106 protein-coding genes and 5 pseudogenes (1 of these 111 running past the window's edge) are annotated in these 111125 nt (G+C 71.6%); 56 read left to right on the top strand and 55 right to left on the bottom strand.

Translation table 11 applies throughout. The annotated features are described in order from the left end of the window. Window positions 1-293 carry the 5' portion of an nSTAND1 domain-containing NTPase gene (locus tag ACZ3TI_RS31245; RefSeq protein WP_465732120.1) on the bottom strand. The gene continues 1570 nt to the left of window position 1, outside the view, so only the first 293 of its 1863 coding nucleotides appear in the window; its start codon is at window positions 291-293; its stop codon lies beyond the left edge, outside the window. Between the two features lie 252 nt (window positions 294-545). Here ACZ3TI_RS31245 and ACZ3TI_RS31240 point away from each other — a divergent pair, with 252 nt between their 5' ends. From ACZ3TI_RS31240 to ACZ3TI_RS31230, 3 genes are read left to right on the top strand one after another with little or no spacing between them, the layout of a single operon-like run. Beyond that, on the top strand, window positions 546-1460 hold the full coding sequence (locus ACZ3TI_RS31240) for an HpcH/HpaI aldolase/citrate lyase family protein (RefSeq protein ID WP_465732118.1): 915 nt from the start codon (window positions 546-548) through the stop codon (window positions 1458-1460). Window positions 1461-1462: 2 nt separating this feature from the next. Then, complete coding sequence (locus ACZ3TI_RS31235) at window positions 1463-2695, top strand: aminotransferase class I/II-fold pyridoxal phosphate-dependent enzyme (protein ID WP_465732116.1); 1233 nt, start codon at window positions 1463-1465, stop codon at window positions 2693-2695. Between the two features lie 35 nt (window positions 2696-2730). Further along, entirely contained in the window at window positions 2731-3261 is a 531-nt protein-coding gene (locus tag ACZ3TI_RS31230; protein ID WP_465732114.1) for a MaoC family dehydratase, read from the top strand. A 60-nt stretch (window positions 3262-3321) separates the two neighbouring features. Here ACZ3TI_RS31230 and ACZ3TI_RS31225 read toward each other — a convergent pair whose 3' ends face one another. Both ACZ3TI_RS31225 and ACZ3TI_RS31220 read right to left on the bottom strand, forming a co-directional pair. After that, window positions 3322-4296 (bottom strand): quinone oxidoreductase family protein, encoded by a 975-nt coding sequence (locus ACZ3TI_RS31225; protein WP_465732112.1) that lies wholly within the window; start codon window positions 4294-4296, stop codon window positions 3322-3324. Next, on the bottom strand, window positions 4293-5618 hold the full coding sequence (locus ACZ3TI_RS31220) for a preATP grasp domain-containing protein (RefSeq protein WP_465732110.1): 1326 nt from the start codon (window positions 5616-5618) through the stop codon (window positions 4293-4295). Before ACZ3TI_RS31220 ends, ACZ3TI_RS31225 begins: the two co-directional genes overlap by 4 nt. Before the next feature lie 605 nt (window positions 5619-6223). On the opposite strand from ACZ3TI_RS31220, the gene ACZ3TI_RS31215 reads away from it, so the two are divergent. Next, on the top strand, window positions 6224-8623 hold the full coding sequence (locus ACZ3TI_RS31215) for a lamin tail domain-containing protein (RefSeq protein WP_465732108.1): 2400 nt from the start codon (window positions 6224-6226) through the stop codon (window positions 8621-8623). Between the two features lie 306 nt (window positions 8624-8929). Here the strand turns inward: ACZ3TI_RS31215 and ACZ3TI_RS31210 are convergent, their stop codons facing one another. Further along, window positions 8930-9697, bottom strand: a complete 768-nt coding sequence (locus ACZ3TI_RS31210) for a hypothetical protein (RefSeq protein WP_465732106.1) — start codon at window positions 9695-9697, stop codon at window positions 8930-8932. 476 nt (window positions 9698-10173) lie between these two features. On the opposite strand from ACZ3TI_RS31210, the gene ACZ3TI_RS31205 reads away from it, so the two are divergent. Continuing rightward, window positions 10174-10470 (top strand): antibiotic biosynthesis monooxygenase family protein, encoded by a 297-nt coding sequence (locus ACZ3TI_RS31205; RefSeq protein WP_465732104.1) that lies wholly within the window; start codon window positions 10174-10176, stop codon window positions 10468-10470. A gap of 67 nt (window positions 10471-10537) precedes the next feature. Here the strand turns inward: ACZ3TI_RS31205 and ACZ3TI_RS31200 are convergent, their stop codons facing one another. The 3 genes from ACZ3TI_RS31200 to ACZ3TI_RS31190 form a co-directional block, all read right to left on the bottom strand. Then, complete coding sequence (locus ACZ3TI_RS31200; RefSeq protein ID WP_465732102.1) at window positions 10538-11905, bottom strand: hypothetical protein; 1368 nt, start codon at window positions 11903-11905, stop codon at window positions 10538-10540. Between the two features lie 88 nt (window positions 11906-11993). Further along, window positions 11994-13667 (bottom strand): S8 family serine peptidase, encoded by a 1674-nt coding sequence (locus ACZ3TI_RS31195; RefSeq protein ID WP_465732100.1) that lies wholly within the window; start codon window positions 13665-13667, stop codon window positions 11994-11996. Between the two features lie 51 nt (window positions 13668-13718). Continuing rightward, window positions 13719-14444 (bottom strand): hypothetical protein, encoded by a 726-nt coding sequence (locus ACZ3TI_RS31190; protein WP_465732098.1) that lies wholly within the window; start codon window positions 14442-14444, stop codon window positions 13719-13721. A 386-nt stretch (window positions 14445-14830) separates the two neighbouring features. Here ACZ3TI_RS31190 and ACZ3TI_RS31185 point away from each other — a divergent pair, with 386 nt between their 5' ends. The 5 genes from ACZ3TI_RS31185 (at window position 14831) to ACZ3TI_RS31165 (ending at window position 21109) form a co-directional block, all read left to right on the top strand. Continuing rightward, window positions 14831-16825 (top strand): galactose-binding domain-containing protein, encoded by a 1995-nt coding sequence (locus tag ACZ3TI_RS31185; protein ID WP_465732164.1) that lies wholly within the window; start codon window positions 14831-14833, stop codon window positions 16823-16825. 467 nt (window positions 16826-17292) lie between these two features. After that, complete coding sequence (locus tag ACZ3TI_RS31180) at window positions 17293-18195, top strand: ABC transporter substrate-binding protein (RefSeq protein WP_465732096.1); 903 nt, start codon at window positions 17293-17295, stop codon at window positions 18193-18195. 40 nt (window positions 18196-18235) lie between these two features. Then, window positions 18236-19036 (top strand): amino acid ABC transporter permease, encoded by an 801-nt coding sequence (locus ACZ3TI_RS31175; RefSeq protein WP_465732094.1) that lies wholly within the window; start codon window positions 18236-18238, stop codon window positions 19034-19036. Then, window positions 19029-19817: an amino acid ABC transporter ATP-binding protein gene (locus ACZ3TI_RS31170; RefSeq protein WP_465732092.1), complete on the top strand. Its 789-nt coding sequence runs from the start codon at window positions 19029-19031 to the stop codon at window positions 19815-19817. Before ACZ3TI_RS31175 ends, ACZ3TI_RS31170 begins: the two co-directional genes overlap by 8 nt. A 71-nt stretch (window positions 19818-19888) precedes the next feature. After that, the gene (locus tag ACZ3TI_RS31165; protein ID WP_465732090.1) at window positions 19889-21109 is read left to right on the top strand and encodes a saccharopine dehydrogenase family protein; all 1221 of its coding nucleotides are present in this window, start codon (window positions 19889-19891) and stop codon (window positions 21107-21109) included. 67 nt (window positions 21110-21176) lie between these two features. Here ACZ3TI_RS31165 and ACZ3TI_RS31160 read toward each other — a convergent pair whose 3' ends face one another. Both ACZ3TI_RS31160 and ACZ3TI_RS31155 read right to left on the bottom strand, forming a co-directional pair. Then, a complete protein-coding gene (locus ACZ3TI_RS31160) occupies window positions 21177-22262 on the bottom strand; it encodes an NAD(P)/FAD-dependent oxidoreductase (RefSeq protein WP_465732088.1) in 1086 nt (361 codons plus the stop codon). Further along, the gene (locus tag ACZ3TI_RS31155) at window positions 22259-23227 is read right to left on the bottom strand and encodes a cucumopine synthase-related protein (RefSeq protein ID WP_465732086.1); all 969 of its coding nucleotides are present in this window, start codon (window positions 23225-23227) and stop codon (window positions 22259-22261) included. The genes ACZ3TI_RS31160 and ACZ3TI_RS31155 overlap by 4 nt, the downstream gene beginning before the upstream one ends. Before the next feature lie 379 nt (window positions 23228-23606). On the opposite strand from ACZ3TI_RS31155, the gene ACZ3TI_RS31150 reads away from it, so the two are divergent. The 6 genes from ACZ3TI_RS31150 (at window position 23607) to ACZ3TI_RS31125 (ending at window position 30889) form a co-directional block, all read left to right on the top strand. Further along, window positions 23607-25505, top strand: coding sequence for a S9 family peptidase (locus tag ACZ3TI_RS31150; protein ID WP_465732084.1), 1899 nt, complete (start codon window positions 23607-23609; stop codon window positions 25503-25505). Then, a complete protein-coding gene (locus tag ACZ3TI_RS31145; protein WP_376137929.1) occupies window positions 25502-25660 on the top strand; it encodes a hypothetical protein in 159 nt (52 codons plus the stop codon). The genes ACZ3TI_RS31150 and ACZ3TI_RS31145 overlap by 4 nt, the downstream gene beginning before the upstream one ends. 80 nt (window positions 25661-25740) lie before the next feature. Further along, window positions 25741-27660 carry a RiPP maturation radical SAM C-methyltransferase gene (locus ACZ3TI_RS31140; protein WP_465732082.1) on the top strand — a complete coding sequence of 640 codons (1920 nt, stop codon included), beginning with the start codon at window positions 25741-25743 and terminating at the stop codon, window positions 27658-27660. After that, on the top strand, window positions 27641-28315 hold the full coding sequence (locus ACZ3TI_RS31135; RefSeq protein WP_465732080.1) for a DUF5825 family protein: 675 nt from the start codon (window positions 27641-27643) through the stop codon (window positions 28313-28315). The genes ACZ3TI_RS31140 and ACZ3TI_RS31135 overlap by 20 nt, the downstream gene beginning before the upstream one ends. Before the next feature lie 65 nt (window positions 28316-28380). After that, entirely contained in the window at window positions 28381-29580 is a 1200-nt protein-coding gene (locus ACZ3TI_RS31130) for a cytochrome P450 family protein (RefSeq protein WP_465732078.1), read from the top strand. Beyond that, a complete protein-coding gene (locus tag ACZ3TI_RS31125) occupies window positions 29573-30889 on the top strand; it encodes an MFS transporter (protein ID WP_465732076.1) in 1317 nt (438 codons plus the stop codon). The genes ACZ3TI_RS31130 and ACZ3TI_RS31125 overlap by 8 nt, the downstream gene beginning before the upstream one ends. 20 nt (window positions 30890-30909) lie before the next feature. Here ACZ3TI_RS31125 and ACZ3TI_RS31120 read toward each other — a convergent pair whose 3' ends face one another. Further along, window positions 30910-31494 carry a histidine phosphatase family protein gene (locus tag ACZ3TI_RS31120; RefSeq protein ID WP_465732074.1) on the bottom strand — a complete coding sequence of 195 codons (585 nt, stop codon included), beginning with the start codon at window positions 31492-31494 and terminating at the stop codon, window positions 30910-30912. A 326-nt stretch (window positions 31495-31820) separates the two neighbouring features. Here ACZ3TI_RS31120 and ACZ3TI_RS31115 point away from each other — a divergent pair, with 326 nt between their 5' ends. Together ACZ3TI_RS31115 and ACZ3TI_RS31110 are read left to right on the top strand one after the other, a co-directional pair. Then, a complete protein-coding gene (locus ACZ3TI_RS31115; RefSeq protein ID WP_355255000.1) occupies window positions 31821-32045 on the top strand; it encodes a CbtB domain-containing protein in 225 nt (74 codons plus the stop codon). Between the two features lie 50 nt (window positions 32046-32095). Next, entirely contained in the window at window positions 32096-32926 is an 831-nt protein-coding gene (locus ACZ3TI_RS31110; protein WP_465732162.1) for a CbtA family protein, read from the top strand. A 134-nt stretch (window positions 32927-33060) separates the two neighbouring features. On the opposite strand, the gene ACZ3TI_RS31105 is transcribed toward ACZ3TI_RS31110, so the two are convergent. Then, complete coding sequence (locus tag ACZ3TI_RS31105; RefSeq protein WP_465732071.1) at window positions 33061-34026, bottom strand: cation diffusion facilitator family transporter; 966 nt, start codon at window positions 34024-34026, stop codon at window positions 33061-33063. 111 nt (window positions 34027-34137) lie between these two features. Here ACZ3TI_RS31105 and ACZ3TI_RS31100 point away from each other — a divergent pair, with 111 nt between their 5' ends. From ACZ3TI_RS31100 to ACZ3TI_RS31085, 4 genes are all read left to right on the top strand, one after another. Next, window positions 34138-34497: an ArsR/SmtB family transcription factor gene (locus ACZ3TI_RS31100; protein WP_465732069.1), complete on the top strand. Its 360-nt coding sequence runs from the start codon at window positions 34138-34140 to the stop codon at window positions 34495-34497. A gap of 142 nt (window positions 34498-34639) precedes the next feature. After that, on the top strand, window positions 34640-35995 hold the full coding sequence (locus tag ACZ3TI_RS31095; RefSeq protein ID WP_465732067.1) for an MFS transporter: 1356 nt from the start codon (window positions 34640-34642) through the stop codon (window positions 35993-35995). Between the two features lie 102 nt (window positions 35996-36097). Next, window positions 36098-36619 carry a nucleoside-triphosphatase gene (locus ACZ3TI_RS31090; RefSeq protein ID WP_465732065.1) on the top strand — a complete coding sequence of 174 codons (522 nt, stop codon included), beginning with the start codon at window positions 36098-36100 and terminating at the stop codon, window positions 36617-36619. A gap of 23 nt (window positions 36620-36642) precedes the next feature. After that, window positions 36643-36954, top strand: coding sequence for a hypothetical protein (locus tag ACZ3TI_RS31085; protein ID WP_465732063.1), 312 nt, complete (start codon window positions 36643-36645; stop codon window positions 36952-36954). A 188-nt stretch (window positions 36955-37142) separates the two neighbouring features. Here ACZ3TI_RS31085 and ACZ3TI_RS31080 read toward each other — a convergent pair whose 3' ends face one another. Then, complete coding sequence (locus ACZ3TI_RS31080) at window positions 37143-38075, bottom strand: DUF4328 domain-containing protein (protein WP_465732061.1); 933 nt, start codon at window positions 38073-38075, stop codon at window positions 37143-37145. Window positions 38076-38527: 452 nt separating this feature from the next. Between ACZ3TI_RS31080 and ACZ3TI_RS31075 the strand changes: the two genes are divergently transcribed. The 4 genes from ACZ3TI_RS31075 to ACZ3TI_RS31060 all read left to right on the top strand — a co-directional run bounded on the left by ACZ3TI_RS31075 (window position 38528) and on the right by ACZ3TI_RS31060 (window position 42168). Next, window positions 38528-38878 carry a hypothetical protein gene (locus ACZ3TI_RS31075; protein WP_465732059.1) on the top strand — a complete coding sequence of 117 codons (351 nt, stop codon included), beginning with the start codon at window positions 38528-38530 and terminating at the stop codon, window positions 38876-38878. A 195-nt stretch (window positions 38879-39073) separates the two neighbouring features. After that, window positions 39074-39664 carry a carbonic anhydrase gene (locus ACZ3TI_RS31070; RefSeq protein ID WP_465732057.1) on the top strand — a complete coding sequence of 197 codons (591 nt, stop codon included), beginning with the start codon at window positions 39074-39076 and terminating at the stop codon, window positions 39662-39664. 80 nt (window positions 39665-39744) lie between these two features. Continuing rightward, window positions 39745-41208, top strand: a complete 1464-nt coding sequence (locus ACZ3TI_RS31065) for a SulP family inorganic anion transporter (protein WP_465732055.1) — start codon at window positions 39745-39747, stop codon at window positions 41206-41208. 402 nt (window positions 41209-41610) lie between these two features. Next, window positions 41611-42168, top strand: coding sequence for a DUF3291 domain-containing protein (locus tag ACZ3TI_RS31060; protein WP_465732053.1), 558 nt, complete (start codon window positions 41611-41613; stop codon window positions 42166-42168). 28 nt (window positions 42169-42196) lie between these two features. Here ACZ3TI_RS31060 and ACZ3TI_RS31055 read toward each other — a convergent pair whose 3' ends face one another. From ACZ3TI_RS31055 to ACZ3TI_RS31040, 4 genes are all read right to left on the bottom strand, one after another. Continuing rightward, window positions 42197-42643, bottom strand: coding sequence for a nitroreductase family deazaflavin-dependent oxidoreductase (locus ACZ3TI_RS31055; RefSeq protein ID WP_465732160.1), 447 nt, complete (start codon window positions 42641-42643; stop codon window positions 42197-42199). Between the two features lie 74 nt (window positions 42644-42717). Then, a complete protein-coding gene (locus ACZ3TI_RS31050) occupies window positions 42718-43515 on the bottom strand; it encodes a hypothetical protein (RefSeq protein WP_465732051.1) in 798 nt (265 codons plus the stop codon). After that, entirely contained in the window at window positions 43499-44728 is a 1230-nt protein-coding gene (locus ACZ3TI_RS31045) for a hypothetical protein (RefSeq protein WP_465732049.1), read from the bottom strand. The genes ACZ3TI_RS31050 and ACZ3TI_RS31045 overlap by 17 nt, the downstream gene beginning before the upstream one ends. A gap of 250 nt (window positions 44729-44978) precedes the next feature. Continuing rightward, window positions 44979-46475 carry a purine-cytosine permease family protein gene (locus ACZ3TI_RS31040; protein ID WP_465732047.1) on the bottom strand — a complete coding sequence of 499 codons (1497 nt, stop codon included), beginning with the start codon at window positions 46473-46475 and terminating at the stop codon, window positions 44979-44981. Window positions 46476-46881: 406 nt separating this feature from the next. On the opposite strand from ACZ3TI_RS31040, the gene ACZ3TI_RS31035 reads away from it, so the two are divergent. Next, a complete protein-coding gene (locus tag ACZ3TI_RS31035; protein WP_465732045.1) occupies window positions 46882-49587 on the top strand; it encodes a glycosyl hydrolase in 2706 nt (901 codons plus the stop codon). 314 nt (window positions 49588-49901) lie between these two features. Here the strand turns inward: ACZ3TI_RS31035 and ACZ3TI_RS31030 are convergent, their stop codons facing one another. Together ACZ3TI_RS31030 and ACZ3TI_RS31025 are read right to left on the bottom strand one after the other, a co-directional pair. Next, window positions 49902-50648, bottom strand: coding sequence for an MBL fold metallo-hydrolase (locus ACZ3TI_RS31030; RefSeq protein ID WP_465732043.1), 747 nt, complete (start codon window positions 50646-50648; stop codon window positions 49902-49904). A 100-nt stretch (window positions 50649-50748) separates the two neighbouring features. Continuing rightward, window positions 50749-51723, bottom strand: coding sequence for a GlxA family transcriptional regulator (locus ACZ3TI_RS31025; RefSeq protein ID WP_465732041.1), 975 nt, complete (start codon window positions 51721-51723; stop codon window positions 50749-50751). Between the two features lie 395 nt (window positions 51724-52118). Between ACZ3TI_RS31025 and ACZ3TI_RS31020 the strand changes: the two genes are divergently transcribed. Next, window positions 52119-52601 (top strand): hypothetical protein, encoded by a 483-nt coding sequence (locus ACZ3TI_RS31020; RefSeq protein ID WP_465732039.1) that lies wholly within the window; start codon window positions 52119-52121, stop codon window positions 52599-52601. Window positions 52602-52833: 232 nt separating this feature from the next. Here the strand turns inward: ACZ3TI_RS31020 and ACZ3TI_RS31015 are convergent, their stop codons facing one another. The 4 genes from ACZ3TI_RS31015 to ACZ3TI_RS31000 are packed head-to-tail and all read right to left on the bottom strand — an operon-like array spanning window position 52834 to window position 55626. After that, entirely contained in the window at window positions 52834-53334 is a 501-nt protein-coding gene (locus tag ACZ3TI_RS31015; RefSeq protein ID WP_465732037.1) for a hypothetical protein, read from the bottom strand. Continuing rightward, a complete protein-coding gene (locus ACZ3TI_RS31010) occupies window positions 53334-53723 on the bottom strand; it encodes a hypothetical protein (protein ID WP_465732035.1) in 390 nt (129 codons plus the stop codon). Before ACZ3TI_RS31010 ends, ACZ3TI_RS31015 begins: the two co-directional genes overlap by 1 nt. Continuing rightward, complete coding sequence (locus ACZ3TI_RS31005; protein ID WP_465732033.1) at window positions 53720-55315, bottom strand: hypothetical protein; 1596 nt, start codon at window positions 55313-55315, stop codon at window positions 53720-53722. Before ACZ3TI_RS31005 ends, ACZ3TI_RS31010 begins: the two co-directional genes overlap by 4 nt. Beyond that, complete coding sequence (locus tag ACZ3TI_RS31000) at window positions 55312-55626, bottom strand: hypothetical protein (protein WP_465732031.1); 315 nt, start codon at window positions 55624-55626, stop codon at window positions 55312-55314. Before ACZ3TI_RS31000 ends, ACZ3TI_RS31005 begins: the two co-directional genes overlap by 4 nt. A gap of 330 nt (window positions 55627-55956) precedes the next feature. Between ACZ3TI_RS31000 and ACZ3TI_RS30995 the strand changes: the two genes are divergently transcribed. After that, entirely contained in the window at window positions 55957-56946 is a 990-nt protein-coding gene (locus ACZ3TI_RS30995) for an aldo/keto reductase (protein ID WP_465732029.1), read from the top strand. Window positions 56947-57126: 180 nt separating this feature from the next. Beyond that, window positions 57127-57393, top strand: a complete 267-nt coding sequence (locus tag ACZ3TI_RS30990; protein ID WP_465732027.1) for a hypothetical protein — start codon at window positions 57127-57129, stop codon at window positions 57391-57393. Here ACZ3TI_RS30990 and melC2 read toward each other — a convergent pair. The 3 genes and pseudogenes from melC2 to ACZ3TI_RS30975 form a co-directional block, all read right to left on the bottom strand. After that, complete coding sequence (gene melC2 / locus ACZ3TI_RS30985; protein WP_465732025.1) at window positions 57369-58196, bottom strand: tyrosinase MelC2; 828 nt, start codon at window positions 58194-58196, stop codon at window positions 57369-57371. The genes ACZ3TI_RS30990 and melC2 overlap by 25 nt on opposite strands. Before the next feature lie 50 nt (window positions 58197-58246). Then, window positions 58247-58639 (bottom strand): apotyrosinase chaperone MelC1, encoded by a 393-nt coding sequence (gene melC1 / locus ACZ3TI_RS30980; RefSeq protein WP_465732023.1) that lies wholly within the window; start codon window positions 58637-58639, stop codon window positions 58247-58249. 527 nt (window positions 58640-59166) lie between these two features. Continuing rightward, window positions 59167-59454 (bottom strand): annotated as a pseudogene (locus ACZ3TI_RS30975) (cytochrome P450); the annotation flags it as partial. An 18-nt stretch (window positions 59455-59472) separates the two neighbouring features. Here ACZ3TI_RS30975 and ACZ3TI_RS30970 point away from each other — a divergent pair. Further along, complete coding sequence (locus tag ACZ3TI_RS30970) at window positions 59473-60009, top strand: hypothetical protein (protein WP_465732021.1); 537 nt, start codon at window positions 59473-59475, stop codon at window positions 60007-60009. 93 nt (window positions 60010-60102) lie between these two features. Here the strand turns inward: ACZ3TI_RS30970 and ACZ3TI_RS30965 are convergent, their stop codons facing one another. Continuing rightward, the gene (locus ACZ3TI_RS30965; protein ID WP_030918248.1) at window positions 60103-60306 is read right to left on the bottom strand and encodes a cold-shock protein; all 204 of its coding nucleotides are present in this window, start codon (window positions 60304-60306) and stop codon (window positions 60103-60105) included. Between the two features lie 436 nt (window positions 60307-60742). Here ACZ3TI_RS30965 and ACZ3TI_RS30960 point away from each other — a divergent pair, with 436 nt between their 5' ends. The 3 genes from ACZ3TI_RS30960 (at window position 60743) to ACZ3TI_RS30950 (ending at window position 62791) form a co-directional block, all read left to right on the top strand. After that, the gene (locus ACZ3TI_RS30960; RefSeq protein WP_465732019.1) at window positions 60743-60976 is read left to right on the top strand and encodes a hypothetical protein; all 234 of its coding nucleotides are present in this window, start codon (window positions 60743-60745) and stop codon (window positions 60974-60976) included. Window positions 60977-61041: 65 nt separating this feature from the next. Continuing rightward, complete coding sequence (locus ACZ3TI_RS30955; protein ID WP_465732017.1) at window positions 61042-61434, top strand: hypothetical protein; 393 nt, start codon at window positions 61042-61044, stop codon at window positions 61432-61434. Between the two features lie 292 nt (window positions 61435-61726). Then, the gene (locus ACZ3TI_RS30950) at window positions 61727-62791 is read left to right on the top strand and encodes a PP2C family protein-serine/threonine phosphatase (RefSeq protein ID WP_465732015.1); all 1065 of its coding nucleotides are present in this window, start codon (window positions 61727-61729) and stop codon (window positions 62789-62791) included. A 66-nt stretch (window positions 62792-62857) separates the two neighbouring features. Here the strand turns inward: ACZ3TI_RS30950 and ACZ3TI_RS30945 are convergent, their stop codons facing one another. From ACZ3TI_RS30945 to ACZ3TI_RS30930, 4 genes are all read right to left on the bottom strand, one after another. Next, window positions 62858-64021 (bottom strand): oxygenase MpaB family protein, encoded by a 1164-nt coding sequence (locus ACZ3TI_RS30945; RefSeq protein WP_465732013.1) that lies wholly within the window; start codon window positions 64019-64021, stop codon window positions 62858-62860. Between the two features lie 97 nt (window positions 64022-64118). After that, on the bottom strand, window positions 64119-65171 hold the full coding sequence (locus tag ACZ3TI_RS30940) for a polyprenyl synthetase family protein (RefSeq protein WP_465732011.1): 1053 nt from the start codon (window positions 65169-65171) through the stop codon (window positions 64119-64121). Continuing rightward, window positions 65164-65445, bottom strand: coding sequence for a polyprenyl synthetase (locus ACZ3TI_RS30935; protein ID WP_465732009.1), 282 nt, complete (start codon window positions 65443-65445; stop codon window positions 65164-65166). Before ACZ3TI_RS30935 ends, ACZ3TI_RS30940 begins: the two co-directional genes overlap by 8 nt. Window positions 65446-65676: 231 nt before the next feature. After that, window positions 65677-66168 carry an ArsI/CadI family heavy metal resistance metalloenzyme gene (locus ACZ3TI_RS30930; protein WP_465732007.1) on the bottom strand — a complete coding sequence of 164 codons (492 nt, stop codon included), beginning with the start codon at window positions 66166-66168 and terminating at the stop codon, window positions 65677-65679. 88 nt (window positions 66169-66256) lie between these two features. Between ACZ3TI_RS30930 and ACZ3TI_RS30925 the strand changes: the two genes are divergently transcribed. From ACZ3TI_RS30925 to ACZ3TI_RS30910, 4 genes are read left to right on the top strand one after another with little or no spacing between them, the layout of a single operon-like run. Beyond that, window positions 66257-66643, top strand: a complete 387-nt coding sequence (locus tag ACZ3TI_RS30925) for an ArsR/SmtB family transcription factor (protein WP_465732005.1) — start codon at window positions 66257-66259, stop codon at window positions 66641-66643. Further along, on the top strand, window positions 66640-67389 hold the full coding sequence (locus tag ACZ3TI_RS30920; RefSeq protein ID WP_465732003.1) for an aquaporin: 750 nt from the start codon (window positions 66640-66642) through the stop codon (window positions 67387-67389). Before ACZ3TI_RS30925 ends, ACZ3TI_RS30920 begins: the two co-directional genes overlap by 4 nt. Window positions 67390-67429: 40 nt before the next feature. Further along, on the top strand, window positions 67430-67852 hold the full coding sequence (locus ACZ3TI_RS30915) for an arsenate reductase ArsC (protein WP_465732001.1): 423 nt from the start codon (window positions 67430-67432) through the stop codon (window positions 67850-67852). Then, the gene (locus ACZ3TI_RS30910) at window positions 67849-67974 is read left to right on the top strand and encodes a hypothetical protein (protein ID WP_465731999.1); all 126 of its coding nucleotides are present in this window, start codon (window positions 67849-67851) and stop codon (window positions 67972-67974) included. The genes ACZ3TI_RS30915 and ACZ3TI_RS30910 overlap by 4 nt, the downstream gene beginning before the upstream one ends. Before the next feature lie 64 nt (window positions 67975-68038). Here ACZ3TI_RS30910 and ACZ3TI_RS30905 read toward each other — a convergent pair. Beyond that, window positions 68039-68200: pseudogene (locus ACZ3TI_RS30905) on the bottom strand (zinc-binding dehydrogenase); the annotation flags it as partial. Between the two features lie 68 nt (window positions 68201-68268). Between ACZ3TI_RS30905 and ACZ3TI_RS30900 the strand changes: the two are divergent. Next, complete coding sequence (locus ACZ3TI_RS30900; protein ID WP_465731997.1) at window positions 68269-69999, top strand: sensor histidine kinase; 1731 nt, start codon at window positions 68269-68271, stop codon at window positions 69997-69999. Between the two features lie 3 nt (window positions 70000-70002). Here ACZ3TI_RS30900 and ACZ3TI_RS30895 read toward each other — a convergent pair whose 3' ends face one another. From ACZ3TI_RS30895 to ACZ3TI_RS30885, 3 genes are all read right to left on the bottom strand, one after another. Beyond that, window positions 70003-70983 (bottom strand): Acg family FMN-binding oxidoreductase, encoded by a 981-nt coding sequence (locus ACZ3TI_RS30895; RefSeq protein WP_465731995.1) that lies wholly within the window; start codon window positions 70981-70983, stop codon window positions 70003-70005. Window positions 70984-71014: 31 nt separating this feature from the next. Continuing rightward, window positions 71015-71311, bottom strand: a complete 297-nt coding sequence (locus ACZ3TI_RS30890; RefSeq protein WP_465731993.1) for an SHOCT domain-containing protein — start codon at window positions 71309-71311, stop codon at window positions 71015-71017. A 118-nt stretch (window positions 71312-71429) separates the two neighbouring features. Further along, entirely contained in the window at window positions 71430-72107 is a 678-nt protein-coding gene (locus tag ACZ3TI_RS30885) for a response regulator (RefSeq protein WP_465731991.1), read from the bottom strand. A gap of 281 nt (window positions 72108-72388) precedes the next feature. On the opposite strand from ACZ3TI_RS30885, the gene ACZ3TI_RS30880 reads away from it, so the two are divergent. Continuing rightward, on the top strand, window positions 72389-72511 hold the full coding sequence (locus tag ACZ3TI_RS30880; RefSeq protein WP_465731989.1) for a hypothetical protein: 123 nt from the start codon (window positions 72389-72391) through the stop codon (window positions 72509-72511). A gap of 108 nt (window positions 72512-72619) precedes the next feature. After that, on the top strand, window positions 72620-73153 hold the full coding sequence (locus tag ACZ3TI_RS30875) for a flavodoxin family protein (protein WP_465731987.1): 534 nt from the start codon (window positions 72620-72622) through the stop codon (window positions 73151-73153). Between the two features lie 62 nt (window positions 73154-73215). Here ACZ3TI_RS30875 and ACZ3TI_RS30870 read toward each other — a convergent pair. The 4 genes and pseudogenes from ACZ3TI_RS30870 to ACZ3TI_RS30855 all read right to left on the bottom strand — a co-directional run. Then, window positions 73216-73398, bottom strand: a pseudogene (locus ACZ3TI_RS30870) (uS14 family ribosomal protein); the annotation flags it as partial. A gap of 168 nt (window positions 73399-73566) precedes the next feature. Beyond that, window positions 73567-74907 (bottom strand): NADH-quinone oxidoreductase subunit D, encoded by a 1341-nt coding sequence (locus tag ACZ3TI_RS30865; RefSeq protein WP_465731985.1) that lies wholly within the window; start codon window positions 74905-74907, stop codon window positions 73567-73569. A gap of 361 nt (window positions 74908-75268) precedes the next feature. Further along, window positions 75269-75541 carry a hypothetical protein gene (locus tag ACZ3TI_RS30860; RefSeq protein WP_465731983.1) on the bottom strand — a complete coding sequence of 91 codons (273 nt, stop codon included), beginning with the start codon at window positions 75539-75541 and terminating at the stop codon, window positions 75269-75271. 383 nt (window positions 75542-75924) lie between these two features. Next, the gene (locus tag ACZ3TI_RS30855; RefSeq protein WP_465731981.1) at window positions 75925-78648 is read right to left on the bottom strand and encodes a beta-L-arabinofuranosidase domain-containing protein; all 2724 of its coding nucleotides are present in this window, start codon (window positions 78646-78648) and stop codon (window positions 75925-75927) included. Window positions 78649-79552: 904 nt separating this feature from the next. On the opposite strand from ACZ3TI_RS30855, the gene ACZ3TI_RS30850 reads away from it, so the two are divergent. The 7 genes from ACZ3TI_RS30850 (at window position 79553) to ACZ3TI_RS30820 (ending at window position 87416) form a co-directional block, all read left to right on the top strand. After that, complete coding sequence (locus ACZ3TI_RS30850; RefSeq protein ID WP_465731979.1) at window positions 79553-80317, top strand: glycoside hydrolase family 12 protein; 765 nt, start codon at window positions 79553-79555, stop codon at window positions 80315-80317. A gap of 500 nt (window positions 80318-80817) precedes the next feature. Further along, window positions 80818-81852, top strand: a complete 1035-nt coding sequence (locus ACZ3TI_RS30845) for a LacI family DNA-binding transcriptional regulator (RefSeq protein ID WP_465731977.1) — start codon at window positions 80818-80820, stop codon at window positions 81850-81852. After that, window positions 81849-83369 carry a sugar ABC transporter ATP-binding protein gene (locus tag ACZ3TI_RS30840; protein ID WP_465731975.1) on the top strand — a complete coding sequence of 507 codons (1521 nt, stop codon included), beginning with the start codon at window positions 81849-81851 and terminating at the stop codon, window positions 83367-83369. Before ACZ3TI_RS30845 ends, ACZ3TI_RS30840 begins: the two co-directional genes overlap by 4 nt. Continuing rightward, the gene (locus ACZ3TI_RS30835) at window positions 83359-85305 is read left to right on the top strand and encodes an ABC transporter permease/substrate-binding protein (RefSeq protein ID WP_465731973.1); all 1947 of its coding nucleotides are present in this window, start codon (window positions 83359-83361) and stop codon (window positions 85303-85305) included. The genes ACZ3TI_RS30840 and ACZ3TI_RS30835 overlap by 11 nt, the downstream gene beginning before the upstream one ends. A gap of 80 nt (window positions 85306-85385) precedes the next feature. Further along, window positions 85386-86291, top strand: a complete 906-nt coding sequence (locus ACZ3TI_RS30830; RefSeq protein ID WP_465731971.1) for a ribokinase — start codon at window positions 85386-85388, stop codon at window positions 86289-86291. Further along, window positions 86288-86677 (top strand): D-ribose pyranase, encoded by a 390-nt coding sequence (gene rbsD / locus ACZ3TI_RS30825; protein ID WP_465731969.1) that lies wholly within the window; start codon window positions 86288-86290, stop codon window positions 86675-86677. Before ACZ3TI_RS30830 ends, rbsD begins: the two co-directional genes overlap by 4 nt. 517 nt (window positions 86678-87194) lie before the next feature. Then, window positions 87195-87416: a hypothetical protein gene (locus ACZ3TI_RS30820; protein ID WP_366168671.1), complete on the top strand. Its 222-nt coding sequence runs from the start codon at window positions 87195-87197 to the stop codon at window positions 87414-87416. 1011 nt (window positions 87417-88427) lie between these two features. Here ACZ3TI_RS30820 and ACZ3TI_RS30815 read toward each other — a convergent pair. From ACZ3TI_RS30815 to ACZ3TI_RS30800, 4 genes are all read right to left on the bottom strand, one after another. Beyond that, window positions 88428-89072 carry a hypothetical protein gene (locus ACZ3TI_RS30815; RefSeq protein ID WP_465731967.1) on the bottom strand — a complete coding sequence of 215 codons (645 nt, stop codon included), beginning with the start codon at window positions 89070-89072 and terminating at the stop codon, window positions 88428-88430. Further along, on the bottom strand, window positions 89050-89634 hold the full coding sequence (locus tag ACZ3TI_RS30810; protein ID WP_465731965.1) for a hypothetical protein: 585 nt from the start codon (window positions 89632-89634) through the stop codon (window positions 89050-89052). The genes ACZ3TI_RS30815 and ACZ3TI_RS30810 overlap by 23 nt, the downstream gene beginning before the upstream one ends. Window positions 89635-90619: 985 nt before the next feature. Continuing rightward, window positions 90620-91648 (bottom strand): alpha/beta fold hydrolase, encoded by a 1029-nt coding sequence (locus tag ACZ3TI_RS30805; RefSeq protein WP_465731963.1) that lies wholly within the window; start codon window positions 91646-91648, stop codon window positions 90620-90622. Between the two features lie 10 nt (window positions 91649-91658). After that, on the bottom strand, window positions 91659-92906 hold the full coding sequence (locus ACZ3TI_RS30800) for an esterase/lipase family protein (RefSeq protein WP_465731961.1): 1248 nt from the start codon (window positions 92904-92906) through the stop codon (window positions 91659-91661). A 402-nt stretch (window positions 92907-93308) separates the two neighbouring features. On the opposite strand from ACZ3TI_RS30800, the pseudogene ACZ3TI_RS30795 reads away from it, so the two are divergent. Beyond that, a pseudogene (locus tag ACZ3TI_RS30795) lies at window positions 93309-93553 on the top strand (phosphoketolase family protein); the annotation flags it as partial. A 276-nt stretch (window positions 93554-93829) separates the two neighbouring features. On the opposite strand, the gene ACZ3TI_RS30790 reads toward ACZ3TI_RS30795, so the two are convergent. Continuing rightward, entirely contained in the window at window positions 93830-94582 is a 753-nt protein-coding gene (locus ACZ3TI_RS30790; protein ID WP_465731959.1) for a DUF72 domain-containing protein, read from the bottom strand. A gap of 496 nt (window positions 94583-95078) precedes the next feature. On the opposite strand from ACZ3TI_RS30790, the gene ACZ3TI_RS30785 reads away from it, so the two are divergent. Next, window positions 95079-95948, top strand: coding sequence for an SDR family oxidoreductase (locus ACZ3TI_RS30785; protein ID WP_465731957.1), 870 nt, complete (start codon window positions 95079-95081; stop codon window positions 95946-95948). A 434-nt stretch (window positions 95949-96382) separates the two neighbouring features. Then, window positions 96383-97147, top strand: a complete 765-nt coding sequence (locus ACZ3TI_RS30780; RefSeq protein WP_465731955.1) for a sporulation protein — start codon at window positions 96383-96385, stop codon at window positions 97145-97147. 54 nt (window positions 97148-97201) lie between these two features. Here ACZ3TI_RS30780 and ACZ3TI_RS30775 read toward each other — a convergent pair whose 3' ends face one another. After that, window positions 97202-98221, bottom strand: a complete 1020-nt coding sequence (locus tag ACZ3TI_RS30775; RefSeq protein ID WP_465731953.1) for an RICIN domain-containing protein — start codon at window positions 98219-98221, stop codon at window positions 97202-97204. 324 nt (window positions 98222-98545) lie between these two features. On the opposite strand from ACZ3TI_RS30775, the gene ACZ3TI_RS30770 reads away from it, so the two are divergent. Next, the gene (locus ACZ3TI_RS30770) at window positions 98546-98911 is read left to right on the top strand and encodes a hypothetical protein (RefSeq protein WP_465731951.1); all 366 of its coding nucleotides are present in this window, start codon (window positions 98546-98548) and stop codon (window positions 98909-98911) included. A gap of 349 nt (window positions 98912-99260) precedes the next feature. Here the strand turns inward: ACZ3TI_RS30770 and ACZ3TI_RS30765 are convergent, their stop codons facing one another. From ACZ3TI_RS30765 to rpmB, 9 genes and pseudogenes are all read right to left on the bottom strand, one after another. Then, window positions 99261-99866 carry a 2'-5' RNA ligase family protein gene (locus ACZ3TI_RS30765; RefSeq protein WP_465731949.1) on the bottom strand — a complete coding sequence of 202 codons (606 nt, stop codon included), beginning with the start codon at window positions 99864-99866 and terminating at the stop codon, window positions 99261-99263. A gap of 223 nt (window positions 99867-100089) precedes the next feature. Continuing rightward, window positions 100090-100299, bottom strand: a complete 210-nt coding sequence (locus ACZ3TI_RS30760) for a hypothetical protein (protein WP_465731947.1) — start codon at window positions 100297-100299, stop codon at window positions 100090-100092. After that, window positions 100299-100697 (bottom strand): carboxymuconolactone decarboxylase family protein, encoded by a 399-nt coding sequence (locus ACZ3TI_RS30755; RefSeq protein WP_179852994.1) that lies wholly within the window; start codon window positions 100695-100697, stop codon window positions 100299-100301. Before ACZ3TI_RS30755 ends, ACZ3TI_RS30760 begins: the two co-directional genes overlap by 1 nt. 470 nt (window positions 100698-101167) lie before the next feature. Next, window positions 101168-101965, bottom strand: a pseudogene (gene istA / locus ACZ3TI_RS30750) (IS21 family transposase); the annotation flags it as partial. A 378-nt stretch (window positions 101966-102343) separates the two neighbouring features. Continuing rightward, on the bottom strand, window positions 102344-102508 hold the full coding sequence (gene rpmF / locus ACZ3TI_RS30745; protein WP_465731945.1) for a 50S ribosomal protein L32: 165 nt from the start codon (window positions 102506-102508) through the stop codon (window positions 102344-102346). 9 nt (window positions 102509-102517) lie between these two features. After that, window positions 102518-102787: a 30S ribosomal protein S18 gene (rpsR, locus tag ACZ3TI_RS30740; RefSeq protein ID WP_465731943.1), complete on the bottom strand. Its 270-nt coding sequence runs from the start codon at window positions 102785-102787 to the stop codon at window positions 102518-102520. Window positions 102788-102803: 16 nt separating this feature from the next. Further along, on the bottom strand, window positions 102804-103976 hold the full coding sequence (locus ACZ3TI_RS30735; protein ID WP_465731941.1) for a CobW family GTP-binding protein: 1173 nt from the start codon (window positions 103974-103976) through the stop codon (window positions 102804-102806). After that, on the bottom strand, window positions 103973-104278 hold the full coding sequence (rpsN, locus tag ACZ3TI_RS30730; RefSeq protein WP_465731939.1) for a 30S ribosomal protein S14: 306 nt from the start codon (window positions 104276-104278) through the stop codon (window positions 103973-103975). The genes ACZ3TI_RS30735 and rpsN overlap by 4 nt, the downstream gene beginning before the upstream one ends. Then, the gene (rpmB, locus tag ACZ3TI_RS30725; RefSeq protein WP_465731937.1) at window positions 104278-104514 is read right to left on the bottom strand and encodes a 50S ribosomal protein L28; all 237 of its coding nucleotides are present in this window, start codon (window positions 104512-104514) and stop codon (window positions 104278-104280) included. The genes rpsN and rpmB overlap by 1 nt, the downstream gene beginning before the upstream one ends. A gap of 657 nt (window positions 104515-105171) precedes the next feature. Here rpmB and ACZ3TI_RS30720 point away from each other — a divergent pair. Further along, on the top strand, window positions 105172-105564 hold the full coding sequence (locus tag ACZ3TI_RS30720; RefSeq protein ID WP_465732158.1) for an aldo/keto reductase: 393 nt from the start codon (window positions 105172-105174) through the stop codon (window positions 105562-105564). Window positions 105565-105627: 63 nt separating this feature from the next. Next, window positions 105628-107463 carry a glycoside hydrolase family 15 protein gene (locus tag ACZ3TI_RS30715; RefSeq protein ID WP_465731935.1) on the top strand — a complete coding sequence of 612 codons (1836 nt, stop codon included), beginning with the start codon at window positions 105628-105630 and terminating at the stop codon, window positions 107461-107463. Between the two features lie 18 nt (window positions 107464-107481). On the opposite strand, the gene ACZ3TI_RS30710 is transcribed toward ACZ3TI_RS30715, so the two are convergent. Continuing rightward, entirely contained in the window at window positions 107482-107796 is a 315-nt protein-coding gene (locus ACZ3TI_RS30710) for a nuclear transport factor 2 family protein (protein ID WP_465731933.1), read from the bottom strand. Here ACZ3TI_RS30710 and ACZ3TI_RS30705 point away from each other — a divergent pair. Then, complete coding sequence (locus ACZ3TI_RS30705) at window positions 107693-108334, top strand: alpha/beta hydrolase (protein WP_465731931.1); 642 nt, start codon at window positions 107693-107695, stop codon at window positions 108332-108334. The two genes, ACZ3TI_RS30710 and ACZ3TI_RS30705, sit on opposite strands and share 104 nt — an antisense overlap. 425 nt (window positions 108335-108759) lie before the next feature. Here the strand turns inward: ACZ3TI_RS30705 and ACZ3TI_RS30700 are convergent, their stop codons facing one another. After that, window positions 108760-109335, bottom strand: a complete 576-nt coding sequence (locus tag ACZ3TI_RS30700) for an NADPH-dependent FMN reductase (protein ID WP_465731929.1) — start codon at window positions 109333-109335, stop codon at window positions 108760-108762. Between the two features lie 117 nt (window positions 109336-109452). On the opposite strand from ACZ3TI_RS30700, the gene ACZ3TI_RS30695 reads away from it, so the two are divergent. Further along, window positions 109453-110007 carry a MarR family winged helix-turn-helix transcriptional regulator gene (locus tag ACZ3TI_RS30695; RefSeq protein ID WP_465731927.1) on the top strand — a complete coding sequence of 185 codons (555 nt, stop codon included), beginning with the start codon at window positions 109453-109455 and terminating at the stop codon, window positions 110005-110007. Window positions 110008-111125 lie beyond the last annotated feature (1118 nt).

The following is a 111125-nucleotide window of genomic DNA, read 5'->3' as shown; positions in this document are numbered from 1 at the left end:
GCGCGCCGCCGGGCGGTGGTGTCCGCGGCGAGTTCGGCGGCCAGCAGCTGCCAGCGGTGCCGCCACTCCCGTACGTCCCCGCCGCAGGCCTGGACGTAGGCGAGGGTGACGGCGAGGCTGGGCAGTCGGCGCCCGCCCGCGGCCACCGACAGGCTGGCCGCCGAGCAGTGCGCCCGGAGGGCGAGTTGGCGGTACGGCGGGCTTCCGGCGCGCTCCCGCAGGGCCCGTAGATCGCCCGCGAACCGGACCAGCGGCCCGTCCCCGGGGTCCAGAGGACTTTCCCGACGCGGCACGACATCCCCCTTCTTCGTTGAAGTGGTGTCCCGACACCCTTGAGTGCCTACGAGCCACACGCGGCGCACGTGGCTCGCGTGGCGTGTGTCCATCCCCCGGTGATTCATCATGCACAGCACAGTTGGCGTCAAACAATGGTGCGTACGGGTCGGTTGTTCCGAGTTGATGTTCAATGTCCAGCCGTGCGGCGCCGAACAAAGCCGGTGGGATAGAACCGGGACCCGCAGCCCTCGCTGACTTCGGAGACATCCATGAAGTTCACGCGGTACTGCCGTTCCCTCCTGTCCACACCCGCGATGGCGGTGGAGCGGTACACCAAGAGCCACCAGTCCGGGGCCGACATCGCCATGGTCGATCTGGAGGATTCGGTCCCACCCGCCCGGAAGGAGGAGGCCCGCCGGCTCGCCGAGGAGTTCTTCGCGCTGCCGTCCACCAAGCTGGCGCGCAGCGCGGTGCGCATCAACACCCTGTCCGGACCGGACGGTCTGCGCGACCTGATCGCCGTCACCCGGTACCGCGTCAAGCCGGACCTGGTGCTGATCCCGATGGTGGAGTCCCCCCGGGACATCGAGATCGCCGCCGGTGCGCTCGGCGCGGACTGCCCGCAGACGGAGTTCCTGGCCGTCGTGGAGACACCACTGGGCATCGATCACGCGCCCGCCATCGCGGCCGCCGGGCACCGGCTGCGCGGGCTGGTCTTCGGCTCGGCCGACTACGCCTTCGCGGTCGGCGCCCGGCTCTGCTGGGAGGCGCTGGCGCACGCCCGCGCCCGGGTGGTCAACAGCGCCCGCGGCGCGGGGGTGGAGGCGATGGACGCCCCGTTCTTCGAGGTCGCCGACCTCGCCGGGCTGCGCCGGGAGGCCGGGCTCGCGCGGGACTTCGGGTTCAGTGGCAAGATCGCCGTTCATCCGCGCCAACTCCCACTGATCAACGAGGCGTTCAGCCCGGACGAGGAGCTGCTGGCACGCGCCCGCCGGGTGGTCGCGGCAGGTCGGGAGAACGGCCGCTCGGTCACCGTGGTGGACGGGGTGATGGTCGGCATGCCGTTCTTCGAGGCCTCGCAGCGCCTGATCGAGCAGTTCGACCCGCCCCGGCCCGAGGAACCGCACGATCCACCGGGCCACGCGCCCACCGACACCGCCCCGAACCACGCGACGGAGGAGTGACCATGACCGAAGAATCCATCCTCGGCCCGCGCCGGTACCGCAACGCCGAGGCCATGCTGGCCACCGCCGACCCGGTCTGGCAGGCGGCCGCCGCCAACGGTCTGATCGGCATCACGGTGGACTCGGAGTCCAACAACCGGCTGATCGTCCGCGAGACCGGCCACGAGTTCGCCAACATGGTCTCCTGCGCGTACCTGGGCCTGAACAACCACCCCTCGGTCGCCGCTGCCGCAGTGGACGCGCTGACCGAGTCCCGCAGCACCTGGCTGGTCACCTCCACCACCCGGATCCGGCACAACCTGCTGGTGCGCCTGGAGGAGGAGCTCGGCGAGCAGTTCGGCGCCCACATCCTGCCTGGAGCGTCCTGCACCTCGCTCACCGCCGGCATCCTGCCGCTGATCGCTTCCGGGCACCTGGACGGCACCTGTCAGGGCGGCGGGCCCCGGGTGATGGTCTTCGACCGCTTCTGCCACTTCTGCATGGCGTACGTGAAGCCGATCTGCGCGGACGAGTCGCTGGTGCTGACCTGCCCGCACAACGACCTGAACTACCTCGAGGACATCTGCCGCACGTACCCGCGGGTCGCCTACGTGGCCGACGGCGCGTACTCGATGGGTGGCGCGGCGGCCCTCGACGGGCTGCTCGAACTCCAGGACCGCTACGGGCTGTTCCTCTACATCGACGACTCCCACTCGCTGTCCATCATGGGCGAGCGCGGCGAGGGCTTCGTCCGCTCCCGGCTGGAGATGAACCCGCTGACGGTCATCGTCGCGAGCCTCGGCAAGGGCTTCGGCACCGGCGGCGGCATCGCGATGCTGGGCAACCGCGAGCAGTTCGAGTTCCTGCACCGGCACGCCGGACCGGTCGGCTGGTCGCAGAACGTCGCGCTGCCGCTGGTCGGCGCCTCGCTGGGCAGCGCCGCCATCCACCGCTCCCCCGAACTCGCCGACCTGCAGGCCAGGTTGAACCGCAACATCGACCTCTTCGACGAGCTGCTGCCGACCACCTTCGCGGGCAACGGCCTGCCGGTGCGCCGGGTCGACGTCGGAGACGCCGAGCAAGCGGTCAAGCTGTCCGCCCAGCTCTTCGAGCGCGGCTTCTACAGCTCGGCGGTGTTCTTCCCGATCGTGCCCAAGGGTGAGGCCGGGCTCCGGCTGATGATGCGCGCCGACATGGACGAGCGGCTCATCCGCGAGTTCGCCGGCCACGTCAGGGAACTCACCGCGGAACTCTAGGACCCGCGGAACTCTAGGACTTGGGGGAATCCCGCATGCACGGAACCGAACCCGCCGGCTACCGGCGGATCGGCGAGCGCCGCTACCGCGAGGTGATCGGGCGCTACTACGAGGAGTTCGAGGTCGGCGAGGTGGTCGAGCACCGCCCCGGGCGAACCGTCACCGAGCTCGACAACGTGCTGATGAGCATGCTGAGCATGAACGACGCCCCGCTGCACATCGACGCCGCCTACAGCGCGCACACCCCCTGGGGGCGGCCGATCGTCTCCAGCCTGGTGACGCTCAGCATCGTCGGCGGGATGACCGCCCGCTCCACCAGTGGGCGCACCATCGCCAACCTGGGCTGGGAGAACATCCGGATGACCCACCCGGTGTTCACCGGCGACACCCTCTACGCGGAAACCGAGACCCTCGCCAAGCGGCTGTCCAAGAGCCGCGCCGGGCAGGGCATCGTGAGCTGCCGCACCACCGGGACGAAGTCCACCGGCGAGGTCGTGGTGGTGTTCGAACGCAGCTTCCTCGTCCCGCTGCGCGGCCACGGCCTGGACGAGGTCGCCGGGTACTGACCGGCTACCGGCCGCACCGGGCCCGGCGGTTCGCCGTCGGGCCCGGTGCGCACACCGCCGCTACTCGCGGCGGACGTCCACCAGTACCTTGCCCATGGTCTCCCGCGCGGCCAGCGCGCGGTGCGCCCCGGCCACCCCGGTCAACGGCACGGTCCGGTCGATCCGCGCCACCAGCCGCCGCCCGGCGGAGAGTTCGAACAGGCGCTCGGCGATGCCGGCGAACAGCAGCCGGTCCGCCAGGACGTGCTGCAGCCAGAAGCCCAGCAGCCCCGCCGAGCGGTCGGCCAGCTCGTCCACCGAGAAGCTCTCCTCCGCTCCGCCCCGAGCCCCGACCGACAACAGCCGCCCGAACGGCGCCAGTGCGGCCAGCCCGGCGCGCAGCACCCGACCGCCGACCAGGTCCACGAACAGGTCCACCCCGCCCGACTCCGCGAGCCGCTCGGCCAGGTCGGGATCCTCCGGGTCGAGGGCCCGGTCGGCACCCAGCGAGCACGCGTACTCCCGCTTCGCCGGGGTGGAGGCCAGGGCGAGCACCCGGCCCGCGCCCAACTCCCGTGCCAGCTGCACCGCCAGGTGTCCGACCCCGCCGGCGGCGGAGGTCACCACGACGCTCTCGCCCGGCCGCAGCCGCCCCGCCAGGGTGAGCGCACCGTAGGCCGTCGCGCCCTGCTCCAGCAGCGCGAGCGCCTGCTCGTCGTCCACGGCGTCGGGTACCTCCACCGTGTGCGCCGCCTCGGCGCACGCCACCCGGGCGTACCCGCCGCCGGCCCGCAGCAGCGCGGCGAGCCTCCGGCCGTCCCCGCGCCGGCGCCCGACCACGTCGGCGCCGAGCACCGCGGGCAGCGGGTAGCGCGCGTACGCGCCGGTGCGGCAGTGCAGGTCCGCGTAGTTGAGCCCGGCGAGGGTGACGTCGATCAGCACCTGCCCGGGGCCCGCCACCGGTTCCGGCACCGTCTCGGTGCGGAACTCCTCCGGCCCGCCGTAGCGATGGATCACCGCCGCGCGCATCCCGCTCACCGCCGCGGCCGGTCTCATCCGGCGAAGAGCGCGAGCAGCCGGGCCTCCAGGGCGCGGGCGTCCTCCGGGCTCTCCGCGATCACGCAGTACATCACCGAGCCGTCGGCGGGCGCGAAGTCGCAGCTGTACACCGCGCCGGTGCCGGTCTCCGGGTCGAAGGCGAGCCCGGCCGCTTCGATCGCCGCCACGGCCTGCGCGAAGGACGGCACCTTGAGCCCGGCGAGCTCCAGGAGGTGGCGCGAGCCGCGGTGCTCCTCGCGCAGCAGGCGCCCGAAGTACGCGTCGTGCAGGTGGCTGGAGCCGGTGAGCCGACCGTTGGTCTCGTGGAACCGGATCTCGCCCTTGGGGGTCAGCACGGCGTCCGCGCTGACCGTGCCGCGGTAGCCGATCGCCCGCAGCGACTCGCACAACCGGGCGCCGTGGGCGACGAGTTCGGCCAGGACCTCGGCGTCCGGGGTGACCGGCGGGGTGATCTCCCCGATCACCACCGGCCGCATGACCATCTCGCCGCAGCCGGCGAGCACCACCGCCGCGTCGTCGATGACGAACTGCGCGTACAGCGGCGCGGAGTCGGCGAAGTACAGCTCCACCACCACCCGTTGGCCGCGCCCGCCGGTCAGCCAGTCCCAGCGCCCGGCCACGTACGCGGCCACCGCCGCCCGGTCCGGCAGGGGTACGACCTGCTCGGCGCCGGCCGCCTCCACCCGCTCGTCCCGGGCGAGGATCTCGTTGCCGAAGCCGCCCGCCTGGTACTCGACCTTCACCATCACGCTGTGCCCCTGCGCCAGCAGGTGCTCGACGGCGGCCTCGACTTCGGCCGGCGAGCCGGCCACCCGCCCCGGCGGGATCGGCACCCCGGCGCCCGCGGCCAGCGCCCGGAACCCCGCCTTGCTGTTGACCAGGGCGTTGCCGCCCTGCGCGGCGAAGGCGTGCCCGGGCATGGCGTGCGCGAGGCCGAGCGCGTCCGCCAGCTCGGCCACCGCGCCGTTCGGCGAGATGGCCAGCACCTCCTCGACGGTGCGCCCGTCCAGGGTCCGGCGCAGCTCCGCGCGGAAGCCCGGGTCGACCAGCCGGTCGGTGGTGAGCACCTGGTCGCCCAGGGCGCCCGGCGGCGGGATGACGAAGGTCAGGCTTTCGGCCCGTACGCCGGTCAACCCGGTGACGTACGCCAGGTACTCCGGGTCGGGGCCCCAGGGCAGCACCAGGACGTCGCCGTCCTCGGCCCACCAGAGCATCCGCTGCGCCCCGCACCCGGCGAACCGCTCCTCCAGCGGCGTCATCCCGGTGAGGTCCCCGACCATCTCCTCGGTGCGGTTGTTCGCGATGCAGAGCGTCGTCATCTGGTGGACTCTCCCGGTGCTCGGCGCTGTTGCGGCTCTGGTCCCACGCACGGCACGGGTGTGGCGTGCGCTACCGGTCTAGCGCACCCGGGTTGTTCTGGTTCGGCACTCCGTCATTGAACAAAACGCCGAACAACCCGGAGGCAGGAGCCCCGACAGGGGCGGCACCGAACCGTCCTGATGCGTCGCCAGGTCTCGGTCGAGCTTGCGCAGGAAGTCGAGCTGTACGCGTGGGGGCGCGACGCCCGGCTCTGGGTGAGGTGGGGGGACATGCGGGGCTGTGCCGGTCCCGGATCGTAGGAGGGGTGGCACAGCGCGTCAATAGGTCTGGACCAATTTCGGCGACCGCCCGCCCGGCCGGAAGGAACGGCCGCCCCCGTCCATGACACCGAACGCCCGCCCCACCCCTTGACGGTGCGTCGGAAATCCGGAGAGCAGTCTCCTACTTGTCGCGCGTAGAAACGTTCTTCAGCCGTACGTCTGGCCGTTGCCCAGCCCGAACGGTAGGGATCTGGTGGTGCTGCTACAACCGCAGCGCCCGACCTTTCCCATCCGCGGTCACACCGCCGGGTCATGAGCCCGGACGGTGGTCAGGAGTAAGCCTCATGCGGAGCACCCCGAACACCCGGATCACCCCGAGAACGCCGCGAGTCCGGCGCCGGACCCTGGCGGCGGCCTCCGCCACCGCCGTGGTGGCGGCGCTGGTGGCGCTGCCCGCCGGCGTGGCGCAGGCGGTGTCGCCCGACATCGTGATCAGCCAGGTGTACGGCGGCGGCGGCAACTCCGGTGCCCCGTACACCAACGACTTCGTCGAGCTGTACAACCGGGGCACCGCACCGGTGTCCGTCACCGGCTGGACGGTGCAGTACGCCTCGGCCGGCGGCTCGAGCTGGTCGCGCACCACCCTCTCCGGGACGATCGCGCCCGGCCACTACTACCTCGTCCAGGAGGCCGCCGGCTCCGGTGCGGACGCCGCACTGCCGACGCCGGACGCCACCGGCACGCTCGCCCTGTCCGCGACCTCCGGCAAAGTCGCCCTCGTCACCAACGGCACCGCGCTGACCTGCAGTTCGGGCTGTGCGACCCAGCCCGGGGTGAAGGACTTCGTCGGCTACGGCAGCAGCGCGAGCTCCGCCGAGGGATCGCCGACCGGCAACCTGTCGAACACCGCCGCCGCCCTGCGAGCCGGCGGCGGCGCCACCGACACCGACAACAACGCCGCGGACTTCGCGGTCGCCGCGCCCACGCCGCGCAACTCCTCCTCCACGGGCGGGGGCGGCAACACCGGCGGCACCCGCATCCACGACGTCCAGGGCGCCGCCCGCACCTCCCCGCTGGCCGGCAGCGCGGTCAGCGCCGTGCCCGGCGTGGTCACGGCCGTCGGCCCCAGCGGCTTCTGGTACCAGGACCCGCAGCCCGACAACGACCCCGGCACCAGCGAGGGCGTCTACGTCTACACCGCCGGCGCGCCCTCGGTCGCGGTCGGCGACTCGGTCACGGTGAGCGCCACCGTCAGCCAGTTCCGCCCGGGCGGCACCGGCGGTACCACCAACCTGTCGATCACCGAACTGACCGCGCCCACCGTCACGGTGGTCGCCCACAACGCGCCGCTACCCCCCGCCACCCTGGTCGGCCCGGGCGGGCGGATACCCCCGTCCGCGGTCGTCTCCAGCGTCACCTCCGGCGACGTCGAGACCGTCGGGAACTTCCAACCCGCCACCGACGGCCTGGACTTCTGGGAGTCCCTGGAGGGAATGCGGGTCGAGATCGACAACGCCGCGGTGGTCGGACCGACCAACAAGTACGGCGAGGTCCCCGTCGTCCCGCAGGGCAGCACCACCCGCACCAACCGCGGCGGCATCCTGCTGCAGGCGAACGACGGCAACCCGGAGCGGGTCGTCCTCGGCAAGGCGCTCGCGCCCACCCCGACCGCCAACGTCGGCGACACCCTGACCGGCGCGACCGTCGGCGTACTCGACTACGCCTTCGGCAACTTCACCCTCCAGGTCACGGCGACCCCGGCGGTCACCTCCGGCGGCACCGCCCCCGAGGTCACCACCGCGCCGACGGCGGGCCAGCTCGCCGCGGCCACCTTCAACGTGGAGAACCTCGCCCCGTCCGACCCGCAGAGCAAGTTCGACGGCCTCGCCGCCGGCATCGTCACCAACCTGCGCGCGCCCGACCTGGTCGCCCTGGAGGAGATCCAGGACAACAGCGGCGCCACCGACGACGGCACGGTGAGCGCCACCCAGACCCTGGCCAAGCTCACCGCGGCCATCACCGCGGCCGGCGGCCCCTCCTACTCCTACCGCGAGATCGACCCGGTGGACGGCCAGGACGGCGGGCAGCCCGGCGGCAACATCCGCCAGGTGTTCCTGTTCCGCACCGACCGCGGCCTCTCCTTCACCGACCGCCCCGGCGCCGGATCCACCACCGCCGACTCCGTGGTGAACGCGGGCGGCACGCCCCAACTCGCCTACTCCCCCGGGCGGATCGACCCGACCAACACGGCGTTCGCCTCCAGCCGCAAGCCGCTCGCCGGTGAGTTCCGCTGGAACGGCAAGCCGGTCTTCGTGATCGCCAACCACTTCAACTCCAAGGGCGGCGACCAGCCCCTCTTCGGCCGCTACCAGCCGCCGGCCCACCCCTCGGAGAGCCAGCGCCACAACCAGGCGGCCGTGGTGAAGGACTTCACCGACCGGATCCTGGCCGTGAACCCGAACGCCTCGGTCATCGTCCTCGGCGACCTCAACGACTTCGAGTTCTCCCAGACCGCCGACATCCTCACCGCCGGCGGCTCGCTCACCGACCTGCCGCGCACCCTGCCGCTGCCCGAGCGCTACACCTACGTCTACGAGGGCAACTCGCAGGTGCTGGACCACATCCTGATCTCCGGCTCGCTGGCGGCCACGTCGTACAGCTACGACATCGTGCACATCAACAGCGAGTTCAGCACGCAACTCAGCGACCACGACCCGCAGGTGGTGCGCATCCCGCTGCCGTAGGCCACGAGACAACGACCGGGGGACCGACGGGTTGTCATGACTGAAACACCGTCCGACGGGGCATACCATCCATAGCCCACCGACGGGCCCGGCTGAAGCTCCCCCACGAGCGCAACCGGGCCCTTGGCCGGCGACCGGGCCTGGGCGTGACTCCCCCCACGGAGTGGCGTCCAGGCCCGCCTGTTGTTTCACCAGCGACACGCAGCGTACATGTCATATCCACGTATCGCTACCGCGCGGCACCGGATACTCCACACCCGGCACCGGGCCGCCGCGACGAGGCACGGGCCCCGGGGTGGTCCCGCGTCAGGCGACGTTCAGGGTGAGCTCCGCGGTGTGCAGCCGGCCGGCCGTCTGGAACTGCAGGAACACCCGCCAGTTCCCGGGCTCGGCGAGCAGGGCGTAGAACGTCAGCGTCGGTCCGCCGTGGTCCCCGGCCGCCGTGGCTGCCGTGGCCGCCGCGTCCATCGGGTGGAGGTGGGCCAGCGCCTGGTCGCCCTCGTGGAAGGCGGTGAGGTGGGCGTAGCTGTCCAGGTAGGGCTGAAGGTCGGTGACCGGTTGGCCGTCCTTGCTGATGGTGGCGGTGAGTTGGTGGGCACCGGCCTTGGGCTCGCTGCGGAGGGCGACGGTGTAGCCGTCGACGGTGGTGCTGCCGACCGGGGCGGGCAGCGGCTGCGCGGCGGCGTCCCCGGGCACCGTCACGGTGCGGCTGAGGACGAGCTCCGTGGACCGGTGGGGGCTGGAGTTCGGCAGGAACGAGGCGTACAGCCGCCAGTTGCCCGGGGCGAGGGCTGACAGGTCGGCGGTCCAGGTGCCGTCCTCGGCCATCGCCGGGTGGAGGTGCTGGAAGCCCGTGAGGTCGGCGCGGATCGCGTAGAAGTGCAGCTTCTTGGTCTGGTGGACGGCGAAGTCGGTCACTCTCCTGCCGTCCGGACCGGTGACGGCGAACGAGTAGCCGACCGCCTGCCCGGACGGCAGTTCCGCCGCCGCGGCCTCCAGGCGGTAGCCGTCCTTCTCGGCGTCGAGGCCCCGGGCCACCGCGGGCAGGTCCGCCGTCCCCGGCATCCCTGGCATCCCTGGCATTCCCTGCATGCTTTGCGCGCCCGGCGGCGCGGCACCGGGCGTCGTCGTCGCCATCGCGCCGTGGCCCGCCCCCGGGGTTCGCGAGCCGCACGAGACGAGCCCGAGCAGCAGCAGGACTGGCACGCAGGACGCCAGCACCCAGCCACGGGAGAGGGAACGAGGGGAAGCGGACACCGGCGGGGGCCTTTCCGTACGAGCGCGCCGGGACGGGCGCGCGCAGAGCGGGACACGGTGGCCGGGCCCGGTCACAGCCGACGCGGGATCACCGCCGACGGCCGGAACCCCGCAAGGCATCCGAACCCCGCCGTACAGGAGACCGCCGACCGTCGCCGCGATAACCGAAAAGTCGGGTCCGGCCTCCCCGCACCCGACGGCACCCCGTATGGCCGCGCTCCTCGTGCCCGCGGTGGGCCGGGCTGGTCAGCTGGGAAGCGACCAACGTCGGTCCATCGGAAGCGAGGTCCAGCATGGCCATCATCGTGGTGTTCGACATCCCGGGCGGTACCCAGGCCCAGTACGAGGCGGTCACCGACAGGATGACCGGGGGGCGCGGCGGCGTGAAGTCGCCCGCGGACTGGCCGGTCCCCGGCCTGATCTCCCACTGCGCCGGCCCCACCCCGGGCGGCTGGCACGTGACGGACGTCTGGGAGTCCGAGGACGCGTTCCGCCGGTTCGTGGAGAAGCTCGCGCCGCTGATGCGGGAGGCCGGGATGCCCGAGAGCGAGCCCAGGATCTACGAGGCGTTCAACGTCGTGACCTCCTGAGCTCCGCACGCCGACCGCGCGATCACCCCCTGTCGGCCGACGGTCGGTCGAGCCGCCGCCGCCCCGGCTACGCGTGTGCCGCGGCGGCGGCTGCCGCGAGCGCGGCGACCTGGGGCTTGCGGATGTCGGAGTGCGCGCCCGAGAACGGCTCGCCGTCCACGTGGTTGATGACGGCGGCGGCGTTGACCCGGTAGAAGGTGCCGGGTGCGAAGGCGTAGTCGGTGCCGCCGTCGGCCGGCATCACCCGGTCCTCGGCCGGTGCCACGGCCTGGTACCCGTCCGCGCCCATGCCGTCCCAGCGTCCGGCGGCGTCAGCCTCGGAGTCCTGGCGGGCGAGGAACGAGGCCTTCGGGTACCACACGCCGACCGCCCAGTCGTGGACACTGTGGGTGGAGACGAGCGGGCCGCGCACCCGGTCCACGAAGGTGTTCAGCGCACCCGCGCTGCCGAAGGGGTTGTCCTGGGCGTGGGCGAAGGACCAGTGCGAGAACGCCCCCTGGATCAGCAGCAGCGAGGTGACCGGGCTGTCGGCGGGCGTGCCGACGCCGGCCAGGGCGAAGGAGACCAGCCGGGCACCGAAGCTGTGGCCGAGCAGGTGCACCCGCAGACCGGGCGCGCGGCCGTGCAGGGTGGCGAGCAGCGGCCCCAGGCCGTCCCGGCCGATGTCGCCGGCCCGAGCCTTCATGATCGAGAAGGAGAGCACCCGCAACGCGTCCTTCGCTCCGTTCACGGCGTTCCGGAACCAGTCGCCGATGCCCTGTGCGGAGGAGCCGGGCGGCACGCTGCCGAAGGCCTCGGCGGCGGCCTGGTACGCCGTCCTGGGATCGGCGGCCAGCAGCAGCGCGGTCTCGCCCGAGTCCTCGAACTCGCCGCCGGGCGCGGGCGGCGGCACCAGGGACTGCATCAACTCGTGGATCCGCAGCAGGCGTTGCTCCTTGTCCGGATCGGTCTCGCCCGCGCCGACCGCCGCCTCCCCCTCGTCGATGAGCCGACCGAGCTCCGCCACCGTCCGCTGCTGCGCCGGGTCGGCGAAGCCCTTGCCGAGCGACGCGGCGATGTCCGCCCCGGAGACGGCCGCCGTTCCGGCGCTGAGGTCCACCACCGCACCATCCCCCGCCTGCGGCGCGGCTGCCGCCGGCGGCGGGGTCGCCGGGGTGGGCGGGAACCAGAGCGAGGGCCAGTAGACCCCGGCGAACCCCACCGTGCCGAGGTTCGCCGCCGCGCTCCCGGCCTCCCGGATCAGCGGGAACATCGTGTCGTAGAGCTCGCGGGCGGCCTGGTCGGCCGTGCCCCAGCCGTGGCTGAACACGAACAGGTCCTGCACCCCCTCGGCCGTCACCTCGTCGAGGAAGTCGTTCGCCGCCGGTGCGGTCAGCACCCCCTTCTCGTCGAAGGTGAGGTCCCACACGGGCTCGTTGGTCGGCAGTCGCCTCATCGCACTTGACCTTTCGGGTGGCCGTCCGTTCGTCGGTTCGTCGGTCCGCCAATCGGGTCGTCCGGCAGTCCGGCAGTCCGGCAGCCCCTCAGACGTTCGCCAGCATCCGCATCAGGTCCACCAGGCCCGCCCCCTGCGCGTACCGCTCCCGGCCGAGGTCGGTGGCAGAGGCGGTCAGCAGGGTCTTGACCTGCCGGGGTCGGCCGATGAACTCCGGGCGGGCGGAGAGGAAGGCGGCGATCACGCCGGAGACGTGCGGCGCCGCCATCGAGGTGCCGGACTGCTCGGCGTACGTCAGCAGGCTCTCCGGCAGCGGGTCCCCCGGGGCCGGAGTCAGCCCGGCGGTGGCCCGGACGTTGCCGCTGGCCGCCGAGGCGATCCACTCGCCGGGCGCCACGACGTCGGGTTTCATCCGCCCGTCGAGCGTCGGGCCCTTTCCCGAGGTCCAGGTGACGCCGAACGCGTGCGGCGCGTCCCGGTGGGTGGAGCCGACCGCGATGCAGTCCTCGCTGTGTGCCGGTTCGGTGATCGAGCCCATGATGGCGGAGGTGCTGGCGGTGTCCCGGGGCGCGCTGCGGGCACCGAAGTTGCCGGCGGAGACCACCACGACCACGCCGGAGGCGACCACTTGGCCCACGGCCTGGCAGAGCGGCGACTGGCCCGCGGCGTACTGGTCGGGCCTCCACTCGCAGCCGAGGCTCATGTTGACGCCGTGCACGCGCAGCACCGCCGGATCCACGTTGACCTCGGTCCGCAGATAGGTCAGCGCGCGGATGACCGCGCTGGAGGAGGTCACGTAGGTGCCCTGGCGGCTGAGCCGCATGACCTTGATGCTCACCAGCTCGCAGGCGGGCGCCATCCCGGACAGCCGGTCCGCGCCCGCCCTGGCGACGAATCCGCCGTCCCCGGGCTCGTCCGGCGTCGCCACCCGCGGCGTCATACCGTCCGGGGTGCAACCCGCGATGATGCCGGCGACGTGCGTGCCGTGCCCGCTGTCGTCGACGAGCGGCGACGCCGGGTTCCGGTCCGCCGCCCCGGCGGGCGGCTGCGCCGCGGGGTCGTCCGGGTTCACCAGGAAGCTGAAGTCGCGGTGCAGCCGGCTGGTCCGCCCCTGCGGCAGCTCCTCGCCCCGGCCCTCGGCGGCGAGCTCCAGCCCGGAGAAGTGCGGGTGGGTCGCGTCGATGCCGCTGTCGATGACCGCCCACACGATCCCGCTGCCGCGCGCGTCGTAGGCGCGCCAGGCGGCGTTGGCCTTCACGGTGGGTGCCGAGCGGTCGATCTGCGGGTGCAGCGGGTAGTCCGGCCACACCCGGAAGACGGTCGGCGGCCGCCCGCTCCGGGCGGCGGACCGGCGGTCGTCCTCCACCAGCTCGCGGAGGTCCTCGCGGGAGAGGACGGTCTGGTACAGCTTCGGTGCGACCAGTGCGAGCCCCTGCGGCACCTCGGGCTGCACGTGGCTCCCCGAGGTGACCTCCTCCGGCCACCACCCGCCGGACCGTCCCGCGTAGCGCCCCCACAGCGCGTAGAACTCGTCGCGGACCACCTCCAGCCCGCCGGGGTAGCGCAGGTTCAGCTCGATCAGCATCGGCACCTGCCGGTCCGCGTCGGCCGTCTCGGCCGCCCGGAGCGCGATCCCGGGCCGGGACGGGCCGGACGGGGGCTGGTCGGACGGGGGCTGGTCGGACGGGGGCTGGTCGGACGGGGGCATGTTGAGGTCGCCCACGATGGGCGACCGGAAGGGGCTCTCGGGCTCGTACGCCATGACCGTTCCCGTCTCCTCGGCGACTTCGCGGCGGGTGCGCGCCGGACCGCGCTACAGTCCGCTCGGCCAGGTGTAGCTGCTCGGCACCGAAACGGCGGCGTTCTCGGCGGCGGTCCCGTAGACCAGGGCGATCTCGTCGTGGTCGTGCAGCAGGATCGCGGCCGGGTCGCCGTCGACCTGCTTGCCGTTGAGGTACGTCTTCAGCGTGTGGGTGTCGTCGGTCTTCAGGCCGCCGAGGTGGTCGGCGGAGGCGGAGACCTGCCATTCGGTGAGGAACTGCCCGAGGCTGAAGTCGGCGTGCACCGGCGACTCGACGTGGATGATGCCGCTGGTGTCGTGGCTGTGCAGCGGGCTGATCTTCTGCGCGCTCTCGTCCACGCCGATCAGCGCGGGCACCACGACGGGCTTGCCGTCCGCCAGGACGTCCAGGTGGGTGTGGATGTGCAGCGCCGTGCCCTCCGTGCCGAGCATCGGCAGCCCGGCCGCCGCCACGGCGGCCGCGACGTCGCTCGGCGCGTCCCACGGCGGCGGGGTGGTGCGGCCCTCGGCCGTGGTCCGTGGCATCGCCGGGATGCCGTGGGAGGAACCGGGCGAGCCCTGGTTCGTCGCGATCACGGTGGCGATCCCCCCGACCACCGCCAGCGCGACCAGGCCGATCGCGCCGCGCACCAGCAGCCGCCGGCGCCGCTCCCGGCGGGCCGCCTCCGCCCGCATCGCCGCGGTGTGGGCCCGACGCTCGTCCGGGCCCGGCTTCCGCCCCGGGTTCCGCTCAGACATCCGTACGGACCTCCTCGCGCGCGGCGGTGCCGCTCGGCACCGCCCCATCAGCCTGCCAGAGGCGGCCGACATCGGCGCGTCGAGCAGCCCGGCCGGCACGCGCGGAGGCCGGGCACCGCGGGATCCGACCCGTCCGGAACGGACCGTCGGCGCCCGAGTCCGCGCACAGCTATTGACTCCCAGTCCAACAGTGGCGATTCTCGTCACACCGAGTGCGCGGTGCATGACAGCCGGCCCGGACGGGTCGGTCCGCGCGCCCCGGACGGTGCCCGCTGCCCGGCCGCGCCACCCCCTCACCTCGGACACGGGTGGTGACCATGCACCGACTCCCCCACCGCAGACGCGGATTCGTCACGCTCCTGGCCGCGCTCCTCACCCTGGCCGCCATGCTGTTCGCCGCTGCGGCGCCCGCGGCGCCGGGCGAGCCGGGCTGGTGGAATCCGACCGCCCGGCCGGCGCCCGACTCGCAGATCGGCGTCACGGGTGAGCCGTTCCGCGGGACCGACGCCCAGGGGAAGGTCCGGGGCTTCGTCGACGCGCACGACCACATCATGGCCAACGAGGCGTTCGGCGGACGGCTCATCTGCGGCAAGGCCTTCTCCGAAGCCGGGGTCGCGGACGCGCTGAAGGACTGCCCCGAGCACTACCCCGACGGCTCGCTCGCCATCTTCGACTTCATCACCAAGGGCGGCGACGGCAAGCACGACCCGGTCGGCTGGCCGACCTTCAAGGACTGGCCGGCCCACGACTCGCTCACCCACCAGCAGAACTACTACGCCTGGATCGAACGGGCCTGGCGCGGCGGCCAGCGGGTCCTGGTCAACGACCTGGTCACCAACGGGGTGATCTGCTCGGTCTACTTCTTCAAGGACCGCAGCTGCGACGAGATGACCTCCATCCGCCTCCAGGCGCAGAAGACCTACGAGCTGCAGGCCTACGTCGACACGATGTACGGCGGGCCGGGCAAGGGCTGGTTCCGGATCGTCACCGACAGCGCCCAGGCCCGCCAGGTGGTCGAGCAGGGCAAGCTGGCCGTCGTCCTCGGCGTGGAGACCTCCGAGCCGTTCGGCTGCAAGCAGATCCTCGACGTCCCCCAGTGCGGCAAGGCCGACATCGACCGCGGCCTGGACGAGCTGTACGGGCTGGGCGTGCGCAGCATGTTCCTCTGCCACAAGTTCGACAACGCGCTCTGCGGGGTGCGCTTCGACGAGGGCGCGCTCGGCACGGCGATCAACGTCGGCCAGTTCCTCTCGACCGGCACCTTCTGGAAGACCGAGAAGTGCGCCGGGCCGCAGCACGACAACCCGATCGGGCTCGCCCCGGCGCCCGCCGCGCAGCAGCAGCTCCCGGCGGGAGTGGCGGTGCCGGCCTACGCCGGCGACGCGCAGTGCAACAGCCGCGGGCTGACCGACCTCGGCGAGTACGCGGTGCGCGGGCTGATGAAGCGCAAGATGATGCTCGAGGTCGACCACATGAGCGTCAAAGCGGCCGGGCGCTCCTTCGACATCCTGGAGTCCGAGTCCTATCCGGGCGTGCTGTCCTCGCACAGCTGGATGGACCTCGACTGGATCGAGCGGGTCTACAAGCTCGGCGGTTTCGTCGCCCAGTACATGAACGGCGCCGAGGGGTTCAGCGCGGAGGCCAAGCGCACCGACGCGCTGCGCGACAAGTACCACGTGGGATACGGCTACGGCACCGACATGAACGGCGTCGGCGGATGGCCCGGACCGCGCGGGGCGAACACCCCCAACCCGGTGCGCTACCCGTTCCGCAGCCAGGACGGCGGCTCCCTCGTCGACCGCCAGACCACCGGCTCGCGCACCTGGGACATCAACACGGACGGCGCCGCGCACTACGGCCTGGTACCGGACTGGATCGAGGACATCCGGCAGGTCGGCGGCCAGGGCGTGGTGGACGACCTCTTCCGCGGCGCCGAGTCCTACCTCACCACCTGGGGGGCCTCGGAGCAGCACCGGTCCACGGTCGACCTGGCCGCGGGCCGCCCGGCCACGGCCAGCACCACCGAGTGGTGGAACCCGTTCGTCAGCTACGCCCCCGGCCGGGCGGTCGACGGCGACCCGTCGACCCGCTGGGCCAGCGAGTGGAGCGACGACCAGTGGCTCCAGGTCGACCTCGGCTCCACCGCCCTGGTCGGGCGCGTCACCCTGGACTGGGAACGCGCCTACGGACGGGCGTACCGGATCGAGGTCTCCACCGACGGGAGCAGCTGGCGGTCGGTGTGGTCCACCACCACCGGGGACGGCGGCCTCGACACCGCACGCTTTCCCGGCGTCCCGGCCCGCTACCTCCGCGTCCACGGCACCCAGCGCGGCACCCAGTGGGGCTACTCGCTGCACGAGGTCGGCGTCTACAGCGCCTGACTCGACGGCTGAACGGGGGCGGGGGATCCACACGGTTCCCCCGCCCCGTCCGGCTGTCAGAACGGCTTGGTGGGCAGGTACTTGCCGTCCAGGGTGATGACGGCGGGGACGGAGCCGCGCAGCGGGACGGCGGCTTCCGTCGGCCGTGGATCCGCTCCGTCCGGTGGACGATTTGACTCCGCCGACGATCACCACGCATAGTGCCCGCATGGCTGGTTACCTCGTTTCGCGCAGGCATGTCGACCTGCGCCGTGTGACGGCGATGAGCTGTCGCCCCAGCTGCTGACGCGCGCCCTTCTTCGGCTCTGACGCCGGGCGTTTGCCTCCTTCCGTTTTCTGGCTGTTCCGCCTTCCCCCCTTGCGTTGCCGCACCGATCCGTGCGGCTGTGCGCTGCCGTCCGCCGTGCCCCGGTACCCGGTCCCCGTGTGTCCTGGGCGGGTCGGCCGCGCGCTCCCTCACCGTCACCATGTCTGGAGCCTCCATGGGCCCGCGCCGGGTTCTCCTCACCGCACTCGCTGCCGTCGTCTCCCTCGCCTCGCTCACCGCCTGCGGCGGCGGCTCCTCGGCGGCCAAGTCCGCGGACGATCCGTACGGGCTGTCCGTTCCGGGGACGATACGCGTCGGCACCCTCTCGGACGCGCCGCCGAACGTGTACCTCAAGGACGGCAAGTTCACCGGCTTCGACAACGACCTGTTCGCCGCCGTCGCCGCCAAGACCGGGCTCAAGGTGGAGTTCGCCGCTACGGACTTCTCGTCCCTGCTGTCGCAGGTCGCCAACCACAAGTTCGACGTGGGGAGTTCGTCCATCACCGTCACCGAAGCCCGGAAGAAGACGGTGGCCTTCACCGACGGCTACGACTTCGGCTACTTCGGGCTGGACGTCCCCGCCGGTTCGCCGATCAGCGGCTTCGACCAGCTCACCGGCAAGCGCGTCGTGGTCGTCCAGGGGACCGTCCAGGACGACTACGCCACCAAGAACGGCCTCAACCCGGTGCGCGTACCCGACTACAACGGCGCGTTGAACCAGCTCAAGGCCGGGACCGCGGAGGCCTGGATCTCGCCTGCGGAGATCGGCGAGAAGAGCGCCCAGGACAGCGGCGGCAAGGTGGTCCTCGTCCAGAAGCAGCTCAGCCCCGCACCGACCGCCTTCGCCGTCGCCCAGGACCATCCGCAGCTGCTCGCCGCGCTGAACAAGGCCCTTGACGAAGTGATCGCGGACGGCACGTGGACCCGCCTCCAGGAGCAGTACTACCCGGGCCGACCGGTGCCGGACGGCTTCAAGCCCGGCAGCGGCTCGGCCGGTTACCCGCCCGTGAAGGCAGCTGCCCCGACCACGGGTACGCCGACCGCCGCGCCCGCGACGCCCTGACCCACGACCCGCCACCGGAACGGACGACAAGGAGGCCGACGTGGACCAGCTGGGCACGCTGGCGGAAACGTTCTTCGACTGGGGATCGATGCGCTCCGCGATCTCCGACCTGTTCACCACCGGCGTGCCCAACACGCTGATCCTCGCGACGACTTCGGCGGTCATCGGCACGGTCCTGGGCCTGCTCCTGGCCGTGGCCGGCATCGCCCGGACGCGCTGGCTGCGCTGGCCGGCCCGGGTCTACACCGACGTGTTCCGCGGCCTCCCGGCCGCGGTCACCATCCTGCTGATCGGTGTCGGGCTGGCGCCACAGGGGATGCAGATCTGGGGCCCCGACCCCTACCCGCTGGGGATCCTCGCGCTCTCCCTGATCGCCGCCGCCTACTTCGGCGAGATCTTCCGCGCCGGGATCCAGAGCGTGGAGGCGGGCCAGCTCGAGGCGGCGCGCGCGCTCGGCTTCTCGTACGCCGCAGCGATGCGGCTGGTCATCCTTCCGCTCGGCGTCCGGCGGGTCCTCCCTGCGTGGGTGAACCAACTCATCGCACTGATCAAGGACTCCAGCCTGATCTACTTCCTCGGGCTGACCGCCGATCAGCGCGACCTGTTCCGGATCGGACAGGACTCCGCCGCCACCACCGGCAACGAGTCCGCGCTGGTGCTCGCCGGCCTGTTCTACCTCCTGCTCACCGTGCCGCTGACGCACCTGGTCAACGTGATCGACCGGCGGCTGCGCCACGGGCGCCGGAGCGCCGGCAGGGACGGAGACGGCGACCGGACCACCACGACCTCGCTGCCCGCGCCCGGATCCGCCCCCGCAACCGAAGGAGCGGCGCGTGTCTGACCACCGCCCCACCGACGCCGCCCCGGCGACCGGCCTGCGCACCGGCGCACCCTTCGCCCCGGTCAGCCTGGCGACCCGTGACCTCCACCTGTCCCTGGGCGGCACCCCGATCCTGCGCGGGGTGGACCTCGACGTGCCCGAGGGACACACGCTCTCCGTGATCGGTCCATCCGGGTCCGGCAAGTCCACGCTGCTGCGCACGATCAACCGGCTGCTGGAGCCCGATCGCGGCGACATCCTGCTGGACGGGGAGAGCGTCCTGCGACGCGATCCAGACCAGCTGCGCCGACAGGTCGGCATGGTGTTCCAGCAGTTCAACCTCTTCCCGCACATGAGCGTCCTGCGCAACCTCACGCTTCCGCTCCGCAAGCTCCGGGGCCTCTCCCGCGAGGAGGCGACCGAGACCGCCCTCCACCGGCTCGACCTCGTCGGGCTGCGGCACAAGGCCGACGTACGCCCCGCACTGCTGTCCGGCGGACAGCAGCAGCGCGTGGCGATCGCCCGTGCCCTGGTCATGGCGCCCCGGGTGATGCTCTTCGACGAGGCGACGTCCGCGCTGGACCCGGAACTCGTCAAGGGCGTGCTGTCGCTGATGGCCGACCTCGGCCGCGACGGCATGACCATGGTGGTCGTCACGCACGAGATGGGCTTCGCCCGCTCGGTGTCCGACACCGTGGCCTTCATGGACGGCGGAGTGGTGGTCGAGTCCGGCTCGCCCGGGGCGGTCTTCGACGCACCGCGGAGCCCACGGCTGCGGCAGTTCCTGGCGGACGTGCTCTGAGCCCGGGAGAGCCGTTGACAGTGCCACGGCGGGCTCCTAGCGTGGCGCAGTCGATTACCCGCGAGTAGGGAATGTTGATGGCCGAGCCCCGCCCATACGACCTCGTCCTGTTCGGTGCCACCGGGTTCACCGGCGGGCTCACCGCCGAGTACCTGGCCCGGGCCGCGCCGGAGGGCTGCCGCTGGGCACTTGCCGGGCGGGACGAACGCAGGCTCGCCGCCGTCCGGACGCGGCTGGCGCGGATCGACCCGCGCTGCGCCGAGCTCCCGCTGCTGGTCGCGGACGCCGCGGACGGCGAGGCGCTGCGCGCCGTGGCCGGCTCGGCCAGGGTGGTGATCTCCACCGTCGGGCCGTACCTGCGGCACGGCGAGCCGCTGGTCGCGGCCTGCGCGGACAGCGGCACCGACTACGTGGACCTCACCGGCGAGCCGGAGTTCGTCGACCGGATGTACCTGCGGCACCACGAGCGGGCGGTGGCCACCGGCGCTCGGCTGGTGCACGCCTGCGGCTTCGACTCGGTGCCGCACGACCTCGGCGTGCTGTTCACCGTCGAGGAGCTGGTGCGCCGCGGCGGACCGGCCGGGCGCGTCTCGGTCCAGGGCTTCGTCCGCGCCGGCGGCACCGTCTCCGGCGGCACCTTCGCCTCGGCGATGACGGCCTTCTCCCGACCGCGGGCGATGGCTCGGGCCGCCCGGGCCCGCCGCGCGGTGGAGCCCCGGCCGAAGGGACGGCTGGTCCGCACCCCGGTCGGCCGACCGCACCGATCGCGGGCGGCCAGGGCCTGGGCGGTGCCGATGCCCTCGATCGACCCTCAGGTGGTCTCCCGCTCGGCCGCCGCCCTGGACGAGTACGGCCCGGACTTCGGCTACGCGCACTACGCGGCGGTGCGGCGGCTGCCGATCGCCGTCGGCGGTGTCGCCGCCGTGGCGGCGCTCGCCCTCGCCGCCCAACTGCCGCTGCTGCGCCGGGCCCTGGGGCGGCTGCGCAAGCCCGGCGACGGGCCGAGCGCGGAGCAGCGGGCGCGGTCCTGGTTCGCCGTCCGCTTCGTGGCGCGGGCGCAGGGCGGGCGGACGGTCCTCACCGAGGTGTCCGGCGGCGATCCCGGCTACCAGGAGACCGCGAAGATGCTGGCCGAGTCGGCGCTCTGCCTGGCGTACGACGACCTGCCGCCCGTGTCGGGCCAGCTGACCACGGCGGTGGCGATGGGCCGACCGCTGATCGACCGGCTGGTCGCGGCGGGCATCGCCTTCCGGGTGCTGGACACTCCCCCGACGACCGCCCCCGGCCGGTAGCGGCCGGCAGCGGCCGGCAGCGGCGGCATCCCGCCCGACGTGGACCGTGTGGTTCGGTTCCGGACCCTCATGCCCGCCTTCGACGAGCGGAACCGCCCTGCCGCGCCCGGCCGTCGACGAGCAGGTCGCGGACGGTCTCACCGACCGCGGGGGCCTGGCACAGGCCCTGCCCGGAGAACCCGGCCGCCCACAGGAACGGGCGGTCGGGGTGGGCGCCGATGAGGGCGGTGTTGCCGGGGGTGGCGTCGAAGGCTCCGCTCCAGCCCCGGTGCAGGCCGATGCCGTCCAGCGCGGGGTAGAGGGTGCCGAGCTGCCGGGCGACGCGGGCGAGCCACCCGGTCCGGCCTTCGCCGCGCTTGGGGCCTCCCATGCCGACGAGCACACGGTCCTGCCAGGTCCGGATCCGCAGGCCCGTGGTGGCGTGGAGGGTCATCGGGAGGGTGCCGAGCTGCGTGGCGGGCACACCGGTGAGCAGGAGTTCCACCGGATAGGTGCTGACCGGCAGGTCGACGTCGGCCATGGCGGCCACCTCACGCGACCACGGCCCCGCGGCGCACACGACGGTGTCGGCCAGGACGTCGCCCGCGGGCGTGCTGACCCGCCCGGCGGTGCCGATGGCGGTGACGGGGGTGTGGGTGGCCAGGTGCGCTCCCGCGGCCCGGGCTGCCGCGGCGTAGCCGCGTACGACCGCGGCCGGGTCGCAGTCGTAGGCTTCCGGCGACCATGCGGCGGCCACGACGGACCGCTGGTCGATCAGCGGACTGAGCGCCCGGGCTTCGGCCGGGGTGAGCAGGGAGACGTCCACCCCGGCCGCCCGCTGTGCGGCGTGGTCGTCCCTGAACTCCTGCACCTGCTCGGCCGCGTCGAACAGCACCAGGAACCCGACGCGGCGCAGTCCGAGGTCGGTCGCAGTACGGGCGGTGAAGTCCTGGTAGGCGCGCACGCTGCGCACGGCCAGGGAGCCGGTGCGGGGATCGCCGGGGAAGTAGGTGCGGGCGACGTGCGCGGTGGACGCGGAGGAGCCGGATCCGAGGGCGGACCGTTCGAGGAGCACGGTGCTCTCGCCGGTCTCGGCGAGGTGGCAGGCGATCGAGGTCCCGATCAGTCCTCCGCCGATGACGACCGTGCCGGCGCGCGCGGGCAGTGTGCTCATGCCTGTTCTCCCCTCGGACCGGTCGGCTGTCGGCGCAGGTGGTCGCCGGTCGCCCACGGGTACAGGTGGAGGTTCCAGCCGCCGAGGCCGTTGATGTAGAGGGCCAGCTGGCTGGTGACGGCCAGGAAGTCCGCGCGGTCCAGTGCGTCGAGCTGGGCCAGGAAGCTGCGGGTGAAGTGCCAGAGCTTCTCCAGGCCGCAGTAGCCCAGGAATTCCGCGGGGGCGCTGACGAGCAGGCGCGCCATGTGCCGCAGGGCTCCGATCGGCATGCCTTCGGCCGCCGCGCGCACGAGGCCGCCGTAGGAGGCGTAGCCGAGGGGGCGGAGCTCGCCGTTGACGAACAGCAGCGTGGGCAGGACGGTCTCGAAGGTGCCGGCTCCGGAGGGGATGGATCCGCGGTGGATCCCGCCGAGTTCGGCCGGTTCCGTCAGCCAGGTCCTCTCGGTCTCGGCGTGGATGTCGGCGATCAGGGCGTCAGCGTCCCGGTCGGAGGCGCGCAGGCGCGGGATGCGGTGGCCGCCCGGCTCGCCCTTCCTCCGGACCTCGGCCGTGATCGGCTTCTTCGTCGTGTAGACCGCGTCCCAGATCGCGCTGCCGACCTCCGCCAGGGCGGGCATGTCCTGCTCGAGGATCCGACCGACCGGAGAGGCCGCCATCGGTTCGGTGAGCGTGCCGTACTTGATGCCCAGGTGCTGGAGCGCGGAACAGAACACCGTCCCGTCCGGCGCTTCGCGCCGGTCGGCGATCCGGTGGTCGGCGGGCAGGTGGAGCAGCGAGGGAATCGGCGCCACGTGGTAGAGGTGCGCTCCGGCGACCAGGGCGTGTCCTTGCAGGCTGCGGTAGGGCAGCGCCTCCCACAGCGCATCGGCCAGAGCCGGGTTGCGGGCGTCGAGTTCCGCGGTCACGGTCATGCCGATGTCGGGCCAGGCGATCTCGATTCGGCGGCCGGAAGACGTCGCTGCCAAGGAGTTCTCCTTCGTTCGGCGAGATCTCATGAAGATCAGGAGGAGTGTTCGGCTGATGATCGCACAAGGTGCACACGGCCACTTTCCGCAGGATCCCGCACACCCGCGGACGGTCCGGTTCGGTGAGGAATCGCCGGAATCGCCGGAAGTCGGCGGCCGCCTGACGGTGTGACAGGAACTGTTCCGCTTCACCCCAGCCGCCTTTCGGCCAACCGTGCGAAACATCTGTTCGCCGTCAACAGCACCCCCCTAGAGTGGCCGCAGCCCTCCACAAGTGACCTTTTCTTCACGCCGGTTCACTGGACCTTCACACCGGTCCGGTGGTCGGCGGACGTTCAGCGCAGCCCGTTCCCACCATCGAGCCGGAAGGGCAGGACCCGTGACGCAGGCGTTCCAGTCCCCCGGCTTCGCCGCGCTGGCGGGCGACCGCGCGGTCGAGACCCGGCTCGTCGACGAGCGCTGGCAGGCCGTGGCCTGGGATCTGCGGACGGGCCGGCGCCGGGTGGTCACCGACCGGTCGGGGGGCGTCCACCTGAGCGAGATCGAGCCGGACGGCGAGGCCATCTGGTGGTTCGACGCCGACGGTGCCGGCGAAGGGCGGTGGCAGCGCGAGCCGTTCACCGGCGGGACGGCCTCCGCGGCGCTGCACGGCGTGCCGCCCGGGCGGGCGTACGGCGTCGCCTTCGACCGGACGGGAGCGCTCGCGGCGGTGGCGGTCGGCGTCGAGGGCGCCTCGCACTGCTACGTCGGACCGCCCGCGGGCGAGGCCCGGCTGATCGGCTCGGCGCCGGGGTACCTGAGCCTGGCCGACCTGTCGCCGGACGGGCGGCTGCTCGCCCTCGGCGGGCAGCCCGACGGGGACGACGCCGTGGTCCTGTGGCCGACGGACCCTCAGGCAGACACCCGGGCGGATGCTCGGACGGACGGACCACTGCGGCTCGCCGGGGGCCGCCGACTGCGGCTCTGGCCGATCGAGTTCAACCCGCTCGCGCCGCTCGAGCCGGAACTGCTGCTGGTGGTCGAGGAGGACGAGCGGTACACCCTCGCCACCTGGCGGGCGAGCGCGGGGCTGCGCAGGCACCCGAGCCCGTCCTTCGACTCGCAGATATCGGCGGGCTGGTACCAGGGACCGCGCGGGGTGCTCATCCAGCACGAGCGGGCCGGGCAGAGCCGGCTGCTCCTCGCCGACCTCGACCCGCCGACCGAACACGAGCCGGCAGCCCCGGGACGCGCCGAACACGAGCTGCCCGCCCGCGAGATCAGCACACCCGGCGGCACCATCCACGACCTGTCCTGCGCCCCGGACGGCACCCTGCACTGCGTCTGGAGCCGGGAGTCGACACCGCCCCGCCCGCTGGTCCTGCGCCCCGGCGCGGAGGCGGCGGACCACCCCGGCCCGGACCACCCCCAGCCGGACCCCCTCCAGCCGGACCGCGGCGACACCTCCCGCAGCCAACGCCGGACGCCCCGGCCGTACGGGCGGATCCACAGCTTCGTCAGCACCCCGGCGGGGCAGGGCCCGTGGCCGACCCTCTTCCTGGTGCACGGCGGCCCCGCCACCCACGACCGGGACTCCTACGACCCCCGGGTGAACGTCCTGGTGGACCACGGCTACGCGGTGGTGCGCACCAACTACCGCGGCTCCACCGGCTACGGCGCCCGCTGGCAGCACGAGTACGGCCACCGGGTCGGGCTGGCGCAGATCGAGGACCTCGCCGCCGTCCGCGCGGAGCTGGTCGCCGACGGTACGGCGCTCGCGGAGCGCACCGGCCTGTGCGGATTCTCCTGGGGCGGCTACCTGACCCTGCTGGCCATCGGCGCGCAGCCGGAGTTGTGGTCACTCGGCATGGCGGCTCAGCCGATCGCCGACTACCCCGACGCCTACCGCACCACCACCCCCGCACTGCGCGAGCTCGACCGGCAGCTCTTCGGCGGGACCCCGGACGAGGTGCCCGAGCGCTACCGTGCGGCCGACCCGCGGTCGTACGTGCACCAGGTCCGCTCGCCCGTCCTGCTCGTCGCCTCGCGGACCGACGAACGGTGCCCGCCCGGCCAGGTGGCCCGGTACGCCGCGGACCTGCGCCGGCTGTCGGTGCCGCACGAGCTGCTCTGGGTGGACGGCGGCCACTACAGCCGCCGGACCGCCGACCACCGGTCGGTGCTGGCCGCGATGGTCCGGTTCGCCGGGCACGCCTGGCCGGCACCGCTCCCCCGACCACCTCGGGGCGATCGCCCCGGGGTACCCGCCGAGTTGGTGGAAGGAGGTGAACAGCCATGAAGCGACGCAGCATTCAGAACGACCCGATCAGCACCCCGGAGCGTGACCGGGGCGCCGTCGTGGTCCAGAACTTCGCGCTCGACATCACCAAGGCCGCGCCGGTCGCGCCTGCCCTCAAGGGGCAGCCGAAGCCGAAGCCGGAGTCCAAGAAGTGATCCTCCGCCGCTCCGGGGCACCCTGCGGTGCCCCGGAGCGGTACTCGCCGACCCGCCTGCGAACGACAGAAACGGCCACCATGCGTATCGTCCTGCTGCACATGCCCTGGGGCGCGATCGACGTGCCGTCGCTGGCGCTCGGGATCCTGCACACCGCCGCCGCCCGCGCCGGCCATCAGGTCGAGGTGCGGTACGCCAACCTGGACTTCGTGGACTGGGCGGCCGAGACCGCCGGCTTCGGTGCGGACGACTACCAGTACTTCTCCGAGAAGTCCTACTTCCAGGGCGCGGGTGACTGGGCCTTCGCCGGTGCGCTGTACGGCGACGACGGCCCCAGCGACGACAGCGACAGCGACAGCAGCGAGACCGGTTTCGCGAGCTACTTCGAGTACCTCGCCGCCAACGGCGCGAGCGAACAGGAGATCGCACTCACCCGGGCCGCCCGCGCGATCGCCCCCGCCTTCATCGCCCGACTGGTCGAGGAACTCGCCGCCGACCCACCGGACCTGGTCGGCTTCACCACCACCTTCCAGCAGAACACCGCGAGCCTCGCCGCCGCGCGGCTGCTCAAGGAGCGGTGCCCGCAGGTGCGCACCGTGTTCGGCGGCGCGAACTGCGACGGTCCGCAGGGCGCCGCGCTGCACCGCAACTTCCCCTTCCTGGACTACGTGGTGCGCGGCGAGGGCGAGGCCGCCTTCCCGGCACTCCTGGCAGGCGGCGACCTCTCCGCCGTCCCCGGGCTGTGCTGGCGCGACGACTCCGGGACGTCGACGGCGAACGAGATGACGCGGCGTCCGCTGCCGCCCTCGGCGATCCTGACGCCCCGCTACGACCGCTTCTACGAGCGGCTCGACGCCTCCGTCGCGTCCGGCTGGGTCGATCCCAAGCTGGTCCTCGAAGGCTCCCGGGGCTGCTGGTGGGGCGAGAAGCACCACTGCACCTTCTGCGGGCTCAACGGCTCCTCGATGGAGTTCCGCTCCAAGCCGCCGGCGGACTTCCTCGCCGAGGTGCTCACGCTCGCCGAGCGCCACCAGCTGCTGGACGTCTACGTGGTCGACAACATCCTGGACATGGGCTACTTCGACACCGTCCTGAAGTCGCTCGCCGAACTCCCGGTCGATCTGCGGCTGCACTTCGAGATCAAGGCCAACCTGCGCCGCCACCAGTTCCAGCTCCTCGGCGACTCCGGCGCGGCGCAGGTGCAGCCCGGCATCGAGAACCTGAGCACCCGGGTCCTGCGGATCATGGACAAGGGGGTGACGGGCTGCCAGAACGTCCGCGCGCTGCGGGACGCGCAGAGCGCCGGGGTCTCGGTGACCTGGAACTACCTCTACGGCTTCCCCGGCGAGCAGCCGGACGACTACGAGTCGGTGATCCGCCAACTGCCCGTACTGCACCACCTGGACCCGCCGACCGGAGCGGGGCGGATCGCGATCGAGCGGTTCAGCCCGTACTTCGACCGCCCCGAGCTGGGCTTCGCGATCACCCGCCCGGCCTTCCAGTACCGTGCGACCTACCGCCTGCCGGAAAGCGAACTCAACGAGCTGGCCTACGTGTTCACCGCGCCCCCGCGCGGGATCGGCGGTGCCCTCGCGGAGCGGCTGAGCGCGGCGGTGGACACCTGGCTCGCGCGGTTCCCCGACAGCCGGCTCAGCTACCGGGACGCGGACGGGCGGATCGTGCTCGTCAACACCCGCCCCGGGTACGACTGGCGGGTGGTCGAGCTGACCGGTCCGGTGGAGCTCGCCGTCTTCCGGCTGCTGGCCCAGCCCCGCTCGGCCGCCGTACTGGCCGCCAAGGTCCCCGGCGGCGCGGCGGTGGTCGAGCCGGTGCTGGAGCGTTTCACCGCGCTGGGCCTGCTGTTCCACGACGGGGACAGCTACCTGCAGGTCGCTGTCGAGTCCGACAACCAGGTGCTGATGCGGATGCAGCACCGGCACGGCCCCGCCGCCGTCCGCCCCCGCACCGAGGAGGTGCTCGATGCCGTCACGACCGGCTGAACGGACCGATGCCGCCGCCTGGCGCGCGGCCGGCCCGGAGGTCGAGCTCTGGCTCGACTACGACCCCGCCGTACGGGAGTTGCCCGGCTTCGCGCTCGGTCGCCGCACCCTGCCCGGCCCGGCGCAGGCCGAGGTGACCGAGCTGCACCGCGCCGGGGTCCGCTGCCTGCGGCTGACCGAGCCGGTGCGGCTCTGCGCGGACGCGCCGGCCGCCTCCGCGCGGGCGCTGATGCTGCTGCGCGAGGCGACCGGACAGGGGCTGGCCGTGCTCTGGGAGGCGGACTGCACGGACGGCTGCGCGGCGCAGCGGTGGTTCCACCACCTCTACCCGCCCGAGCGGTTGACCGGCACCCCGCAGGACGTCCTCGCCGACTGGCGCGCCACGTACTTCCCGAGCAAGTGCGTCCTGCGGCGCGGCCCCGGCTTCGTCGAGGTGCGCGACCGCCGGTTCGGGATGCTGGAGCTGATCACCATCGACGAGCCGGACCACCTGGCCCAGCTGGACGCGCTGGCCGAGGGCGTCGAGCTCGGCCTGCTGCCGGACGCCGTCCACCGGGACTTCGCCGCGGCCGGTCTGATCGCCGAACAGGCCGGCCGTGCGTGGTTCCTGCCGATGCGGGTACGCCGCTGGCCCTTCCCGTCGCTGACCGTGTAGCTGCCGGCTGTGCCCAGCCGCGCAGTCACGCAGTCACGAGAGTTTTCGAGCCCGAGGAGAGATCCATGACCACCGCGGTCGACGACGCCGCCGCGCGGATGTCCGCCTTCATCCGCGACCCCTACCCCACGCTCGCCCGGATCCGCGAGGCCGGCGCGGTCTCCGTGGTGGAGTTCGGCGAGGGTCTGCCGGTCTACCTGGTGACGCGCTACCAGGACGTCCGGGCGGCGCTGATGGACCCGCGGTTCGGGCAGGACGTCCGCCGCAGCCAGGCCATCGCGAGCGGGCGGGGTGCCGGTCTGACGCTCGGCTCGGAGGTCGTCCACATGCTCAACAGCGACCCACCGGACCACACCCGATTGCGCCGGCTGATCCAGGGCGTCTTCACCCGCCGGCGGGTCGATCTGATGCGCCCGCTGGTCGAGCGCATCGCCGACGGTCTGCTGGACGGGCTGCGCGGGCGGGAGACCGCCGACCTGGTGACGGACTTCGCCTTCCCGCTGCCGATCATGATCATCTGCGAGCTGCTGGGCTTCCCCCCGGAGGACATGCGGGCCTTCCGCACCTGGTCGACGGCGATCCTCACCCAGGGCGGGGAGATGACCTTCGACCAGGCCACCACCGAACTGAACGACTACCTGCGGGAGTTGATGAAGGCCCGGCGGGCGTCGCCGCGCGCGGACATCCTGACCGACCTGGTGCAGGCCCGGGACGCCGGCGAGCTCACCGAGCAGGAGGTGTTCTCGATGGTCTTCCTGCTGCTCATCGGCGGTCACGAGACCACCGTCAACCTGCTCGGCACCGCCACCCTGGCGCTGCTCCACCACCCCGACCAGCTCGCCTGGCTGCGCGCCAACCCGGCGGCGATGCCGGTCGCGATCGACGAGTTCCTGCGCTACGAGTCCCCGGTGAGCATGGCCACGCTGCGGTTCACCAACGCCGATGTGATGGTCGACGACGTGGAGATCCCGGCCGACGAGCTGGTGCTGCTCTCGCTCGGCGCGGCCAACCGGGACCCGGCCCGCTTCACCGATCCCGATCGGCTGATCCTCGAGCGGAACGATCCGGGCCACCTGGCCTTCGGGCAGGGCCTGCACCGCTGCCTCGGCTCCTTCCTCGGCAAGCTGGAGAGCGAGGTGGCACTGACCGGCCTGCTGGAGCGCTTCACGCGGATCGAGCTGGCCGCCGCGGAGGAGACCCTGCCCTGGCGCAACACGATCATGCTGCGCGGCCTGGAGTCGCTGCCGGTCTCGCTCGATGGCTAGCAGCACGGGAACGGGCGGCGCGGGAGCTGGCGGCGCGAAGGCAGGCGACGCGGGAACGGGCGGCGCGACGGCGGGCGGCGCGGCGGGGCTGCTGCGGTTCCGCCCCCGGATCGGCGTCGCGCCGCTGCGCTCGCGCGGCTACCGGCTGCTGGTGATCGGGCAGGCCACCTCGGAGTTCGGCAACGCGTTCCAGGTGGTCGCGCTGCCCCTGCTGGTCTACTCCCTCGCCGGCGGCGCCCGCCAGTTGAGCCTGGTGGTCGCCGCCTACGGCGCGGGACGGCTGGCCGCCACCCCGCTCGGCGGGATGCTCGCCGACCGGTTCGGCGCCTGGCGGGTGATGCTGGCCGCCGACCTCGGCCGGCTGCTCGCCACCGCCGGGCTGTGCGCGGTCGCCGCCGGCGGGGCGGCGGCGTTCTGGCTGATCGGCGGGCTCGCCCTGCTGGTCGGCCTCGGCGCGGGGGTGTTCCTGCCCGCCGCCTGGGCGATCACCCCGACCCTGCTGCCCGCCGAGGAGCTGCACGCGGGCAACGCGCTGAACAGTACGGTCACCTTCGGTGCCGGTCTGGTCGGTCCGGCGGTGGCCGGTCCGCTGGTCGCCTGGCTGGATCCGGCCGCCGCACTGGGCCTGGACGCGGCGACCTTCGCCGTGTCGGCGGCGACGCTGCTGCTGATCGGTCGCGGCAGCGCCATCACACCGCCCCGCCCGATCTCCGAACGCGCCGCCGTGCCACGGAACTTCCGCGCCCTGCTGCGGGAGTCGCCGCTGCTGCGCGCGGTGCTGACGGTGACGGTGATCGCGAACCTGACGGTGGGCGGCGCCACCCGGGTCGCCCTGCCGACCCTGGCCACCGACGGCTTCGCCGCCGGTGCCGTCGGGCTCGGCCTGCTGCTGGCCGCGTTCACCGGCGGTGCGCTGGTCGGCGGCCTGTTCTCGGCCGGCCTCACCGAGGTGCGCGCGCGGGGCCGCACGGCGATGCTCTCCGGACTGGTGATGGGTGCGGCGATCGGCCTGGTGCCGTTCACCGGCCTGGTCGGCGCCGTGCTGCTGCTCGCCCTGGCCGGCGGCGCCAGCACGGTGACCAACGTCCTGGTCGTCACCGGCGTGCAGAAGAACACCCCGCCCGCACTGCTGGCCCGGGTCATGGCGGCCATCACCTTCTGCGGTCTGGGGGTCTTCCCGATCTCGGTCGTCGCGGCCGGCGCGGCGGTGGACGCGTTCGGGAGCCGGGGGGTGTTCGCGACCACCGGGCTCTGCCTGATCGCCGCGTTCGGGTACGCGCTGACCAGGCGCGAGATCCGCGAACTCTGAGGCCACCAGCCGCAGTTGGATCAGTCGTCGGCCCGCCGGGCCAGGGGGGACGCCAGGCGGACGTTCCACCGGGCGGCGCGGCCGGTCAGCTCGACGGTGGAGAGGGGCGGTACGTCCAGGCGCCAGAAGGCCTGTTCGGGGGCGCCGAGGGCGTGGAGGGCGGCGGCGCGGATCACATCCGGCTCGGCGACGGCGATCAGACGCCCCGTCGACTCGCTGGTGTCGTCCAGCCACCGCGCCACCCGGGCGCACAACTGCCGTACGGATTCGCCGTCGTGCGGGGCGGCGGCCGGGTCGGTGAGCCAGGCCAGCACCGCCTCGGGCTCCTCGGCGGACAGCTCGTCGAGGAGCCGGCCGCGCCAGCGGCCCATCGCGCAGCCGCGCAGGGCCGCGGTGTCCTCGGCAGCGGCGAGCCCGAGGGCGGCGGCGCTCTGGCGGCAGCGGGTGGACGGCGAGACCAGGAGACGGTCCGCGGCGGGCACCGCGGGTGCGGCCGCGCGGGCGGACCGCAGGCCGCTCTCGTCCAGCGGGCCGTCGTCGTCGAACCGGGCCTGCCGCAGGGCGGCTCCGATCGCCGGAGAGATGAAGATCACCCGAACCGTCACACGCGTTCCCTTCGTACACCTGTCATCCCCGTGCCCGCGCGGACCTGCGCGCCCGAAGCCACCGGAGGGCGCATCCGCTCCACCGCGCGCCGAGCCGATGCGCCGGTGTGAGCCCTTGGCTGGATCCGCCGACGGCGCTACGGTCTCCCCGACCAAATGAAGACGACGGCGAGACGGAAGTCCGGTGGGAATCCGGCACGGTCGCGCCACTGTATGCCGACGGTCGGCCGCCTCACGCAGCGGCGGGTACGTCGGCAAGTCAGACCCGATGGCCGTCGTCAGAGCTCCACCGTACGGGACGCGTGTTTCCCCCAGGAGGTTCCACCATGGCCCAGTCCGTCGTCTCCCCCAGCCTGCCCGCCACCGGGTCCGCTCCGGCCTCGCTGCCGCTGCGCGCGATCCTGCCGTGGGCGGCCTTCATCGGCACGCTGATGCTGGTCCTGCTCTACTTCGTCGGCGCCGAGCAGGGCGCCACCTCGGTCTTCTCCGGCGCGGCCGTGCACGAGTGGGTGCACGACGGCCGGCACCTGCTCGGCTTCCCCTGCCACTGAACGGGGCCGACGCACCCATGAACGACTCCACCACCACCCCCGCAGCCGCCATGCCGGCCGCGACCGTCAGAAGACTGCTGGCCCGCGGCATGGTCGCGGGCCTGATCGCCGGTCTGCTGGCCTTCGCCGTGGCCTACCTCGTCGGCGAGGGCCCGGTCTCGGACAGCATCGCGCTGGAGCACTCCGCTTCGGCCCCCGCCGCCCACCATGACCACGACCACGGCACCGCGGAGGCAGCCTCCCCCGACCAGAACGGCGGTGAGGAGGAGGAACTGGTCAGCCGGACCCTCCAGTCCACCGCGGGCCTGGCCACCGGCGTCCTGGTGTACGGCGTGGCGCTCGGCGGCATCGGCTCGCTGGCGTTCTGCTTCGCCCTCGGGCGGGTCGGCCGGCTCAGCCCCCGGGCCACCGCCGCGCTGGTCGCGGCGGGCGCCTTCACCACCGTCTACCTCGTGCCGTTCCTCAAGTACCCGGCCACCCCGCCGGCGGTCGGCAACCCGGACACCATCGGACAGCGCACCACGCTGTTCTTCCTCATGATCGCGCTCAGCGTGCTGCTGGGCGTCGCCGCCGTGATCGTCGGCCGGCGCCTCGCTCCGCGCCTGGGCACCTGGAACGCCACCGTCGCGGCGGGCGCGGGCTACGTCGCGGTGATGGCCGTGCTGTTCGCCGTCCTGCCCGACAACGGCGACGCGGTGAAGGAGTCCTTCCCCGCGGCTCTGCTGTGGGACTTCCGACTCGCCTCGATCGGGATCCAGGCCGCGCTCTGGACGGCCTTCGGGCTGCTCTTCGGCGCGCTGGCCCAGCGGCTCCTGGTACCGGCCCCCGTCACGGCCGCGGCCGTGACGACCAAGGAGCCGACCGCCGCCACCGCGGCCTGACCACCGCTCAGTACCGACCCTCGACCCCGCCGGAGGCGCGCCGGCGGGGTCGACCGCTGTCCGGGACCGGGACGGGGCCGGTCCGGGACCGGCGGCGCCGCGGCGGACGGCGCTCAGGGCAGGGGGCGGGCGCGTCAGGCCGTGTCGCCCATGTGCCCGGTGCGGGCCACGTGGTGAGACCGGCCGGAGCGGGCGGCGGGATCGGTGTGGACGGTGGCCGCGGTGAGCCGCGGGACGGCGTGGACGAGGGCGTGTTCGGCATCGACGGCGACGGCGTGGGCCTGGCCGACGGTGAGGAGGTCGTCCACGACCACGTCCGCCTCGGCCCGCAGCCGGTGGCCGATCCAGCGCATGCGGACCTGGCCGACGTCCAGGACGCCGTCGACGCCGCGCAGTCCGGCTTCGGCGGCGTCGAGGAGAGCGGGGTCGACGGCGTCCATGAGGCGCCCGTAGACCTCACGGGCGGCGTCGCGCAGCACCAGCAGGATCGCGGCCGTGACGAGGAGGCCGACGATCGGGTCGGCCAGTCGCCAGCCGAGGGCAGCCCCGCCGGCGCCGAGCAGGACGGCGAGTGAGGTGAAGCCGTCGGTACGGGCGTGCAGGCCGTCGGCGACCAGGGCGGCGGAACCGATCCGGCGGCCGGTGGAGACGCGGTACCGGGCGACCCACTCGTTACCGAGGAAGCCGACCACGGCTGCCCCGGCGACCGCCCACAGGTGGGTGATCTCGCGCGGGCCGACCAGCCGTTGGACGGCTTCGTAGCCGGCCAGGGCCGAGGAGGCCGCGATGGTGAGCACGATCGCGATGCCGGCCAGGTCCTCCGCGCGGCCATAGCCGTACGTGTAGCGGCGGGAGGCGGGACGGCGACCGAGGACGAAGGCGACGCCCAGCGGGACGGCGGTCAGGGCGTCGGCGAAGTTGTGGATGCTGTCCCCGAGCAGGGCGATCGAGCCGGAGAGGGCCACGACCAGCAGCTGGACCAGGGCGGTCCCGCCGAGGACCGCCAGCGACACCCACACGGTGCGGATGCCCTCCGCGGCGGTCTCCATGGCCGGGTCGATCGCGTGGCCGTGGCCGTGGCCGTGTCCGTGTCCGCCCATGGCTGCCTCCCGGTGGATCGGGACGTCCCGGGGCGCACCATCAAACCTAGCGTCGCGTACGTATGTGCGCACGCGCCGAGAACTGCCACCCACCGGGCCTAGGATGGCGTCATGGCAGAACGCGCAGAGGTTCTAGTTGCAAGTGGCGGGCATCAGCTTGCCCCCAGCGAGAGCCGGCTCGCCGTAGCCACCACGGTCTTCGCCCTGCTGGCCGACCCCACGCGGCTGCACCTGCTGTGGCTGCTCGCCCAGGGCGAGGCCGACGTGACGGCGCTGACGGCCGCGTGCGGCGCGGCCCGCCCCGCCGTCAGCCAGCACCTGGCGAAGCTGCGGCTGGCCGGACTGGTGGACACCCGGCGGGAGGGGCGGCACGCGGTGTACGCCCTGCGGGACGGCCACCTGCGCCGCCTGGTCACCGAGGCGCTCAACCACGCCGACCACCTCGTCACCGGCGAGCCCTGGCACGCCTGACCCCCCTCGACGCCGGCGGTCCGACCCCGGCCGATGGCCCACCGCACCAGGATCCGGCCACGATCCAGCGAACGTGTGCGCATATGCGCACACGTCGCTAGTCTGAGCATGCTCACGCCGCCGGATGCAAGGACGCGCCCGCATGCTCGCCGTACTGCGCAACCGCACCTACCGCCGCCTGTTCACCGCGCAGGTCGTCGCCCTGCTCGGCACCGGCCTGGCGACCGTGGCGCTCAGTCTGCTCGCGTACCGGATCGCCGGGGACGACGCCTCCGCCGTCCTCGGCACCGCGCTGGCGATCAAGATGGTCGCCTATGTCGGCATCGCCCCCGTGCTCGGCGCGTTCGCCGACCGGATACCCCGGCGGGCGGTCATGGTGGCGATGGACCTCACCCGGGCCGGGGTCGCGCTCACCCTGCCGTTCGTCACCCAGGTGTGGCAGATATACGTCCTGATCCTCCTGCTGCAGTCCGCCTCGGCGGCGTTCACCCCGACCTTCACCGCGACCATCCCCGAGGTGCTGCCCGAGGAGCGCGACTACACCCAGGCGCTGTCGCTGACCCGCATCGCCTACGACCTGGAGAGCCTGTTCAGCCCGGCACTCGCCGCTCTGCTGCTGACCGTGGTCAGCTACCACTGGCTCTTCACCGGCACCGCGATCGGCTTCCTCGCCTCCGCCGCGCTCGTCGTCTCCACCGTCCTGCCCAAGGCCAAACCGGTCGAGCGCACCGGCGGTGTCTACCGCAAGGCCGCCTTCGGCACCCGCCTCTACTGGGCCACCCCGCGCCTGCGCGCCCTGCTCGCCCTCGACCTCGCGGTGGCCGCCGCCGGGGCCATCGTCTTCGTCAACACGGTCGTCGTCGTCCAGGGCCACTTCCACAAGGCCGCCGGGTTCGTCTCCCTCGCCCTCGGCGCGTACGGCGTCGGCTCCATCCTCGCCGCCCTCGCCCTGCCCCGGCTGCTGCGAAGGATCGGCGACCGCGCCGTCATGCTCCCCACCGCCTACGCACTGCCACTGATCCTCGCCGCCGTCGCGGCCGTCACCGCCGCCTCGGCCGGCACCTGGACCTGGGTCGCGCTCCTGGCGGCCTGGGCGGCGATCGGCGCAGCGTGCTCCGCCGTCCTCACCCCCGGCGGCCGGGTCATCCGCCGCTCCGCCGCCGACGCCGACCTGCCCGCCGCCTTCGCCGCCCAGTTCTCCCTCTCCCACAGCTGCTGGCTGCTCACCTACCCCCTCGCCGGCTGGCTCGCCGCCGGCGCCGGACTGCCGGTCACCGCCGTCGTCCTCGGCGCCATCGCGCTCGCCGCGACCCTCGCCGCCACCGCGATCTGGCCCCGCCGCGACCCCGCCCGCCTCGGCCACGTCCACCACGACCTGCCCGAGGACCACCCGCACCTCGCCGACGCCCAGCCGACCTCGGACGGCTGGCGCCACGGGCACGACTTCGTCATAGACCACCTGCACAACCGCTGGCCCCGGCAGCCCGCCGGCGTGTGAGCCGTCCGTGGGGTGCCGGCGTTGCGGCACGCGCTCGCGGGGGCACAGGCTGGTGGCAGGACCACCCACCCACCGGCCGACCGTCCGACTGCGGAGCCTGCGATGCCGACCAGGATCCTGCTGGAGGGGCGTCCCGGCAGCGGGAAGACCACCGCGATCCGACGGCTCGCGGCCCTCGTGCCCGCCCGGGAGACCACCGGCTTCACCACGGAGGAGATCCGGCTGGACGGCGCCCGGATCGGGTTCGCCCTGGAGACGCTCGCGGGCGAGCGTGCCGTGCTCGCCCGTGTCGACCTCCCTGGGCCGCCACGGGTCGGACGCTACGGCGTCGACCTGGAGGTGATGGCACGCCTGGCGTTGCCGTCCCTGGTGTGGTCGGCGGGAACGCTGGTCCTGGTCGACGAGCTCGGGCGGATGGAGCTGGCGTACCGCCCGTTCGAGGACGCCGTCCGGGAGCTGTTCGCCGCCGATGCCGATGTCGTGGCCACCGTGCAGGCGCAGCACGCCCCGTTCACCGACGCCCTCAAGCGCCGCGCCGACGTCGAGCTCCTCCGGCTGACCCCGGCCAACCGGGATGCCCTCCCGGAGCGGCTCGCGGCACGCCTGGCGCCGGCGCGACGCTGACCCGGTACGAAAGGACCCGTCCGATGGCCCGCCACGGCCGAACCGCCACCGCGATCGTCCGACGCCGCGACGAGTGGCACGCCGGGCTGCTGCGCGCCTCGACCCGCTGGTCCGAACGCGCCGACCGCTGCGCCGGCTGGACCCGCCGGGGTGTCGAACGGTGCCGCCGCTGGGCGCGCGAGGGCGCCCGCCGGCCCGGCGAGCTGGCGCCGCCGTCCTGGTTCGCCATCGCCCTCCCGTTCGGCATCGGGTGGTACCGGGCCCTCGGCGGGACCGCCCGGCTGTGGTGCCGCGTTGCCCGCCGGTCCTGCCGGGCCCTCGCCCGCGTCCTGTGAGCCGCCCCCGCCGACGACGCCGAGGAACCGGGCCCCGGGCGCGGGCGCCGTGCCGGATGTCTCCGAGCACGCCCTGCCCCGCAGCGACCACCGCGCCGTGGTGGCCGAACTCGCCGTCCGGCGCTGAGCGCGGCCCGGCCGGCGCGCCCGGCCGAGGACTCGCTCCTCGGCCGGGCCGTACGCCCGCGTCAGGCGGAAGGCCGGGCCTCCGGCGCGGCGTCATGCGGCGCGTCGGTGGACGCGGACGCGGATGCCGACGCCGACGCCGACGCAGTGGTAGCCGTAGCCGTGGCGGCGGGTGCTGCCGCCGATGCAGGAGACGACACCACCGCCCGGACCCGGGCTTCCTGAGCGGCCCTCGCCGCGAGCAGGTTGATGTCGGCCCGGCGCTCCTGCTGCATGGCGGTCAGCCTGTTGACCACCATGATCGCTGCCACCGCCGCCACCAGGCGCAGCGCCGATCCGGCGGCCTCGATCCGGATGGGGTTGCGCAGGCTCTCCACGCTGTCGAGGTCCGTCAGGTCGACGTACTTCATCATGGTGGCCGCGATCCGGCCGACGACGATCGAGCCGATCCAGGTGGACCACCACAGGGTGAGCACCTTCTCCGACGGCATGCTTCGCCGTCCCTCGGCGTCCAGCGGCGCGCTCGCCCGCCAGCAGTCCACCATCAGCTGCCAGGGGAACCAGAGCAGGACGACGGGGGTGAACCAGGCCCCGATGGTCCAGCCGCGTCCGTAGCGGTGCCCGCTCGGCAGCAGCAGGTCGGCGTTCTCACGGATCCGGTAGAACCAGACGATGAACACCACAGCCGTGGCCAGCACCACCAGGGGGAACACCTCGTTCAACGGGTTCGCCACGGAGACCACCGCGTCGAAGTCGTCGAGTCCGACGTCGCCCGACCCGTCCGCCAGGCTGCCCAGGAGCAGGTCGGACCGGACGTCGACCGCGACCACCACCGCCGCCAGGACGGCGTTCAACCCCAGCAGGACGTAGACCGCCGCGGCAAGGCCGTTCGCCGGGCGCAGTGCCGCCGCCCATCCGGGAGCCGCCTCCGCGCAGCCGAAGCAGCGCCCGCTGTCCGTCCCCCTGGGGCGTGCCCCGCACGCCACACACACCATCAGCTCGTCAACTCCCGGAATCTCGCCGCGGACACGACCGCGCGCACTGGTACGCCCCCCACCCCGACCGGGACGGGCGCGCCGACTCTAGGGGATCCGTGACGTCGGCTGCCAGCGGGGATTCCCAGCTCAGGGGCGGTATCACCAGATAGCCGACAGATCGCTCCGGCCGCGCCCTCCCCCGAGGGCCGGCGCGCGTCGGCACGTCCGACTCCCCGCCGTCGAATCGCCCGTTCGTCCGCCCGTCACCGTCGACCCCTTCCCACGGAAAGGTCGCATCGCAAACAATTCACCATTCACCCACATTCGGAGTTGCCTCCAGCAGACCGCCAATCAATCCGCCGAAATGCTTTACGCCTTGTTAACAGAATGCCGGAACTTCCCGCCACGGCAGGTCGTCAGGGTTCATGAGACTCCCAAGAAGTCTCCAAAGCGGGGGAAAGGAACAGGCAATGCCATTCGCCACGAGGGTTTTCGGCGCCGTCGCCGTGGCCCTCGTCGCCATGGTGAGCCTGCTGGTGCTGTCCCAGCCCGCGTCCGCGTTCACCCGGGAGAACGGCTCCCCGCGGGTGGTCGCGGAGGCGAAGCTCGTCGAGGACGCAACACTCCCCACATGCGCACCCGGGCTGTGGTCGACCCGGATCCGGTCGGTCGAAGTCCCCCAACGGCGCCCGGAGTTGCTCCCGTCCCTGCTCGACGACGCTCCGACCGTCAGCCCCGCGCCGCCGGCCGATGCCCCCGAGGCGCCGCACGGGGCGCTCAGACAATGCAGAACGACGGCCCTCCAGGTGTTCCGCTGCTGATCGGCGCCGACCGTGCCCGCACGCTCGTCGACGGCAGCGACACCCGGGCGGTGACGCCCACGCCCAATGATTCACGATGGCTCACGGCAGTGATCCTCCTGCCACCGCCGTCGCGCTCCGCGCTGCCTTCCTCCGTATCGAGCACGGTTCCGAAGACCTTTCAGAGACGACTCCCGAAGGGCCCCAGGCACCGACATGCAAGCATTCATCGACCACGCCCGCACCTTCCGCCGCCGTGCCGCGCAGGACTCCGACGCCTTCGGGCGACTGGCTGCCGGTCAGAACCCGCAAGCGTTGTTCATCACCTGCTCGGACTCCCGCGTCATCCCCTCCGTTGTCACCGGCGCCCGGCCCGGGGACCTCTTCGAGATGCGGACCGCCGGCAACATCGTCCCGCCGTACCGGCCGGACGTTCCGTCAGCCGAAGCGGCGACCATCGAATACGCCGTCGAGGTCCTGAAGATCGCCGACATCGTGGTGTGCGGCCACTCGCACTGCGGCGCCGTGGGCGCCGTCGTACGGGGCGACGACCTCACCGGCGTGCCGGCGGTGCGCGACTGGCTCGCCGACGGCACCGCACTGACACCGGGCGGGGAACCGAGCCACGACCTGGCCGGCCCGGTCCAACGCCACGTCCTGGACCAGCTGCAGAAGCTGCGCACCCACCCGAGCGTCGCGCGCCGGGTCGACGCGGGCCTGCTCGGCCTGCACGGCTGGTTCTACGAAGTGCACACCGGCGCGGTCCTCACCCACCGCCCCGGCACCGACGCCTTCCTGCCGCTGTGACGTCACTGCCCGCGGTGAACCCGCGGCCCGCCGTGAATCCGCGGCCCGCCACCCCCGAACCTCCCCGGATGAGGGCTCCCATGCGCTTTCCCGCACTCAAGTACGACCTGACCGCCTCGCTCGTCGTCTTCCTCGTCGCACTCCCCCTGTGCGTCGGCGTCGCCGTCGCCTCGGGCGTCCCTGCCGAACTCGGCCTGATCACCGGCATCGTCGGCGGCCTGGTGACCGGTGCGCTTCCCGGCAGCAGCCTCCAAGTCAGCGGTCCGGCAGCCGGGTTGACCGTCCTGGTCGCCGAGACGGTGCAGCGGTTCGGGCTGCCGGCACTCGGCGTCGTGGTCGCCGCCACCGGCCTGCTCCAGCTGCTGCTGGGCGCACTGCGCTGGGGCCGGTGGTTCCGCGCGATCTCCGTCGCCGTGGTCGAGGGCATGCTGGCCGGGATCGGTCTGGTCATCATCGCCGGCCAGCTCTACGCGATGGCCGACCGGCCGGCGCCCGCGAGCGGAATCGACAAGCTCCTCGGCCTACCCGCACTCGCCGGCCGGCTCCTCTCCTCGCCGGCCGCCGGCTACTCCTTCGCGATCGGCGCCGGAACCATCGCCGTGATCGTGCTGTGGCAACGGCTCCCGGCCAGGGCGAGGGTCGTTCCGGGCGCGCTGGTGGCCGTCGTCCTGGCCACCGCCGCAGCCTGGCTGCTCCACCAGCCGGTGAAGAAGGTGGAGGTCAAGGGCCTGCTGGACGCCATCCAGCCACCGGGCAGCGGCGTGCTCGACCAGTTCACCCCCGCCCTGCTCGTCACGATCGTGGCCTTCACCCTCGTCGCCTCGGCCGAGAGCCTCTTCAGCGCGGCCGCCGTCGACCGGCTCCACGACGGGCCGCGCACCGACTACGACAGGGAGCTCATGGCCCAGGGGGCGGGCAACGCCCTCTGCGGCGCCCTCGGCGCCCTGCCGATGACCGCGGTCATCGTCCGCAGCGCCGCCAACGTCCAGGCCGGCGCCAGGACCAAGGCGTCCCGTGTGCTGCACGGCGCGTGGCTGCTGATCTTCGCCGCCCTGCTCCCGGCCGCCCTCGGCGTCATCCCCATCGCGGCGCTCGCCGGCGTGCTCGTGCATGCCGGGTTCAAGCTCCTGCCGTTCAAGCAGCTCGGACCACTGTGGCGCGAGCACCGCTCCGAAGCCCTCGTCCTCGCGGCCACCGCCGTGGCCATCGTCACGGTCAACATGTTCGAGGGCGTGCTGATCGGCCTGGGCCTGTCGATCGTCAAGACCGCCTGGGAGACGTCCCGGCTGCACGTGGACACGGAGGAACTCCCGACCGGCGCCGTCCAGGTCCGGCTGACGGGCAACGCCACCTTCCTCCGGCTGCCCAAGCTGCTGGACGCCCTTGAGGCCCTGCCGACCGACCGCGTCGTGGAACTGGACCTCACCGGTCTCCGACACCTCGACCACGCCTGCCAGACCGCGCTGACCACATGGGTCGAGCGTCACAACGCCAACGCGCCCGAGGCCGTGCGACTGATACCCGCGCTGGCCGGCCGCAGCTGATCCTGCCGGGCGGACACGACCGGGGCGCCCGCTCGAACGAGCGGGCGCCCCGGTCCGGTTCGGGCTCCGGCCCGGTTCGGGCTCCGGCCCGCGGATCGGCTCCGGCGGCATGGGCACCGTCTACCTGGCTTCGCTCCCGGGCTGCGGCGAGTGCCGGCTCCCCGGCATGTGACGGCCACTGCGCAAGAGGCCATGTAGGCAGGGAAATTGCAACTTCGACATGGCTCGCAGAGGCGGCTACCTTGATCTCGTCTTCGGTGATCGCCACGGTCGCACAGGGGTTCCTTCAGGCTGGACCACCCGCGACGGGATGAGTCGGGTCACGCTCCACGAACCCCTCGCTCCCCATGTGTGGCCACCGGACCGGGTCCACGCCAGACAACCCCAACCACGGAGAGACGCATGCCCCATCTTGCTCTGTACACGTTCGGCGTCCTGAAGTCACCTCTCGCCGATCCCGCACCTCTCACGCGAGAGCTCTACGACATCGGTGAGACCGTCTACCGGACGATCAGTCAGAGCCCCGGATACCTCGGGCATGCCGAAGCGGCAGACGGTGAGCGGGGCGTGCTCTTCGAGGCGGACTGGGGTGCATGGGGAGAGTTCACCGTCCCGACGTGGTACGGCAAGGGCCGCACGCCGGAAACCACCGCCCTGGCCACGACCCTCTCACTCTGGACCGGCCTGCGCCCCGCCCTCGATGCCGTCTACACCGGTCTGCACCGTGAGGCGCTGAACAGGCGTTACGACTGGTTCGAGAGGGCGGGGCACCCGAACTACGTGTTCTGGTGGGTCGCCGACGGCGAGATACCCACCTGGCAGGACGGGGTTTCCAGGCTGGAGCACCTCCACGACCACGGCTCCGCGCCGCACGCCTTCACCTCCCGCGACCCGTTCGGCCCGGACGGGTCGCCGACCAGGACCAAAGGCATCGGGCCGAAGCGCGACCGGGTTCGCTGACAAGGAAGCCTGAGAAGCACCAGGTCTCCTACCCGCGCGCGGGCTCCAGCACGAAGACGGGGATCACCCGGTCGGTCTTCTCCTGGTATTCGGCGTACGGCGGATACGCGGCGACCGCGCGCTCCCACCATTCGGCCTTCTCGTCGCCGGTGACCTCACGTGCCGTCATGTCCCGCCGTTCGGGCCCGTCCTGGAGCTCGACGTGCGGGTCGGCCTTGACGTTGAAGTACCAGACCGGGTGACGCGGGAAGCCGCCCTTCGAGGCCACGGCCGCGTAGCGCCCCTCGTGCTCCACGCGCATCAAGGGGACCTTGCGGATCCTGCCGCTCTTCGCGCCGCGCATCGTGACGATGACGACGGGCAGGCCCGTGTCCCAGAGTATCGTTCCCCGCGTGCCGCCCGAACTCTCGTACAGCTCGACCTGATCGCGAATCCACTGTGCCGGACTCGGCTCGTACTCACCCTCAAGAGGCATCGCATGCACCCCATCGTCACGTCATGAAGTGTGGTGGTGTCCGACAGGGTACGTGATCGCGGAATCCCTCGAGGTCAGACAGGCGGCATCAGATCGCTCTCGCTGATGGTGTACGCAAGCGGGGGGTAGACGAAGTCCGTCTCCTGGTTCTCACGGCGCCGCAGTCGGTAGAACTCGCGCCGCTGCTCCTCGCCGGCCGGCACGAGGCGGGCGCCCTGCGGGAGGTGTGCGTGCCCGTCGTGAAACCGGACGAGGGTCTTCGACGTTCGGAACGTCACACCCAACCATTCGTTGTCAGCCGCCCGCCCGGGCGCGTCCAATACGATCTTGTGCTTGAGTCGCCGATTCGATTCGACGGAGAACGCGACAACACTGTTGTGAGCGAGGGGAATCTCGAACCTCTCGCCATCGGAGCCACCGGAGTCACCCGTCCCCCCGGACCCCTTCGATTCGAAGATCAGCTTCCTCGGCGGGCCCGCCTCGGGACGTTGGTAGCAGGAGAAGACGGCGATGAACGACGCGTCGGCCAGGTCGAGGGCCTGGTCGGAATGGCTGCCCATGGTGGTGTAAGCGTTCGTGTAGCTCTCGATGAGGGCGTTGTTGAAGCCGACCGGAAGCCCCGCACGTTCTTGGATCTGCAGCGCCAACCGTTCGTGCACCGCGCGGAAACGCTGCGCCGGACTGCCGTATCGCGTGGTGGTGCGTACGAGAGGCACACCACCCGCCTCGTCGACCTTGGTGAGCACGGCCCCTCGCCGGCCCTTTCCCACGTCTTCCAGACGAGCCGACGCGGACAGCTCCGCAAAGATGCTCTCCTCGACCGGCAAGGCGTACGAGAGGACCTCGTCCGGGATCCTAGACCCGAGGGGCATCGTAGTCTCCCGTGTTCATGCTGAAGAGGAACTCGTCGCCGTAGTCGATGAAGGACGAGGTCCTGTTCTCCTCGGCGTACAGCCTGCGCAGCTCGTCCATGCCGGCCGCCGTGGGTGGTTCCAGCTTCACCAGATCTCCGGCCACTTTGAGGAAGGTGCTGCCGTTCTTGTGAACGGCTTCGGCGTTCGAACAGCGCACCACGTATCCCAGGCGGGTCGGGAGCAGCTCGGCGCCCAACGCCGAGGGCCGGATCTCATGCGCATACAGGCGGTTGGTGGACAGCGGCATGAAGAACACCGAGCCGGGATGGAGAGTCAGGGTGAACTGAGGTGGGAGCGCGGCCCGGTCGGTTTCCTCGGTCCGCTCCTTGAGGCGGAAGTGGAGTTTGGTCAGCCCGCTGACACCCTTCACGCCGTAGTCGAAGGCGTCTTCTGCCAGGGGCTGCAGCTTCTCGATCCCGTCGTAGAAGGTGCAGAAGGCCATGATGCCGTTGACGGGCATGTCCTTGGTCTTGTCGGCATGGGCCGAGATCCTGGCCTTGGACTGCTTGCGCTCGGCCGTGGCGAGGGTGTTGTGGTAGATCTGGGCGAGGACGTGATTCAGCGGTGCCTGGTCCCGGAAGACGGCGGCGGCCTCGCGGTTCAAGGCCTCGACAATGCCCGTGTCGGTCGGGCGAAAGCTCTCGGTCGGCCCCGAGAGGTTCGTGGAGCACCGGAGCAGGCGGAAATGCAGTTCGTCACCGTCGCGCGTGACGGGCGTCAGATAGATTCCCGTGCGGTGGGCCGATCCAGGCTTGGTGGACTCCGTCAGGGACTGGAACGCGTGCTCCGCGCGGATCCGTCCGAAGTGATCGGCGCCGAGTCCGAAGAAGCGGCGGTAGTACACGCCGACGCCGTGTACCCGGAGGGGAACCCGGCCGAGGTCGACGACGGTCCAGGGCTGGTCGGCGTCGTCGTCGTAACCGTGCGACAGCTCCCGGATGACGAGTACCCGGGCAGCCGCGCGCAGTTGGCGGCCACTGATCTCGGACACGTCGCCGCACAGGTAGACGGTCTTCTGCGCCAGGTCGGGCGAACCGGCGGCAAGGTCCTCCGGCGTGATCGTGGACCCGAAGAAGTCCCTGACCAAGTCGTCACCGTGCAGCATCGAGGGCGCCACCAGGATGTTGCCCGAGTCGTCGATGCAGGCTTCTGTCGGCCCTGTCGTGTACATCAAGCGGCACCTGCCGTTCGCAGATCCTGGTGGATTTGCTCAACCCCCGTGGACATGGCAATGGCCCGCACTCTTTCATTCGCGTCGGGAAGCACGCAAATGAAAAATGACGGACCGTTGAACCCTGATGCTCTCCCGATCGCCCTGACCACGGGCGCCGACACCGGACCGCCCGGTCGCCGGCTCAGCTGAGCCGGCGACCGGGCGGTCCGGTGTGCGTCCCGGGGCGTTCGGGATTCGCGTCAGGCGGTCAGACGCCGACCCGTTCGGTCCGCTCCGCCTTGGGGCCGGCGGGCTGCTCGGCCGTGGCGGAGGCGCCGGAGGTGGCGGAGGCACTCTCCCGGGGCTCGGGGAGCACGGCCATGATCACGCCGGAGATCACGATGGTCGCCGCCCAGGCGAGCCCGTACCGGCCGACGGGGGTGTCGGAGAGCGGGCCGGCGAACCAGTCGCACTTGGTGAAGGCGAGCCCGAACAGCAGCGCGAGCACCCAGGACACCATCGCCTGCCAGCAGAAGCCGCCCACGTACCAGTACCGGCTGCCCTTGCCGGTGTCCATCAGCGCCTCGGCGTCGTAGCGCACCGCACGCCTCCGGCGCCGGAACATGTCCACCGCGTAGACGCCGATCCAGGCCGAGAAGGAGACCGCGAGCAGGACCAGGAAGGTGATGAAGGAGCCCAGGAAGCTCTTGGCGACCAGCATCAGCAGCAGGCCGCCGACCAGCGAGATCACGGCGTTGATGCTGACGGCCATGGCGCGCGGCAGCTTGACGCCCATCGTCTGGGCGGTGAAGCCGGCCGAGTACATGGAGAGGCTGTTGATCAGCAGCATGCCCACGATCGCGGTCAGCAGGTAGGGCACGGCGAGCCAGGTCGGCAGCAGGTCGCCGAGGAAGGAGACCGGGTCCGCGGCCTCGGCCAGGCCGGGCGAGGCCACCGCCATCACGGCGCCCATCAGCACCATCGGCACCATGACCAGGCCGGCACCGGAGACCGTCACGCCGACGATCTTCTTCCCGGAGGCGGCGTGCGGCAGGTAGCGCGCGAAGTCCGGGCCGGTGGGGACCCAGCTGATACCACCGGCAGCGATGGTCCCGATGCCGGCGACCATCATCGCGGTGGTGCCCGCGGGCTTGGCGAAGACCTCGCTCCAGTGCATGGTCGCGATCAGGTAGCCCAGCACCAGGACGCTGAAGACGCCGAAGAGGTACGTCGACCAGGTGTTGCAGGCGTTCAGGGCCTTCCGCCCCATGCCGGAGACCAGGAAGGTGCAGGCGACGAAGGCGAAGAGCGTGATGACGATCAGCGCGGTGTTGCTCTTGACGCCGAACATCAGGTCGAGCACGGTCAGCACGGCGTAGGCGCCGGTGACAGCGTTGATCGTCTCCCAGCCGAACCGGGCGATCCAGAGGATCGCCCCGGGGAAGAGGTTGCCGCGCACGCCGAAGGTGGCCCGGGACAGCGTGGCACCCGGGGCTCCGCCCCACTTCCCGGAGACCGACAGCACGCCGACCATGCCGAAGGAGACCAGCGCGGCGCACGCGGCGACGATCAGGACCTGCCAGAAGTTCAACTGGTTGAACACCACCAGGGCCGCCCCCATGGTGAGGAGCAGCACGCTGATGTTCGCCGCGACCCAGGTCGGGAAGAGCTCGCGGACTCTGCCCCGGCGCTCGTGGTCCGGGACGGGTTCGATACCGCGGGTCTCTATCGCACCGTCGGCATTGGCGGTGGACGGGTTGTCCATGTGGGTGGCTCCGTGCGTGTCAGGCGGGAGATAAATCGGGCAAATGGAACATTTATGGAACTCCACGCGCGTAGCGCGGTAGTTGAGTCATCCTACTTTGTCCGCTTCACCTCTAGATCCACCCCGACCCCGCCCCCGGCACCGCAGCGCCGGATGTGGTGCCGGTCACCCCGGGGCGAACCACGCCCCAGGGGGCGCCCGTACCACGGCGACGCCCACGCCCGGGGGAATCCGGCTCGTCGACAGGACGGGCTTTCAGTTCTCTTCAACTGTCTTAACTGACTTGGTTTTAGACATTCGTTATGCCTGAGCCCTTCACTCCGCCCAGCCGAACCGCAAGGCTTCCGTCTGTTTCCGCCGGGGCCGCGCGACCGCGCACCCCGCCGCATGGGGAGGACTCACCATCGTGCCCACCAGGCAACACCGACGGCTCCTGCTGCCCGCCGTCACCCTGACCGCGCTCGGACTGACCACCACCCAGGCCCTCGCCGCGCCGTCCGAGGCTCCCGCACCGCGCCCGCACCAGGCGCAGCACCAGGCCGAGATCGGCAAGAAGCACGCCAAGAAGGTCCAGGGCACCGGCGCCACCGCCGGTCCGGCCTTCACCGCCAAGGCGGACGCCCCCGGCGAGGACGAGGGCGACGAGGTGGAGAACTCCGCCGAGGGCACCGCCCAGTACACCGAGGCCCGCACCGCCCCCGGCGTGGTCGCCCCCGGCGCGTACGGCGCGGCCTGGGCCCAGCTGCAGTCGATGCCCCGCACGGGCGCGTCCTGGGACCACGTCACCGACAAGCCGTACAACTCGGACGACCAGCGCTACCGCGACGTCAACTCCAACTCCAGCGGTGGTTCCGGCTACGTGACCGGCCGGATCACCGGCATCGCCGCCGACACCGACGGCTACGTCTACGCCGGCGGCGCCAACGGCGGCGTGTTCCGCTCCGGCACCGGTGGTGGCCAGTGGCAGTCCATCTCGGACAAGCTGCCGTCCCTCTCGACGGGCACCCTGAACCTGGACGGCTCCGGCCGGCTCTGGTACGCCACGGGCGAGTCCAACACCGGTGCCACCTCCTACGTCGGCACCGGCGTGTACGTGCTCGCCGACCCGAAGCACGGTGAGTTCCAGCCCGGCATGCGGGTGGGCGGCGCCGAGCTGGAGTCGACCATCATCCACGCGCTGCGCTTCGGCGGCGGCAAGGTGTGGGCGGCCACCAGCCGGGGCGTGTGGAGCCACTCGGCGACGGAGCTCTCCGGCCCGTGGACGCTGGAGTTCGCGCCCAACCCGGAGTACCTGCCGGGGGGTTCGAAGGCCGGGGACCCGGCCGCGCCGTACAAGAACATCGCCAACGACATCGCGATCGACCCCAAGGACCCGACCAAGGTGATCCTGGCCGTCGGCTGGCGCGGCGGCGACACCTACAACGGCTTCTACAGCAAGGCCGCGGACGGCACCTGGCAGCGCGTCGCCGCCCTCGGCGACCTGCCGACCGACGCCGCGAACGTCGGCAACGTGACCTTCGCCGCCTCCGCGGACGGCTCGCGCTACTACGCCATCGACCAGTCCCCCTCGATCATGGCCACCGACCCGGACACCGGTCTCAAGGGCATCTACGTCTCCAAGTCCGGCTCCCCCTTCGGCCCGTGGACCCAGATCGCGGACAAGGACAAGCTGAAGGACTCCGGCTCAGCGCTCCAGGACGAGGGCTACCAGCCCGGCATCCAGGCCTGGTACAACCAGTCCCTCCAGGTCGACCCGGCCGACCCCGACCACGTCTACGCGGGCCTCGAAGAGGTCCTGGAGACGAAGAACGGCGGCTCCACCTGGACCGTCCCGGGCCCGTACTGGAACTTCGGTTTCCCCTGCTGGAGCATCGACCCGGCCAAGCAGACCGGTGACTGCTCGCAGACCACCCACTCCGACCAGCACGCCGTCGCCTTCGGCACGTACAAGGGCAGGACCAGCGTGTACGTCGGCAACGACGGCGGCATCTACAGCCGCCCGGTCAACGGCTCGGCCGACGCCTCCGGCCACGCCACGGACTGGAAGTCCCTGGCCGACGGCACCATCGACACCCTGCAGTACTACTCCGTCGGCATCGGCAAGGACCCGGCGGACCGCTCCGGCAAGGGCGTCATCGTCACCGGCGGTCTGCAGGACAACGGCCAGTCCATCCTGCGCGCCCACGACAAGGTGATGGGCTCCAACTTCGGCGGCGACGGCGCCGACACCCTCGTCGACCCGAACAACGGCTGCAACACGGCCGAGGAGTACGTCTACCTCGACATGTGGGTCACCCAGAACTGCGCCGTCAACAACGGCATCTGGAAGACCGACCCGACGAAGGCCACCTCCTACGAGGTCGCCCCGCCCGACAAGGACACCAGCTCCGCGCGCTTCATCGCGCCGATCACCAGCGACCCCAAGGACGTCAACACCTGGATCGCCGGCGGCCGGCACGTCTGGGTCCAGCACAAGGGCTACGCGATCCGCAGCGGCAGCGAGTGGACCAGCGCCTACGACCTCGGTGCCGGCCACGTCGCCACCGCTGTCGCCACCGTCGACGGCACCGTGTACGCGGGCTGGTGCGGCCCCTGCAACAACGTCGGCTTCAGCCGCGGCATCGCGGTGGGCAAGACCGACGGCACCGGCTGGCACCAGCTGAACCTGCCGGTCGACGGCACCCTGCCGAACCGCTACATCTCCTCCTTCGCCGTCGACGAGAACGACGCCCGACACGTCCTGGTCGCCTTCAACGGCTTCTCGCGCACCTGGACCGAAGGCCCCGGCGCGGGCGTCGGCCACCTCTTCGAGACCCACGACGGCGGCACCACCTGGACCGACATCTCGGCCAACCTGCCCGACGTGCCGGCCACCTCGGTCAAGATCCTGCCCAACGGCGGCCTCGCCCTCGGCACCGACCTCGCCGCCTTCTACCGGGCGCCCGGCGAGAGCGACTTCCGGATCCTCGGCCGCAACCTGCCCACCACCTCGGTGCAGCAGCTGAAGATCGGCCCCGACGGCAAGCTCTACGCCGCCACCTTCGGCCGCGGTATCTGGTCCTTCAACCTCCACAGCCTCGCCCACGGCCGCTACGACGAGGTCGACGGCTGATCCCTCCGCCTCGACCCACCGGTACCCGGCCGCTCACCACGAGCGCGCCGGGCACCGCCGTTCGGAAGGCGTCACCACCACGAACCGCTCCGGAACCGGGGTGTCACAGCAGGAAGCCGAGCCGCTCGTCCGCCATTCCCGGCGCGATCTCGATGACCTCGGCCGTGATGACGTCCTGGGCGACGAACGGGTCCTCGTCGACGCGCTTCCGCAGCTTCCCGGGCGAGGTGTCGTGGGCGAGGACGGCGCCGAAGCGGGCCGGGTGTGCCGTCCTGGTGCCGGGCCGCGACGGGTGCCGGGCCGCGACGGGTGCGTCACTCGCCGCGGGTGGTGAGGCGTCCGGCGGCGTCGAGCCGTGCGAGGCGGTCGTGCTCCTTCTCCGCCCACCGCCGCACCCGGTCAGGGTCGAGCGCGCCGCCGTGGCCGACATGGAGGGCGGTGGGGTCGAGGGCGAGCATCCGGCGAAGGCTGGCGAGGTTCTGCCGGGGGTCGTCGTGAAAGGGCGGGTTGGCGGGCCGGCCGGAGATCAGGCCCATGAAGGAGCCTGCGATCAGATCGCCCGCGACGAGGTCCCCGTCGTCCGTGAGGACGGAGACCGATCCGGCGGTGTGGCCGGGGGTGGGCATGATGCGCCCCGCGACACCGAAGTCCTCCAGACTCGTCTCACCGCGGACGAGCACGCCGGGTTCGACCGGCTCGGCCTGGACGTGGAGGTTCTTGTTGCGGGCCATGACGCGGCCCATCGGGCCGGTGGGCAGGTACGGTTCGCGAACCCGGCCGGAGCGGTACGGCCCGAGGTCCGCGATGTGGCCGGCGACGGGCGCGCCGGTGAGCCGGTGCAGTTCGGCGGCGGAACCGAAGTGGTCGATGTGGCCGTGGGTGATGACGATCAGCGAGACGTCGGCGGGGTCGACGCCGTGGGCGGCGACCTGGTCGAGGATCTTCCGGCCGCTTCCGGGCGTTCCGGCGTCGACGATGACGGGCCTGCGGCCGAGCAGCAGGTAGGCGTTGATGTTGTGCCGGCCCATGACCGGGATCGGGACGACCTTCGTGCGGGACATGGCTTTCCTCCGAAGTGTGCTGCGATGCCGCGCCGTTCGGGCATGGCGAAGCTCGGCCCTGCGCGGACGCCGCCGACAGGGGCAGATGGGGGTGGGTGGGTCAGAAGCGGCGGCGGTACTCGGCCGGGGTGGTGCCCAGCCGCCGCCGGAAGACGCGGTGCAGCGTCTCCACGGAGCCGAGGCCGCTGGCGGCGGCGACCTCCGGCAGGCTCCGGTCGCTGTCCTCCAGCAGTCGCCGGGCGACCTCCAGCCTGGCTGCCTCCACGTAGGCGGCCGGCGTGGTGGAGGTGCGCTGCTGGAACAGCCGGGTGAAGTGGCGCACGCTCAGGTGCGTCCGGGCCGCCAGGGCGTCGAGGGAGAGGTCCTCGGTGAGGTGTTCGGCGATCCACCTGCGCAGCTCGTCGATCCGGTCGTCCTCGGAGCCCTGGACGGACAGCGGCACGCTGAACTGGCTCTGTCCGCCGGAGCGTTTAACGTACATCACCATCATCCGGGCGGTCGCGAGCGCGAGGTCCTGGCCGTGGTCCTCGGCGACCATGGCCAGCGTCATGTCCATCCCGGAGGTGACGCCGGCGCAGGTCCACACCTGCCCGTCCCGGACGAAGATCGGGTCCGGATCGACCCGGACCCGGGGGTGTTCGGCCGCCAGCCGGGCCGCGGTGAGCCAGTGCGTGGTGGCGGGCCGGCCGTCGAGCAGCCCGACCGCGGCCAGCAGGTGCGCTCCGGCGCAGACCGAGCCGATCCGCCGGGCGCGGTGCGCCGCACGGCGCAGCCAGTCGGTGACCTCGTGGTCGATCACCGGCTCCACACCGCCGTCGACGATCTCGATCGCCCCCGAGACCAGCAGGGTGTCGATCGGGCCGGCCACATCGTCGAGGGCCAGGTCGGCCATCAGCCGGACGCCGCTGGAGGTGACAGCCGGGCCGCCGTCGACCGTCGCGATCTGCACGAGGTAGCCGGGCCGGTCGGCTCCGGCGACCCGGGTGGCGACGGAGAACACTTCGGCCGGGCCGGTGACGTCCAGCAGCTCGATGCCGGGGAAGGCGACGATCACGACGCGGTGCGGTGGGGACATGCCCTGATCATTCCGCCCGGCCGGACATGGCCGCAATGACCAGGATCTGTCACATCAGGCCATCGCCCGGGTCGACACAGAAGAAGCACACTTTGCTGAACATGGCCAAAATCGGTGCCCGGCTCAGCGGCCCTGACACGGCGCCCGCTCCGATGGTCCATCCTGGTGCGATGCCAGCGCTCGAAGCCCGCCCCTCGTTCCCCCGGGAGCCGCGGGCGGTGGCGCCGGACGGATCGGTCGGCCCTCGCGCCGGAGCACTGCCGCGTCACAGCACTGCGCACGACCCCTTCGTCCGGGCCGGTTCCAGAGGCCCGGGCACCGGACTTCCCGCCCTCCCGCCGAGGCACGGCAGGAGGGCGGGGGTCGAGTCGGAGGCACACCATCCTCACCGGGAGATGCAGATGAAGCCACGCACCGCAGCCACCGTCGTCGCCCTGACCGTGGCCGGCCTCGCCGTCTCGGCGCCCACGGCCGGCGCCAGCGGGACCAAGCTGTCGCAGTCGACGGCCGCCGGCCAGTTCAGCAGCGCCGGCATCACGTGGAGCTCCAGCGGGGGCTGCACCGACAGGTCCAACTCCACCTGCACCTCGTTCGAGCAGATCAACTCGGGCACGGTGAGCACCATCATCACCCTCAAGCAGGCCAGCGGCTGTGCCATCAACATCACGGGCGGGACCGAGGTGGGCCACGCCTCCGGCACCTACAGCCACTACAACGGCTACAAGGTCGACATCTCCCGCAATTCCTGCATCGACGGCTACATCCAGAACAGCTTCACCTACATCGGCTACCGGGGCGACGGCTACCCGCAGTGGAAGGCCGCCTCGGGCAACCTGTACTGCAACGAGGGCAGCCACTGGGACATCCTCGTCTACTGACGCCGACCTCGGGTGCCGGCTCCCCAAGGGGCGCCGGCACCCGGGGCGTGCCCTGCGGATCCCGTGCCGGTCTCCCGTTCGGTAGGGGGATGGCGAAACGGCCCATTGCCTAGGAGGGACCTGAGCAAACTTCACCGGGAACGGCCGGACTTCACCAGGACGGGTCAGCAGGATCCCGACATGCCCACATCGCGTGGTGGCGCGATCAGGCCGTCGAGGTTCCCCCTGACGTTCAGTGAACGGTGACCTGGATGCTCTTGGAGATGTCGCACCGGTCCCCTTCGTACTTCGGTACGCCGGCGCTGCAGCCGCCCGCGCCGAACAACCACGTCAGTGTGGTGGTTCCGGGCGCCAGGGCGGTGAAGGTCAGGTCGAACTCGGAGCCGCAGCCCGCTACGGGCGGGTTCGTGGGGCAGGGGCTGATGACGAAGTCCGGACCGGGCCGTAGCACGGTGCCGTCGCCCGCCGAGTCGAGGTACCACCTCTTCGGCCGGGCGCCCCCGGTCGTCCTGACGCCGAGCTGCTGTCCGACCGCCAGGGTCACCGTGCTGACCGGGTACGGGGAGACGGCGTTCCACGCCTCGGCCGGGAGGGGGACCTCCACCTGCGGTCGGGTTGCGGTGGCAACGGTGCCGGCCGGGCCGGAGTCGGACCACCAGCCGTCGAGGTAGGAGAGGAGCAGCAGGGCTACGGCCCCGAGTGCCACCACACCGGTGATGATGGTTCGGCGCATCAGTTGCCCTCTTCCCGGACTCGGCGACGCATGGTGATCAGTAGCGCGACCTCGGCCAGCCAGCGGGCGAACAGGACCTCGCGCCCGAGGTCCGCCCCGCCGGCCGCGGCCGCGCGCAGCCAGCCGCGGACCAGCTCGCCCGGCTCCCGGCCGATCACCGGCTCGGGCAGGTCGAGCGCGCCGGCGAAGCCGCCGGCGCGGACGTACTGGGCCAGGACGCCCAGCGGCTCGGGGCCGATGTGCAGGGCCTCGGCCTGGTAGGAGGCGGCGATCGCCGCCTCGCCGAACAGCACCCGGCGCGGGACTCCGTCGATCAGCAGGCCCCGGGTGACGGCGGCCTCGACGTCGTAGCCGGTCATCAATTCGGTGTCGGGGAGGATGTCGGTCATTTCGGCAGCTCCGCGCCGTAGGGACGGTTGATGTTCGCGCCGTCGGTGAGGCCGCCGTCGTTCAGGTGGTTGTGGATGAACTGGTCCTCGGTCACCCACACCGACTGGCCCCACGGGTTGTAGACCTGCAGCCGGTCGCCGTCCCGGGCCACGATCACCATCTGGTGGTAGCCGCCGTCCTTGCCGGCCGCCTTGCTGGCCTCGTCGAAGGCGCAGAACGGCACCGGCTTGCCCTCGTCCAGGGCCTTCTCGATCCGGGTGACGGCCGCGCGCCGGTCGTCGTCGGTGTCCAGGTTGACGTACTCGTAGGTCGAGCCCGTGGCCTTCCCGAGGTTCTGGTTGGCGAGGAACGTGTTGCCCTTCGGGCCGATCCCGCCGCCGTTGTCCGGGTAGACCTTCTGGCTGCCGTCGGCCAGCTGGCCCTGCTGGTACTGACCGATGAACAGCTGCTGGAGGCGCTGCTTGAAGTACTCGGGCGAGTCGGCTCCCGGTACGTCGGTCATGTTGCCGGTGGTGAGCTGGAGCATCGTCACCGGGTCGAGCTTGAGGCTCGCGACCACCGTGGAGGCGGCGACGCAGTCGCCGACGTTGCGCTGGCTGTAGATGTCGTAGCCGTCGAGGATCTGGGCGCCCTTGTAGTTCAGCTTTATCGCGTGGCTGGTGGACTCCTCCTGCAAGGGATCCGTGCCGAGCGCCGGAACCAGGTGCTCGGACAGCCAGCGCGGGTCGTCGCCGTGGGGGTGGATCAGCGCGGCGAACTGCTGGACGTCGGCCACCGAGTGGCCGGCCGCCAGGGCCTTCCAGAGGTAGGCGGCCTCCTCCGGGGACTTCGCACCGGACAGGAGCTTCTGGAAGGCGAGCTGGTCGGTGCCGTTCATCACGGACATGAACTGCTTGGCGCGGTCGAGCTGGCCGTCCGTCAGGATGTAGTCGCCGTCCGCACCGCCGCCGGGGCCCTTCTCGTTCGCCAGCACCAGCGCCGCGAGGGGATCGATCGGCCCCTGTCCGGCGCGCTCGGTGCGGGCCCTGGCGGCGAGCTGGTTGAGCATGCTCGCGGCGTGGGTGCCGCTGTTCTCCGCCCGCTGGGCGGCCGAGATCCTGGTTCCCACGGCCGTGTTGGCGGGTTCGATGGCGGCGATCGCCTTGCCGATGTCGAAGGCGTCGTGGGCGAGTGACTTCTGCACGTTCTCCAGGGCGGTCACGCCCTGCGCGTCCGTGCTCTGGGCCCCTTCCAGATTGTCCGCCCAGGCGTTCAGCTCGGTGGCGGCCTGCTCCAAGGCCTTCTGGGAGACGGACAGTTCGTTCGCCAGCGCCCGGATGGACCGGGTGGCGTTCTCGGCGACCGAGCCGGTCCAGGCGTTCGGCAGCCGGTTGTCGGCGACCTCCCCGAGGTCGGTGCACGCCTTGGCATAGGCCTTGGCGGTTTCCGCGTACGCCTTGGCCCGATCACGGATCACGCCCGGGTTCCCGGCCGGCCCGGACACGGCCAGGGCGTTGCCGATCGCGCTGAGCAGTGCGGCGCCGACGAAGAAGCCGGAGCCGGGGTGGGTGATGGCCTGCTGCGCCTTCTGCAGGTCCGCGACCTTGCTCACCGGGACTGCGCCGGGGTCAGCGAGGCGGCGAGCTTCGTCTCCGCGGCGCGGTAGTTGGCGCTGGTGGCCGACATCTTCTGGACCAGTTCCGCCACGGCGCGCTGGGTGACGTGCAGTTCCTGGTCCCAGTTGGTGTCGAAGCCCGCCCACGCCTGGTCCACACCGAACTCGCCGAAGTCGGCGGACTGGTAGAGCTTCTGCGCGGTGTAGGCCTGGTTGGCCGCGGCCAGGTCGGTTGCGACGTTGTTGAGTGCCGTGGTCACGTGCTCCAGCGCGTCGGGCTGGACGGTGTACCCCACCGAGTCGGGCATCGGCTGCTCTCCCCCAAGAAGCTCCATGGCTCGCCGTGATCGGACGAGCACGGTCGACGAGCATAGACGCTGCGGGAGGAGTGTCGGTTGCGGGGCCGGGCCGGCCGGCCGGCCGATGAGCGTCGCGACCGCGCCACACCTGTGGTCCCACCTCCGCACCTGCGGGCCCACCCTGCACGGGTGCCCGCATCCGGCCGTGCCGGTCCGCCTCCGGAGGCCCCGGGCACCGTAGGGTCCTCTCCGAGGATTCGGGGCCGACCGGTCGCCCGGACCGGGGCGCCGGAAGGCGTCGGGCCACGGGAAGAACGAGACGAAGGGCTGGCACGCCACATGCAACAGCGCAGTCTGCGGGACCTCCAGGTATCGGCCATCGGCCTCGGCTGCATGGGGATGTCCGCCTTCTACGGGACGGCCGACCAGGACGAGGCCACCGCGACCATCCGGCACGCCCTGGACCTCGGCATCACCTTCCTCGACACGGCGCAGGTCTACGGACCGCTCACCAACGAGTCCCTGGTCGGCGAGGCCGTCCGGGGGCACCGCGACGAGTACGTGATCGCCACGAAGTTCAACTACCGGATGGACGGCGCCGTACCGGGCGACATGTCGACCGTCGGCCGCCAGGACGGCTCCGCCGAGCACGTCCGCGAATCCGTCCACGGTTCGCTCGCGCGGCTCGGCACCGACCGCATCGACCTGTACTACCAGCACCGGGTCGACCCGAACGTGCCCATCGAGGAGACCGTCGGCGCCCTCGGCGAACTGGTCGCCCAGGGCAAGGTGCGACACATCGGGCTGAGTGAGGCGAGCGCGGAGACCATCCGCCGCGCCCACGCCGTCCACCCGGTCACCGCCGTCCAGAGCGAGTACTCGCTCTGGAGCCGGGACGTGGAAGCCGAGGTGCTCCCCGCCTGCCGGGAGCTCGGCATCGGCTTCGTGCCGTACTCGCCGCTCGGCCGCGGCTTCCTCGCGGGCCGCTTCAGCTCCCCGGACGAGCTGGACCGGGACGACTTCCGCCGCACCAACCCGCGCTTCACCGAGGCCAACCTGGCGGCCAACCTCCGGCTCGCGGAGAAGGTGAAGGAGATCGCCGCGGAGAAGGACGTGACCCCGGCCCAGCTGGCGATCGCCTGGGTCCTGGCCCGCGGCGAGGACCTCGTGCCGATCCCGGGCACCAAGCGCCGCACCTACCTGGAGCAGAACGCGGGCGCGGTCGACGTCGAGCTGACCGACGAGGACCTCGCCCGCATCGACGCCGAGCTGCCCGAAGCGGCGGGCGAGCGCTACGACGAGGACGGCATGCGGGCGGTCAACCGCTGACCGCCCGGTCCAACGACGCCTCGCCCGGCGAGCCGACGGCGGCGTCGTGCAGGTTGGTGGTTCATCCCGCCGGCGGCGTACGACAACGCCCTGACCATCACCGCACTCCTGCGGCGCGGCACCGGGCACCTCGGCTACACCGGCGGCTGGCGCTACGGCGACGACCCCAAGGGCTTCCACGTGGTCCTCACCTGGAAGGCCATCGAGCACAACATCGACACCGGCGCCTTCTTCACCACGCTCTACCAGACCACCGGCAACGCCGCGTGGAAGCAGCGTGCCGACGACGCCTTCCGCTTCGTGGCGAGCATGCGGGCACCTGATCGCCGCGCAGGGCGGCAACCCGTTCCGTCTCTGAACCCTCCCCGCACCGGGTGGGAAGTCGGCCCGGCCGACTTCCCACCCGGCCCGCAACGGCCGGATCAGTACGCGCTGTCGTACGTGTAGAACTTGGTGTGGTCCAGCAGGTCGGCCGGGGTGACGTCGTTCCACGGCTTCATGGTGTCGTTCAGGGCGACCACGTTCCTGGTGCGGCGGACCGGCTGGTAGCTCTGGTCCGCGTGGCGGGTCTGCCAGGCGGCCCAGAGGCGGTCGATCATGCAGTGGTGCATCCAGAACACCGGGTCGTTAGGCGACATTCCGGTGCCCATGGTGCCGCCGACCCAGACGTGCACCCGGTTGTGCACGTTGACGCCCGTCCAACCCTCCAGGTTGTTGCGGAAGCCGGCGCTGGAGCTGTTGAACGGCGCGGCGTCGTACGTGGCCATCCCCAGCACGGTGTCCACGTCGGCCTTGGTCGGCAGGGACTGTCCGCCCTGGCCCAGCCGGCGGATGAGGAAGTTGCGGCTGTCGGGCCTGACGGTGAGCGTCCAGTTGCCGGTGCTCTGCGCGAACGGGCCGGTGGTCACCCGGCCGTCGGTGCCGGTGCCGCCACCGCCGAGGAAGTCCGCGCCCCAGAGCGAGGAGTCCGGGGTGCGGTCGGTGGTCCAGTCCCAGTACGGCAGCGTGACGGTGGCGTCGATCGCCTGCAGTGCCCGCTCGAAGCGCAGCAGGAAGCTGCGGTGCCAGGGCAGGAAGGACGGCGAGCGGTGCCCGGTGCGCTCGGTGGTGTCGGTGTCGCTCATGATGAAGTCGTTGTGCGTGCTGACGAACGCGTCGTAGGCACCGCGGCGCTTGAGTTCCAGGACCGCGTTGACGAAAGCGCGCTTCTCTGCGGCCGTCAGGGTCGCCTGGTTCTTGCGGACTGCCATGGTTCTTCCTTTGAGGGTGGTCTGTGCGGCGGCCGGAGTGCGGTCCGGAGTCAGGCGGTGAGCGGGGCCAGGTCGGCGCCGTCCAGGGAGTTGACGGCGGCTCGGACCAGCGCCCGCGGCGTGGTGAAGGTCTGGTAGTGGTTGATGACGCTGATCCAGGTGCCGTCCGCGTTGCGCATCATGTGCAGTTCCCGGCCGTCGATCATCACCATGTAGCCGCTCATCGCGTGGTGACCGTCGCCGGACATCGGCATGCCCTGGATGCGGCGACCGTGGAAGACCTCGTCGAAGCTCTCGCCGCCCTCCGTGTCGGCGCTGCTGGCGGGTGTCACGGTGGGGCCGGTGAGGCCCAGTACGACCGTGCCCGCGGCAACGGCCGTCGCCACGACGGCGCCTTGCAGCATCCTCCGGCGCGTGATTTCGGTGGTGGTGTCGTCAGACATGGCAGTGCCCCCCAGATGGAATATGTGAAGAACTTTCGGTGCCCCCGTTCTTCGCGGGCCGGTCGGCAGCGTCGACTGCCAGACGCGTCGTCGGCGCTGGTCAGGACCATCCGGTGGCGATCGGCCCGCTCGGAATCATTCCTACCAGTTGTGAGCGAACAGCTCGGATGCGTGATCGATTTGAGGACCAGAAGTGATCATTTCAAGCCGACCCTGTGAAAGTTGTTGCATCTTTTACAAACGTCAGAATTTCGGTTCGCGGCCAATCCTGCGCACGAAAACCGAAGATCCTCCGCCTGGACGGCCACCCCGACGCAAAGCCTGCGGCCTCGACACTCCCCTTGTGGCGGTCGCTACACGAACAGGATGGCGCGATGCCGACAGGTGATCAGGCACCCGCTTCGAGGCTCCGACTCCCCCTCGACGACGCAGGCTGCCCATCGGCACCCGGCCCGGCTCCCGCAGTACCAGGTGACCGGACGACGGCGCGTGCGTCGCCCGGTTCTCCACCGAGCCGAAATCCGCCGTCAGCCCAGATCCGTCCAGGCGACCGGCAGTTCGTGGACCCCGTAGATGTGCATGTCGGTCCTCAGGCTCACCTCGTCGGCGGGGACGGCGAGCCGGAGGGTCGGGAAGCGGTGCAGCAGTCCGCCAAGGCCGGCTCGCATCTCGATGCGGTCCAGCTGCCGGCCGAGGCACGCGTGGACACCGTGGCCGTAGGACAGGTGGCCGCGGGCCCCGCGGTGGATGTCCAGGGTGTCGGGGGCGTCGAAGCGCCGGGGGTCGCGGTTGGCGGCCAGCAGCGAGACGAGGACGGGGGCAAGATGCGGATCATGCTCGGCCATGCCAGGTGGGACGCGGACGCGTACCTGGATTCGGCACTCACCGAGTTCCGGGCGCTCGGCGAGCGGTTCGGGATCTCGTTCGCCCTCACCGTCCTGGCCGACGAGGTCGCCGTGCGCGGCGACTTCGCCGCCGCGTGTGCGCACTACGAGGAGGCGATCGCGGTCGTCACCGAGATCGGTACCACCGATGACGTCATCCGGATGCGGTCGCGGCAGGCGCTGCTGTACCGGCTGCTGGGCTGCGAAGCGGCGTCCGAGGCGGGACACGCGCCGGTCATCGCGCAGGTACTCGTCGGGGTCGCGGACCAGGCACTGCGCCACGACGACCACGAGCAGGCCGCGCGGCTGCTCGCGGCGAGCGCGCGCATGCGAGCGCGCGCGCTGCAGGACCGCTCGAACCCGGACGTGACCCGGATCGAGCAGGCCGCACGGACCCGCCTCGGCGAGGCACGGTTCGCCGAGGCGGCCCGGAAGGGAGCACGGAGCAGCTGGTCCCGGCTGGTCGAAGCCACGCTCGCTTCCTGAACCCGGAAGCCGGGCATAATGCCGAGAGGGCCCGCACCGGGCGTATGCGCGGTGCGGGCCCCTCGCTGCCAGGCGGGTGCCAGGTCAGAGGAACTACAGCGGGCGAATGTTCTCGGCCTGCGGGCCCTTCTGGCCCTGCGTGACGTCGAACTCGACCTTCTGGCCCTCGAGCAGCTCACGGAAGCCGTTGGCGTTGATGTTCGAGTAGTGGGCGAAGACGTCGGGGCCGCCACCCTCCTGCTCGATGAAGCCGAAGCCCTTCTCCGCGTTGAACCACTTCACAGTGCCATTAGCCATTAAGAAATCTCCTTCAAGGGACTGTCCGAAACACGCACAGCGCGGGCTTCGAGTCACCGCATGGAGCGCCCACCGGGGAAGAGCCGGGGAACAAAAATGCGCCTGCAACACATCAGCAGGCGCACACAAAGTTCATGGGAACCACTACTGCAACTACGTCGACTGTAGCAGGCCGCGGCCCGCTGTGGCGGGATTTTTCACCCCCGGTTTCGCGGAAGACGTCCCGCGGGGCAGCTGCTTCCGAGCCGGCGAAGTCGTGAACAGCCTTGAGGAGAAAGCCCGTTGAGCATGTGGCCACCCCTTGACGACGCCCTCGACTCCGCGGGATTTCCGCGATGCGGAGCGCCCGCCCGGCTGACGGCATTTCGCGGTCCGGCTGGAAATTCTCTGCTCCGAAAACTCCCACAGCCCCACTTCCGGGCCCATACTGGGTGGGATGAAAAAATTTTCAGCAGCTCGCCGCCCCCTGCCCGGCAGCCCCTTCAAGCCCCGGGCGGAGGCACCGCGCAAGCACTTCGCCATCGGCGACCGGGTCACCCATGACCGGTACGGCCTCGGCCGGGTCATCGGCGTCGAAGGCGACGGCGACGGCGACTTCGCGGTACTCGTCGACTTCGGATCACGGCAGGAACGCGTCACCCAGCCGTACAGCGCGATGTTCAAACTCTGACGCCGACCGTCGGCGGTTCGGGCATCCCCGTCCACGTGGTCTCTGCGGGCACTATCCTCGGATCCATGTCGTACCCTGATGCGCTGCTCGTCGACATCGCCGCCATGGTGGAATCCGAACGCAGCAACCAGATGCCCCTGACCGTGGTCGTCCCTGGGGCGGTCATCACCGGCCGGCTGGCGCCGGAACATCTGTGGCACGAGCGGGTGGCCGAAGTCCTCGCTGCCTCAGACCACTTGAAGCCCTTCGCCACACTGTTCACTCCCGCCACCGGCGCCGGCGGAGCGGAAGGCGAAGGCATGGCTGCGCCCGCCAGGCGTCCCACCCACCTGCACCTGCACGTCGCCCGCATCCTGCAGGGCGACTTCGGCCTGCCCCACACCGGGGGCATGTACCGAATCGCCATCGCCGACATCAGCAGCTGGACGGTCGGAGACCTCAGCTACTCCGACCAGTGACACCTCCACCGGAGTGCCCCGGCCCGCGTCCGCTTCTCCTGGCGCGGGCCGGGTGAGGCCCCCGAGCAAGCAGTGCGGGTCTCACCGACTTCATACCGGTCCCGATCGACGGCATCATGCCGGCCGCCCGGGTCTCGCGACCCAGCGTGGTCGGCCGGTCTGCGCGGCCGGTCCCCGGGCCGGCCCGTGGGGCAACCGGCCCGAGGTGCCGCCCGCCGGGAGCCCGGAGAGAGTGGATGGTGGGGCCCATTCCCAGCCCGGAGGACACGTGCGTGCCGACAGACCGGATGGGATGCCGCCGCTGAACCTGCCGCGGCGCACCCGGCTGCTGCTGTTCTGCGCGTTCCTGCTGCTGGTCGCCGCCGTGCTGGCCGACCTGGTGACCGGGCCCGGGACGACGCTGTCGCCCGTGCTGGCGGTGGCGCCGGTGCTGGCCGGGGCGACCACCCGCAGCGCCCGGGTACCGCTGGCCGCCGGCGGTCTGGCCGTCGTGGCCGTCGGCTTGCTGGAGACCACCAACACCGAGCTGCCGACCGAGGTGCACCTCACCGCGCTGATCACCGTACTGGCCGCGACCCTGGCCAGCGCCGCCAACGTGGTGCTGGTGGCGGCCCGGGAGCGGGAGCTCTTCCAGGTCCGCACGGTGGCAGAGGCGGCGCAGCGCGCCCTGCTGCGCCCGCCGCCGGAGCGGATCGGTCCGCTGCGGATCTCCGTGCGCTACGTCGCCGCAGCCGCCGAGGCGCGGATCGGCGGGGACCTCTACGCCGTGGAGGAGACCGGGTACGGCGTGCGGATCCTGCTGGGAGACGTGCAGGGGCACGGCCTGCCGGCTGTCGAGACGGCAGCGGACGTGCTGGGGGTGTTCCGTGAGGCGGCCCGCACGGAGGCTGACCTCGGGCGGCTGGCCGAGCGGCTGGACGACGCGCTGGCCGCCCGCCCGGGCGAGGGGCGTTTCGCCACCGCGCTCCTGCTGTCGGTACCGCCCGGGCGGGAGCCGGTCACGCTGGTGAACTGCGGCCATCCGCCCCCACTGCTGCGCCGGGCCGACCGGGTGGACGCACTGGCGCCGTCGGCGGCCGCGGCTCCGCTCGGGCTGCTGGCGCTGACCGGTGGCGGATACCCGATGGACCGGTTCGAGGCCCGGCCGGGGGACCTGCTGCTCCTGCACACCGACGGAGTGACCGAGGCCCGGGGCGCCGGGGGCGTGTTCTACCCGTTGGAGGAGCGGCTGCCGGGGCTGCCCGCGGGGAGCCCCGCCGACCTGCTGGACGCCGTGATGGCGGACGTGGGGGCCTGGGTCGGCGCCGCCGGCCTGACGGACGACGCGGCGCTGCTCGCGATCCGCTGGGAGTCGTGACCGGGCGCGGGCCCCGCTGCCCGCCTGGCCCTCCTGCCCCGGGTCCTGCCCGACCGGAGGGCGTCGTCAGGTCGCGACGGTGGGGGCCGGAGGGGTCCAGCGACGGGTGGGGGAAACGGTGGCGCTGACGCCGAAGTCCTTCTTCAGGTGCTCCGGGATGGCGTAGTGCATGATGCGGCCCCGGGTGAGGGAGGACAGTTCGAAGACGGTGGTGAGGTGGCCGAGGCGGTCCAGGGCCCAGGCGCCCAGCGGTGAGTGGTCCTCGATGGTCTCCAGCACCCCGAGCAGCAGGGGCACGGTCTTGACCACGGTGTCCCAGGTGGTGCGGGGGACGTCGAGCCAGTCGGCGCAGGTGTCGCCGACGAGGTAGCGGATGAGGGCGGAGACGATGGGGTCGAAGAAGGTGCCGGGGACGACCTCCTCGTAGAGGTCGATGAGTTGCCGGGTCAGATGGGCGCCCTCCTCCGACGGGCCCATGTGGCGGAGCATGTAGAGGTCGAGGAACTGCCTGGCATCGTCCAGGGTGGTTGGCACGGCGTCCTGGTCGACCCCGAGCATGGCGCCGACGACGCGCCAGGCGTAGTAGTAGGCCTCGGCGCCTTCGGTGGACATGTGGATGCCGAGCCGGTGCAGGCTGTCCAGGACGAGCATGGAGAAGAACATCTGCCCGCCGATCATGTCCTCCTGGCAGATCGGCGTCCCCAGGGCCTCGACGTCCCAGCGGTTCTCGCGCAGGAGGTGGTGGCGGATGGAGGCGTGCAGGAGGCGCACCTTCTGCGCGGCGGGGATGAAGCGGCTGCCGGCCTCGAAGGCGTCGGGCTGCATCAGGTAGACGGTGAACTGGCCCGTCTCCGCCATCCGCTTGGACGGGTAGTTCAGGCCGTGCGTGGCGGACAGCAGCCTGGCGACGTGCGGCACGACGTAGCAGGCGGGCATGGAGGCGAACGAGAGCGCGGTGTTGATGTGCACGTTGTTGTCGATGAAGAAGAGCCGGGCCTTCTCCATCTCGCCCCAGTCGACCCAGGAGGGCGGCGTACCGGTGGTGTGGAGGTACTCGCGGGCGACGTCCGGCAGCCCGTCCGGCAGCGGAGATCCGACGGTCGAGACGTAGCGCATCAGGGTGTTGAACTTCCCGACCTCCCCCCGTTCGAACAGCGTCGCCACCACGGCATCGGCGAGTTCGTCGCCGGACCCGCGCAGGACGTTCATGGAGGCTTCGGTGTACTTCATGTCAGCGGTCCTTCCCGACCGGTAGCACGGTGCCGCGCGGTGACTGTCGTGCGGAGCGGGTCAGTGGCGGCGGTGGGTGACTGTGGTGCGGAGCGGCTCAGTGGCGGCGGTACGTGGCCGAGTGCGCGAGCTCGGTCAGGGCCCGGCGTGCCTGCCGGGGAATGTCGAGCCCGCCCAGCTGTCCGACGGCGTCCCGGGTCCGGGCGGCGATCATGTCCTCCACCCGCTCCGGGGCCTTCAGCGCGACCATCAGCTCGCGCACGTCCCGCAGGTGCTGATCGCCGAGGTCGCGGCGCCCCAGCAGACCGGCCAGACGCTCACGCTGCGCGGGGACGGCGGACCGCCAGGTCATGGCCAGCAGCGCGGTGGGCCGGTGGGTGCGGATGTCGTCCAGACCGGCCTTGCCGGTGTGCTCGGGCTCGCCGAACAGGCCGAGCAGGTCGTCGCGCAGCTGGAACGCCTCGCCGAGCGGCAGACCGTAGGCGGACAGGGCGTCGCGCAGGTCCGGCGAGGCGCCCGCGAGCAGGGCACCGATGAGCAGGGGTTGCTCGACGGTGTACTTGGCCGTCTTGTAGCGGACGACCTTGAGGGACACGTCCGGGTCCGGCCGGGTTCCGGTGGCCAGGATCTCCAGGCACTCACCGGCGATCAGGTCCCGCGCAAGGTCCGCCCACAGCGGGCGGGCCCTGGCCAGGTAGGCGGCGGGAAGGCCGCTCTCGGCGAAGAGTTGCCCCGCCAGCGCCATCAGGTGGTCCCCCACCAGCATGGCCAGCGAGCGGGCGGCGCCGCGCACTCCCGGCCGCCCGTCGAGCGCGGTCCGCAGGGAGACGTGGGCGGTGGGCAGCCCGTGGCGCAGCGGACTGTCGTCGATGATGTCGTCGTGCACGGTCGCCGCGGCGTGGACGAGCTCCATCGAGGCGGCCGCGCGCAGCAGGGCGTCGTTGTCGGACTGGCCGCCCGCACGCCACCCCCAGTAGCAGAAGGCCGCCCTGAGGCGCTTGCCGTGCCGTGCCGCTGCCCGCAGCTGCTCGGCGACCGGCTCCAGGGCCTCGTCGATCGCGAGGAGCCGTTCACCCTCGTCCGTCAGGTAGTCGTCCAGCAGGTCATCGACACGTTCCTTGAACCCGGCCGGGTCCCACTGGTCAGACATCGCCGGCCGACGCTTCCCGTCGGGCCGACGCGTGCCGGGCCAGCACCTCCAGGTGCGCCGGCGGGGCGGAGGGGACGCGGTCCAGCGCGATGCGGCCGCGGGCCATGAGGTCGTGGTGCGCGTCCCGCGCGAGTTCGGGCCCGTCGGACCGCCGCAGCAACTGCCGCGCGGCCCCGACGGCCGAACCGACGGCACTCACCGCCAGGTCCGCGAGACCGGCGACGAGCAGCAGCACCTGCTGGTCCGGACCCGGGCTCTCCGGAGTCGAGGTCATACCGATCCCCTTGCGACGTCGGGCGATTGCGGCTGCCACCGGACTGCGAAGCCGCCACGTCAAAAGTAGCCGCGGAATCACGTGAGTCCTGACCGGAATACACCTTCGAGTGAGTATGCGAACGGGTTTGCGGTGCGTCCCCGGTGGGCCGGCCGGCGGCCGGTGTCGCCCACCAGCAGGCGGCCCCGTGTCGGGTGCGGGCGTCCTGCGCAGGACGCGGTGAACCAGTGCTCAGCCGGCGACCGCCTTCGCCTCGGCCGGGCTCTGGGCAGGGTCGAGGGCCTGCTCGTCGGGGGTGCAGCAGGCGGTGGTGCCGCAGCAGGCGTGCGGCGCGGTGGTGTCCTTGTCGAGAGCGTCGGCGTCGGCCTTGACGACGTAGACCTCCCAGGGCTCCTTGCCCGGGCCGTGCACCCAGGTCTTGTCCTGGAGGGCGTAGCAGCAGGAGGTGTCGCTCTCCTCGAAGGTGGCCAGGCCGGCGTCCTTGAGGCGGACGGTGGCGGCGGTGACTTGTTCGGTGGTCTCGACCTCGACGCCGAGGTGGTCCAGGCGGGTGTCCTCGCCCGGCTCACCCTCGATGAGGACGAGCTTCAGCGGGGGCTCGGTGATGGCGAAGTTCACGTAGCCGGGGCGGCGCTTGGCCGGCTCGGCGCCGAAGAGCTTGGAGTAGAAGGCGACGGAGCCTTCGAGGTCGGCGACGCGCAGGGCGAGCTGAACACGGGACATGGCGGTCTCCCTGATCCGAGGTCCTGTTTTGATGCCTGTCGATACAGCGAGCTTGCGCCTTCAAATAGATGGCTGTCAACATAGACCTATGTCGAATCTTGAACTGCCGGTGCTCGGCCAGGACGACCCGACGGCGTGCTGCTCGCCGATGGTCCGCGAGCCCCTCGGCGAGGAAGCCGCCGCCGACCTGGCGAAGATGTTCAAGGCCCTGTCGGACCCGGTCCGACTGCGGCTGCTGTCCCTGATCGCCTCGCACGAGGGCGGCGAGGCATGCGTCTGCGACCTGACCGGCCCCTTCGACGTCTCCCAACCGACCATCTCCCATCACCTGAAGGTGCTGCGCGAGGCCGGCCTGGTCGGCTCCGAGCGCCGCGGCACCTGGGTCTACTACTGGGTGCTGCCGCCCGCCCTGGCCAAGCTCTCCGCCCTGCTGCAGACCCCGGCCGGCGCCCGGGCCGCGGAGGCCGCGAGATGACCGCGGTGGCGCCGCTGGGCCGCCGCACGGCGGTGGAGTTCGTCGGGACCGGCGTGCTGGTCGCCGTCGTAGTCGGCTCCGGCATCCAGGCCACCAAGCTCTCCCAGGACGTCGGCGTGCAGCTGCTCGCCAACTCCCTCGCGACCGTGTTCGGCCTCGGCGTGCTGATCCTATTGCTGGGCCCGGTCTCTGGTGCGCACTTCAACCCGGTGGTCACCCTGGCCGCCTGGTGGGCCGGCCGCCGCGACGGCGAGGGCCCGAACCTGCGTGAGGTCGCCGCCTACGTCCCGGCCCAGATCGTCGGCGCGATCGGCGGGGCGGTGCTGGCGGACGCGATGTTCGCCGAGCCGCTCGTCGGCTGGTCGACACATGACCGCTCGGCGCCGCACCTGTGGCTGGGCGAGGTCGTCGCCACCGCCGGGCTCGTCCTGCTGGTCCTCGGCCTGGACCGCGCCGGCCGCGCTCACGTCGCCCCGGTCGCGGTCGCCTCCTACATCGGCGCCGCGTACTGGTTCACCTCCAGCACCAGCTTCGCCAACCCCGCCGTCACGATCGGGCGCATGTTCACGGACACCTTCGCCGGCATCGCGCCCGGCTCGGTGCTGCCCTTCATCGCCGCCCAGCTCGTCGGCCTGGTGGTCGGCGTCGCCCTGGTCGCCGTGCTGTTCGGCCGCCCCGCCGCGGCCACTGCCGAGGACGCCGTGGTCCCGCACGGCGAGCACCACCCGGCCACCGCCGACTGCTGAAGACCGCCCCGCCGATCCCGCCCGAAGGAAGAACCCGCTCGTGAGCACTCCCACCGCCGTCCCGTCCGTGCTGTTCGTCTGCGTCCACAACGCCGGCCGCTCGCAGATGGCCGCCGCCTTCCTCACCCGCCTCGGCGGCGACCGGGTCGAGGTCCGCTCGGCCGGCTCCGCCCCGGCCAGCGCCGTGAACCGGGCCGTGGTCGAGGCGCTGGACGAGGTCGGCATCGACATCTCCGCCGAGGTGCCGAAGGTGCTGACCGTCGAGGCGGTGCAGGCGTCCGACGTGGTGATCACGATGGGCTGCGGCGACGCCTGCCCGTACTTCCCCGGCAAGCAGTACCTGGACTGGCAGCTGGACGACCCGGCCGGCCAGGGCCTCGCCGCCGTGCGCCCGATCCGCGACCAGATCGAGCAGCGCATCCGCGGCCTGCTCGCCGACCTCGGCCTCGAGCCGGTCGCGTGACCGCCACAGCGGCCGTCACCACGATGCTCCCCGAGCACGCCGAGCAGGTGCCGGCGATCTACCAGCCCGGGATCGACCGCGGCGCCGCCGGAGGTGCTGACGCGGGCGGCGGCCAGGCGTAGTTGACCGGGAGGACCACCGGTGCCGGCCCCACAGGCAGGCCGAGTTGGTCGCGGCGTTGGACGAAAGGTCCTCCAGGTGGAGCACCGCGGGCTTGCCGTGCACGCCGACGTTGGCCACCCGGCCGCCGGGGCGTACCAGGCGGGTGCAGAGTTCGAAGGATTCGGGGACGCCGACGGCCTCGATCGCGACGTCGACGCCGAGCCCGTCCCGGGTGAGGTCCCGGACGCTGACGTGCCGCGGCGGGCGTGCCTACGCTGGTCGGTGGGCATCGGGGGCAAGCCAGGGAGGACCCCTTGGGCAGTGCGCCGGAGACCAGCGCGGCGGAGAAGGCCGCCCCCGTGCCGAAGCTGCGGCTGGACGAACTCCTGGAGGAACTCCAGGCCCGGTTGGACGCCGCCCGTGGTACGCGGGACCGGGTGCACAGCCTGCTGGAGGCGGTGCTGGCGGTCGGGCGCGACCTGGAGCTGACCCAGGCCCTGCAGCACATCGTGGAGGCGGCGGTCACCCTCGTCGACGCCGAGTACGGCGCGCTCGGGGTGATCGGCGAGGACCAGCGGCTGTCGCAGTTCATCCCGGTGGGGGTCACGGACGACCAGGTCAAGCTGATCGGCCACCTACCGTCCGGGCACGGCATCCTCGGCGAACTGATCCGCCACCCCGAACCCCTGCGGCTCAGCCGGATCTCCGACCACCCGGCCTCGTACGGGTTCCCGGCCGACCACCCGCCGATGCGCAGCTTCCTGGGGGTGCCGATCCGGATCCGGGACAAGGTGTTCGGCAACCTCTACCTGACCGAAAAACGGGGCGGTGGCGACTTCGACGCCGAGGACGAGGCAGTGCTCGCGACCCTCGCGGTCGCCGCCGGGGTCGCCATCGACAACGCCCGCCTCTACGACCGGGCCCGGCAGCGGCAGCGCTGGCTGGAGGCGAGCGCCGAGATCACCAGCAGCCTGCTGTCGGGCAGCGCGGAGCAGGAGGTGCTGGACCTGCTGCTCGCCAGGGCGGCCGAGATCGCGGGCGCGGACCTCGCCGTCGTCGCCGTGCCACTGGCGGACACCGGCGAACTGGAGGTCCGCATCGCGGTCGGGCTGGGGGCGGAGGAGCACTGCGGCCTGGTGCTACCGGTCGAGGGCTCCTTCATGGGCGCGGCCTTGCGCACCGGCGGTCTCGTGGTGAGCCCTGACATCCGGAAGGACCCGCGGATCACCGCCGGACCGCCCCGCTGGAAGGGACTCGGCCCGGCGCTCGCTGTGCCCGTCGGCACCGCCGAGCGCGGGATCCGAGGCGTGCTCCTGCTGGCCCGCGCGGCCGGCTCACCGCTGTTCGAGGAGGACGAGTCCGGACCGCTGTTCGGCTTCGCCGGCCAGGCGGCGGTGGCGATGGAACTGGCGGAGCGCCGCCGGGACTCCGAGCAGGTCGCCCTGCTGCGGGAACGCGACCGGATCGCTCGCGACCTGCACGACCTGGCCATCCAGCGGCTCTTTGCCACCGGCATGACCCTCCAGGGCGCCACCCGCTTCATCGACCACCCCGAGGCCACCGACCGCGTCCTGCGGGCGATCGACGACCTGGACGAGACCGCGAAGACCATCCGCGCCACCATCTTCGGCCTGCGCCTGCGCGAGCGGGGCCCGGCGACCGCCGGTTTGCGCGCCCGCGTCGTCGAAGTGGTCGATCGTGCGGCCCGCTCCCTCGGTTTCGCCCCGGCCCTGCGGATGAGCGGCCTGCTCGACGTCACCGTGCCCCGAGAGATCGCGGAGGCGGTCGTCGCCGTTCTGGAGGAGGCACTGTCCAACGCTGCCCGCCATGCCGGGGCCGGCACCGTCGAGATCTCGTTGATCGCCGGTACGGAGCTGACCCTGACGGTCACCGACGACGGTATCGGCCTCCCCGAGGGCGGCCGCCGCAGCGGGCTCGCCAACCTGGCCGACCGCGCCGCCGGATTCGGCGGCACCTTCACCGCCCGTGCCCGCCAGGAGGGCGGCAGCGAACTGATGTGGCGCGTTCCCCTGCCCGACGGATAGGCATCAAGGCCGGTCCAGCACGTCGCCGGGTGCCAGGCGGGGCGTCGGGGCTCCCTCGGGGCCGTAGCCGAGACGGATCAGCATCTGGACGTAGCCCGGCCCCCGGTGCGGGTCGCGGGCTTCCCAGCGCAGGTAGGGCCACTCCATGGCCTGGTGCAGCAGGGAGGCGCGGACGCCGTGGACGGTGGCGGCGAGCAGGACGTGTTCCAGGGCGAGGCCGGCGCGCAGCCAGTCCCCGGGGGTGTCGTGCTCGGTGGCGAGGACGGCGATGCGGGGCTCCGCTTCGAAGTGGGCGGGGGCCCGGTGCTCGGCGGCGTGGATGGCGGTGAAGTCGCGCATCGGCAGGTGGCCGGAGAGGTCCTGGGGGCCGAGCGCGTCGACCGGGATGCCGTAGGGCGGCGCGTCGCCGGTGCGGATCCAGCTGCGGATCTCGGTGCGCTGGGCCTCGTCGGTGGTGTTGCGGCGTTCGGCCTCGGCGGTGAGGTGCAGGAGGCGGTCGGTTTCCACGCGGTCGGGCAGGTGGAGCAGGGCGTCCTCAGCGCGTGCGGCGGTGGCCAGTTCGTCGAGGACGGCCGGCGGGACGGGCTCGCCGGTGAACGGCGTGCGGCTGGAGTGGCGGCGCCGGATCGCCTCGTAGAGCTTCTCGGTGCCCGGCGCCGGCACGGTGGCCGGGGTGTCGAGGCGGATGGCGGCGAACAGGTCCGGGTCGGCGGGGTCCGGCAGCAGCCGCACGTCGGGGGCCCAGCCGAGGTGGCGGGCCGCGATCCTCAGGTTGAGCACGGCCGCGCCGACCGAGATGTGCAGCGCACGGCCCCGCGGGTCGGCGGCCGGCACGGCCCGGCTGCGGTCGGCCCGGACTTCCAGGGTCGAGGTGTCCGGCTGGAGCCGGAAGCGCCAGGGCTGGCTGTTGTGGATCGAGGGTGCCGCGACCGCTGCGGAGACGAGCTCCTCCAGCGCGGCGGCGTCGAGCGCGAGGGTGGTCATGACCGCCTCCAAGGGGCGTCGTCGGTCCGAGTCAGCCGGAGGCGGGCGGATCGCCGCCGCCTCGCAGGGTGTCCAGACGGGTGCGGTACTCGTCGGGGCCGATCTCGCCGCGCGCCAGGCGTTCGGCGAGCAGCTGTTCCGAGGTGGGCCGATGTGGCGGTGCCACAGGCGGCAGGGGCGCTGCCGGACGGTACGGGGGCGTCCGTCCGCCCAGGTGCCGGGCCAGGGCGACCACGGCGAAGATCACGAGCGCCCAGACGAGCAGCATGCTCACGGTCATCAGGCCGATGCCCCAGCCGTTCATGCCGCCGTCGTTCCAGTCCATCATCGCCGTCTCCTCAGCCGTGGCGAGAGGTCGAACACCTCCACCGTGCGACGGGGGAACGGCGTGCCGCTTGGGCCGTTCGGCACTACCTCCGGGCCCGGAAGGACCCCGGGGCCGCGGCTCAATGCGGGCGCTGGTGGTGCCGCTGCTCGGGCTCGGCGTGGGCGGCGAGGACGGCTGCCTGGAGGCGGCGCTCGACGCCCAGTTTGGCGAGCAGCCGCGAGACGTGGTTCTTCACGGTCTTCTCGGCGAGGTAGAGCTCCTGACCGATCTGCCGGTTCGTCTTGCCTTCCCCGACCAGGACGAGGATCTCCCGCTCGCGTGGGGTGAGTCCGGCGAGGGCCGCGTCGGTCTCGTTCTTCTCGTGGTGGCGCAGGCTCTCCATCAGCTTGTGCGTGGTGGCCGGGTCGAGCATGGACTGGCCGGAGGCCACCGTGCGGACAGCGCTGACCAGGTCGGCGCCCTTGACCTGCTTGAGGACGTAGCCGGCCGCTCCGGCCATGATCGCGTCGAGCAGGGCGTCGTCGTCGTCGAAGGAGGTCAGCATCAGACAGACCAGGCCTGGCATCCGGTCCCGCAGCTCCCGGCACACGGTCACGCCGTCACCGTCCGGCAGCCGTACGTCGAGCACGGCGACGTCCGGGCGCAGCGCGGGCACCCGGGCGAGGGCCTGAGCGCAGGTACAGGCCTCGCCGACGACCTCGATGTCCTCCTCGGCCTCCAGGAGGTCGCGAACGCCCCGGCGGACGACCTCGTGGTCGTCCAGCAGGAAGACGCGAACGGGCTGGGGGGAGTCCATGGCCGGCTCCGACGGGTGCGCGGGCGTGACACCACCGATTCTGCTCGTCCGCGCGGCCCGGCGCACCGCGTCGGCGGTGCGGCACCACGACGGCCGGGCACCGGGCGTCGTGGATCACCGTCCCACCCATGGAGATCATCGCGTACGGGGGCGGCCGTCGCCGTCTACGACGTGTAAGTGGTGCCGGGGGGTGACGGCAATACCAGGGCGGCTCATGCAGTCGCGGACGAGCGTGCGACCCGGCGACGGAGTCCGACCATCGGGTGCCGGTGGGGGCCCGGGTGGCCGACCAGCTCCGGGATCCCCTGATCACCGTGCTGCTCGCGGCCGTCGCCCTGACCCTGGCCATCGGCGACCACCGGCGGTCCACGCCGCGATCCACCACGTCGACTGCGCGGTCGTGATCGTCCCGCACAGCTGACGGGACCGTCCGGCTGTCCGATCCGGTCCGAACGGCCCATCTCCTCCTCCGGGTTCAGGGGCGAGGCTGAAGGTGACGAAAGGTGGAGACCATGCACACGGTGATCGTGTACGAGAGCATGTACGGCAACACCCGCGAGATCGCCGAGGCGATCGCCGAAGGCGTCCACCAGGCCGACCCCGGGGCAGCCGTGGACTGCCTCCCGGTGGCAGAGGCCGACGCCAAGTTCACCCGCTCCGCGGACCTGCTGGTGGTCGGCGGACCGACCCACATGCACGGCATGTCCTCCGGGCTCAGCCGCCGGATGGCGGCCACGGCCGAGAAGCACAAGGAAGGCCACGAGAAGGCCGCCGCCGAAGCACGGGAGACCGCCGAGGGCCCGGGCCTGCGGGCCTGGTTCCGCGACCTTCCGGAGACCGAATCCGGTACCCACGCCGCCGCGTTCGACACCCGCGTCGACATGCCCCGGGCCGGCGGCGCCGCCAACGGCATCGCCCACCGGCTGTCCGGCCACCACTACGACGTCGTCGCCGAACCCGAGGGCTTCATCGTGGAGCAGAACGACGGGCCGCTGCGCGCCGGCGAACTCGACCGCGCCCGCGCCTGGGGCGCCAAGCTGGTCTGACCGCCGACCCGGGCCGACCGGTCCCGCCCCAGCGGCACCATCGCGACGGTGGACGTCGCGCCACGGTTGCGGATCCGGGTGGCGCTGGCATCGCGCGGCTGGCGGGCGAGTTCGGCCTGCGCGGCGGCGCGCTCGGCGGGCCCGGTATCAGGGTGCGCGATGGTCCGCTTGAGTTCGGCCCGGCGCTCGGCATACCGCGCGACGATCACGCGCCGCTGCTCGTGGCCAGAGGCCGCCCCGGGCACGGCGTCCCGGACGGCAACCTCACCTTAACCTAGATGAAAATGGATTTCATTTCCCTCGGGGTCCACACTGCCCATCGGCCACGGATCACGGACTTCCAGGCCGGGTGTCGACTTGCGGAGCGCGCCTGCTCCGACTCGCCTGACAGCGCGTCCGTGGTGTGACGGCTCTCACCGGTCCACGCCTCCCATCACCGGATCGATGCTCGCCACCGCGACGATGACGTCCGCGACCTGCCCGCCCTCGCACATCGCGGCCATGGTCTGCAGGTTGGTGAAGCTCGGGTCGCGGAAGTGCACCCGGTACGGCCGCGTGCCACCGTCGGAGACGACGTGCACGCCCAGCTCGCCCCTCGCGGACTCGACCGCCGCATAGGCTTGCCCCGGCGGGACGCGGAAGCCCTCCGTCACCAGCTTGAAGTGGTGGATCAGCGCCTCCATGGACTCGCCCATGATCTTGCGGATGTGGTCGAGCGAATTGCCCAACCCATCCGGGCCGACGGCCAGTTGGGCCGGCCAGGCGATCTTCTTGTCCGCCACCATGACCGGGCCCGGGCGCAGCCGCTCCAGGCACTGCTCGACGATTCGCAGCGACTGCTTCATCTCCTCCAGGCGGATCAGGAAGCGGCCGTACGAGTCGGCGCTGTCGGCGATCGCGACCTCGAACTCGTAGTCCTCGTAACCGCAGTACGGGTCGGTCTTGCGCAGGTCGTGCGGCAGCCCGGTGGCCCGCAGGATCGGCCCGGTGGCGCCCAGGGCCAGACAGCCGGCCAGGTCCAGGAAACCGACGTCGACCAGCCGGGCCCTGAAGGCCGGGTTCTTGGTCGCCAGCTTGTCGTACTCGTGCATCCGTGAGCGCAGCAGCTTCACACCCTCGCGGATCTGGTCCGGCGCCCCCGGGGGCAGGTCCTGCGCCAGGCCGCCCGGCCGGACGTAGCCGTGGTTCATGCGCAGCCCCGTCACGAGCTCGAAGATGTCGAGGACGACCTCGCGGTCCCGGAAGCCGTAGACCATCAGGGTGGTGGAACCGATCTCCATCCCGCCGGCTGCCAGCGCCACCAGGTGCGAGGAGATCCGGTTCAGCTCCATCATCATCACCCGGATCACGCTCGCCCGGTCCGGGACGTCGTCCGTGATGCCGAGCAGCTTCTCCACCGCCAGGCAGTAGGCGGTCTCGTTGAACAGCGGCGTCAGGTAGTCCATGCGGGTGACGAAGGTGGTGCCCTGGACCCAGTTGCGGAACTCCATGTTCTTCTCGATGCCGGTGTGGAGGTAGCCGATGCCGCAGCGGGCCTCCTTCACCGTCTCGCCGTCGATCTCCAGGATCAGGCGCAGCACACCGTGCGTGGAGGGGTGCTGCGGACCCATGTTGACGATGATCCGCTCGTCGTCCACCCGTTCCTGTCGCTGCGCGGCGGCGGCGACCTCGTCCCAGTCACCGCCCGTGACGGTGTATACGCGGCCCTCGGTCGTGTCCCGCGCTCCTGCTGGCTCGTGCTCGATGCCGCTCATCAGCCGTATGACCTCCGCTCGGGTCGCCGGTCGCGCTTGTGCGCCCGTGTCGCAGCGCGGGATCGGGGCACCACGGGCCGCAGACCGCCTCAGTCGGCCGGCCCTCGCGCCGGCCGCACGGGCACGCCGTGGCGGCATGGGCTGCTCTACTCCAGGATCGCGCACATCCACCCTGAACACCCGGCCGGACCAGCGCACCAGCCACGGCCATATCGCGGAACGGTCAGGAGGTTCCGGGCCGGGCGGATCGTCTTCGTGATCGGCACGCGCCACGCCGGGAGTCCCGTGTGCGCCCGCGTGTCGATGGCGTCCCCGCTCCTCGTCCTTCACCGGGGGTCGGTGTCGGCCGAGGGCCGGTGATTCAGGACTCCTTGGGCAGTGCAGGGCTGCCGTACTCTTCGAGCGCGTCGAGCACCGTCCGTAGGTCAAGCTGGGTGTCCGCGCTGCCGGGACCGCTCGCTCTGGCGGACGAGAACCGACCGTCCGGGGAGAATTCCACCCGCAGCGTCCAGTCGAGCAGTGAGAACCGCATCGCCCCGTCCTGCTCGCGCATGACCCGCCAGCCATAGAGGCGGGCTGTCTCACCCAGGTAATGGGCGTCATGGCTCACCGGTGCAGGCTCGGGTTCCGTCATGGCCTCGATGCTCGCGTGACCGGTGCCTCAGCGCCAGCCGCCATGCCGCACGGCCCGCCGTGTCGTCGGCTGCGGGGGCGTGGCCGAGCCGACCTGCCACTGTGGGCCCGCCCTACGAGCAGATGCGTACACCTCCGAACGGTCCGGTGCCGCCCAACCCGACACCGGCGCCAGGCCCTGGTGGGCCGGAGCCCGGGCCCGCGCCCGGCCTGCCACCGGTCAGCCTCGGCATGTGGATCCCGTCCATGACCGGCTCGAACTCGGTGCGGTCGGCGCGCTGCCCGGGCGTGATGACCAGCGAGAGCCCGGCAGCGGCCGTCCGCCGACCGGCGGCGATGCCGCTCGTGCGCTGCCCTGCGGCGACCGCGGGACCCGACGCCGGATCAGATGAACCGCCACAGGTGGTCGCTGGTGCCGTTGTCATCCCAGAGCACGGCCTGCGCGCCCAAGGCGGTGGAGGCACCGGAGACACCGAGGACGCGGCCGCTGTTGGCGCACTGGATCCTGAAGGTGTCGCCATCGGCGTGGCGCAGGCGCCACCGGTGGTCGGCGGCGCCGTTGTCGGCCCACTGGACGATCCGGGTGCCGTTGGCCGTGCCACCGTTCTCCACGGCGAGGACCTTGCCGCTGTTGGAGTTGCGCAGGCGCAGGTAGCCGCCGGTGTCGAGGGCGGCCGTCCAGAGGTGGTCGGCGGTGCCGTTGTCGTCCCACTGGATGGCGAGGCCGCCGTCGGCGGTGGACATGTCCTTCACTCCGAGGACCCGCCCGCTGGCGACGTTCTGGATCCGCCTGGCGCCGACGGGGGCGAACTGCCACTGGCCGGCGGTGGCACCGCTGTCGGGCAGCTGTACGGCTGCGGCGCCTTGGGCGGTGGAGCCGCCGGCGATGCCGAGCAGCTTGCCGGTGTGGACGTTCTGGACCTTGTGGTAGCCGTTGCCGGCATCGACGACGGTCCACCGGTGGTCGGCGGTGCCCGTGTCGGCCCACTGGAGGATCGGGGCGTTGTCGGCGGTGGACATGTCCTGCACGCCGAGGACCTTGCCGCTGTTGACGTTGCGCAGCCGCAGTGCGGTGCCGTCGACGACGAGGGCCCAGTTGTGGTCGGCGGTGCCGGTGTCGGGCCACTGCAGGGCGAGGCCGCCGTCGGCGGTGGACATGTTCTGGATGCCGAGGACGAGTCCGCTGGCCGCGTTGACCAGACGGAAACTCGCACTGTCGGTCCGCCAGTAGACGGTGTAGTTGAAGCCCTGGGCGTCGTGGAACGGGCCGAGGTCGACCTTCGCTCCGTCGGCGGTGGCCGTGAAGGCGAGGGCGGTGCTGCTGGTCCGGGTGATCGTGGCGGCGTCCAGGGCCGGGAGGGCGGACAGCGCGGTGCTGCCGTAGTTGCCGGCCAGGACGGTGGGGCCGTACGTGATCGCCGCGACACCGGGGCTGTCGTTGGCGGCTTGGAGGGCCACCCTCATGGGGAGCTTGACGGTGACGGTGTCGCCGGAGACCCAGGACCGGGTGAGGGTGGCGTACGTGCCCGGGGTGGCCGCGACGCTCTGCGCGACGCCGTTGACGCTGACGACGGCGCCCGAGGTCCACCCGGGGATGCGGACGCGCATGGACCACGTCCCGCCGACACTGCCGGTGACCTTGAGCGTCGTGGTGTCCTCGGCCGGGAACGCGGTGGTCTGGGTGACCGTGATGCCCCGCTGGGTCCAGTCCAGGATGGACGGGAGGAACAGGTTCACCGTGAGGGTGGTGCCGTCGTGGAAGTAGATGGAGTCCATCAGCTTAGTGTTGGACTCGACCCCCGTTCCCTGGCAGCACCAGAATGTGCCGTAGTCGGTGCTCCAGGTGCCGCCGCCCCAGGCCGGGCCCTTGCCCCGGCGGCCGCCCGGGTTGAGGGAGCTGAAGTACGTGATGTGGCCGTGCGGGTCGGCCGGGTTCTGGGCGCCGATGACGTGGTTGAGCAGCGCCTTCTCGTAGAAGTCGAAGTACGAGGCCCGGTCCGGGCTCAGCTGCCACAGCTCTCGGGTCAGCTTGAGCATGTTGTAGGAGTTGCAGAGCTCGCAGGTGTCGTCGGTGAGGTAGCCGGAGATGGCGTTCGCGGCCCGGAAGTGCTCCGCCTGGCTGTTGCCGCCGATGGCGTAGGTGTGCGAGCCGGTGGTGATCGCCCAGGCGTTGGCGGCGATGTCGCGGTAGCGGGTCGTCCCGGTGGCCTTGTACTCGCGGACGGCTCCGATCCACTTGGGCACCTGCGTGTTGGCATGCAAACCGTTGAGCTGATCCAGGTTCGCGGCGAGCGGGTCGAAGACCTTGGCGTGGTCGAACCTCTGAGCGGTGGTCAGCCAGCGTGTGTCACCGGTCTGTTGGTAGAGATCGGCCAGCACCTCGTTCATACCGCCGAACTCGGTGCCCAGCATCGACTGCATTGTGCTGTAGCTGAGCGCGGCGGTGCGGCGGTCGACCCAGCCGGCGAGCGCGAGGAGCACGTCGCGGGCCTGGGTGTTACCCATGAGGCGCCACACGTCGAGCAGACCGGCCATGGTCTTGTGGACGCAGTAGTACGGGACGTTGCCGTTGCTCAGCTTGCCCGCTTCGAGGTTGGCGAAGTCGGCCTCGGGGAAGCCCGACAGGTAGCCGGCGGAGAAGCCCGCGGCAGCGTTGTTGGCCTGGCACTTGGCGAGTTCAGTCACCATCTGGTTGGCCTTGTCGCGGCAGGTGGTGTCCCCGAGTGCGGCGGTGGCCTGCGCCCACGCCGAGAGGAAGTGGCCCTGCACGTGGCTACGGAAGGGGAACCCCGGGTCGTCCCAACCACCGTTCGCGGCAGCGGTGTTGGTTGAAAGCCGGTGGTTGGCGCGGAAGTTGTACAGCAGGCGGTCGACATCGATGAAGCGGAGATAGGCCAGGGTGCGGTTCTGGTTGTCGAGCCATCGGCTGCTGGTGAGCCGGACCTGACCCAGTTCGAACGGGACCGTCGACACTCCGACGTCGGACCTGACCGGGGGCGTCTCCGCCGCGGCGGAGACGGGGCTGAGGACAGGGCCGGCGGCTGCGGCCACGGCTGCGACGCCGGTCGCCTTGAACATGGCACGGCGGCTGAAGGGGTGAGCCGGCATGGCGAACTCCATCGTGCGTAAGAGAAGAAAACGGGGAGTACAGCGCGGAAGGGGTCCGCGCACAAGGCCTGTGCGGCTCCAACCGCTACCGCAGGGGCGGCGCTACAGCTTGCCGAGTTCGACGTGAGCCGGTGGACCTCCAGGCGCCGGTCCTTCCGTCGGATTGGCTGCCGACGGTGGAGCCACAGTCCTTCGCATAGGCGTGCGTCGCCGCCCAGCGGCCTGGCGCGGTGCCCGGCCTGCTGCAAGAGTGTTAACGCTCACAATTAGTGTGTCAATACTCTCGACGGCCCGGCGGGCTCGCCGAGTACCAGCAGCTGTGCGCCACGGCGATTCGACCACCACGTCTGACCAACCGGGCCGCCGGAGCAGGAAGTCGACCCCGCCGACTTCCTGCTCCCCCTTCTCCCTACTGACCGTCATGAAGATTCGCCGCGGCCCGACCGTCCTGCGCCCCCGCCGACCGGGGCACCCGTGTCGCGCCGGAGGTACAGCGGTTGCCGACGCACACGGATGAGCCGGTGACGATCACCGCCCGCGCCAGGTGGCGAGCGCGGCCGTTGTAGTCGAAATCGATTCGACAGTCCTTCGAGGGCGATTCGACAGTCGGCAGGTGAAAGAAGTGTGTCCTCCTGCACAGAGCCTTGCTGTGCAGGAGGACCGGTCACTATTACTGTCCACAGACGCGAGCGCTTCGCCCCTTCGCACCTGCGTCTGGCGAGCCCGGTGCTAGCGAGCAAGGGGCCGAGCGCCGTTCCCGCAGTTTTTGAGCGGCGCCACCCCGGACGGGGCTGAGCCGCGCCGTCCCGAACCCGGATTCGTCGGCGAGCGACACCTCTCTGCGCCAGCTCCCGCCACCAGACCGGGGAGTCCGGAACAACCATCGCCGTTCTTGGAGGGACACATGAGATGGCACACCCTTGAATCCGTCAGCAGCAAGTCGGCCGGGTTCGGTCGGCTGGCCCTGATCGTCGCCGTGATCGCCGGGTTCCTGAGCTTCGCGTCTCCGGCGCAGGCCCAGGTGTACTCCACCTGCGACCAGTGGGGTCGGTACACCCAGGGCAGCTGGACGATCTACAACGACGTCTGGGGTCAAAACCACGGCCCGCAGTGCCTGACCGTCGACAGCGTCAAGTCCTGGTACGTCGACGCCAACCACTCCGGCGGCGGGATCAAGTCCTACCCGAACACCTCGGTCCGACCCCAGACGCCGCTGTCGCAGTTGAACTCGGCGGGCTTCTGGTACAACACGTCGTCAGCTCCCGTCTCCGGCAGTGACTGGTGGAACTGGACGAGCGACTTCTGGTCGACCGGCAACCAGGACGAGATCATGGTCTTCACCAGCTGGTCCGGGACGGCAGGCGGCTGGGGACGGCGGATCGCGTCCGACGTGACCATCGGCGGCATCCTGTACACGTCGGTCTGGCAGGCCGATCCCGGCTGGAACGTCCTGCAGCTCATCCCCGCCCAGCAGACCAACACCGGCAGCATCGACGCCTCGGCGGTCTGGCGATGGGCCGCGTCGCAGAACCTTCTGCGCAACACCGACTTCGACACGATGCAGTTCGGCATCGAGATCACCTCGACCAGCGGCGTGCAGAAGCGGTACTCGCTGAACGCCTACAGCGCCTGGTGGAACAACACCTCCGGCGGCGGATCAAGCATCTAGCCGCAGGACGCGCGACACGGCGGTGCACTCCGTCCGCGCAGAGGGACGAACCCCGGAGCGATTCCCCAACGCATACCTTTCCGCCAGGCCTCGAACGACGAATTCCGGCGGAAAGGTATCCGCCGTACTCGGATTCAGGCGGGGAATGCCCCCCGTGGTGCCTTCCGTTTCCTGGTGGCCCGGTCCGGCCGCGCACGCCGGCGGGGGTCCGATTGCCTGGGCGTCCGCTCCCTCACCGACGACGCACAGGCCTCGGTCCAGTCCCGCGGGCGACGCCAGGCCGCGGCCCCGGAGGAGCCCACGGCCTGGGCGGGGACATCACGCCATGCGGCACCGGTCCGCAGTACGTAGGTGATGCCAGCCGGGGCCGCCCGGTCCGGGACTCGTTCATCACGATCAGGTCTCAGCCACCGGCTCAGGTCTTGCCCGGCGGGCATGTAATCGATTCCAATCGTGGGAATGCGTCGATGTAATCGATTCCACAAGGAGGTGGGGCGGCTGTGACGAGCATCAAGGACGTCGCCGCCGAGGCAGGCGTGTCCGTCGCCACTGTCTCGCGTGTCCTGAACGAGCACCCTTCGGTGAGCAAGGACGCGCGGGCGCGGGTGCTGGCCGCCGTCGCGTCGCTCGGCTACCGGCCCAACGCCGTGGCGCGGTCGCTGCGTACCGATCAGACCCACACCCTGGGCCTCGTGATCAGCGACGTGCTGAATCCGTACTTCACCGAGCTCGCACGGTCCGTGGAGGAGGAGGCGCGGGCGCTGGGGTACAGCGTGATCATCGGGAACGCCGACGAGCGGCCGGAACTGCAGGACCACCACGTACGGACGCTTCTGGACCGCCGTATCGACGGGCTGCTGGTCTCGCCCACCGACGGCGGGTCGCCGCTCATGCTGGACGCCGCCCGGGCCGGGACACCGATGGTGTTCGTGGACCGGTGGATCCCCGGCGTCGACGTGCCGGTGGTGCGGGCGGACGGGCGGGGTGCCGTACGGGATCTCGTCGTGCACCTGCATCGGCTGGGGCACCGGCGGCTGGCGATCATCGCCGGACCGGCGGCCACCACGACCGGGCAGGAGCGTGTGGAGGCGTTCCGCGAGGCGCTGGAGGAGTGCGGTCTCGACCTGCCGGACCAGTACATCGGCCAAGGCGACTTCCAGGCCGCCAGCGGCCGGCGGGCGACCGAGCGGTTCCTCGACCTCGCCGAGCCCCCGCAGGTCGTGTTCGCGGCGGACAACCTGATGGCGCTGGGCGCCCTGGACGCCGTACGCGCCCGTGGTCTGCGGGTGCCGGACGACATCGCGCTCGCCGCGTTCGACGACATCCGCTGGTTCGTGCACACGGACCCGCCGATCACCGCGATCGCCCAGCCCACGGGCGAGCTGGGCCGGGCCGCCGTGCGCGCGCTCGTGGACCGCATCGAGGGGCGGGCGGCACGATCCGTGACGCTCCCCGCCCGTCTCGTCGTTCGCCGCTCGTGCGGCGAGAACCCCGCAACGAACGAGGACCCCGCAACGAACAGGAGCCAGTCGTGAGCAACGCGGACGAGTTGCTGCGCATCGAGGGCATACGGAAGACCTTCCCCGGCGTGGTCGCGCTGGACCGCGTCGACTTCGACCTGCGGCGGGGCGAGGTCCATGTGCTGCTCGGTGAGAACGGTGCGGGAAAGAGCACCCTGATCAAGATGCTCTCCGGTGCCCACACACCCGACGAGGGCCGCATCCTGGTCGGTGGTGAGGAGGTCCGCATCCATGGTGCGCAGGACTCCGAGCGGCTCGGGATCGCCACCATCTACCAGGAGTTCAACCTCGTCCCGGATCTGACGGTCGCCGAGAACATCTTCCTGGGGCGCCAGCCGCGCCGGTTCGGGATGATCGACCGGAAGAAGATGGAAGCGGACGCTTCGGAGCTCCTGGAGCGCGTCGGCGTCAGCGTGTCGCCCCGCGCGCGGGTGCGTGAACTCGGCATCGCGCGCCTGCAGATGGTCGAGATCGCGAAGGCGCTGAGCCTGGACGCGCGGGTTCTGATCATGGACGAGCCGACGGCCGTGCTGACCTCGGAGGAGGTCGAGAAGCTGTTCGTGATCGTGCGCAGGCTGCGCGAGGACGGCGTCGGGATCGTCTTCATCACGCACCACCTGGAGGAGATCGCCGCCCTCGGGGACCGGGTCACGGTCATCCGGGACGGCAGGTCGGTCGGACAGGTGCCCGCCTCCACGCCGGAGGAGGAACTCGTGCGGCTGATGGTGGGCCGGTCCATCGAGCAGCAGTACCCGCGCGAGCGGGCCGTCCCGGGCACCGCGCTGCTGTCCGTGGAGGGACTGTCCCGGGACGGTGTCTTCCACGACGTCAGCTTCGAGGTGCGGGCCGGCGAGGTCGTCGGCGTCGCGGGGCTGGTCGGGGCGGGCCGTACCGAGGTGGTCCGGGCCGTCTTCGGGGCCGACCCGTACGACCGCGGTACGGTCCGCGTCTCCGGGGCTTCCCTGAAGCGGCACGACATCGGCGCCGCCATGACCGCGGGAATCGGTCTGGTGCCCGAGGACCGCAAGGGTCAGGGGCTCGTGCTCGACCAGTCGGTCGAGGAGAACCTCGGACTCGTCACCCTCAAGTCCGCCACCAGGGCCGGAATCGTCGACCTCAAGGGTCAGCACGACGCCGCCGCGCGGATCGCAGGGCAACTCCGCGTACGGATGGCCGGGCTCGGTCAGCAGGTGCGCACGCTGTCCGGCGGCAACCAGCAGAAGGTCGTCATCGGCAAGTGGCTCCTGGCCGACACCAGGGTGCTGATCCTCGACGAGCCCACGCGCGGCATCGACGTCGGCGCCAAGGTCGAGATCTACCAGCTCATCAACGAGCTGACGGCCGCCGGGGCCGCCGTCCTCATGATCTCCAGCGATCTGCCCGAGGTGCTCGGGATGAGCGACCGGGTGCTGGTGATGGCCCAGGGCCGGATCGCGGGCGAGTTGTCCGCCGACGAGGCCACGCAGGACGCGGTCATGTCGCTGGCCGTGAGCAATCCCACTACCGAACTGGAGGCCCCCCGTGGCCGCTGAAACGCTCAAGAGCGGTACGGGCGCCGGTGGCGCCGCGGCGTTGCGCCGTCTGCTGCTCGACAACGGCGCGCTGACCGCGCTGATCTTCCTCGTCATCGCCATGTCGGCGCTGTCGGGCGACTTCCTCACCACCGACAACCTGCTCAACGTCGGCGTCCAGGCGGCCGTGACCGCCGTCCTCGCCTTCGGCGTCACCTTCGTGATCGTCTCGGCGGGCATCGACCTGTCGGTCGGTTCGGTGGCCGCGCTGTCGGCGACCGTGCTGGCGTGGAGCGCCACGTCGCACGGAGTGCCGGTGGTCGTCGCGGTGCTGCTGGCGCTGGCGACGGGTGTGGCCGCCGGCCTGGTGAACGGCTTCCTGATCTCGTACGGCAAGCTGCCGCCGTTCATCGCGACGCTCGCGATGCTGTCGGTGGGGCGTGGTCTGGCGCTGGTGATCTCGGACGGATCGCCGATCGCGTTCCCGGGCTCGATCTCCCACCTGGGTGACACGCTCGGCGGGTGGCTGCCGGTGCCGGTGCTCGTCATGGTGGCCATGGGGCTCGTCACGGCGTTCGTCCTCGGCCGTACGTACATCGGCCGCTCGATGTACGCCATCGGCGGCAACGAGGAGGCGGCCCGGCTCTCGGGTCTGCGGGTGCCCAGACAGAAGCTCGCGATCTACGCGCTGTCCGGTGTGTTCGCCGCGGTCGCCGGTGTCGTCCTGGCCTCCCGGCTCTCCTCCGCGCAGCCGCAGGCCGCCACCGGGTACGAGCTGGACGCCATCGCCTCCGTCGTCATCGGCGGCGCCTCCCTCGCCGGTGGTACGGGCAAGGCGTCGGGGACGCTGATCGGCGCGCTCATCCTCGCGGTGCTGCGCAACGGGCTGAACCTGCTGAACGTCTCCGCGTTCTGGCAGCAGGTCGTCATCGGTGTCGTCATCGCCCTGGCGGTGTTGCTCGACACGGTGCGGCGCAAGGCCGGGGCCACTCCCACGGCGATCGGGGCGCCCGGCGGCGGAAGGGGCAAGCAGGTCGCCACGTACGGGCTCGCGGCTGTCGTCGCGGTGGCGATCGTGGGTGCGACGTCGTTCCTGCACGACGGTCCGAAGTCCGGCACTCAGAAGATCGGCCTCTCGCTCTCCACGCTCAACAACCCGTTCTTCGTGCAGATCCGGTCGGGTGCGCAGGCCGAGGCGAAGCTGCTGGGGGTGGACCTGACGGTCACCGACGCGCAGAACGACGCCTCGCAGCAGGCCAACCAGCTGCAGAACTTCACCAGTTCGGGGCTCGGGGCGATCGTCGTCAATCCGGTGGACTCCGACGCGGCGAGCAACCCGGTGGCGGCCGCGGGCAAGGCGAAGATCCCGGTCATCGCCGTCGACCGCGGCGTCAACAAGGCCGATGTGAACGCACTGGTCGCCTCCGACAACGTCGCCGGCGGTGAGCAGGCGGCGAAGGCTCTCGCCGAGAAGCTCGGTGGCAGCGGGAAGATCGTGATCCTCCAGGGGCTGGCCGGTACCTCCGCCGCGCGCGAGCGGGCCGAGGGATTCGCCAAGGGACTCGAGGCGTACCCGGGGATCGAGGTCGTCGCGCAGCAGCCGGCCGACTTCGACCGGACCAAGGGCCTCGACGTCATGTCGAACCTGCTCCAGGCGCACCCGGACGTCCAGGGTGTCATCGCCGCGAACGACGAGATGGCGCTCGGCGCGGTGAAGGCGCTCGGCTCCAAGGCCGGCGAATCCGTGCAGGTCGTCGGCTTCGACGGAACTCCCGACGGATTGAAGGCGGTCGAGCAGGGGACGCTGTACGCGTCCGTGGCCCAGCAGCCGTCGCAGCTCGGGAAGATCGCCGTGGACAACGCGGTCAAGGCGATCAAGGGGGAAAAGGTCGAGGAGACCATCAAGGTGCCGGTGAAGGTGGTCACGAAGGAGACCGTGGCCGGGTTCAGCGGCTGAGACGGGAAAGGGGTGGCCGGGGTGCCCGCGGAAGCGGGGCTCCGGCTGCCCTGTTTCGGATTTCCTGATTGGGGAGTTTCATGTACGACTACGACGTGTTGGTCGTGGGGTCGGCCAACGTCGATCTCGTGATCGGTGTCGAGCGCAGGCCCGGGGCCGGGGAGACGGTGCTCGGGTCGGACCTCGCCGTCCATCCCGGCGGCAAGGGGGCCAACCAGGCGGTCGCCGCCGCGCGGCTCGGGGCGCGCACGGCGCTGCTCGCGCGGGTCGGGGACGATGCCAACGGGCGGCTGCTGCTGGACTCGCAGCAGAATGCGGGGGTCGACACGCAGAGCGTCCTGGTGGGCGGGGCCCCGACCGGCGTCGCACTGATCACCGTCGACCCGTCGGGGGACAACAGCATCGTGGTGTCGCCCGGCGCGAACGGGCGGCTCACGCCGGAGGACGTCCGGGCCGCCGCGCCTCTGTTCCACGCCTCGCGGGTGGTCTCGGCGCAGTTGGAGATCCCGTTGGAGTCGGTCGTGGAAGTCGTGCGGCAACTGCCGTCCGGCACGAGGTTCGTGTTGAACCCCTCTCCGCCGCAGGCGCTGCCGGTCGAGGTCCTGGCGGCCTGCGACCCGCTGATCGTCAACGAGCACGAGGCCCGGGTGATCCTGGGCGGCGAGACCATCGGTGACGATCCCGCCGAATGGGTGCGGGAGTTGCTCGCGAGCGGGCCCAAATCGGTCGTGGTGACGCTCGGTTCGGAGGGTGCGTTGGTCGCGTCCGCCGAGGAGAAGGCCGTGCGGGTCGCGTCGGTGAAGGTCGACGCCGTCGACACGACGGGTGCCGGTGATTCCTTCACGGCCGCACTGGCCTGGAAGTTGGGCGCGGGCGCCTCGCTCGTGGAGGCCGCCGCGTACGCCGCTCGGGTGGGCGCCGTCGCCGTGACACGGCGGGGGGCCCAGGAGTCGTTCCCCACCGCCGAGGAGGTCGAGGCGCTGTGAAGAAGGGCGGGATTCTGAATCGCCATCTCGCCGGAGCCGTAGCCGAGTTGGGGCACGGTGACCAGGTGCTCGTGTGTGACGCGGGGATGCCGATTCCGGACGGGCCCCGGGTGGTCGACCTCGCTTTCCGGGCGGGGATTCCGTCGTTCGAGGACGTACTGGCCGGGCTCCTCGACGAGTTGGTGATCGAGGGGGCGCTCGCGGCGCAGGAGGTACGGGAGGCGAACCCCGCCGCGGCCGAGTTGCTGAGCGGCTCCTTCGCCGAACTGTCGTACGTGCCGCACGAAAAGCTGAAGGAACTGAGTGCGGGGGTGCGCTTGGTGGTGCGGACCGGGGAAGCCCGGCCGTACGCGAACGTGCTGCTGCGGTGCGGAGTGTTCTTCTGACGAGCTGGTGGGTGATTGCCGTGGGTTGGGCTTGATCAGCCAGGGACGGCATGATCTGTCGCTGTGGCGATCACGGTGAATCGCGCGGTCCTCGGGCGGTACGAGAGCCGGCGGCACACGGTCCGTGGCGGTGTGCGACGTCGGGCCGCCGGGCCGCCGGCCCGGGCGCCAAGCACCGGCCGGTGTCAGCAGTCACGTACGTAATTCCCCACCGCATAGTCACGTTTCCCCATGGGACGGCGGTCGTGGACAGGCGTCGTGACGTTCTGTGGTCGCACCAGCATCACCGCCGGCCTCCGCCGCATCTCCTACGAGCCCTTCACTCGCCCCCTCGACCTCCTCGACATCCCGTGACCAGGACAGATGCAAGATCATCAGGAGAATCAGCCCTGGGTAATGGGCCCGGGACGGAGGAAGGGAGACGCAATGCATGGGCGAGCGTGCGGGAATGTCCCTGGGCGCGCGCGTTAACGCCATCGTGGCCTAGAATTAAATGACGCTTCGTGAAGGAGGAGCAATGCGCGGATTCCACTGCATAGATCCGTCGCACGGCAGGATCGATTTCACCGGCGCGGATGACGAAGAGCTGTTCGGACATATCAAGGCGCACGCCGCCGAGGCTCATCCTGACCTCACCGACACCCAGCTCAGGGAGATGATGGCTGGCGCTGACTGGTGGCGGTCGATGGCGACATCTGGAAACAACGCAGGGTCATCGCCGTCCGCCTACGACAAGTAATGCGACCGAGCGTCGCCCGTTCCCCCGACGCGATCTCCGGGCAGCCGGCGACGTCGAGATGCTCCAGGCCAAAGTCCTGATGATCTTGCATCTGTCCTGGTCACGGGATCTCGAGGAGGTCGAGGGGGCGAGTGAAGGGCTCGTAGGAGATGTGGCGGAGGCCGGCGGTGATACTGCGTCCGCGGTTACGACCACCCCAGCCAGGTCGAACGGTTCCAACGGGGCGGCGAAGCGGGTGATTTCGTTCGTCTTGTCCGGTACTCGCAGCTGGGCCACGGTCCGGCCGGCGCCAGTGATCGCGGCGAGTCGAGTTCAGGATCATGCGACGATCGCCCCGCCGTCCGAGGAATCCCCGTGTGGGTGACAGCTCCAGTGGATCGACCCGCCCTCTAGCCTCGATCTTTCATGACGGACCGTCATTCACTGGCGGTCCGTTTCCGCTGTCTGGACCGGTGGCAGGCATGTCTGTGGTCCGGCTGTCGCGTCGGATGGGCGCCGGGTTCCACGGCTCCGGCAGGGGTCCCTGGCTCCTACGGTGTCACGAGGCGCCGGCCGCCGCCGATCGTAGGCGTCCCACAGCACCTCAATACGCTCTGTACGGGCCGCGCGGGCGAGCTCCTGGGCAAGCGGGTCTTACCGACGCCCGGTTCCCCGTGCACCACCACGACCGGCGGACCGGCGGCATCACCCCCGCGCCCAGTGTCGCCTGCAACGCCGTGAGCTCCGCCTCGCGTCCGACGAACACGCTGCGCACGTAAACATCACAGGGTCCTGCCCGAAATCGGCCCAACGCGGGGAGCTCACGCGCGCGAGGTCGGACACAAACCTCCTCATATGCGCACCAGCACGCCCCGTTGTCGGATCGACGGATCCATCGGCCTCACCGACCGGCCCACGCCGTCAACATGCCGGTCGGCCGCCCGGCTCAGCTCCGGCAGGCGGTCCGCGGCGGGGCCGGTGGGCACCACGACGAAGGGCCTGCCCGGGTCCGGTAGCGCTCAACGCTTCAGTCTAGGGATTCGGGGCGTCGGGGGAAGGGAACGGCGTTGTTCTGCGCTGGGTGAAGTCGGGCGGCTCCGGCGGCGGCCCCGGCGGGCAGTGGCGGAGCGTCACGCCCCGGCGCCACCGCACGCCGCCCGGCAGGTCGAACTCCCCCTGACGGCTCGCCACCGGGATCTTCTCGACGGCGAGCGAGGCCTTGGCCTTGCAGTAACCCGCCCGCACCGCCACCAGCCGGCCCCCGCGTACGACGGCCACGATCCCGTTGAGGTCGAACACCACCTCGATGTCCACCCCGAGGGTGCCCACCGAAGCGCCGTCGACCAGCACGTTCACCGTCGGGTGGTGCACCGACCTGACCCGGTGCTCCAGCAGTGCGACCACCTCCTCGCTGCCCGGGGCAGCGCAGGTGCTGCGCGCGGCCGCCGCGAGTCCCGCGTGGGTGCGCCAGCCGCCGGCCACCAGGTCGATCATGTCCAGCCCCAGGAACCCGTGGACGACACTCGCGGCCTGCTGCGATGCCGTCCGGAACAGGGCCTTGTTCAGGCCGCTCAGGGCGGAGATCGCGTCCTGCCGGCGGAGGGCGTCGGTGAGCGGTTCCACGGCTCCCAGGAACGTCCCCAGGCTGTACGGGTCATCCGTCGCGACCATCGTCATCGCGCACCTCCTCGATGCTCTGCCGGCCCTTGTCCACGTGCGGCTCCAGCCGGACGCTGCGCCCGGGCGCAGCGGGGTCTCCCTGCTCGGTCAGATCCACCCGGGCCGGGCCCCACGCGCCCGCCTGCGCCGTCACGGCGCCCGAGGTACCGCCCGTACCCGACGGGGAGCCGGTGCCCGACGGGGCGCCCGTGCCCGCCGCCGCGCCCGCCCGCAGGACACGGCGCAGCCCGAACGCCGCCAGTGCGAGCGCCAGGAGCGCCCCGAGAATGATCCAGGGCAGGTTGTCGGGCTTCGGTGGGAGCTGCCGGGCGACGACCACCGGGACGGTCTCGGTCACCGTGCCGGTGTCCGCGCATTCCACGGTGACCCGGTGGGGGCCGGTGGGCGCGCCCGGCGGGATGGTGGCGGTCGCCTGGAACTCTCCTGCCGCGTCGACCGTGAGCGGGCGTGTCCTCGGCCCGTCGTCCCAGGAGAGCACAACCTGGCGCGGCCCGGCGTTGGTGGGGCAGGCGTCCGGCCGGCCGGAGACGCGCAGGGGGGCGCCCGGCGTTGCGGTCATCGTGTGGCCAGGTGACGGTGGGATCGGTGTCGGGGTGGGCGTGGTGGGACCGGGAGCGGCCTTGACCTGGAGGTGGGCGTCGGCCGTGATGCGTGGTTCCGACGCGCAGGACGCCCCGACGACGTGGTCACCATCGGTGGCGTTCGGGGGCACGGTGAGGCGGGTGCTGAAATATCCGTCGGCGTCGGGCTCGCCCCGGTCGGGAAGTGCGGTCGTGCCCCACGTGAGGGTGACGGTGTCTTTCGGCGGACAGGCGAAGCCCGTCCCGGCCAGGGTTGCGGCGGACCCGGGTGCCACACGGGACGGATCCGCCGTCAGAGTGGCCGGCGCGACGGTGAACGTGGCTTCCGCAACGGCGAGGCTGGGACCCGTGCACGTCGCCTGGACCTTGTGCGGGCCGTCCGTGGCCCTGTCAGGCACCGTGAATGTACGGGAGGTCGGCTGATCACCACCGAGCTGGACGGTCGCGAGGTCCGTAGCCGGATCGTCCCAGGTCAGCTGGACAGCGGCGGGGACAGGACGCTTGCCTGCCGTTCGGCAGCCGCCGAAGCCGGACAGCGTCAGCTGAACCGTCCCGTTCCGGGGCCCGTATGCCGGTTTCAGGGAGACGGCCGGTTCCGCTGTGGTGCTTTCCGTGGGCGAAGAAGGCGTGGGCGACGGCGTGGGTGTGGGCGACGGCGTGGGCGTGGGCGTGGGCGACGGCGAGATGCTCGCGCCCGTGGTGACGACGCCCGTGCCGAGGACGGCAAGCGCGGCGAGCAGCGCGGCCAGGCCCCGCGGCAATGCCTTCACCAGTCACTCCGTTCTCCGCCCGTCCCGCCGCCGCCATTCTCACCCCCGACCGGTTCGTGTGCACCCCGTGACCGCACGGGCTCGGGGCGGGAGCTGCGGACGTGCTCCACCAGCGGTGTGGCGCACGCACCCGGGGTCGACGCAGTTGCCGGCCACCCCGTGCGGAGCGCCCTCCGGAGCGGCGGCCTCGCTGTCACGCCCCGCCCAGCGTCTCCACCAGCGCCGCCAGGAACTCCTTCGGGCGCTCCAACTGCACGCTGTGCCCGGCACCTTCGACCGCGACCTCGCGCACCCGCCCGCCCGCGGCGGCGTAGCGGTCCAGCACGGCACGGGTCTGCGCCACCATCGGCTGCGCCGGGCAGGTGTCCGCGCCGGGCCAGCCCGGAACCGCTCCGATGGCCCCCAGGTGGGCCAGGTCGAAGAGCGAGGCGTCGGAGACGATCACGTCGGCCGTGCCGCGGATCCACAGGATCGGCGGCTTCGGCTCGACCAGTTCCAGGTCGTCGATCCGGAAGTGGGTCGGCGCCATCGAGTTGAGCACCCCGCGTTCGCCGGGTCCGAAGCCCGGCCAGGCGTCGCTCGTACGGCTGTCGCCCGGATAGTGGTCCTCCCCGGTCCGGGTGGTCAGCATCGCCGCAACGTAGCGGTCCGGCTCCGCGAGCGGCTCGCTGACGTAGGCGGTGTCCAGCACCGAGCGCGGCGCGAACGGCGACCCGGCGCCCGGCTCGCCCTCGCGCAGCAGCCGGACGAACTCGGGGGCCGCACCGCCGGCGCCGGAGCCCGCTCCGTCGGGCGAGTTGAGCCGTCCGTCCACCCCGTGGGTGCCGCCGAAGCCGTACGGGGAGACCGGGTTGACCAGGGTGAGCGAGCGGACCAGCTCCGGCCGGTCGCGCAGCAGTTGCAGCACCACGCCGCCGCCCATGCTCCAGCCGACCAAGTGCACCGGGCCGAGTGCGAGTTCCGCCACGAAGGAGAGCAGGTCCTCGCTGTGGTCGCGCAGACCCCGGGTGGCGTCCACCGGTAGCGGCTCGCTGCCGCCGAAGCCGCGCAGGTCTGGCGCCAACGGCCGGTAGCGTGGTGGGAGTTGGGCCATTGTCGAGTGCCAGAAGACGCCAGAGGAGACGTTGCCGTGCACCAGGACCACGGGCTCCCCGGTCCGGCCCTCGACCTCGGCGTAGTTCACGGTCAGCCGGTCGGTGGCTACCAGTCGATCGGTGATCATCCGGATCTCCTCAGCTCAGCCAGCCGGCGACCTGCGCGCTCGCCGCGCTGTCCCAGCCGAGTTCCAGGTGGTTGGCGGAGGCGATCAGCGCGGTGCCGCCGACGGTGCCGAACCCGGTGGTGTCCAGCGCACTGGCCACGAAGACCACGCCGTCGCTTGGGCCGCGATCCTCGTTGAAGATCCCGAGGACGTTGGGCATACCGCCGGCCAGCAGGTACGCCGTCACCGAGGAGGGCACCCCGGCCTGGTGCAGCGGGGCGATCAACGAGCCGGCGTCGATCGCGGCCTGGATGCCGCCGCCGTCGGTGTAGAAGCCCTGCCCGCCGTAGTAGGTCGTGTACCAGTCCTGCTGAGTCTGGTCAACGCCGAAGACCGAGTCCCAGCGGGCCAGCATCTGCCGCTGCCCGGGGTAGTCGTCGTAGCCGCTCGTCGGTGTGAAGGAGAACTCCGGGTGCGCGGTGTAGGTGCCGTAGCAGGTCATGTGCAGGTGCGGAGAGGGGGCGTTGATCGCACCGCCGCACTGCGGCCAGATCGAGAAGTCGTGCGCCCACCCGTGCGCGAAGGGATAGTCGTAGCCACCGTTCGGACCGCCGAGCGTGATCAGCTTGCGCACGTCGCCCGCGTACGGGCGGCCCCAGGCGGGCTTGACCGAGGAAACGTAGGCCCGGGCCGACATCTCGCCCTTGCTCCAGCCCACCACGTCCACCCGCGGGACACCGAGCTTCGCGCGGATCAACGCGACCGCGTCGCCCACCTCCTGGGCCTGCATCAGGTTGTCGCCCTGCTTGTGCGCGAAGCCGATCGCGAAGACCCGGTAGCCCTGCCCGGCCAGCTTCTGCATCAGCCCCGTGCTCGGGCAGGAGGCGGCGCCGCAGCCGTAGCCGCCGGACTCGCCGGGGTTGGCCCAGGCTCGGTCCGGGTTGTCGTTGGCACCATGCACCAGCAGCACCGGGACCTGGCGCGCTCCGGTGTTCCAGCCCGGGGCCGAGTAGAGCAGGAAACGGCCGGAGAAGGGCTGCTTGACGCCGCCGAAGAAGGTGAGCCGCTGGCCGTCCTGGTTGCCGCGGCCGTCCGGCGGATACTGCTCCTGGCGGAAGCCGGGGGTGGTGTCGAGGTAGCGCTCGACGCGGTCCCAGCCGTTGGCGACGCTCCTGTAGGTCGCCTCCAGGGTCAGGTTGGACGGCACCGCCGCCGAGGCCGACCCCGCCGGAACGGCCGCACCGATCAGCGCCAGTACGCTGGCGAGCAGCCAGCCCAAGCCTCTCCGCCCACCACGTCCGTTCCTCCGCATGTGCGTTCACTCCTCCTCGTTCAGCTCCGGTGCGCGACACGCTACGGAGGCCGGAGTGCCATCTCTATGGCGGCGACACACACCTCGGGCGTCACGGTGTGGGCGTCTGACACCTGGCCCATGGAATTCGCGTGACTCCCCGAATGCCCCTACGACCTCTCGGAGTTGTCACGACGTCGGCTGCGAATGCGCCGAAGGTACCGGCAGATGGCCGCCCCGCTGATCGCCCGCGAGGCGCGCCTGTACCAGGCCGCCGATGTGCCACCCGGCGGGCCGGCGTGCCCGCCGCCCGGATCCACCATGAGATCCTCGGCCCCGCCCTGTGGCTGCCCGACACTCCGACGGAGCAGCACGCCCGTTAGGCCGACTGCCCGCGACCTGGACGCCATCTGCGTCTGGGCCCCGGGCACGGCGGCCCGGCCGTCCTGGCGGGCGCGTGGCTGGACGGCAGCTACACCGAGCACTACCCCGACATCACCCACGACGAGGCCGGCATGGCCGGGCTGTTCCGCCCGGTCTCCTTCCCCTGCGGCGCGCCGAGCCACGTCACCCCCGAGACTCCCGGGTCGATCCACGAGGGCGGCGAGCTCGGGTACTCGCTCGCCCACGCCTGGACCACAAGCCGAACCGACCGTGACCGCTCTGCGCGCCGTTCCGCAGCTTCATCCCGTCGGTGGTCTCGGTCGACCCCCGCCCTCGCCGTCCTCGTCCGCCCCCGCCGGCTCTCCGGCTTCACCTGCGTCGCCCGCGTCTCCTACCTCTCCGGCGTCGCGCGGTCCGCCCGGCTCCGCCGCGGCGGCTGCCGCACGCTGACCCTGTCGGGCCCCCCGGGTCCGCCAGGAGCCTGATCGCCGGAGACGATCACTCGGCTGCGGATCATCGCCCACTCCCTACGGTGTCCGGGTCACGGTACGGCCCGCCCGTGCGGCGGCAGCCGCGAACGCGCTCGCGTCGAGCACCGCCGCTCCGCCCGGGTCGTTGTTGAAGTACACGTGAACCTCGGCCGAGTCCGGCCAGCTGTCGGCGATTCGGCCCACCCAGCCTGCCAGTGCCTGCCGCCCGTACCGTGGCCGGGGCCGGGCCCGACCGGCGTGGCAGCGCAGGTAGCCCCATTCGCAGGTCCGCCACAGCGGGGTGACCGGGCGTGACTCCCGGTCCGCCCAGCACAGTGCGGCGGCCCGACCGGTCAGCACCGCACGGATCTCCGGCGTCCACCAGGACGGGTGCCGCGGCTCGACGGCCACCCGCGCACCCGCCGGGAAGGCGGCCAGACAGCGGTCCAGCAGCTCGGCATCCGCGTGCAGCGTGGGCGGCAACTGGAGCAGCACCGGGCCGAGCCGCTCCCCGAGCCCCTGTGCCGCCGCGAGCAGCCGCTGGACCGGCTCGGCCGGCTCGCGCAGGCGCCTGATGTGGGTGAGATAACGGCTCGCCTTCACCGCGAACACGAATCCCTCCGGGGTACGGGCGCGCCAGTCGGCGAAGGTGTCCGAGGAGGGCAAGCGGTAGAAGGCCGCATTGCTCTCCACCGTGGCGAACCGCTCGGCGTACTCCTCCAGCCAGCGCCGCTTGGGTGTCCCTTCCGAATAGAGCACCCCGCGCCAGTCGTCGTACTGCCAACCCGAGGTACCGACGATCAACGTCATATTTCCAGCAAACACCCATCCGGCGGACCAGGCCTTCGCTGAGGACACAAGCGGCGGTTGTCGCGCCCGGAAATACGCGGCCGAGCCGCCGGTAATGCCTCGTCCGCAGAGCGCGCAGGGGCTGGCTGCTGCTCATCCACCCCGCCACATCTGGATCGGCTGTCGCCGAAGGACGGAATGGCGGTCCGAATAAGACCGACCGGCAATAGGCGCCCGAGAGGTGGGGCGGGCATCACAACGGGCAGAGGTCCACGTGATCATGGAGTTCTCTACGCTCAGTGATCACGAAGGACGCCGTGCCCGCGCTGCCATCTTGCCTGTTTGGACCCCTTCTCGCGCTGGTCCACGGCTCGGACTACGAGCGCACTGACGCGCAGTCAGAGGGAAGCGGATCAACGCAGGCTGGTCGGTGTTCTGGCCTGTGGCGTTCCGTCACCTCTTGTCATCGCTCGGATACGTTGAGCTGTCGGCGGTTGATCCCAGGGAGTGAGCGAAGATGGCGACGGTGCTGGTGACGGGCGCGGCGGGGAACGTCGGCTCGAAGGTCGTCTGGGAGCTCCAGGACCGCGGGATTCCCGTCCGGGCCTTCGTGCGGGACCCGGGCCGCGCAGCTGCCGTCCTCGACGGTGACGCCGAGTTGGCGCAGGGCGACTTCTCCGAGCCGACGTCAGTCCGCCAGGCCCTCGCCGGTGTTGAGCGGCTGTTCCTGATCTGCGCTAACCACCCCCAGCAGGTCGAGTACGGGACACAGGTGATCGACGCGGCAGCAAGCGCCGGGGTCCGACAGGTGGTCATGCTGTCCACGATCGGCGCCGAGGCCGGGTCCCCGACGATGTTCTTCGACCAGCACGGCCGGATCGAGGAGCATCTGCGCGGCTCGGGAGTCCCGGCGGTGGTTCTGCGCTCCAGCCACATGATGTCGAACATCCTCGGTTCTGCCGCAACCATCCGCCAGGCCGGCCGTTTCTTCCTGCCCGCCGGTGACGCTCGGATCGCGATGATCGATCCACGGGATGTCGCTGCGGCGGCGGCCTCGGTGCTGAGCACGGCGGTGCAGGGCGGGCGGACTCATGTCCTCACCGGCCCGGAGGTGATCACCTACGGGGATGTCGCACGGCAGCTGTCGAGCGCGCTCGGCCGCCCGATCGAGTACGTGGCGGTGTCGGACGAGGCGGCTGCCGCCGGGATGGCTCAGGCGGGTATGCCGCCGTGGCTGGCGGAGCAGGTAGTGGCCGCCTTCGGGGCACTGCGTGACGGCGTCAACTCGTCCACCACGGGCACGGTGCGGGAGTTGACCGGCCGTGAGCCGCGCGGCATCGAGGTCTTCGCACGCTGGGCGGCTCCGCTGCTGTCAGGTTCGGTCTGAGAGCCTCCGTCAAATCGGCGCGCCACGCCGCAGCGGTCAGAGCGGTTGCGCCCATCGCCGCGAAGCCCGCGAGCGCGTAGAGGGTCAGGATGACGACCGCGCACCAGAAGTAGCCGACATCGGCCCAGGAGATGTCGTCCGAGCCGAAGACCGTGAGCGGGCCGTAGATGAGCGTCGCGAGGACGGCGAACAAGGAGCAGCAAGCAGCCGACGGTGTAGTAGCCGTTGACGCCGCCCCATCGGAGCAGATCGTGCAGGTCGCCGACCGGCGCGCCGCCGAACATGGAGCGCACGTTGGCGACGAGCACACTGATGAAGAAGTACGGCCCTGCGAGCCACAGGGTCAGCTGGACGAGGAGTGCCAGCACCGGCCAAGAGCAGGCAAAGTACGATCAGTGCGCTCGTTTTCCCCGACTCTGTGAGGAGTGCCCCGGATGGTGTTCAAGCGGCTTCTCGGCGCCCTGGGCGTCGGTGGACCCACCGTCGACACGGTCCTGTCCACGCCGACCGTCCACCCCGGCGGCACCGTGCACGGCCAGGTCAACCTGGTCGGCGGCGAACGCGACGCCGGGATCAACGGCATCACGCTCTGCCTGGCCGCCCGGGTCGAGGTCGAGCACGAGGACGGCGAGAGCCACACCGTCAAGGAGTTCGCCCGGGCGCAGGTCTGCGGCCCGCTGCGGCTGGCCGCCGGAGAGCAGCGTGCCGTCCCGTTCGCCCTCCCCGTGCCGTGGGAGACGCCGCTGACCGCGGTCGGGGGCCACCACCTGTCGGGCATGGTGCTCGGGGTCCGCACCGACGTGGACATCGCCGGCCAGCTGGACCGCGGGGACACCGACCCGCTCGCGGTGCAGCCACTGCCGGTGCAGCAGCGGGTGCTGGAGGCGCTGGCCGCGCTCGGCTTCCACTTCCACCGGGCCGACCTGGAAGCCGGCCGGATCCACGGCACGGGCCAGACGCTGCCGTTCTACCAAGAGATCGAGTACAAGGCGGCGCCGCAGTTCGCCGGGCGCTGCAACGAGATCGAGCTGTCCTTCGTCACCGACGCGCACCGGGTCGAGGTGGTGCTGGAGTTCGACAAGCGCGGCATGTTCCACAGCGGCGACTCGGCGCGCACGTTCCCGCTGGACCACGCGGCCGGGCAACACGACCTGACCGGCACGGTGGACGGCTGGATCCGCGGCGTGCTGGGCCACTGACCGCGCACGGGACCGTAACCCCGGCGGCTACGACCGCGCGTCGGATCGGATCGATCAGTTGGTCGTGATGTCCGGGATGCCGGTCGGGGCGGGGACGGACTCGAAGGTGAAGCTCTGCCCGGTGGGCGGGGTGGCGCACGGGAGTTGCAGTGCGAGGACGCCCGGGGTGGCGATACCGCCGGGAATGGTGACGCACGCGCTGCTGTGCGCCGGCTGGATGAGGTACCTCCCGGCGCCTTCGGGAGACGGGCGCAGCCGGAATCGTTCGGCGGTGCCCCGCCGGCCGCAGTAGTCGTTCATCAGGTGGGCGCCGTCGGTGAGAAGGGCCGATTCCACTCCCAGACAACCGTGGCCCAGGACGGGGTGGAGCGAACGGATCGTGTACTGCCCGCCGCCCGCCGGCTCCAGAACGTAGGTGGGTACGTTCCCCGGACAGTCGAACTGTCCGACTCGGCCGCCGCTGTCGTGGGCCGTGGACTCCCCGAGGCAGAGACGGGCGCCCGCGGTCCGGATCAGGTACGCGCCCGCCGCGAGCGGCGCCTGCTCCGGACGGCCGGCGGCGGGAACGGCCGGGGAGTCCGAACCCTCGCCCATGAGCGCCATCCCGCCTGCCACCGCGCCCAGTACGGCCAGGACGGCAACGGCTGCCAGAACGGCCACGGTCGGAACCGCGCCGCGCCGCAGCCGCCGTGAGCGGGAGGGTGTGAGCCGCGCGGTCTGCGGGGCACCGGTAACCGGCGGCTCCGGCGGGGCGGACCCGGCCGGGGCAGCGTCACCGGGTGCCTCGCGGGTGGCACCGGACGCCAGCCGGGCGCGTGCTTCGAGCCAGGAAGCCGAATCCTCCCCGTGGCCGCACGCCCGCACGAAGGCGTCCAGGAGTTCCGGCCGTGGCAGCAGATCGTGACGCAGCGCCTCGGCGATCGTGCTGCGCGGAAGCACGGTTCCGAACTCGGCGGCGCGGCGCTCCAATGCCCGGTAGGTCAGTCCGGACTGATCCCGGAGCTGTCGAAGACATGCGACGAACTGGGCCGTGTCGCGCGCTTGGGCGGGATCCGGCAGGGGCTGGGGACTCATGCCTCGATCCTGGCCGAGCAACCGGCGGCGAGCCACAGCGAATTGAGACGTTCACGACCGCGGGAGCGCGGCCTCGAGAGCGGGGCGACACGTGGCTCTCCCCCCGGACGTCCACGCGCCCCGGTCGTCGGCACGAGGGCCTGACCTGCGAGTGGACGGTCCGGGACGGGGCGACGTCCTGTCCCGGACTGTCCCGGACGCCTTGTGGCCTGGTGTCCGACGGCCCCGCACCACAGAGTCCTGATGTCGGGAGGGCTCGGACGGCGCCGTCCGCCGCGTGATCCTCCCGTGCCCGAGTGACAGTTCGCCTCAGAGGAGACCACCGTGTTGACCACTGTCCGCAGCAAGATCTCCGCCGGCGCCGTTGCCGCGTTGACGGCCGGGCTCGCCCTGCTTCCTCTCGCTCCGGCCCGGGCCGCGTCCGTGCCGAACCCGGCCGGAACGGCGAGCTACGGCTGCCCCAACGGAGGAAGCTACTGGTCCGACTTCTCCGGCGGCCGCGGCCGTGCTCACTTCTCGTGCCAGAACTTCCGCGTCCGCATCGGCATCAAGTGCACCGACGGGAATCGCCACTGGAGCGGAGGAGCCGACCAGCCCCAGCCCAGCGTGGTCTGGCGGCTGCACTACAACAAGGTCGAGTGCCCCGTCGGCTACAGCGTCTTCGGCAATCCCTCCATCTACGTCAAGTAGCCCCGCCGACAAGCGCGTCCGACTCCTGCCCGCCGGTTCGGGGCCCGGAAGCGCCCGCAGGCCGGTACGCGAACCGCCGGGAGGCAGGCCACCATCCAACGGGTGGCGGCCTGCCTCCCGACGTGCCTTCGCCCGGCGACCGGGCGACGTGTCCGCCGACGCCACGACGCACCGGCCCCGGCCCCGCCGGCTCAGCCCTCACCGCCGGCACCGGCACAGGGCATTCGACGGCGCACATCCTCGCGCGGGACACCGCCGGTCGGCACGGGTTCGGCCGAACTCGCCCACCGCCGCACCGCAGCCCGCCGGACACCCGCACCCGCGGCTGTCCTCACGGACGCCCGGACCGTCACACGGGCCCGAGGTCCGGCAGCTCCGGCAGCGGCCGGACCTCGCCCGTACCCAGCTCGACCGTGAACCGGGCCCGCATCGGGCCGTCGCCCCGGCGGGAGAGGAGGGTGAGTTCGGTAACCCGTGCAGAGGTGGTGCCCAGGCGGGCAGCCAGCTGGGGCGCGAGCCGGCGCGGGTCCCGGGTCCGCCCCAAGGACAGGTGGGGCGTGAAGTCGTCCGCCCGACCCCGACAGCGGGGGAAGCGTTCCACCAGCGAGCTGTGCAGCGCCCGCCACGGGCCGGGGCCGCCGCCCGCCGGGTCGAGCCAGACCGTGGCGTCGTGGTGGTGGGAGAAGTGGCGCACCCCGTGCAGACGGGCCCTGAACGGGGCGTGCTCGGCCGCGGCGGCGCCCAGCAGCGGGAGCGCGGGCCCGAAGTCCGACTCCGGGACGAAGCCGAACAGCACGTTGACGTGCGGCGGCCAGCGGCGGATCTGTGGATCGTGCTCCGCCCTGATCCGCTGGACGGCCCGCCACAGTTCCGCCGGCGGCAACCAGGCAAGCGCCGTCCGGGGTGTCGGTCCGACGTCCAGGACTCCCGCAACGTCGATCGGATGTCCGTCCACCCCTCCATGGTGACCACCGGCACCGGGACCGGCGGCTCGGGGCACCCCGTGGTGGCCGACGGACCGGCGGTGTGCACCCCGACGTGCCGGTCCGCCACCGGACGGCACCGGCGCCGTAAGGTCCTCTCCGAGAACGCGCAGTCCACCCCACCTGATTGGTCAGTGGTCGCTCCCGCGAGCACCGGGACGACCACCCGACGGGGTTGCCGGTGGTGCGCAACGGTCACGTGCCTCCTTGTGGCGCGGGATTCGGCAGGTTCCGGACCTGGTCGTCGTACGCGGCGAGCAGTTGTTCCAACTGCTGGAGCGACTCGGCGGGTATGTCGGGGGGTGCGGCCTCGACCACGTAACGGGCGGCGGCGGTCAGGGCGGCCAGCTCGTACGCGTGGAAGGTGCCGCGCAGCACCGTGGGCCGCACCCGTTCCAGCTGCATTACGCCGCCTTGGACCGGACGTAGTCGGTGACCTGGGCCAGCTCGGCGGCGAACTGGTCGTAGTCCTCCTGCATGCCGTTGATGTAGGCGCTCCAGCCGAGGCTGGCCTTGGCGTAGTGGACGGCCTCCTGGATCTCCTCGTCCGTTGCTCCGAAGAGCTTCGCGGCCTCGGTGTGGAACAGGCTGCAGTACTTGCACTTCGTCTCGGCGTGCAGCCCGACGCCTATCAGTTCCTTGTACTTGTTCGGGATCAGCGTCTCCCCTAGCTCGATCCGCTTGAAGATCTCCCACTCCGGGCCCAGCAGCTCGGTGGGGATCTTGCTGAAGAAGTGCGGGACGAGGCCCAGCGTCTCCTTGATGTCGGCCTCGATCTCGCCACGGTTGATCGCGGTGGCCATGGCGATGTCCTCCATCCCGGGCTTCGCATGCCCAGTCCAGCCCAGCCGACGCGGACCGCAGGCTGCCGGAGGCCGGACCCTGCCGCCCGCATGCCGCGTATTCACCGGGAAGATGCGCCCTCTTCCCGTCGTTCCCGACAGTCGCGGACGACGGCGTGCCCTCCTTTCCAGGATGTCAGCCGCGATGGTCGTTGACCACCGCTCGAAAGGAGCGCCAGGTCGCCGAGCGCGATACTCCCGAGGATGCCCTTGGCACCCGCGTCCGGGGACGCATCTGTCGAGGCCGGCACCGCTCGGTTGCCATGCACCAGGGACCGTGGCGGAGGAGTTCGTGTCGTGGTTCGGCTGCGGTGGCAGCAGCCGGCTGGGGGCGGTTGACCACGTTCCGCCCGGAAGACGCAGGACAGATCGGTTCGGGCCACAGGCGAACCGACCGTGCGGAAGCCTCCGCCGTACCAGCTCCAGCCTGCCACCGTACGTGAGGTCTCACGACGCCCGACGGCGCTCAGCTGCCTGTTGAAGTCGGTGGGGCCGCTGAACGTGCGTCCGGGCAGGAAGCTCGTCTCCAGGTAGCCATTGGCGCGCTCGACCAGGCCCTTCGCCTCGGGGTCGCGGGGCCGGCAGAGGTGGACCCTGGTGGCGAGCAGGCCTGCGAACGCGGCGAACTCGGATGTCAGCCTGCCCTTGCCGACTCCGGCCTCGTTGTCCCAGACGAGGGTCTTGGGGATGGCTCCCCAGTCGTCGGCGAGCAGGCGCCAGTGGCCGTCGATCAGGTCGCCGGTCTGCCGCGAGGGCAGCATCCTCGCGGTGATCACCCTGGAGTAGCCCGAGACGATGACCAGGACCGGCGGGCGGCCGGACTGGCTGTAGCCGAGCGGGATGTCCACCGGCGGGAACCACAGGTCGCACTGGGCGAGCCCGCCGGGCTGGTAGACGGTCCTGGAGACCGGATCGACCGGCAGGTAGGCCGGCCGGAGCTCGCGTACGCGTTCCTTGAGGATCGTCATCCCGCGCTCCCAGCCGATCCGCTCGGCGATCACCGTTGCGGGCATCGTCGGGGTCTGCTTCAGCAGCTCGCGGATGGCGGGCTCGACCGCATCCACCGCCGAGCCCTTCAGCGGACGCTGGTAGACCGGCGGCCGGTCCGTGGCCAGGGCCCGCTTCACCGTGTTCTTCGAGATGCCCAGATGCCGGGCGATCGCCCGGATCGGCATCTGCTCGGCCCGGTGCAGCCGTCGGATCTCAGCCCAGTCCTCCACGGAAATCACCCTCTCCTCCTGACCCTCAATGAAGATCAGGATGATCAGACGATCGCGAGGTGGGTCACCCTTGATCCGCCGTTCAGCGGTCAGTTTTCACCTGTCGCCGAGACCGCGATCGCGACGTTGATGTGCTGGGTGAGGTGTTCGACGGGGCCGTCGAGCCGGTCGAGCGGAGCCGTGAACGGCGAAGCTCGATCTCCCGCTCCAGCCGCGGCGCGCGAGCCGCCCGGCACTCCGCCGACTCACCGGGATACCTCACTCGGCCGTCCTTGAGCCGCGGATCCGTGCCCGTCCGGTCTGCGGCTGACGGGTCCTCCGCTTCCAGCACCACGCCGAGGCGGGGCGGCAGCCGGCACTGCGGTCTGCCCGGGCCTGCGGAGCGGCTCAGGGCGTGAGGAGTCCGCGTTCGTACGCCTTGACCAGGTTGCGCGGGACGAGGTGCTCGCGCCCCTCGACGGTGATCGCCACCAGTTGGGGTGCGCTCGCCTTCCACTGGGCACGGCGGTGCCGGGTGTTGCTGCGTGACGTCTTCCGCTTGGGTACGGCCATGTCGGGCTCCTAACGGGTAGGGGAGGCGTAGGGAAGGAGGGCCATCTCACGAGCGTTCTTGATCGCCGTGGCCGTGGCCCGCTGCTGCTGGACGGTGAGGCGGGTGACACGGCGATGGGGGCACCTCCCGGCCGAAGGCTGGGGGAGGATCTTGCCTCGGTCGGAGACGAACTTCCTCAGCAGATTGGTGTCCTTGTAGTCGATGTAGGTGATCCCGGCCTCGATCAGGGGATTCGGGCGGGGCTTGGCGGGGCGTCCGCCGGCGGGGCGCTTGGCCATCGCGGTTTCCGTTCTGTCAGGAGACGGGGTCGAGCAGGTCCTCGAAAGCGTCGGGCAGGGCTTTCCAGCCGGGCTCGCCTGCCATCAGTTCGGCGTCGGTGAGCAGGCAGGAGTCGAGCAGCTCGGTGATCCCTTCCGTGTCCAACCCCTCCGCGATGAAGACGAGTTGCTGGATGCGGTCGCCGTGGGCCGGGTCCCAGTCGAGCGCGGCGGCCGCCCGCCGCGCGGGCGGGTACAGCTCCCAGGCGGCGTCCGGCAGCGAGGCGAGCCACGGACCGCACTCCTCCACGGCGAGGTTGGCCCCGGCGGCATCCCAGGCGAGCATCAGCTCGGGGCGGTTGGCCAGCCAGAACCGTCCCCGGCTGCGCTGGGCTGCCGGTACGAGGAGCTCCAGCGCCTCGTGGAACCGGCCCGGGTGCAGCGGACGGCGCCGCTCCCACACCACGGTGGCCACACCGCCCTCGTCCGCCGCCTGCGGCAGCAGCGCGATGGCCGGGTTCACCCGGTCGCGGGCGGCGGCCACATCGAAGCCGCCGAGCGCCGCGCGTAGCAGTTCGCCGGTGCCGAGCAGCACCCGGCGGGCGGTCGGGTGCAGTTGGCGCAGCATCGCGAGTCCCGCCGCGCCGCCGCGGGCGACCGCGAGGGTGGTGGCGTACTCGATCTGGTGCGCCAGCGCCTCGGCGCGGGTGCGGGTGTCGTCCGGGGAGGTGTGCTCGCCGCGCTCGGCCAGCTCGTCGGGGACGGAGAGTTCGCCGAGCAGCCGGTCCGGGTCGACGGCGACCACCACGCCCGCGAGCTCGATGAACTCCTCCATCGGCCGGCCGTCCACCTCCCCGCCCGCGATCACCTCGACCACGGGGTGCGGATCGCTGCCGCCCCACAGTTCCACGACTGCCAGGCCGTGCTGCCCAGCCTCCGCGATTCCGACCAACTCGGGCAGCATGTCCTCGCGCAGGGCGCAGCAGGCGCAGTCGTTGGTCAGTGGCAGCTCGGCGGTGTCGTACACGCCGTTGGTGTCGCGCAGTTCGCGGTGGACGGTGCGGCGCGAGGCGTCGCGCAGGTCGTGGTGGAGGACGACTGCGTTGACGCTGCCGTCCAGCAACTCCTGGACGGCGCGGCGGCGTTCGGCGCGGTGCAGTCCGGCCACCACCACGACCGGGAGCCTGACGTGTTCGGGCACGGCGCTCACCAGCTCGACTTCCGCACACCGGGCAGCTGTCCGGCGTGGGCCATGGTGCGCAGGTTGATCCGGGAGAGGCCGAAGGCACGTTGGTAGCCGCGCGGGCGTCCGTCCACGGTGTCGCGGTTGCGGACGCGGGTGGCGCTTGCGTCGCGCGGCTGGCGGGCGAGTTCGCGCTGGGCGGAGGCGCGTTCCTCCGGGGTGCTGGCGGGGTGGGCGATGACGCGCTTGAGCTCGGCTCGGCGCTCGGCGTACCGGGCGATGATCCGGCGGCGCTGCTCGTTCTTGGCGATCTTGCTCTGCTTGGCCATCAGACCTTCTCTCCTCGGGCTCGGATGCGGGTGACGGCGGCCTCGACGCCGATGACGTCGACGGTCTTCAGGCCCTTGGCGCTGAGCGTAAGACGCACGTAACGGCCCTCACTGGGCAGCCAGTAGCGCTTGCGCTGGATGTTGGGATCGAAGCGGCGACGCGTGCGCCGGTGCGAGTGCGAGATCGCGTTACCGAACCCCGGCTTGCGGCCGGTCAGTTGACAGTGGGCGGACATGGGATGGCTCCGTTGCGGATCGTGCGGCGGACAGGCGGCCACGCCCCCGAGGTCGGCGCGACGATCCCGGAAGCTTGGCTCACACTAGCTTAGATGAAAATGGATTTCATTTCTCTATAGTGGGGACGCGTCAACAGCGCCCAACCAGGAAGGACCCGTGGCCCGCAACGAACTCCGCCCGGTCATCAAACTCCGGTCCACCGCCGGCACCGGCTACACCTACCACCGTGCGGGCGCCGATCAGACCACGCGGTCCCTGGCCACCGGACCCACGACCACCGCATGTCCGCCCAGCCGGTCCAGCCATCCGCCCGGCATGCCCACCACCTCACCCTTCCGAGATGTCCACGCCGAAGACTCTCCGCCGCCCCGGAGCGGCCGACCCGGTGCCGGCCGGCCCATACATCCCAGACCGGATCCGGCCGGCCGGGGACGGCGGCCTGCCATGATGGGGCGGCCATGTCCACTTCCGCCCGCACCGCCACGTCCCGTGCCGCCGCATCCGATGTGCGGTGGGTACGGGCGGTCGCGTTCGCCACGGCGACGGCCCGGGCGTCGTCAACGAGCTGATCCGCGAGGCGCTCCACCCCTACCCGGACGGCCTGGCCATCGTCAGCAAGGTCGCCGCCCAGCGCGACGAGACAGGCGCCGAACCACCTGCTGCGGGCGGCCGACCGGACCGACATCGTCTGCGTTCAGAACCTCTTCAACCTCGCGGACCAGCGCTCCCTCGACGTGCTCCAGGAGTGCACCGCCGGAGGGATCGCGTTCGTCCCCTTCTGCCCCCTCGGCTGGCCGCGCGGCCTCCAGAACCAGATCCTGACCAGTCCCGTCCTCACCGAGCGGGGCAGGCGGCTGGGGGCCACCCCGGCGCAGATCGCCCTCGCCTGGCTGCTCGACCTCGCCCCGAACATCCTGCTGATCCCCGGCACCCGTACCCGCACCCACCTGGCCGAGAACCTCACCACCGCGTCGGTGCGGCTCGACCAGGCGTCACGAAAGGAGCTGGCCCGGGCGTTCCCGGCTCCGCCGGAGCCGCGCCTCGAGTAGCGATTTAGCATGAAAAGCAAGGCTTCATCTCCAGGCCCGCGCCGCAGCGGCAGGGAGGCCCAGATGGCGTTCGACACGACTGGTTTCGAGCATGCGGACAGCTGCCGCTACCTACCGATCTCCGAACACGGCCTGATCGGCGATCTTCGTACGGCCGCCCTGGTCGGCACGGACGGCACCATCGACTGGTACTGCTGCCCGCGCTTCGATGCGCCCAGCGTCTTCGGGTCCATCCTCGACGCCGACCGGGGCGGGTCGTTCGAGCTGGCCGCCGAGGTCCCGACCCGCACCCGACAGTTCTACTTCCCCGACACGAACATGCTGATCACGCGGTTCTTCGCCGCAGACGGGGTGGCGGAGATCCAGGACTTCATGCCTGTGGTCGACGAGTCGCGCGAGGCGGCCCGGCACCGGCTGATCCGGCGGGTGGTCTGCGTCCGCGGCACCCTCCCCTTCAGGGCGCGCATCGCCCCGCGCTTCGGCTACGGCGCCGAAGCGCACACCACGCACCTCGAAGGCCACGAGGCGGTGTTCCGATCCCCGTCACTGACGCTCGCGCTGACCGCCACCGCACCCCTGGAGAGCGACGGCCTGGACGTGTGGTCGCACTTCAAGCTCCTCGAGGGCGAGTCCAACGTGTTCGCCCTCGACCAGCTCGGCGACGCCGTCGCCCCTCGGTCTTGTCCGCGTGCCGAGGCGCAGGAGCAGGCCGAGGCGACCGTCCGGTTCTGGCGTCACTGGCTGGCCGGGTCGCGCTACCACGGCCGGTGGCGGGAGATGGTGAACCGCTCCGCACTGGTGCTGAAGCTGCTCACCTACGCGCCGACCGGCGCGATCATCGCCGCACCGACCACCAGCCTGCCCGAGCGGATCGGCGGCGAGCGCAACTGGGACTACCGGTATGTCTGGGTCCGGGACGCCGCCTTCTGCATCTACGCCATGCTGCGCCTGGGGTTCACCTCGGAGGCCGAGGCGTTCATGGGGTTCCTCGGCGAGCGCGGCATCCTGCGCGGCACCGGTGCGACCGGCCCGCTGCAGATCATGTACGGCATCGACGGGCGCAGCGAGCTGCCCGAGTACGAGCTGCCGCACCTGGAGGGCTACCTCGGCTCCGCACCGGTCCGGGTCGGCAACGCCGCCACCGGCCAGCTCCAGCTGGACATCTACGGAGCCCTGATCGACTCCGTCTACCTGTACGACAAGTGGGGGCAGCCGATCAGCAGCGACCGCTGGGACGAGGTCGGCGCGGTGGCGGACTGGCTCTGCGAGCGCTGGGATCAGCCCGACGAGGGAATCTGGGAGACCCGTGCGGGCCGCAGGGACTTCGTGTACTCGCGGCTGATGTGCTGGGTGGCGCTGGAGCGGGCGATCCGGATGGCCAACCGCCGCGGCCTCCCGGCCGACCTGCCCCGCTGGCGGCAGTCCCGGGACGCGATCTACCGGCAGATCATGCAGCGCGGCTGGTCGGCCCGGCGGGGCGCGTTCGTCCAGGCCCTGGACGACGGTGAGCTGGACGCCTCGCTGCTGATGATGCCGATGGCCAAGTTCATCTCGCCCACCGACCCCAAGTGGCTCTCCACCCTGGACGCCCTCACCGCGGACCTGGTCTCCGACTCGCTGGTCTACCGCTACAACCCGGCCACCAGCCCGGACGGCCTGCACAGCCCCGAGGGCACCTTCTCGATCTGCTCCTTCTGGTACGTGGAGGCGCTGGCCCGCGCGGGCCGGCTGGAGGAGGCCCGGCTCGCCTTCGAGAAGATGCTCACCTACGCCAACCACCTCGGTCTGTTCGCGGAGGAGATCGGCCCGACCGGCGAACAGCTCGGCAACTTCCCCCAGGCCTTCACCCACCTCTCGCTGATCAGCGCCGCCTTCAACCTCGACCGCGCGCTGGGCTGACGCGGATTCCGCTCGTCCTCAGGGATTGGAGGGGCGGGTCTCGGTCCAGTCGACCATCAGGCGGCGTTCCGCGAAGTACCAGGCGCCGTCCTGCCTGACGAACTCGTCGAGATAGCGGATCGACGCGATCATGATGGTGCGCTCGGCGTTCTCGCCGGACGAGATGTGGTGGGCCAGGCAGTAGCTTTCGCCCGTCGCGCGGTCGCCGGCCAGCGTCCATGGCGGCTTCGTGGACGGCTCCGGGCGGCAGGGGGTGTACGAGCAGCTGACCCAGGATGGGTACCGCGTCAGCGTCGTGCAGAACCCGACCCTGTCCCTGGAGGGCGACGTCACCGCCACCCCCCGGGTCCTCGACGCCGTGGACGGGCCGGCCGTCCTGGTCGGCCACTCCTACGGCGGCGTCGTCATCACCGAGGCCGGCAACCACGAGAAGGTGACCGGCCTCGTCTACATCGCGGCGTTCGCCCCCGACAAGGGCGAGTCGGTGAGCACCCTGATCGCGGACCCCGCGCCCGGCGCCCCGGTGCCGCCCATCCCCCCGCCCCGGGACGGCTTCCTGTTCCTGGACCGCGAGAAGTTCGCCGCCTCGTTCGCCGGGGACGTCCCCTCGGACCTCGCCGCATTCATGGCCGACTCCCAGGTTCCCTGGGGCGTCGACGCCCTCAACGGAGCCGTGTCCCGGCCCGCCTGGCGCACCAAGCCCGCCTGGTACCTGGTCGCGACCGACGACCGCATGATCCCTCCGCCCGCGCAGCGCACCATGGCCGAGCGGGCCGGCGCCCACACCGTCGAGGTGCCCGGCAGCCACTCCGTCTACATCTCACGGCCCGACGCCGTGGCCGACCTCATCAAGCAGGCCGCCGGCCACTGACCGCACGGGAGCGGCTCCCCGGCCGCCACGCCCAGCCGTCGGTTCGCGCCCGCACCGAACCGGCGGCTCACCCGTTCCTGCCCAGCATCCCCGCCTGGGCATGGTCGCCACCGCCGACAAGTCCCTCCCCTGGCCCTCGAACGGTACGAGTACCAGCGCGCCGACTCCCACGCCGTGGAGGTCAACGGCGCCTCCCACGTCGTCATGATCAGCCGCCCCTGAGTCGTGGCCGACGTCATCGAGGACGCCGCCGAGCTGGCCCGCTGAACCAGCCGCCGCACCGCTCACCGGCACCGCTCCGGTGTCGGCGGCCAGCCCCATGCCCTCGCGGTCGCCGGGCCGGTCTGCCGCTGTCGCATCGTCCACTGCGGAGCCGCCGCTCGGCGTCGGCGCCCGTTTGCGGGGGTACCGGGCCGGGCGGGGGCTCATGAAGCCAGAACCGCGGCCGCCCGCAGTGGCGCGAGCGCGGTGGCCCAGGTGATGACCTGGTCGAGCATCGTGTTCAGAGCGGGCAGGTTGTAGTCACCGGGCTTGAAGGCCTGGTAGTTCTCGAACTCGGTGATCAACGACAGCGTGACCTGCTGGCGCACGTCGGCCAGCTGGAGCTCGCCCGCCACCAGGCGCAGCTGCTCCACCGCCCGGACGCCGCCGACTCCGCCGTAGGACACGAAGCCGACCGCCTTGTTGTTCCACTCGGCGTAGAGGAAATCCAGGGCGTTCTTCAGCACGCCGGGGATGCCGTGGTTGTACTCCGGTGTCACGATGACGAACCCGTCGAACCCGGCGATCTTCTCCGCCCACTGCCGGGTGTGCTCGTTCCGGTATTGGCCGAGCGAGGGCGGCAGGGGCTCGTCCAGGTGCGGCAGTGGGTGGTCACGCAGGTCGATGAGCTCGAACCGGGCGTCGCCGCGGCGCGAGGCGATGTCGAGCACCCACCGGGCGACCTGTTCGCCGTTGCGGTTGGGGCGGGTACTGCCGAGGATGATGCCGATCTTGAGCATGACAGGCCTTGCCTTCCTCGTACGCAGGTGCATGGCACCTCGGGGTACGCTGCCCGGTAGATCGTCTGCCGAGCAGACGATCTACTCAACAAAGAGTCGCCGGATATCATTCCTTTCATGGGCACCGAGATGTCGACCGGGCCGGCGGCCGGGTGCGCCGACCTCACCGAGGACTTCGGGTTCTCGCTGATGGTGGTGGCGCGCGCCCACCGGGCCGCCGTCTCCTCAGCGCTGGAGGCTGTACCTCAGGGCGCGCGCGGCTTTCAGACGCTTGCCGCCGTGGTCGAGGGCGACGGGCCGAACCAGCTCGCCCTGGCCGGCTATCTGCGGATCGACCGCACGGTGATGACCTACCTGCTCGACGACCTGGTCGCGGCGAGCCTGGTCGAGCGCAGGCTCGACCCCTCCGACCGGCGACGGCGCAGGATCGTCGCGACCGGCCACGGCGTCGACACCCTGCGGCACCTCCAGGGCCAGGTACGCGAGGCCGAGGACGCCCTTCTCACCGCGATCGATGAGAACGAGCGCGAGACATTCCGCGCCCTGCTCCGACAGATCGCGCGCAGTGCGCTGAACGTCGAACCGGGGGCCCAGCCCTGCGAGGCCGACGCCGACATCTGCGACTCGGCCGCCATGGCCGGCAGCGCGAAGCCCGGCCGCCCATCGTCCTGACATCCGAGATGCGGCACCGGCCGGTCGGGTTCGAACCTCAAGCGGGGGCACAACTCAGCCACGGTCGCCAAGCTCGGGCGGGGCATACCCGATAGGCGGCTTCGCTCGCGCGCCTCGCGGCCCTGAAATGTGATCGCTGGAAGTGGGATGCCGGAGATCGAGTCGGGCGTGCTTACCGCGGTGATCCGCCACGAGCGGCCCAGCGGGATCCCGTTATCGCGTTCGAGTGCTCGGACTTGGCGCTCGGACCAATACCGGTACTGCGTGATGTCGTTCGCTCGACGCCGCGCTGCCACCTCCGTTGGGTGCGGCGAGCCTACAGATACCCGGTCACCAGTCCGTGAGGCGGAGCGGGGCACGATGCCGTCACCCAAGGGCGGCGGAGGACAGGAACGGCGACCGTCACGCGGAGTTGTTGAGACGGTCGCAGGCCGAGCACGTTCTCCTGCAGCAGGTCCACCGCGAGCGCCGCTGTCGAGCTCACCGGCTTCCCGGCCTCTTGGTGGCACCAGGCAGTCGCCGCGATCGAGACCGAGGCACTCGCCGCGGGAGCGCGCCCTTGCTTCCGTGAGCCGGTGCTCTGCTCGGCCGAACGCGACATCGAGTTGGCCCGCAGCTCCTGGTCTCGCGACCCGTACTTCGGCTGTGGTCTGCTGCCCCGTATCCGGCTCGCCCCTATTCGAGCGGCTACGGGAGGAGTGATCTGTGGTCCCACCCCGCTCCCCCGGCTGGACGTGAGTAATGGAGGTGACCGACGTGGCGAGCCGCACCCGCCTCTTGCAGCCGGGCGGGGCAACATTGGCGCCATCGGCCACCGCACCGATGCCCTCCATTCCCCTGTCTCCTTCCGCACCGGCTCCCCGTTGATGAGGATCCCCGAAAACGACCAGGCCCGCTCTCGGTTCCCCAGTTGGTTGGGCCGTTCAACGGCCTGGGGAGAGTGCGGAGCGGGGAGACAGGCGTATGTCGGCGATGAGTCGTGCGGCCTGGTGGATCGGGTACGGCCCTTCCCGGCCCGGCTCAAGTCTGTCCGAGCAGCCTTACGCCTCTTCCGCGGGGATGGCCTGCCGTGTTGCGTAGCGGTTGCGCATCGCGTCGCTCGCTGCGGGACCTGCGGC

Source organism: Kitasatospora sp. NPDC023120, assembly GCF_055560835.1.
This window is presented reverse-complemented; position numbering and strand designations above follow the sequence as displayed.

Coding starts and splice junctions, on each gene's coding strand:
- ACZ3TI_RS31040 (WP_465732047.1), bottom strand. CDS start 46,475: ATGGACAACCCGTCCACCGCCAATGCCGACGGTGCGATAGAGACCCGC.
- ACZ3TI_RS31015 (WP_465732037.1), bottom strand. CDS start 53,334: ATGCGCCGAACCATCATCACCGGTGTGGTGGCACTCGGGGCCGTAGCC.
- ACZ3TI_RS31085 (WP_465732063.1), top strand. CDS start 36,643: ATGGCCCGCCACGGCCGAACCGCCACCGCGATCGTCCGACGCCGCGAC.
- ACZ3TI_RS31205 (WP_465732104.1), top strand. CDS start 10,174: ATGGCCATCATCGTGGTGTTCGACATCCCGGGCGGTACCCAGGCCCAG.
- ACZ3TI_RS31140 (WP_465732082.1), top strand. CDS start 25,741: ATGCGTATCGTCCTGCTGCACATGCCCTGGGGCGCGATCGACGTGCCG.
- ACZ3TI_RS30695 (WP_465731927.1), top strand. CDS start 109,453: ATGGGCACCGAGATGTCGACCGGGCCGGCGGCCGGGTGCGCCGACCTC.
- ACZ3TI_RS31105 (WP_465732071.1), bottom strand. CDS start 34,026: ATGGGCGGACACGGACACGGCCACGGCCACGGCCACGCGATCGACCCG.
- ACZ3TI_RS31135 (WP_465732080.1), top strand. CDS start 27,641: ATGCCGTCACGACCGGCTGAACGGACCGATGCCGCCGCCTGGCGCGCG.
- ACZ3TI_RS31080 (WP_465732061.1), bottom strand. CDS start 38,075: ATGGTGTGTGTGGCGTGCGGGGCACGCCCCAGGGGGACGGACAGCGGG.
- ACZ3TI_RS31030 (WP_465732043.1), bottom strand. CDS start 50,648: ATGTCCCGCACGAAGGTCGTCCCGATCCCGGTCATGGGCCGGCACAAC.
- ACZ3TI_RS30760 (WP_465731947.1), bottom strand. CDS start 100,299: ATGCAGCTGGAACGGGTGCGGCCCACGGTGCTGCGCGGCACCTTCCAC.
- ACZ3TI_RS31010 (WP_465732035.1), bottom strand. CDS start 53,723: ATGACCGACATCCTCCCCGACACCGAATTGATGACCGGCTACGACGTC.
- ACZ3TI_RS31075 (WP_465732059.1), top strand. CDS start 38,528: ATGCCATTCGCCACGAGGGTTTTCGGCGCCGTCGCCGTGGCCCTCGTC.
- ACZ3TI_RS30815 (WP_465731967.1), bottom strand. CDS start 89,072: ATGACGATGGTCGCGACGGATGACCCGTACAGCCTGGGGACGTTCCTG.
- melC2 (WP_465732025.1), bottom strand. CDS start 58,196: ATGGCAGTCCGCAAGAACCAGGCGACCCTGACGGCCGCAGAGAAGCGC.
- ACZ3TI_RS30935 (WP_465732009.1), bottom strand. CDS start 65,445: ATGACCTCGACTCCGGAGAGCCCGGGTCCGGACCAGCAGGTGCTGCTG.
- ACZ3TI_RS30775 (WP_465731953.1), bottom strand. CDS start 98,221: ATGAGTCCCCAGCCCCTGCCGGATCCCGCCCAAGCGCGCGACACGGCC.
- ACZ3TI_RS31115 (WP_355255000.1), top strand. CDS start 31,821: ATGGCCCAGTCCGTCGTCTCCCCCAGCCTGCCCGCCACCGGGTCCGCT.
- rpmF (WP_465731945.1), bottom strand. CDS start 102,508: ATGGCCGTACCCAAGCGGAAGACGTCACGCAGCAACACCCGGCACCGC.
- ACZ3TI_RS31240 (WP_465732118.1), top strand. CDS start 546: ATGAAGTTCACGCGGTACTGCCGTTCCCTCCTGTCCACACCCGCGATG.
- ACZ3TI_RS30855 (WP_465731981.1), bottom strand. CDS start 78,648: ATGCCGGCTCACCCCTTCAGCCGCCGTGCCATGTTCAAGGCGACCGGC.
- ACZ3TI_RS30895 (WP_465731995.1), bottom strand. CDS start 70,983: ATGACCACCCTCGCGCTCGACGCCGCCGCGCTGGAGGAGCTCGTCTCC.
- ACZ3TI_RS31200 (WP_465732102.1), bottom strand. CDS start 11,905: ATGAGGCGACTGCCGACCAACGAGCCCGTGTGGGACCTCACCTTCGAC.
- ACZ3TI_RS30995 (WP_465732029.1), top strand. CDS start 55,957: ATGCAACAGCGCAGTCTGCGGGACCTCCAGGTATCGGCCATCGGCCTC.
- ACZ3TI_RS30785 (WP_465731957.1), top strand. CDS start 95,079: ATGGCGACGGTGCTGGTGACGGGCGCGGCGGGGAACGTCGGCTCGAAG.
- ACZ3TI_RS31020 (WP_465732039.1), top strand. CDS start 52,119: ATGCAGATGAAGCCACGCACCGCAGCCACCGTCGTCGCCCTGACCGTG.
- ACZ3TI_RS30790 (WP_465731959.1), bottom strand. CDS start 94,582: ATGACGTTGATCGTCGGTACCTCGGGTTGGCAGTACGACGACTGGCGC.
- ACZ3TI_RS30860 (WP_465731983.1), bottom strand. CDS start 75,541: ATGACGGAACCCGAGCCTGCACCGGTGAGCCATGACGCCCATTACCTG.
- ACZ3TI_RS31180 (WP_465732096.1), top strand. CDS start 17,293: ATGTCTGGAGCCTCCATGGGCCCGCGCCGGGTTCTCCTCACCGCACTC.
- ACZ3TI_RS31195 (WP_465732100.1), bottom strand. CDS start 13,667: ATGGCGTACGAGCCCGAGAGCCCCTTCCGGTCGCCCATCGTGGGCGAC.
- ACZ3TI_RS31110 (WP_465732162.1), top strand. CDS start 32,096: ATGCCGGCCGCGACCGTCAGAAGACTGCTGGCCCGCGGCATGGTCGCG.
- ACZ3TI_RS30755 (WP_179852994.1), bottom strand. CDS start 100,697: ATGGCCACCGCGATCAACCGTGGCGAGATCGAGGCCGACATCAAGGAG.
- ACZ3TI_RS30830 (WP_465731971.1), top strand. CDS start 85,386: ATGTACGACTACGACGTGTTGGTCGTGGGGTCGGCCAACGTCGATCTC.
- ACZ3TI_RS31050 (WP_465732051.1), bottom strand. CDS start 43,515: ATGCCCCTCGGGTCTAGGATCCCGGACGAGGTCCTCTCGTACGCCTTG.
- ACZ3TI_RS31190 (WP_465732098.1), bottom strand. CDS start 14,444: ATGTCTGAGCGGAACCCGGGGCGGAAGCCGGGCCCGGACGAGCGTCGG.
- ACZ3TI_RS31070 (WP_465732057.1), top strand. CDS start 39,074: ATGCAAGCATTCATCGACCACGCCCGCACCTTCCGCCGCCGTGCCGCG.
- ACZ3TI_RS30875 (WP_465731987.1), top strand. CDS start 72,620: ATGCACACGGTGATCGTGTACGAGAGCATGTACGGCAACACCCGCGAG.
- ACZ3TI_RS31220 (WP_465732110.1), bottom strand. CDS start 5,618: ATGACGACGCTCTGCATCGCGAACAACCGCACCGAGGAGATGGTCGGG.
- ACZ3TI_RS30850 (WP_465731979.1), top strand. CDS start 79,553: ATGAGATGGCACACCCTTGAATCCGTCAGCAGCAAGTCGGCCGGGTTC.
- ACZ3TI_RS30885 (WP_465731991.1), bottom strand. CDS start 72,107: ATGGACTCCCCCCAGCCCGTTCGCGTCTTCCTGCTGGACGACCACGAG.
- ACZ3TI_RS31000 (WP_465732031.1), bottom strand. CDS start 55,626: ATGCCCGACTCGGTGGGGTACACCGTCCAGCCCGACGCGCTGGAGCAC.
- ACZ3TI_RS31230 (WP_465732114.1), top strand. CDS start 2,731: ATGCACGGAACCGAACCCGCCGGCTACCGGCGGATCGGCGAGCGCCGC.
- ACZ3TI_RS30945 (WP_465732013.1), bottom strand. CDS start 64,021: ATGAAGTACACCGAAGCCTCCATGAACGTCCTGCGCGGGTCCGGCGAC.
- ACZ3TI_RS31095 (WP_465732067.1), top strand. CDS start 34,640: ATGCTCGCCGTACTGCGCAACCGCACCTACCGCCGCCTGTTCACCGCG.
- ACZ3TI_RS30890 (WP_465731993.1), bottom strand. CDS start 71,311: ATGATGGACTGGAACGACGGCGGCATGAACGGCTGGGGCATCGGCCTG.
- rpsN (WP_465731939.1), bottom strand. CDS start 104,278: ATGGCCAAGCAGAGCAAGATCGCCAAGAACGAGCAGCGCCGCCGGATC.
- rpsR (WP_465731943.1), bottom strand. CDS start 102,787: ATGGCCAAGCGCCCCGCCGGCGGACGCCCCGCCAAGCCCCGCCCGAAT.
- ACZ3TI_RS30925 (WP_465732005.1), top strand. CDS start 66,257: ATGTCGAATCTTGAACTGCCGGTGCTCGGCCAGGACGACCCGACGGCG.
- ACZ3TI_RS31065 (WP_465732055.1), top strand. CDS start 39,745: ATGCGCTTTCCCGCACTCAAGTACGACCTGACCGCCTCGCTCGTCGTC.
- ACZ3TI_RS31225 (WP_465732112.1), bottom strand. CDS start 4,296: ATGAGACCGGCCGCGGCGGTGAGCGGGATGCGCGCGGCGGTGATCCAT.
- ACZ3TI_RS30920 (WP_465732003.1), top strand. CDS start 66,640: ATGACCGCGGTGGCGCCGCTGGGCCGCCGCACGGCGGTGGAGTTCGTC.
- ACZ3TI_RS30780 (WP_465731955.1), top strand. CDS start 96,383: ATGGTGTTCAAGCGGCTTCTCGGCGCCCTGGGCGTCGGTGGACCCACC.
- ACZ3TI_RS30820 (WP_366168671.1), top strand. CDS start 87,195: ATGCGCGGATTCCACTGCATAGATCCGTCGCACGGCAGGATCGATTTC.
- ACZ3TI_RS31060 (WP_465732053.1), top strand. CDS start 41,611: ATGCCCCATCTTGCTCTGTACACGTTCGGCGTCCTGAAGTCACCTCTC.
- ACZ3TI_RS30805 (WP_465731963.1), bottom strand. CDS start 91,648: ATGATCACCGATCGACTGGTAGCCACCGACCGGCTGACCGTGAACTAC.
- ACZ3TI_RS31165 (WP_465732090.1), top strand. CDS start 19,889: ATGTTGATGGCCGAGCCCCGCCCATACGACCTCGTCCTGTTCGGTGCC.
- ACZ3TI_RS30865 (WP_465731985.1), bottom strand. CDS start 74,907: ATGAGCGGCATCGAGCACGAGCCAGCAGGAGCGCGGGACACGACCGAG.
- ACZ3TI_RS31055 (WP_465732160.1), bottom strand. CDS start 42,643: ATGCCTCTTGAGGGTGAGTACGAGCCGAGTCCGGCACAGTGGATTCGC.
- ACZ3TI_RS30970 (WP_465732021.1), top strand. CDS start 59,473: ATGCTCGGCCATGCCAGGTGGGACGCGGACGCGTACCTGGATTCGGCA.
- ACZ3TI_RS30930 (WP_465732007.1), bottom strand. CDS start 66,168: ATGTCCCGTGTTCAGCTCGCCCTGCGCGTCGCCGACCTCGAAGGCTCC.
- ACZ3TI_RS31145 (WP_376137929.1), top strand. CDS start 25,502: ATGAAGCGACGCAGCATTCAGAACGACCCGATCAGCACCCCGGAGCGT.
- melC1 (WP_465732023.1), bottom strand. CDS start 58,639: ATGTCTGACGACACCACCACCGAAATCACGCGCCGGAGGATGCTGCAA.
- ACZ3TI_RS30950 (WP_465732015.1), top strand. CDS start 61,727: ATGCCGCCGCTGAACCTGCCGCGGCGCACCCGGCTGCTGCTGTTCTGC.
- ACZ3TI_RS31090 (WP_465732065.1), top strand. CDS start 36,098: ATGCCGACCAGGATCCTGCTGGAGGGGCGTCCCGGCAGCGGGAAGACC.
- ACZ3TI_RS30965 (WP_030918248.1), bottom strand. CDS start 60,306: ATGGCTAATGGCACTGTGAAGTGGTTCAACGCGGAGAAGGGCTTCGGC.
- ACZ3TI_RS30940 (WP_465732011.1), bottom strand. CDS start 65,171: ATGTCTGACCAGTGGGACCCGGCCGGGTTCAAGGAACGTGTCGATGAC.
- ACZ3TI_RS31100 (WP_465732069.1), top strand. CDS start 34,138: ATGGCAGAACGCGCAGAGGTTCTAGTTGCAAGTGGCGGGCATCAGCTT.
- ACZ3TI_RS31025 (WP_465732041.1), bottom strand. CDS start 51,723: ATGTCCCCACCGCACCGCGTCGTGATCGTCGCCTTCCCCGGCATCGAG.
- rpmB (WP_465731937.1), bottom strand. CDS start 104,514: ATGTCCGCCCACTGTCAACTGACCGGCCGCAAGCCGGGGTTCGGTAAC.
- ACZ3TI_RS30810 (WP_465731965.1), bottom strand. CDS start 89,634: ATGACCGCAACGCCGGGCGCCCCCCTGCGCGTCTCCGGCCGGCCGGAC.
- ACZ3TI_RS31130 (WP_465732078.1), top strand. CDS start 28,381: ATGACCACCGCGGTCGACGACGCCGCCGCGCGGATGTCCGCCTTCATC.
- ACZ3TI_RS31215 (WP_465732108.1), top strand. CDS start 6,224: ATGCGGAGCACCCCGAACACCCGGATCACCCCGAGAACGCCGCGAGTC.
- ACZ3TI_RS31235 (WP_465732116.1), top strand. CDS start 1,463: ATGACCGAAGAATCCATCCTCGGCCCGCGCCGGTACCGCAACGCCGAG.
- ACZ3TI_RS31045 (WP_465732049.1), bottom strand. CDS start 44,728: ATGTACACGACAGGGCCGACAGAAGCCTGCATCGACGACTCGGGCAAC.
- ACZ3TI_RS30960 (WP_465732019.1), top strand. CDS start 60,743: ATGAAAAAATTTTCAGCAGCTCGCCGCCCCCTGCCCGGCAGCCCCTTC.
- ACZ3TI_RS30700 (WP_465731929.1), bottom strand. CDS start 109,335: ATGCTCAAGATCGGCATCATCCTCGGCAGTACCCGCCCCAACCGCAAC.
- ACZ3TI_RS31160 (WP_465732088.1), bottom strand. CDS start 22,262: ATGAGCACACTGCCCGCGCGCGCCGGCACGGTCGTCATCGGCGGAGGA.
- ACZ3TI_RS31185 (WP_465732164.1), top strand. CDS start 14,831: ATGCTGTTCGCCGCTGCGGCGCCCGCGGCGCCGGGCGAGCCGGGCTGG.
- ACZ3TI_RS31125 (WP_465732076.1), top strand. CDS start 29,573: ATGGCTAGCAGCACGGGAACGGGCGGCGCGGGAGCTGGCGGCGCGAAG.
- ACZ3TI_RS30955 (WP_465732017.1), top strand. CDS start 61,042: ATGTCGTACCCTGATGCGCTGCTCGTCGACATCGCCGCCATGGTGGAA.
- ACZ3TI_RS30715 (WP_465731935.1), top strand. CDS start 105,628: ATGGCGTTCGACACGACTGGTTTCGAGCATGCGGACAGCTGCCGCTAC.
- ACZ3TI_RS31210 (WP_465732106.1), bottom strand. CDS start 9,697: ATGCCAGGGATGCCGGGGACGGCGGACCTGCCCGCGGTGGCCCGGGGC.